Below are 110285 nucleotides of genomic sequence, written 5' to 3' on the forward strand. Positions count from 1 at the left end.
CGGTGAGGGCCACGGTGCCGAACGGCACCGACTTGTCGGTGCCGACCACGGTGAAGACGCCGTTCTTGAACTCGACGTCCGCAACCGAGGCCTCCATCAGATGGGCGGCGATGCGTTTCGACTTGGCGATGATCTTGTCCATTGCCTTGATGATCGCCGAGCCGCCGACCGCCAGCGAGCGTGAGCCGTAGGTGCCCATGCCGAACGGGATCTTGTTGGTGTCGCCGTGGGAGACCTCCACATTCTCGATCGGGATGCCGAGCCCTTCGGAGACCAGCTGGGCGAAGGTCGTCTCGTGACCCTGGCCGTGGCTGTGGGTGCCGGTGAAGACCGTCACGGAACCCGTCGGATGCACGCGGATCTGGCCGGTCTCGTAGAGGCCGGCGCGCGCGCCGAGGCTGCCGACCACCGCGGAAGGCGCGATGCCGCAGGCCTCGAGATAGGTGGAGATGCCGATACCGCGGAGCTTGCCCCGCGATTTCGCTTCCGCCTTGCGCTTCTCGAAGCCGGCCCAGTCCGCCGATTTCAGCGCCATGTCGAGAGTCGAGAAGTAATCCCCGCTGTCATATTGCAGGGCGACCGGCGTCTGGTAGGGGAAGGCATCCTTGGGGATGAAGTTCTTGCGGCGGATCTCGACCCGGTCGATGCCGGTCTCGCGCGCCGCCTTGTCGACCAGGCGCTCCAGCAGGTAGGTGGTCTCCGGACGGCCGGCGCCGCGATAGGCATCGACCACCGCGGTGTTGGTGAAGAGTGCCTTGACCTCGGCATAGATCGCCGGGGTCGCGTAGACGCCCGCCAGCAAGGTCGCCGAAAGATACGTCGGCACGCAGGGCGCGAAGGTCGAGAGATAGGCGCCCATATTCGCCTTGGTGGCGACCCGCAGCGCCAGGAACTTGCCGTCCTTGTCCATGGCGAGTTCGGCATGGTTGATCTGGTCGCGGCCATGCGCGTCGGTCAAGAAGCTCTCGCTGCGCTCGGCGGTCCACTTGACCGGACGCTCGACCTTGCCGGCGGCCCAGGTGACCAGCGCCTCTTCCGCATAGTGGAAGATCTTCGAGCCGAAGCCGCCGCCGACGTCCGGCGCCACGACCCGCAGCTTGGCCTCGGGAATCTGCAGCACGAAGGCGCCCATCAGCAGGCGGATGACATGCGGGTTCTGGCTGGTGGTGTAGAGCGTGAACTCGCCGGTCGCCCGGTCGAAGTCGCCGATCGCCGCCCGCGGCTCCATCGCATTCGGGATGAGCCGCTGATTGACCAGGTCGATCTTGGTCACATGGGCGGCTTTGGCGAAGGCCGCATCGACCGCCGCCTTGTCGCCGATATGCCAGTCGAAGCAGGTGTTGTTCTTGGCGTCGGGCCAGACTTGCGGCTGGCCGGGCTTGTCGGCATCGGCGAGGCTGATGATCGGCTTGGTCTCCTGATAGGTGACCTCGATCAACTCGGCCGCATCCTTGGCCTGGGCATAGGTCTCGGCGACGACCAGGGCGACCTGGTCGCCGACATGCCGCACCTTGTCCTTGCACAGCGGGAAATGCGGCGGCTCGGCCATCGGCGAACCGTCCTTGCTGTGGATCTGCCAGCCGCAGGGCAGGCCGCCCTTGTCGTAATCGGCGCCGGTCAGGATCGTGACCACGCCAGGTGCCTTCTCTGCCTTCGCCTTGTCGATCTTCACGATATCGGCGGCCGCGTGCGGGCTGCGCAGGATATAGGCGTAGGTCTGGCCCGGGCGGTTGATGTCGTCGGTATAGGTGCCGCGGCCGGTTAGAAAGCGGAAGTCTTCCTTGCGCTTGACGGAAGCGCCGATTCCAGTGCCTTCGGGCATCTCACTTCCCTCCCATCGCTTGGGCGCCGGCCTTCACGGCCTTGACGATGTTGTGATAGCCGGTGCAGCGGCAGATGTTGCCGTCGAGCCCGTGGCGGATCTCCTCGTCGGAAAGATTGGCCTTGCCCTTCACCAGGCTGACCGCGGCCATCACCATGCCCGGGGTGCAAAAGCCGCATTGCAGGCCGTGGTTGTCGCGGAAGGCCTCCTGCATCGGGTGCAGCGTGCCGTTCTGCGCCAGGCCCTCGATCGTGGTGATCTGCGCGCCCTCGGCCTGGAGAGCGAGCATGTTGCAGGACTTGATCGCCTTGCCGTTCAGATGAACGGTGCAGGCGCCGCATTGGGCGGTGTCGCAGCCCACATGGGTTCCGGTCAGGTGCAGCTTCTCACGCAGGAAATGGACGAGCAGCGTGCGGCCCTCGACCTCACCGGTGACGGCTTTTCCGTTCACCGTCATCGTTACGGTGGGCATTGGTAACCTCCCTATGATCGCGGCGGCGCCGATTGCCGAACCGCCGAACGCCGGTTTCCCCGGTCTTCTTGGCAGGCGTTAAGTATGAGCGTGTTCCGAAACGGGGGTCAAGGCGCGGAGGATGACAGTGAAGCGGGGGCGGGAATGGTTCGGCCCTGCCAATCCAATGTCCGGCCGATCAGCGCGTCGCCCACCAGACGATGGCGGCCGCGATCACGATCAAGGCCCCGATCCAGACCACGGGCGGCAGGCCTTTCGTTTCGCGGGACGGCGGCACTGCGGCAGGCGCCGTCAGGGCCTCCGCGGCGGCCTCCGGCGCGGGAACCGCGGCGCCGCCGGACTTGGCCTCGACCGTGGCGGCGAAGGTCGCAAAGAACTCGTCGGCCATCTTGCGCGCGGCGCCATCGACCAGGCGCGAGCCGATCTGCGCCAATTTGCCGCCGATCTGGGCCCGGACCTCGTACTTAAGCAGGGTGCCGCCCTTCTCGGCATCTTCCAGCCGCACCTTGGCGCCGCCCTTGGCGAAGCCCGCCGCGCCCCCTGAGCCCTCGCCGGTAATGGTGTAGCCGTTGGGCGGATCGAGCTCGCTCAAGGTCACCTTGCCGCCGAACTTCGCCTTGACCGGTCCCACCTTGGCGGTGACCTGGGCCTGGAACTCGGTGTCGGAGGTCTTGTTCAATTCCTCGCAGCCGGCGATCGACTGCTTCAGGACTTCGGGATCGTTGAGCGCCGCCCAGACCGCTTGGCGCGGCGCATTGATCCAATGTTCTCCCGTCATGTCCATGGGGCAGTCCTCTTGAATGGGGGCATTCACCTTTCCGGGCGATCCGGCCCAAGTCAAGGCGGAGCGCGGCCGGTGCACCAATGGCGGCCCGGCTGCACGAGCGGCGGAACGCCGACGTGAGTTGATCTTTCTCAAGCGGCTCGGGCTAAATGTGACCATGACGGAGTCGCGGGCAAGGGCCAAGAGAAAGACCGGCGGTAAGACCGACCGGTGCGGCGGCGGCTTCGCCGATCCGGCGGTGGCGGCCGTGTTCGCCGCCTATCCCGGCCGGGTCCAGGCGAAGCTTCTGGCCTTGCGCAGGCTGATCCTGGAGACCGCGGAAAAGACCCCGGGCGTGGGCGCGCTCGACGAGACCCTGAAATGGGGCCAGCCGAGCTACCTGACCAACGAGACGGGCAGCGGCAGCACGATCCGGATCGACCGGGTGAAGCCGGGGGCGGGCGACGACAGCGAACGCTATGCGCTCTATGTCCACTGCCAGACCACCCTGGTCGCGACCTTCCGCCAGCTCTATCGCGACCAGCTCAGCTTCGGCGGCAACCGCAGCATCCTCTTGGATGCCGACCGGCCGCTGCCCAAGGCGGCGCTCCGGCATTGCATCGCGCTGGCGCTCACCTATCATCGCAACGGCGCGAAGGATTATCTGTGAGCGGGCGCTTGGTTCGGTTTCTGTTGGGGCTGGTCGCGGCCCTCGTCTTCGGCGCCACCGTGGCGATCGCCGAGCCCCTGGTCATCCATGCCGGCGGCAGCGCCTATAAGTTCGAGGTCGAGATCGTCACCACCCCGGAGACCCGGTCGCAGGGCCTGATGTATCGCAAGGCGATGGCGGCCAATGCCGGCATGCTGTTCATCTATCCCGGCGAGCAGCCGGTCTCCTTCTGGATGAAGAACACCCTGATCCCGCTCGACATGCTGTTCCTGAAGGCCGATGGCAGCATCGCCCATATCGCGCATAACGCCGTGCCGCTGGACGAGACCCCGATCGACTCCGGGGCCGCGGTGAAGGCGGTGCTGGAGGTCAACGGCGGCACCGCCGCGGCGCTCGGCATCAAGGAAGGCGACCGGGTGGACTATCCGGACCGGCCGAGCCGATAGCGCGCCTACTTCAGTTTGTTCGAGCCCCCGGACTTGCCGCCCAGGCCGCCGCCGGAGCCCTTGCCGCCGCCGCCGGAGTTGGAAGAGCCGCCGTTGCTGCCGCTGCCGCCCCCGCCGCTGCTGCTGCCGCCGCCGCCCGACGACGAGCCCGACGAGCCGCCGTTCGAAGTCTTGTTCGGCGAATTGTTGGGCGAACTGTTGGAATTTGGGCTCGTCGAGGTGCCGCCGCTCGGGGCAGAGCTGTCGGCGCCCGTCCCCGTCGTCGTCGCCGATCCGTTCGCGTTCGCCGGATCGACCGCATTGTCGGTGACGTCGGTAACCGCGTCGCTCGCATCCGAGACGGAATCGGTCTCCGTCTCGGCGGTCTCGGCATCGCCAGCCGGCGCGCTGTCGGTGACGGCGGCCTCGGTCTGCTCCATCAGGCTGTCGAGCGATCCCGGGGGCGAGGCCTCGATGGTCTCGATGCCGGTCTTGCGAACCACCACCCAATAGCCGGCCTGGACCAGCTTCGGGAACTGGGCGCTCGGGAAGTCGGTGCCGACCGAGACCCGGCCCTCGGTGACATAGACGCGCGTCTCCTCGCTGGCCGCGACCATGATCCATTCGGTGCCGCGCACGGCGGAGTAGCCGATGCCGGTATGAATCTCGAAGCTGGAGCCGCTGGTCGACGTCAGCTTCGCCGCCGCGGCGCGCAGCAGGCCCAGGGGCATGTCGAGCAGGATGTTGCGTCGGCCCTCGGCCTGGTCGAACTTGGCCTGGTCGATGCGCAGGCGCGTGTTCTCGCCGAGCTGCACCAGCGAGCCGTCGGCGAAGCGCAGCTTCACCCGCGCCCCGGCATCCGTTTCGACCCAGTCGCCCATGGCGAGCTCGGTGCCGGCTGCCAGCGGCAAGCGGGATCTGCCACGCTCGAGCGTTGCGGTTCCGCGCAAAGCGATGACCTGGCTGGCGGGTTCCGCCCAGGTGAGGCCGGCTGCACCGGCCAGAGTCGCCGCCGCGACCAGAAATGACAAAACGATCCGCCGCAGCGGCAAGCCGGTCCTGCGCATAGCTTCCCCCGAGTTGTAGCGGGCCGGACTGTTGCAATTTCAGGCTTAGGCCGGATATGCGCGATATCACAACCTCTGGCCTTTGCGGGTGGCGCTGCCGCAATTCTTCCGGTCATCGATAGAGAGATCGCTGTCCGGTGCAGTCCCTATCCCATCACTAAGCCCTGGGTTGAATAGCGTTGCGACCTCGATTAGAAAATCGAATTCTTTTTAACCGGCATATTATGAGTTCTAATAAGGCCGCCGCGAGGGGCGGGCTATGCGCGGGCATGCGGGTTGGTCTGCGGTTCAGCGATCGGCGACCGCCAGCTTGGCGCCCAGGGCCACGAAGGCGCCGGCGAAGGCGCGGCGCATCCAGGTCAGGATGCGCGGCCGGGTGATCACATGGTTGCGGATCGCGGCGGCGAACAGGCCGTAGCCGACGAAGACCACGAAGGTCAGCAGCATGAACACCGTGCTGAGCTCCAGCATACGCGCCAGCGGATGGGCCTCGTTCGCCTGCACGAATTGCGGCAGGAAGGCGAAGAAGAAGATCGAGAGCTTGGGGTTGAGGATGTTGATCAGGATCGCATGGACCGTGACCTGCAGGGCCGAGCGTCCGCTGTTGTCCGGCTCGACTTTCAGCGCGCCATGCTCCTTCAGGGTCATCCAGGCCATATAGAGGAGGTAGGCGACGCCCGCATATTTGAACGTGTGGAAAGCGACGGCGCTGGTGTGCAGCAGGGCGGCGAGGCCGAGGATCGCGGCGGCCATGTGCGGGACGATGCCGAGGGTGCAGCCGAAGGCCGCGACCACGCTCGCCTTGGGCCCGCGCGAAAGCCCGGCGGCCAGGGTGTAGAGGACGCCGGTGCCCGGCGAGGCGACGATGATCAGGGTCGTGATCAGGAAATCCAGGCTCATGGCGGCATTCCCCAAGTGGTTTGCCAGATTACCGCATTGATCTGGTCGCGCAAGCAACGGGCGGGCGCTACACTCGTCGTCAACCTCATTGATCGGAGCCGGGCATGGCCGACGAAGCAACAGAATCCTCCGCGCACTGGATCTACAACCAGACGGTCAAGATGTTCGCCGCCGGTGCTGTGCCGGAATTCGAGGCGGAGGACGAGCTGGAGAAATACTGGGGCCGCGCCTGGGGCATCGACAACGATGTCGGCCGGATGCGCGCGGTGCTGGTGCATCGGCCGGGCGACGAGCTGAAAGTGGTCGATCCGAAGAAGCGCATCCCCGAGATCGGCTCCTATGGCGACGTGACCGAAGGCTGGTACTTCCAGAGCGACCGCGTGCCGCCGCTCTCGGAGATGCAGGCCCAGCATGACGGCTTGACCGCGGCCTTGCGCGCCGAAGGCGTCGAAGTCTTCGAGGTGGAAGGCGAGGCCGGCAAGCGGCTCAAGTCCTGCTATACCCGCGACCCGCTGATCATGGTGAAGGGCGGCGCCATCGTCTGCCGCATGGGTGCCCGGATCCGGCGCGGCGAGGAACTGGCGATCACCCGGACTCTCGCGAAGCTCGGCGTGCCGATCCTGCGGACACTTTCGGGCTCCGCCTTGATGGAAGGCGGCAGCTTCGCCTGGATCAACGAGAAGACCGCGGTGATCGGCTGTGGCATCCGCGTCAACCACGAAGGGGCGGCACAGGTCGGCGAGGTGCTGAAGCGCCAGGGCGTCGAGCTGATCGTCACCGACCTCGTCGGCTACGATATCCATATCGACGGCAGCTTCCTGATGGTCGACCAGGGCTTGGCGCTGATCAATCCGGCGGGGCTCTCCTACGCCTTCCTCGAGGAGTTGAAGCGACTGAAGGTCGAGACCATCGAGATCGAGCCTTCGGATTTCGGCTGGATCGTCAACTCGCTCGCCGTCGCGCCCAGGAAGCTGATCATCCCCGAAGGCGGCTCGAACCGCATCCTCGACCAGCTGGCGAAGAAGGGCATCGAATGCAAAGCCTTGCCCTATGACGCGATGCACCTCAATGGCGGCGGCATCCACTGCTCGACCACGCCGCTGATCCGGGACCGAGTCTAGGGCTTTCGGCCAAGAGGGCGGGCCAAGCTTGACCGATCCTGGCCCGGCTCGCATGATCGGGACATGCTGACCGCGCAGCAGCTTCTCGATGCGATCTGGGGGCCGGCCTATCTGGTCGATCACGCGGGGAACATTCTGCTGGTGGGCCAGCGACACTGGCATGCCCAGGTCGGCAACGCGCCGGGCCAGCCCGATCCCCAGAGCCTGGTTGGCCGCAATCTCTTCGAGTTCATTTCCGGCAACGATGTGCAGGCGCTCTACCGCCGGATTCTCTCACGCATTGGTTCGGATCCCGAGCATGTTTGGGAGCTGGACTATCGCTGTGATTCGCCCGGCATGATGCGCGCGCTCCGCATGACGATCTCGGCAGTGGCGGGCGCCGGCGCCGGCAGCGCCCTGTTCAGCTCGCAGACCCTGCGCGAGGCGCAAAGGCCCCCACTCTCGATCTTCGAATACGATAAGGCGCTCGCCCTGGTGGCGGACCCGTCGATCCCGATGCTGGTGATCTGCAGCATGTGTCATCGGGTGCTGGCGCAGCCCGGCCAGGAGCATGACGCCGCGAGCTGGGTCGAGCCGGAGCAGTATTATCGCGCCGGCGGCAGCGCGCATGTCTCGCTGAGCCACGGTCTCTGCCCGGTCTGCTACGCGCAATACATGGCCGAGGTCGGGCTGCCGGAACGGCAGCCTACGGCATAGCGGCGCGGCTCGGTCCTACCGCCCGAGCTTCGACAGGAAATCGACGAACAGCATCAGCATGTCGACGCGTTCGGGATCGGATCCCAGCGGCAGCACGGCGGATTCGATGAACATGAACTGGCGGTGCGGCCCGACGTAGTTCGGGCGGATGAAGCGCGGCAGGCGATTCTCCACCACCCATTGGTGATGCATCCAGATCGGGTTGGGCGGCCGCTGCTGCTCGATCTCGGACCAGCGCTTGCCGATCCAGTTCTCGCCCATATGGTCGCGCAGCTTGTCGCCGATCAGCCGGTAGCGGAAGTCGAGCGGGTCCTGCTCGACGTCCAGCAGCATCATGTTGCGGGCGAGCTTCGGGTTCTCGAGCATCGGATCGAAGTCGGCGCGCGCCGGGAAGGGCCGGTCGCCGCGCTTGTGCCGCCAATAGCCGTAGCCCTCGCGCAGGATCGGCGAGATCACCTCCGGGTACTCGACGACAGGCGAGGCCATCACGGACATGAAACCAGACTACCCCGGTGTGTGCCCGATGGGGAGCCGTCTTTGGCGATGCGGGGCTCGCTCCCCATCTTTGGTGGCTGACTGAATCTTGTGCCGGCAGCAACCAATCCCCCTCGGGCGGTATTCCCTAGCTAAGGGGCTGAAGGCGCACACTGCCTGCCTCGGCCCGACACCAATGGCGCCTGTAACGCGCCGGTCTCGAAAATGGAGAATCCAATGAACCGGATCCTGACACGCGGGCTGCCGCTCTTCGCGGTCGGCTCGCTGATGCTCCTCGCCGCCTGCATGCAAGACGCGGGCGGGAGGCACGATTCCCCCGGCCTGGCCGAGTTGCCCTCGGACCAGCCGCGGATGACGACCACGCAGACGAGCTCGACCTCGTTGCTGACCACGTCGAGCGGCATGACCGTCTATACCTTCGATAAGGATACCGCCGGCCAGTCCACGTGCTACGGCCCCTGTGCCAGCTACTGGCCGCCGGTCGTAGCCCGGCCGGGCCAGCAACCCTTCGGTGACATGACCATCATCCGACGCAACGACGGCACCATGCAGTGGGCGAAGCAAGGTCGTCCGCTCTACACCTTTGCCGAGGACACGATGATGGGCGACATGAAGGGCAACAACTACAATCAGAATTGGCACATCGTGCAATAGGCCGCAACGCGTCCGTCTCGGCATTCCGTCGGGACGGAGCGAGGGAGATCTACCATGAACCAAGCCACAACCAACCCCATCAGCCAGAACCGGCGCCTCTTGATTGCCGGAGTTCTGGTCGTCTTCGTCATCGGTGCCTTCGCCTACTACAACGGCTTTTTCGGAACCACCGCCAATGAACTGGCGACACCACCGGACGTCGATTCCACCTCGCAATAGATCGGCCTAATCCTTGCTCGACATTGCACGGCATCGAGCAAGGATCGGATCCGCAATCAGTTCGGCGTCGTGGTCTGTTGCGTGGTCGTGGTCGAGCCCCCGTCGGCGGGTGCCGGCGCTGGCGCGGTGATGGTCGTCTCGGTGGTCTTGGTCGGACCGATCGCGCCGCCCTGCATGAGGAAGAAGCCGAGGGCGACGATCACCACCAAGCCGCCGACGATGAAGTAGAGGAAATTGTTACTGCTGCGGCTGCTGTTGCCGCCGTTGTTGTTCGTGGAGTCTGCCATTTCGCTCTCCTGAAGCCGAGACCGGCTGGTTGGCCGAGCCCGTCGAATCCGGGCGAAGACGCCCAAAGCCCAAAACCCCAGCCCGAAAGGGAGTTCCGGGATTCGGGGTGCGGGCAGAGAAAATTCCGCGCCGTCGCGACGGATACTTTCGGACTTTCGGAGCGCCGCCGGCTCAGCGCTTCCGCGCCAGGGTCAAGCCGTCGCCGATCGGGGCCAGCGCCAGGGTCACGCGCTCGTCGCTGCGGACCTTCTCGTTGACCGCGCGGATCGCCTGGGTGTCTTCGTCGTTCTGCTTCGGGTCGGCGACGTCGCCGCCCCAGAGCACGTTGTCGATGGCGATCAGGCCGCCCGGGCGGACCAGCCGCATGGCGCGGTCGTAATAGTTCGAATAGTTGGTCTTGTCGGCATCGATGAAGGCGAAGTCGAAGGGCTCGACGTCGGCGTCGATCAGCGCGTCGAGGGTCGCAACGGCGGGCCCGAGGCGGAGCTCGATCTTGCTTTCCAGCCCGGCGCGGCGCCAATAGTCGCGGGCGACCTTGGTGTATTCCTCGCTGACGTCGCAGCAAATGAGCTTGCCGTCGGCTGGCAGCGCGCCGGCGATGCAGAGGCTGGAATAGCCGGTGAAGGTGCCGACCTCGAGCGCCCGGCGGGCACCGATCAGCTCCACCAGCAGCGCCATGAAGGCACCCTGCTCGGGGCCGATCTGCATGCCGGCGCCCGGCAGCTTCGCGGTCTCGTTCCTGAGGTCCTTCAGGAGATCGCTTTCCCGGGTGCCGAACTGCACGAGGTAGTCGTAGAGACGGTCGTCAAGCTCCAGCGAGCGGCGCGCCATGATCTGGTCCCCGATGCGAGATGGTGTGGATAGTGCGCCGCGCCGCGGTCGTCTGGGCGCGGGCGAGATCTTTTTGCCGATTCAGTCGAGGGCCGCGCGTCGCCGATCAAGGGCGCCGGCGCGACCGCGTCAATGGGCGTGCGCGTCCTGGATGCGGACGTACTGATTGCCGGCTTCGAGCGCGTTCTGGGCCACGGTCTTGCGGCGGCTCGGATCGGCGACGCAGAAGATATGCGCATAGGGCGTGCCGTCGATGCCCTGGAACAGGTTCGCGACTTCCCAGACCATCAAGGGCGAATCGCCGACCTGATACCGGTTGCCGACATGAACCTGAACCGGCTTTCTGCTTCTGAAGAGACCCAAGGCGAACTCCGCTGTCTGACCGTTGCCGGCCCCTCCGCCGGCGCGTCTGACGAGAAGCGAAGCCGGCATTAGGGCTTTGATTTGACAGAAAACTACCACGCGCATCGGTGCGGCTACAAGGTGCCGTTAATTTACCATGATGCAGCGTCGAAACGCCACATCAGGGCCCATCCCGGCGTCAGGCGTTCCTCAGGTACCAGTCGTAATCGAGCTCGGTAACCTGGGCGTGGTAGCGGTCGTATTCGGAACGCTTGATCGCGGTGAACATCTGGTGGAAGCGCGCGCCGAGATAGTCCCGCATCGCCGTCGAATTGGCGAAGGCGTCGAGCGCCAGGTTCCAGTGCCGCGGCAGCGTGAGGCCCTGCTCGGCCGCCAAGGCATAGCCGTCGCCCACGATCGGCGCGCCGGGATCGATCTTGTGCTTGATGCCGTGATGAATCGCGGCCAGCAAGGCGGCGACCGCCAGGGTCGAGTTGGCATCGGCGCCGCAGATGCGGTGCTCGACATGCCGCGACGACGCCGGGCCCGCGGTCACGCGGAAGCTGACGGTGCGGTTGTTGACGCCCCAGGTCGGCGCCACCGGCGCGTAGAGATTGGCTTGGAAGCGCTTATAGGAATTGGCGTTGGGCGCGAAGATCGCCATGGCGTCGCCCAGCAGCGCCTTCATGCCGCCGATCGCGAATTTCAGCAGATCGTTGCCGGTCGGGTCGTCGCTGGCGAAGGCGTTCTTGCCTTGCTTGTCCGCGAGGCTGACATGGAGATGCTGGCCGCTCCCGGCCAATCCGTTATGCGGCTTGGCCATGAAAGTGGCCTCCAGGCCGTGGCGCATCGCCGTACCCTTGACCAGGCGCTTGAAGACCTGCGCCTCGTCGGTCGCGCGCAAGGCATCGGCGCGGTGCACCAGGCCGACCTCGAACTGGTTCGGCGCATTCTCCGAGATCGCCGATTCCAGCGGCAGGCCGGCGGCCTCGCCATAAGAGTAGAGGTCGTCCAGGAAGGGCTGGAAGTCGTCCAGCTCGCGCAGGCCGTAGGCCTGGATATGCTTGCTGCGGTGACCGCTGACCGGCGAGGCCGGACCTTGGCCGGGCGTCTTCTGGTCCATCAGATAGAACTCGAGCTCGCAGGCGATCACCGGCGTGAGGTCGAACTCCTTGAAGCGATCGACCACGCCTTTGAGGACATGGCGCGGATCGACATTGCAGGGCGTGCCGTCGAGCTCATAGACCGACAGCATCACCTGGGCGAAATCGTTGCCGAGCCAGCGCGCCGGCTGCAGCGTGCCCGGCACCGGGCGGCCGAGCCGGTCGGCGTCGCCGTCGCTCATCACCAGGCCGCTCTCCTCGACATCCTCGCCGTTGATGTCGAGCGCCAGCATGGTGCCGGGAAGCATCCGGGCATATTCGAAGATGCCGCGGACGTCGCGCTTGCGCAGGTTCTTGCCACGCGGCACGCCGGACTGGTTCACGAAGAAGATCTGGACGTTCTCGATCTCCGGATGCGCCGCGAAGAAGGCGTCGCATTCTTCCACATTGGCAATTCCGTTGGGGGTGGCTTTCTGCTGCATGTTCATGGTCGAAGACTCCTGGAACGAATTTCGGATGAGGCGGATGTTGGTATGCCCGGCTTGCCCCGGGCAGCCTCATGCCTTCAGTTCGTCCAGACAGCCTCCGACTGTGGCAACCAGGTGATCGACCTGCGCCGCCGTGGTCGCCGGCGAGAGCAGGGTCATGTTGTGGAACGGCGCGATCAGCACGCCGCGGTTCAGGAGATAGAGATGCACCGCGAGCTCGAGATGCGGCCGCATCGCCGCCTTGGCCTCGGCGCCGTTCTTCGGCCGCGTGGGCGCGCAGACGAACTCGGCGCGGGCGCCGACGTTCGAGACATGCCAGGGCACGTTGCGCTTCGTGATCTCCTGCTCGACGCCCCGCGCGAGCCGCTCGGAGAGATCGAGCATGTGCTTGTAGTTGGCGGGCGTCATCACCTCGGCGAGATTGGCGCGCATGCAATGGAGCTGCAGCGCGTTGGCGCTCAAGGTGGTGCCGATGCCGCTATAGCCGGGGCCGGCTTCCGCCTCGGCCTGGCGCATCCGCTCGGCCATCTCGGCGGTGAAGCCGAAGACCGAGCAGGGGATGCCGCCGGCGACCGGCTTGCCCAAGGTGAAGAAATCCGGCTTCAGGTTGTGCATGCGGGTATAGCCGCCATAGCCGGTCGAGATCGTGTGGGTCTCGTCGATGATCAGCAGCGTGCCGTATTTCTTGGCGAGCTGCGCCATGCCGTCGAGATAGCCCTCCTGCGGCAGCACCATCCCGATGTTGGTCAGCGCCGGCTCGGTCAGGATGCAGGCGACGTCGCCCGCTTTCAGCGCGCGCTCGATCGCCTCGAGATCGTTGAACTCGACCACGACGGTGCCCTGGGTCAGATCATAGACCTGGCCCATCAAGCCGACGCGGTTGGCCGGCTTGCCGTTCTGGTCGAGGCGCAGGAAGGTGTCATCGACGGCGCCGTGATAGCAGCCGCTCATGATCAGCACCTTCGGGCGCTTGGTGATCGCGCGGCACCAGCGGATCACGAAGCGGTTGGCGTCGGTCGCGGTGGTCGCGACCTGCCAGTAGGGCAGGCCGAACATGTCGGAGAGCAGTTGCCCGACCACCGGCACGTCCTCGGTCGAGAGCATGTAGGTGAGGCCGCGGGTCGATTGCTCGCGGATCGCGCGCACCACGGGTTCCGGCGAATGGCCGAACATCGAACCGGTATCGCCCAGGCAGAAGTCGTCGTATTCGTGGCCGTCGACATCGGTCAGGGTCGCGCCTTTCGCCTCTTTGGCATAGAGCGGGAAGGGCGTGGACCAGTCGAGCATCCAATGCATCGGCACGCCGTTATGCCAATGCGCCTTGGCGCTCTCGGCGAGCTTGGCCGAGGTCGGGTTGGCTTGCAGGAAGCGATCGCGCTCCCGCTTCAGCATGGAATCGATCTGCGCGGCGGCGATGCCGGGAACGCTGCGCGCGGCTTCGGTCTGTTGCATTCAAACGCACCCCTGCCGCGGTGCGCTCGCAAACTTGCGTGGAGAGAATGAGCGCGCCGGGGCTACATATTGGTTATGTACCGCATGCACGGCGCGACGGTGTCTGTGGAGAGGCCGGAGAATTAACGATCCCGGCGGGCGACATCCGCTGGGCGAGAGTCATAGCGATTGCCCGGGGGCTGTGCAAGGGGGTGGTAAGCTGGGCGTCAGCGAAGCATGATGAAGCAAGGCACGGCATCGGAACGGGGAATCATGAAGACCAAGGGAAATGGATATGAGGGCCGCGTCGCCCTGGTGACCGGCGCCGGTGCCGCCGACGGCATCGGCTTCGCGGCGGCGAAGCTGCTGGCCGAGGCGGGTGCCAAGGTGGCGATCACGTCGACCACCAGGCGGATCCAGGAGCGGCTGAAGGAACTGCCCGGGAGCGCGGCGTCGAAGGCCGCCTTCATCGCCGACTTGAGCGACAATGCCGAGGCGAGGGCATTGGTCGCTGCGGTGAAGAAGAAGTTCGGGCGGCTCGACATCCTGGTCAACAACGCCGGCATGGTGCAGACCGGGAAGAAGAACACCGCATCGCCGGTCGAGCGCATCGACGACGACGAATGGCGCCGCGCGCTCGCGCTCAATCTCGACACCTGCTTCTTCGTGACCCGCGCCGCGGTGCCGATCATGCAGAAGCAGCGCTATGGCCGCATCGTCAACGTCTCCTCGGTCAGCGGACCGCTGGTGACCTTCCCGCGTGGCGGCGCCTATGGCACGGCGAAGGCGGCGATGATGGGCTACACCCGCTCGCTGGCGCTGGAGCTGGCGCCGCTCGGCATCACCGCGAACGCGATCGCGCCGGGCTGGATCGCCACCGGCTCGCAATCGGCGAAGGAGAAGCGTGCCGGGCGCAACACGCCGGCGGGCCGCTCCGGCCGGCCGGAAGAGGTGGGCGCGGTCGCCTTCTTCCTCGCCGGCGAGGCGGCGAGCTACGTCACGGGCCAGCTCATCGTCGTCGATGGCGGCAACATTATTCAGGAGATCAAGGGAAATTGACCAACCAGCGAGATGACCGCGTGGTGCTGATCACCGGCGGCGCCGGCGGCATGGGCCGCGCGATTGCCGCTCGCTTCCTCGAAGCGGGCGCAACGGTGGCGGCTTCGGATCTCAATCCGAAGAATCTCGATGCCGGCGTCTTCGGCATCACGGCCGATGTGACCAAGGTGGCCGACTGCGAGCGCATGGTGCGGGAGACGGTCGCGAAATTCGGCCGCCTCGACGTGCTGGTTGCCGCGGCCGGCATCTGGACCGAGGGCCCGTCGGACCAGGCGACCGAGGCCGAGTACGACAAGGTGATGAACGTCAACCTGAAGGGCCTGTTCTTCACCAACCGCTATGCGATCCCGGCGCTGGAACAGACCGGCGGCATCATCGTCAACATCGCCTCGGACGCCGGGCTGGTCGGCAATGCGGGGGCGGCGATCTACTGCGCCTCCAAGGGCGGTGTCGTGCTGCTGACCAAGGCGCTGGCGGTCGAGCTCGCGCCGCGCGGAATCCGCGCGATCGCGATCTGCCCCGGCGACGTCGCGACGCCGATGCTGGACTACCAGGCCAGCGCCTTCGGCGGCGGCGATGCCGAAGGCTATCTCGAGAATCTCCGCGCCAAGTATCCGCAGAAGGCGAAGGCGCGCTTCATCACCGCCGAGGAAGTCGCCGAACTGGTCTACATGTCGGCCTCGCCGCGGCTCGGCGCCTTGACCGGCGCGGCGCTCGCCTTCGACTTCGGCCTCTCGGCGGGTTCCTGATCGCCATGGGGCTGGACCGGCGGCCGATCGACCAGATGGTGCTGGATGTCGGCGGCGACGCCTTCCAGCGCCTCGCGCGTCTCTTCGAGGAGGAGACGCGCGGCGCGGTGGTGGCCCTGCGCAGCCTGCTCGGCACGCAGGATTGGCGCGAGCTCGGCCGCCAGGCCCATTCGCTCAAGCACGCCACCAGCAGCTTCGGCCTCACCGAGCTTGCCGGCATCGCCGCGTCGATCGAGCAGGCCGCCGATGCCCATCGCGGGCCCGAAGCCGAAGCGCAGCTGGCCCGGCTCGAGACGGAAGTGGATGCGGATCTGGCGGAACTCGATCAGGTGCTCCGGACGATCGATGCCTAGCGGGGCGATGCCTAGCCGGGCGACACCTAGGCGTGCATCTCCAGCGCCGCCTCGCCGTTGGGCGGCGCTTCATGCCAGGTGGCGAGCTTGCGGTAGATGGTGGAGGCGCTGATCTCCAGCAAGGCGGCGGCGCGGACTACGTTGCCGTCGCAGGCGCGGATCGCCTGCTCGATCGCGTTGCGCTCAGTGACGTGGAGCGGAAGCACCTTCGGGCCGCTTCCGTTGCCGCCGTTCTCGCCGGCATGGCCGCTCAGGCTCTCGACCATGGAGTTCAGGCGCCGGCGCTCCAACACATTGCCGAGGGTGATCAACAGCCGGTCGGCGTTGAATGGCTTCACCAGGAAATCGAGCGCGCCTTCGCGCATCGCCTCGACCGCGCGGTTCAGCGAGCCGTCGGCGGTGATCACCACGACCGCGACCTGGAACTCCCGGGCGCGGATGTGCTTGAGGACATCGAGCCCGTCCATGTCGGGCAGGCGCAGATCGAGCAGCACCGCATCGGTCGGGCTGCGGGCGATGTCGTCCAGGGCTTCCTGGCCGGTCATGCAATGCCGCGCCCGGAACGGTCCGCGCTTTAGGTATTCCAGATAGACCCGCGCCATCGAGGGCGTGTCCTCGATCAGCAGCACGTCGGAGAGTTCTGAATCCGTCATTCGCGTCCCCCCGGATTCGATTGCGAACGTTAGACTCACTCACCGGAGCGCGGCAATAGGAACCTTAGGACCATGGTTTACGACCGAGGCTTTTGTTGCCGACTCATGGGAGCTTCCCTATAAGGGGTCATCGCTTGGGAACAAGACTGGCCGGCACCGCGACAGGGAGCGGCAGATCGGCTCGGCCGGCAAAGCGGATAAATGGACGGAATCGATCAAAGACGCGAACCGCGCTTCAAGTTCGACGGCGCCACCATCCTGGTGTTCGACGATGCCGAGGAGCGCCGCACGGTCGCGGTCACCCATTACTACAACGTCTCGCGCCGCGGCGCCTGCGTGCTGCCGCCGGCGACCGGCGGGCTTGCGGTCGGCAGCCGCTTGACCATGCTGCCGCAGCCCTATCTCGAGAAGCGTGAAGTGGTGGTGGTCAACTGCCAGGCGGGCTCGCTGCATCTGGAACTGCCGGACAGCCAGGAATTCAGCGAGTTCGAGGTGGCCGAGATGATCCGCCCCATGCCGCGCGAAGAGCTGGTCTGAGCCGCGATTCCAATCGTCATGCCCGGGCTCGACCCGGGCATCTCGCTCAGGGCCTTGCAAGATTGCCGGGTCAAGCCCGGCAATGACGGCCTGCTCTAGCTAGTCTTTCGGGATCAGCGACGAGATCACCACCGCGCCCGGAAACACCATCGCCATGTGGGTGGGCGTGATGCGCAGCACCGTCGCAATGGTCGGGCCGACATTCGGCACGTCGAGCGAGACCTTGTCGCCGACATGAACCGGGCCCGCGGTCTCGACCAGGGCGCCGTGCAGCGAGATGTCGACCAGCTTGCACAGCACCCGCTCGCCGCGAATGGTGACATGCGCCGGCAGGTTGACGACGAAACGCGGATCGTGGCGACGGTCGTCGCTGCCCGCTTCAATCTCATCTTTGGCCATCAACCCAACCCCTGTACGCGCAGTCCGTGACACGCTGAATTTGGAGAATGCGGCGCTTTCCGCGACTCAATCGCAGCCCCGGCGCCGATGGCGCGCATCGTGCCACGCGAAACCCAATCGCGCCAAGACATTAATCCCCAAAGAGCTTAACCAACCGTAACCACCGATTCGCGCAGGCCGGCACGGTCCGGTGCCAGATCGGCCGGGGTAAGCCCGCGCTCACGGAGATCCTCCGGCAGCGCGCCGGTATCGATCAAGGAGGCGGTGGCGCGGCCGAGGACCGGCGACATCATGATGCCGTAGCCGCCCTGGCCGGCGAGCCAGAAGAAGCCCTCGGCTCGCGGGTCGAGACCGACCACCGGACAATGATCCGGCACGAAGGAGCGCAGGCCCGCCCAACTCCGGAGGATCCGCTCGATTTTCAGCAGCGTGTGCCGCTCCAGGTAATCCGCGAGCTCGGCCATCACCATGTCGTCGGGATAGGCATCCATAGGATCGACCGGAGTCTCGTCGCCGGGCGAGGCGAGGATGCGGCCGGCCTCCGGCTTGAAATAGTGCCAGGTCTCGATCACCTCGCCGACCGGCTGGGTCGGCTTGCAGAATTCCGGCGGCACCTCGACCAGGATCACCGTGCGCAGGCATGGCTGCAGGCCGATCCGCGGCGCGCCCGCCAGCGCGCCGATGCGATCGGCCCAGGCTCCGGCGGCGTTGACGACGATCGGCGCGCGAAAGCGCTCCTTGGCCGTGACCGCGGTCCATTGACCGCCGCTGCGCTCCAGCGCGGTCACGGTGGCGGAGACCGCGAGCCTGCCGCCGCGCGCCTTGAAGCCGCGGAGATACCCCTGATGAATCGCCGCCGCATCCATGTCCATGACGCCCGGCTCGTAGATCGCGCGGCGGAACACACCGGGCCGGAGCAAAGGGCAGAGCTCGATCGCCTGCTTGAGCGAGATCTCCGCGATCGGATGCTCTGCCGGCGCGTCCTTGAGCAGCTGGTCGATGGCGTTCTCGGGATCGTCGATGCCGAGGGTCAAGGCGCCGCGCGGGGTCAGCAGCGGATGCTCGGCGAAGCCCGGCGGCGGCGCGCTGAAGAAGGCGCCGGCGGCCTGGCAGATCTCGCGGACCGGGGCGGGCCCGTAGTTCGGGGTATAAAGCGCCGCCGAACGGCCGGAGCTGTGATAGCCGGGCTGGTCTTCCATCTCCAGGAGGATGGTCTTGCCGAGCGCGGCCAGTTCCCAGGCCGCGGCGGCCCCGGAGACACCGGCGCCGATCACCAGGAAATCGCAATCTGTGGTCATCTTTGGACTAAAGGGGTCGATCTTTAAGGGACAGTTCGGGATGCCCCGGCACCCTCCGAGGCGGGGCCGACAATAGAAGCTTTCGTTAACGAAAACATCCGTATATTCACCGCTCTTGCAACCTTTCCGCAGGTCGGAACATGGGGGCGGCCCTGGAATCCAGCGTACCGCCAAGTGCCAAGCCATCCTTCAAGACTCGCCTCAAGGCGTGGTGGGAAGGTTATGACGTCAACGACCTGATGGACCCTTCGGCGCCGGTGCCGGAGCCGGTCCTGGGCCCGGTCGAACCGGTTGAGGCCCCGGCGGAAGAAATTCCTCCGCTTGAACAGCCCTATATCAAGATTGCGCAGACCATTTGGGGCGAGAGTCTGGTGGGGCCGGGCGGCGCCGCCGCGATCCTCACTTTGGTCAAGCCGTTCGCGCTCGATCCCAGCATGACGGTGATGGATTTCGGCGCCGGGCTGGGCGGCGGCACCCGGGCGGTGAGCGAGGAGTTCGGTGTCTGGGTGAACGGCTTCGAGCCGGATCCGATCATGGCCGCGGGCGGACAGGAGCTCTCGACCAAGAAAGGCATCAAGAAGGCTGAAATCAAAGCCTGCGCGATCAAGGACTTTCAGCCCAAGCCCGCCTCCTTCGACTGCATCTATTCCAGTGAAGCGCTGTACATGGTGCAGGAGAAGGAGAAGCTGCTCGGCAACTTCGAGCGGGCGCTCAAAGCACGTGGCCAGATCGCGCTCACCGATTTCGTGCGCACGGCCGGCACCAAGGCCGACGATCCGCGGCTGAAGGATTTCGTGACCCGGGACGGCAAGGCCGGACATTTCTGGCTCGGCGAAGACTACCTCTCGAAGATGAAGGGGCTGAAGCTCGACGTGCGGGTGGATGAGGACCTGACCGCGACCTACCGCTCCCACGTCATCGAGGCCTTCGTGAATTTCACCCAGGATCCGGTGGCCGCGGCCGCAGCCCGGGCCTATCCCGACGCCCTGGTCGCCGAGGTGGCGCTCTGGACCAAGCGGGTGGCGGCGCTCGATTCCGGCGCGCTGCAGCTCCGGCGCTATTACGCCATCAAGATGGGCAGCACAAAGTCCTCTTGATAGAACAATGGGTTAGGTCCCCCTGCCCGGGGTTGACAGGGCGCCGCCGCGCCACTATGTTCCGCCCGCATTTTTAGTTCGAAGGATACCGGCCATGAAGGTCATTCACTCGCTGAAGTCGGCCAAGACGCGGCACAAGGATTGCCGCATCGTCCGCCGCCGCGGCCGGGTCTATGTGATCAACAAGACCAACCCGCGTTTCAAGGCTCGCCAGGGCTAATCGCCCCGGCGCAAGCCGATCTTTTCTACAAACCGCGCGTGGCCCTGCCCCGCGCGGTTTTGTTTTGCGCGGGTTTCGGCAATAGTGCCGTCATGCTGATGCCTGCCCCGGACTCGAACACGATTGCGCAGAAGCCACGCCTCGCCGCGGCGCTCGCCGAGTTGCTGCCGCCGGAATCGGTGATCGCCGATCCCGTGGCCTTGAAGGCGTATGAGTCCGATGGCCTCACCGCCTATCGCCAGGCGCCGCTGCTGGTCGCCCTGCCGCGCAACACGGCGGAAGTTTCCGCGGTGTTGAAATTCTGCGCCGCGAACCAGGTGAAGGTCGTCCCGCGCGGCGCCGGCACCTCGCTCTCCGGCGGCGCGCTGCCGTTGGCCGACGGCGTGGTGCTGGGCTTGGGCAAGCTCAACAAGATACTGGAGATCGATCTGGAGAACCGCTGCGCCGTGGTGCAGCCCGGGGTGCAGAATCTCGCGATCAGCAACGCGGTGCTCGCTTCCGGCTTCTATTACGCGCCGGATCCCTCGAGCCAGATCGCCTGCACCATCGGCGGCAATGTCGCGGAGAATTCCGGCGGCGTGCATTGCCTGAAATACGGCCTCACCACCAACAACCTGCTCGGCCTCGAAGTCGTGCTGATCTCGGGCGAGGTGGTGCGCTTCGGCGGCAAGCATCTCGATTCCGGCGGCTATGATCTCATGGGCCTGATGACCGGCTCCGAAGGTCTGCTCGGCGTCGTCACCGAGGTGACCGTGCGCCTGCTGAAGCGGCCGGAGACGGCGCGGGCCCTGGTGGCCGGCTTCGCGAGCAGCGAGCAGGCCGGCGCCGCGGTCGCCGCGGTGATCGGCGCCGGCATCATTCCCGCCGGCATGGAGATGATGGACAAGCCGGCGATCCATGCCGCCGAGGATTTCGTCCATGCCGATTATCCGCTCGATGCCGAGGCGCTGCTGATCGTCGAGCTCGACGGGCCGGGAGTCGAATGCGATCACTTGCTGCAGCAGGTGACCGGGATCGTGCAGGCCAACGGCGCGACCTCCTTGCGCGTCAGCGAGAGCGAGGCGGAGCGGCTGAAGATCTGGGCCGGGCGCAAGGCGGCCTTTCCCGCCGTCGGGCGGATCTCACCGGACTATTACTGCATGGACGGCACCATCCCGCGCCGCCGGCTACCCGAGGTGCTGAAGCGGATGGGTGAGCTTTCTCAGAAATACGGGTTGCGGGTCGCCAATGTGTTCCATGCCGGCGACGGGAACCTGCATCCGCTCATTCTCTACGACGCCAACAAGCCGGGCGAGCTGGAGCAGGCCGAGCATTTCGGCGCCGACATCCTGAAGCTCTGCGTCGAGGTCGGCGGCGTCTTGACCGGCGAGCACGGCGTCGGCGTCGAGAAGCGCGATCTCATGCCGGAGATGTTCTCCGAGCTCGACCTCAACCAGCAGCAGCGCCTGAAATGCGCCTTCGATCCCGACCTGCTGCTCAATCCCGGCAAGGTGTTCCCGACCTTGCACCGCTGCGCCGAACTGGGCCGCATGCATGTGCGCGGCGGCGCGCTGCCCCATCCCGAACTGCCGCGGTTTTAGGCGGGATGCGATTGGACAGAATCATTCTGCGGCACCCCCACCCAACCCTCCCCCAAAGATGGGGGAGGGCATTGCCGCGCGTTTGTGACTCCCTCCCCCGACTTCGGGGGAGGGTCCCCTTCTTCTTCCTCCCCCGTCTTCGGGGGAGGGCTGGGGAGGGGGCGCCGCAAACTCGACGCGAACTTCCTTTCACAGCGGTCTAGCCGATGGAATTGCTCAGTCCTGCCTCTTTGGCGGAGGCCGCCGATTGCGTGCGGGCCGCAATCGCCGACAAGGCGCCGCTGGAAATCCTCGGTGCCTCGAGCAAGCGCGGCTTCGGCCGCCCGGTCGATGCGGCACGGCAGCTCACCACCGCAGCGATGTCCGGCATCGTCTCCTACCATCCGGAAGAGCTGGTGATGGTCGCGCGGGCCGGCACGCATATGGACGAAATCGCCGCGGCGCTGCAGGAGCGGAATCAGTTTCTCGCCTTCGAGCCGCCCGATTTCGGCAAGCTCTACCCGGGCAGCGATGCGGGCGGCAACCGCACCGGCACCTTGGGCGGCATTCTCGCCACCAATCTCTCGGGCCCGCGCCGGTTCAAGGCAGGCGCGGCGCGCGACCACTTCCTCGGCTTCACCGCGGTCAACGGCCGCGGCGAGATCTTCAAGGGCGGCGGGCCGGTGGTGAAGAACGTCACCGGTTACGATCTGCCCAAGCTGCTGGCCGGTTCCTTCGGCACCTTGGCGCTGATGGACGAAGTCACGGTCAAGGTGCTGCCGCGGCCGGAGAAGACCCGCACGGTCCTGCTCTACGGGCTCGATGCGACGGCGGCGAATGCGGCGATGACCAAGGCGCTGACCGGTCCATACGATATCTCGGCCGCGGCCTTCCTGCCGCAGATCCAGGCGCAGTCCTCGGATTGCGACTATGTCGGCGCGCAGGGCAGCGTCACGGCGTTGCGGGTGGAGGGCTCCGGCCCGGTGGTCGAGCATCACTGCGCCGCGCTCCGGCGCGACTTTGCCGATGATGTGGCGGGCGCGACCGAAGAACTGCACAGCGCCAACTCGATGACCCTGTGGCGCGAGATCCGCGACCTCCATCCCTTCTTCGACACCGACACCATCCTTTGGCGGATCTCGGTGCCGCCGGCACATGGCGCCGCTGTGGCGGCGAGCTGTGCGATCGACATTCCCGGCAGCAACTTCCTGCTCGACTGGGGTGGCGGTCTGGTCTGGCTGTCGATCCCGGCCAATGGCGGCGCCCATGCGGAGCAGGTGCGGCGCGCTTTCCAGCGCTGCGGCGGTCACGCCACCTTGGTGCGGGCATCCGAGGCCGAGCGCCGCAAGATTCAGGTCTTCGAGGCCGAAGGATCGCGAGCGCTGACCGAGCAGGTGAAGCGCTCCTTCGATCCGCAGCGCGTGCTCAATCCCGGTCGTATGTTTGAAGGCATCTGAAAGCATGCAGACCCATTTCACGCTGGCGCAGCTCGCTGATCCGGACACCGCGGAATCCGAGAAGATCCTCCGCACCTGTGTCCATTGCGGCTTCTGCACCGCGACCTGTCCGACCTACGTGCTGCTGGGCGACGAGCTCGATTCTCCGCGCGGCCGCATCTACCTGGTCAAGGAGATGCTGGAGCAGGGCCGCGCCGCGACCGCGACCGACGCCAAGCATATCGACCGCTGCCTCTCCTGTTTGAGCTGCATGACGACTTGCCCATCGGGCGTGCATTACATGCACCTGGTCGATCACGCCCGCGCGCATATCGCCGAAACCTACGCCCGCCCGGCCGACGAGCGCTGGCTGCGCCGCATGCTGGCCTTCGTCATGCCGCGCACCGGCCTGTTCCGCGTGATGATGCTGGGCGCCGCGCTGGCGAAGGCGCTGGGTGGCGCGCATTGGCTGCCGGGCAAGCTCGGCCATGCCTTGAAACTGGCGCCGGGCTTCCCGAAGGCGCCGGCCGAGACCGACCGGCCGCAGGTCTTTCCGGCGCAAGGCACACGGCGCGGCCGTGTCGCGCTGCTCGCGGGTTGCGTGCAGCCGGTGCTGCGGCCGGAGATCAATGCCGCTGCGATCCGGCTGCTCAATCGCCTCGGTATCGAGGTCGTGGTGCCGGAAGGCGCCGGCTGTTGCGGCGCGCTCGGCCATCACATGGGCTTCACCGACCAGTCGCACCGGCTGGCGCGCAACAACATCGTGGCCTGGCAAAAGGCCGGCGACATCGACGCCATCCTGGTGACGGCGTCGGGCTGCGGCACCACGGTGAAGGACTACGGCTACATGTTCCGCAGCGAAGCCGACATCAAGGACGCCGCCGCCGCCGTCAGCGCCAAGACCCGCGACGTCACCGAATATCTGGCGACGCTCGGCCTCTCCGGTTCGGTGCCGAAGCTGAAGGTCGCCTATCACTCCGCCTGCTCGATGCAGCACGGGCAGAAGATCTCCGAGCCGCCGCGCGCACTGCTGCGGGCCGCCGGCTTCGAGGTGGTGGAGATTCCCGAAGGCCATCTCTGCTGCGGCTCGGCCGGCACCTACAACCTGCTGCAGCCGGAACTCTCGGCGCAGCTGCGCGACCGCAAGGCGGCGAACATCGCAACTACCGCGCCCGATCTGGTGGCCACCGGCAACATCGGTTGCCTGCAGCAGCTCTGCAACGCGATTGACGCGCCGATCGTCCACACGGTCGAGCTGCTCGACTGGGCGAATGGTGGGCCGATGCCGGCGGAGCTCGCCGGACGACTCTAATCCGACGCCAGGTTGTCGCTGCGCAGGCGCGGCAGCGGCGGGAGAGCGAGCAGGGTTTCGGCCCATTGCATCGCGCCCCAGAACTGCTGGCGCACCACCCAGCGCAGGCGCGGCATGGCGGGCCGCCACGGCTTTCCCACCCGGGCGGCAAAGAAGCCGGCCACATTGGCGAGCGCGATCGCGACGTCGCGATCCGGTATCGCCACGCCGAGGCTGCGCTGATAGAGCATCCGCAGCGTTTCGCCACTGGCGCCGCCTTCGCCGATGCAGGACGGCGCGAAGCCGCAGAGCTCGACCGCCAGCGCGCCGATACTGGCCTCGCTCCAATCCAGCAGCAGCGCCGTGCCGTCCGGGCGGAACAGCAGGTTGTCCGAGCGCAGGTCGAAATGCGCCAGCCCGGTGGGGCCGCCGAGTTCCCGTCGCGCCGTCTGCAAGGGTCGCAGGACCGGCAGGCAGCGGGCGAGCCACGCGGCCGCCGCGTCGGGCTCGACGAAGGCGCCGAGAAATTCCGCCTGCAGCGCGGCGTCCTCGGCGAGGGCATGCCAATTGCCGGACGCGACGGGCAGGGTCTTCTCGAACGGGTCGGGATCGGAATCACGCGGCTTCAGGTGCCGCGAATCAGCGAAGATCCGGCCGAGTGCGGCGAAGACCGCCTCGAGCTTCTGCGGGGTCCAGGGCAAGGCGGGCAGGGCGTCGTCGATATGCTCGAACACCAGCCATTGCCAGTCGCCGGCCGGGACCGCGCCGAGGAAGGCGGGCGCCACCTTGTCGATGAACGGATAGCGTCGCCGTGCCGCGATCTCCTCGGCCAGCATCGCATTGCCTTCCCGAGTCTGCTCCGGATGCCGCGCCTTGACGAAGCGACGCGATCCATCGGCGAGATGGAGGATGAAACTGGCACCCGGCCCATAGCCGCCCCAGGCGATCTCGCCGCGCGTGACCGCGGCGCCGAGCGCCGCTTCCAGCCCGCGGATCGCCGCCGTCGGGACTTGCGACCAGGCCGGTTTGGCCTCGCGTAGCGCCGGTGCCGCTGCCTCGAACATCAAGCCCCCGGGATCAGGACTGGGTGAGGCCCTTCATCGCGCGTTCGGCGACGTCGATCGCGCGGTCGAACACCATCTTCTTCCAGTCATCCTTGTCCGGATAGAAGGCGGCGCGGATCTGCGACTTGATCTCCTTGCCCTTGGCACTCCCGAGGTCGCCGTGGACATGCAGCCAGTTGTCGGCCCTGACCGCCAGCAGCATCTCCTCCAGCGGCAGGGTGCCGTATTCCAGGGTGACGCCGGTGACCTCCGCCTGCGGGATCGAATCGGTGATCGCGATCTGGGTGTCGCCGGTGACCACGGTGGAGGTCGAGGTGCCGTCGTCCGTCGCGGTGGCGTCGTTGAACCAGTCCTTCACCCGCGCGGTGCCCGGATCGCCGCCGAGATGGTTGCAGATGATCTCGCCATAGCCATAGGGGCCGAGGCCGGTATGGAGATCGATGAAGGCGATTTTTCGGACATGGCCCGAATGCGGCTCCAGGATCGCGCGCATCGTGCGGTTCGACCAGCCGGCCGCCTTGCCGCCGTAGAACACGCCCTCGTCGTCGAAATACTGGCCCTGGGTGATCGCCGCCTGCAGCGCCCAGGCGCCGTGCTTGCCGGCATAGGCCTGGAACTGCGCGCGGTTGCGGTTCTCGCCTTCCGGGCTCCACTCCTCCGGGCAGATCGAGTTCCTGAGCTCGCGGTAGCCCGGGTTGTCCGGTGCCGGCTTCCCGTGATCGACGAAGTTGCGGTTGAGGTCGATATTGTCCTCGGTCACGCGCCGCACCCAGGCGAAACCGTAAGGGTTGATGGCATGCACCAGCAGCACCGCGGTGTCCGGCGGCAGCTGCTTGAACATCCCGCTCTGCAGCCAGCCGGTTTGGATGCCGGACCCGCAGAAGCCCTCGGCGCCATGGGTGCCCGCCTGGGCGAAGAACAGGCGGCTGGCATCCTTCGGCCCGAGCCAGGCGGTCTCGGTGCTCAAGTCCCCGCCCTCCGGACCCTTCTCCGGATTGGCATGGCTGCCCAGCACCGCGCCCGCGGCGCCAGCGGCCTCGCGGAAACGCTGGCGGCCCTCGGCGAATGTGCCCGGGAAGAGGGCGGCGGGTGAGGAAATCTTTACGGCCATCTGCTACTCACAATTCTGCGGGACGCGCGAGATTAGGCGCTGAACCCGAATCCTGCCAAGGCTATGCTGGGGATGCCATGAGGCCTCTCTCGGGGAAAGTCCTTATTGGCGGCATGGCCGCCATCTGGTTTCTTCTCGCCGGCGCGGGAAATGCCGCGGCCGACCAGAAGGATGCGCGCCTGCCGCCCCTGTTCGAGCAGTTGAAGGCGGCGCCCGATCCGGCGGCGGCGCTGGAGATCGAAGCGAAGATCTGGACCATCTGGCTCGAGGCCAACGACCCGGCGATCGACCAGCTGATGCGCGAAGGCAACGTGGCGATGGGCACGCAGCGGTTCGGAACCGCGCTGGAGAAGTTCAATGCGATCATCGCGCAGAAGCCCGACTTCGCCGAGGGCTGGAACAAGCGGGCGACGCTCTACTACCTGATGGGCAATTACCAGCAGTCGCTCGCCGACATCGACCGCACCCTGGAGCTCGAGCCCCGGCATATCGGCGCGCTGTCGGGACTGGGGCTGGTGAACTTGAAAATGGAGCGCGAGGAGGCCGCCGCGGATGCCTTTCAGCGCGTGCTGGCGATCGATCCCATGAACGGCAGCGCCAGGAGCAATCTCGACATCGTCCAGGAAATACTGAAGAGGAAGCAGATCTGAAATGCGCAAGGCTCTTCTCGGCTCGGCCCTGCTGGCCGCTCTCGTCTCCTTCGGCTCCACGGCGGCATTCGCAGACCAGCGCGACCCCAACCTGCCGACCCTGTTCAAGTTCCTGAAGTCGGCGCAGCACAGCGACCAGGCCGGGCCGGTCGAGGACAAGATCTGGGAGATCTGGTCGATGACCGGCGATCCCAAGCTCGACCAGTTGATGGCCACCAGCTCCGAAGCGATGGAGCGGGGCGACTACAAGGGCGCGCTCCTCGACATCGACCGGATCCTGAAGGCGAAGCCGGATTTCGCCGAAGGCTGGAACAAGCGCGCGACCGTCTACTTCCTGATGGGCGACTACGAGAAGGCGATCGCGGATATCGACCGCACGCTGGAGCTGGAACCCCGGCATTTCGGCGCCCTCTCCGGCCTCGGCATGTCCAACCTGAAGCTGGGCCGCGATGCCGCGGCGGCGGACGCCTTCCGCCGCCTCCTCACCATCGACCCGCTCTACCCCAACGCCCAGCGCAACCTGAAGCTGGCGCTGGACGCGCTGAGCAAGAACTCGATCTGAGGCCGCCGCGCGTGCGCTACGCGCGTGCGATTGTCACTTCGACGCCGTGGACGGCGCTGCTTTCGGCCATGTCGGACTTTTCGCCGGGGTTGAGCGCGTTCACGTTGAGATGCCCTGCCAGCAGCTTCGGCCAGCGGCTCTTATGCGCCAGCGCCACGCCGCGCGGCACGATCTCGCCGATGTCGACGCGCATGGTGAGGCGGCCGGTCGCGTTGGAGACTGCGGCATTGTCGCCGACCTTCAGCGACAACCGCTCGGCATCGACCGGATGCAACAGGATGGTCTCCGGCCCGATCTTCTCGGCGATCTTCGCATCCTCGTGGTAGCTGCTGTTCATCAGCCAGGGCGAGGCGGGGGAGAGCATGCGGAAGCGCCCGGTCTCCGGTCGCGGATCGGCCCAGGGCTGCGGCAAGGCCGGATGTCCGTCTGCGGCGGCCCGCGCGCTCTTCAACTCGATCTTGCCGGACGGCGTCGGGAATTTGAGATCGGCGAAGGTCGGCACCGGATCCGGTGACAGCGCGACCGTGGCCTTCTCCTTCAATTCCGCGAAGCCGCTGAGCCCGGTCTGCCGCGCCAGGGTGTCGAGCATGGTGGCGTCGTCCTCATGAAGCTCCGGCTCGTCGAAGCTCATCGCCCGCGCGAGGCGGCGGAAGATCTCCTGGTTGGGCAGCGCTTCGCCGATCGGCTCGATCGCCTTCGCCTGCACGGAGAGCCCGAGGTGGAAATAGGGCGAGACGATGTCGTCGAACTCCAGGAAGCCCGCCGCCGGCAGGACGAAGTCGGCGAAATCGGTGGTGTCGGTGGCGAAGCAATCGACCGCGACATGGAAGAGATCGTCGCGCTTCAGCGCTTGGTGCAGGTCCGCCTGCCGCGGGTTGGAGGCGGCGATGTTGACGTTCCAGGTGATCAGCGCGCGCGCGTCCTCGGGCCTGCGCAGGATGTCGACCAGGTCCATATGGCTGCCGACCCGCTTCGGCTTGGCGCGCAGATGCGGCGCCTCGATATAGTCGCCGTCGAGCCCGCGCCGCGCGCCGCCGTTCAGAAACAGGAACCCGGCGCCCGGTTTCGCGAAGTCGCCTTTCAGCGCCGAAAGCATCGCCACCGCGCGGAACACGTTCCCGCCCTTGGGCTGGCGCTGCAGCCCCTGGCCCATCCAGAGCAAGGCCGGGCCGGCGCCGAAGAGGCGCGCCGCTTCCTCGATCTCGGCCACCGGCACGCCGGTGATCGGCGCCGCCCATTCCGGCGTTGAGCGCGCGATCTCCGGTTCCAGCTCCTCCCAGCCGATCGCATGCGCGCCGAGGAAGGCGCGGTCGATCTTGCCCTCGCGCCGCAGCACATGGGCGATGGCGAAGGCGAGCGCCGCATCGCTGCCGGGGAAGGGCTGCAAGTGGAGATGCGCCGCCGCCGCGGTCGGGTGCTTGACCGGATCGACCACGATCAGCTTGGCCTCGGTCTCGCGGATCCAGTGCTTGTGCTGGTGCGGCGCCGAGGCATGCGGGTTGGCGCCCCAGATCAGGATCGTCGCCGCCTGCTTGGCCAGGCGCGGGTCGAAGCCCTCGGAGCCGGTGCCGTACATATAGCCGAGCGCCGCATGGCCGGCCGCGTTGCAGATCGAATCCGGATCGACCTCGCTGGCGCCGAGCCGGTTCAGGAAGCGCTGCGGGAAGCCCCCGGCGATCAGCGAGCAGGTGCCGGTGTAATGCGTATGCCAGATGCTCTCGGCGCCTTGCGCATCGGCAATGCCCCTCAGCCGCGCCGCGATGTCGGCGATGGCATATTCCCATGTGACCGGCTCGAAACGCGCCTCGCCCTTCAGCCCGACCCGTTTCAGGGGCCGGGTCAGCCGAATGCTGGGATCGAGCCAGGCGCCGTTATAGGCGATCGCGCATTTGCCGCAGAGCGCACCCCGGCTCACCGGATGGTCGGGATCGCCCAGCACCTTGATCTTGCCGTCTTCGCGCTTGGCGACGGCGATGCCGCAGGCGTCGTAGCAGTCGCGCGGGCAGGTGGTGCGAATGATTTGCGTCGGCGGCATCGGCGGGGCTCGCGGCGGGTTGTTCAGGCGGCCGCGCCAGAGTAAAAGATCGGGGACGAATTCACAATCCGCGGGAGCCGGCCATGCAGGGCGACAAGAAGGTCATCGAGCATCTGAACATCGTGCTCAAGAACGAGCTCACCGCCATCAACCAGTATTTCCTCCATGCCCGCATGCTGAAGAACTGGGGCCTGAAGAAGCTCGGCGAGCACGAATATCACGAGTCGATTGACGAGATGAAGCATGCCGACAAGGTGATCGAGCGCATCCTGTTCCTCGACGGCCTCCCCAACCTGCAGGATCTCGGCAAGCTGATGATCGGCGAGAACGTGCAGGAGATGCTCGAATGCGACCTGAAGCTCGAGATGGCCGCGCATAAGGATCTCAAGGCCGCGATCGTCCATTGCGAGAAGGTCGAGGACTTCGTCTCCCGCGAGATCTTCACCGACATCCTGGAATCCGAGGAAGAGCACATCGATTGGCTGGAGACCAATCTCGGCCTGATCAAGCTCATGGGCCTGCAGAACTTCATCCAGTCGTCGTCGGAAGTCGGCGAGAAGAGCTGACGTCTCCCTCCGGCGGGAGTTCGGCGCTCCCACATACTGGTTCGTCATCCCGGGACTTGGTCCCGGGATCCACGCCTTCCTTCCTTCGAGCCCCAAGGCGTGGATCCCGGCGCCCAGTGCCGGGATGACGGAAGAGCGGTAGTCGGGCGTGAACAATCCGTTTCCGTCCCGCCCCCTTTACCAATCCGCTCTTTGACCCCAAATCTCCGTCCATCAGAACGGGCCCCCATCGGTGCCCGCGCACGGAGTATCCGATCATGATCGACGTCAGACCCTTCAACTCGCTCGGCGGCGCCAACCATGGCTGGCTGGACGCCAAGCATCATTTCTCCTTCGCCAGCTACTATGACCCCGACCGCATGGGCTGGGGCGCGCTGCGGGTCTGGAACGACGACACGATCGCCGCCGACAGCGGATTCCCGCCGCATCCCCATGCCGACATGGAGATCATCACCTATGTCCGCGAGGGTGCCATCACCCATGAGGACAACCAGGGCAACCGCGGCCGCACCGAGGCCGGCGATGTCCAGGTGATGAGCGCCGGCACCGGCATCCGCCATTCGGAATACAACCTCGAATCCGAGGCGACCCGGATCTTCCAGATCTGGATCATCCCGAATGCGCGGGGCGGCAAGCCGAGCTGGGGCTCGAAGCCCTTCCCGAAGGACGACCGTTCGGGCCGCTTCGTGACGCTCGCGAGCGGCATCGAGGGCGACGGCGACGCCTTGCCGATCCGCACCGACGCCCGCGTGCTGGGCGCCAACCTGAAGGCCGGCGAGACGGCCGAATACCAGCTCGGCGGCCGGCGCCACGCCTATCTCGTGCCGGCCAAGGGCAAGGTCGAAGTCAACGGCGTCGCCCTCGCCGCCCGCGACGGCGCCGCGATCACCGAGGTGGAGACGATCCGCGTCACCGCGGTCGAAGACGCCGAAGTCGTGATGGTGGACGCGGCCTGAGCTGGCAGCGAGCCTGCGGCACCCCCTCCCAACCCTCCCCCGAAGACGGGGGAGGGCTTTCTTGTCGGCGCAGCTCTACTCCTCCCCCGTCTTCGGGGGAGGTGGGAGGGGGTGCGACTGAAGACTCTTTGACGGGAGAAAGAACTACCGCGTCGGCCGCTTGATGCCGAACCAGGTGAGCACGGCGGCCCAGCGCGACAGCGGAACGGAGCGCCAGATGACCATCGGCTATTCCGCCGCCTTGCGCAGGGTGCGGGGGCTGCCGTGGACGTCGTCCACGATGTCCTGCGCCATGTCGAGGCAGCAGCCGCAACGCGGCGCCGCTCCCAGGGCCTGGTAGACCGCGTAGGCGTCCTCATGCCCGGTTTCCCGGGCCTTGGCCTCGATCTCGGCCGTGCGATAGGCGTTGCAGATGCAAACGATCATGGGGAAACCTTAACGACAACTCAGAATGATTGTCAATTGCACGTCGTGCCGCAGGCGCCCGATTTCAAGCCCGGAAAGCCGCGGTTTTCCGCCATTTGACGGATTCGTGAGACCGATTGGTGACGGAACGCACCCAACCGGTGGCCCCGCTTGACCGACTCCTCTCATCCCGGTCAATTGGGCCGGGGAACAAAGGGACGGGCTTGATCATGAATGACCGCAGCTATCTGCAGCTGATCCTGGACAAGGGTTTCGGCTGGATGCTGGTCACCCAGTTTCTGGGGGCGCTGAACGACAACGTCTACCGCTTCATCGTCACCTTCTACGTGATCGCCCAGCGGCCTGACCAGGCCGAAGTCTACACCGCCTATATCGCGGCCCTCTTCGTGCTGCCCTACCTGATGTTCTCCGGCTACGCCGGCCAGCTCGCCGACAACTTCCCCAAGCGCACGGTGCTGATCGCCAGCAAGAGCGTCGAGATCCTGGCGATGGTGATCGGCCTCGTCGCCTTCCTGACCGGCAGCATCCCGCTGATGCTGGTGGTGATGTTCCTGATGGCGACGCATTCCGCCTTCTTCTCGCCGGCGAAATACTCCTGCCTGCCGGAGCTGCTCCCGAACCAGGATCTCTCGCGCGGCAATGCGCTGATCGAGATGAGCACCTTCCTGGCGATCATCATCGGCACGGCGGGCGGCGGCGCGCTCTATCAGTTCTTCGGCGCGCATCCCTGGCTGCTCGGCGGGGTCACCATCGGCATCGCGATCCTCGGCACCCTGGCGAGTTTCGGCATCGGCCGCACGCCGGCGCCGAAGCAGCGCAAGCCGTTCCGCCTCAATCCGGTGATCGACAGCGCCGTCGCGATCCGCGAGGTGAAGCGCAACCGCCGCCTCTGGCTGACGGTGCTCGGCATCTGCTGGTTCTGGTTCCTGGGCTCGCTGCTGCAGATCTCGATGCCGGTCTACGGCAAGCATGTGCTCGAGATCTCCGAAAGCGCCACCAGCTGGCTCTGGGTGGCGGTGGCGATCGGCATCGCCATCGGCAGCGTCGCCGCCGGGCGCCTCTCCGGGCACAAGGTCGAGCTCGGCCTGGTGCCGATCGGCTCGATCGGCATGGGCATCACCTCGCTGTTCCTGGTGACCGCGCACACCTTTTGGGGCGCGATCACCTGCCTTTCGCTGCTCGGCTTCTTCGCCGGCTTCTATTCGGTGCCGCTGAACGCGATGCTGCAGCAGAAATCGGAGGCGGATACGCGCGGCCGGGTGATCGCCGCCAACAACGTGCTGAACTTCCTGGCGATCCTGCTCGCGGCCGGCGCCAGCGCCCTGCTCGGCGGCGTCGTGCATATGCGCCCCGACCAGATCATCTTCGTGTCGGGCATCGCCACCTTCTGCGTGACCGCCTATCTCATGATCCTGCTGCCGGATTTCATGATCCGCTTCTCGCTCTGGCTGATCACCCACACCATCTACCGGATCAATATCGTCAACCCGCAGAATGTGCCGCTGAACGGACCGGCCTTGCTGGTCTGCAACCATCTCTCCTTCGTGGACGGCTTGCTGGTCGGCGCCTCGATCCAGCGCTTCGTGCGCTTCATGGTCTATGCGCCCTTCTTCAAGCTGCCGGGCTTGGGATGGCTGTTCAAGCAGATGCGCGCGATCCCGACCGGCGGCGGCCGCGACGGCATCGCCGCGATCCGCCGCGCCCGCGAGGAGCTTGAGGCCGGCCACAGCGTCTGCATCTTCGCCGAGGGCGCCATCAGCCGCACCGGCAACATGCTGCCGTTCAAGCGCGGCTTCGAGAAGATCGTGCAGGATCTCGACGTGCCGGTCATTCCGGTGCATCTCGACCAGGTCTGGGGCTCGATCTTCAGCTTCAAGGACGGCAAGTTCTTCTGGAAATGGCCGAAGCGCTTCTTCTATCCGGTCACCATCACCTTCGGCAGTCCACTTCCTTCGACCACGCGGGCCTGGGAGCTGCGGACCAGGCTGCTGGAGCTCGGCGCCGAGGCCTTCGATCACCGCCGCACCAACCGCGATCTAGTCCCGGTCCGCGTCATCCGCACGGCGAAAGCCAACTGGTTCCGCTTCTCGATGGCGGATTCGCTCGGCCGCGAACTCAGCTTCGGGGCCGTGCTGACCGCCTCGTTGATGCTCAGCCGCTGGTTCAAGCGCGAGCGGGCGGGGGAGCAGCGGGTCGGCGTGCTGCTGCCGGCCTCGGTCGGCGGTGCGTTGGTCAACAACGGGCTGATGCTGGCGGGCAGGACGCCGATCAACCTCAACTTCACCATCGGCGCCGAGGCGATGGAAGCGGCGATCCAGAAGTCCGGCATCAAGACCATCATCGCCTCCAAGGCCTTCCTGGCCAAGGCGAAGCTGGAAGCGCGGCCGGAGATGATCTTCGTCGAGGACATGCTCGGCGGCTTCGGCAAGGCCGAGCGCGCGCTCACTTACTTGAAGGCGCTGCTGACGCCGGCCGGCTTGCTCTGCCGCATGACCGTGCCGCCGGGCGATCCGTTCAAGGATCTCGCCACCATCATGTTCTCCTCGGGCTCGACCGGCGAGCCCAAGGGCGTGATGCTGTCGCACCACAACGTGATCTCCAACCTCGAGGCGATCGGCCAGATCCTCGGCGCGTCGCGCGACGACCGCGTGATGGGCGTGCTGCCCTTCTTCCATGCCTTCGGTTTCACCGGCACGCTGTTCATGCCACTGGTGCTCGGCCTCGGCGCCGTCTACCACCCGAACCCGCTCGACGCGAAGTCGATCGGCGGCATGATCAGGAAATACAAGGCGACCCTGCTCATCTCGACGCCGACCTTCAGCCAGTCCTACTACCGCGCCTGCGCGCCGGAGGACCTGGCAACGCTGCGCCATGTCGTGGTCGGCGCGGAACGGCTGCGGCCGGAATTCGGCGCGCAGTTCAAGGAGAAGTTCGGCATCCAGCTCCTCGAGGGCTATGGCGCGACCGAGATGGGCCCGGTAGTCGCCGTCAACGTCCCCGACGTCCTCGAGGGTCCGGACCGCCAGATCGGCACCAAGTCGGGCACCGTGGGACATCCGATCCCCGGCGTCGCCGCCAAGGTGGTCGATCCCGAGAACGGCGAGGCGAGGAAGGAAGGCGAGGAGGGGCTGCTGCTCCTCAAAGGCCCCGGCCGCATGGTCGGCTATCTCGCCGAACCCGACCGCACCGCGCAGGTCTTGCGCGACGAATGGTACGTGACCGGCGACATCGCCATCATCGACGAGGACGGCTTCATCAAGATCACCGACCGGCTGTCGCGCTTCTCCAAGGTCGGCGGCGAGATGGTGCCGCATCTGAAGATCGAGGAGGCGATGCTTCGGATCCCCGGCATCGGCGCCGCAGCCGTGGTCGCGGTGCCGGATGAAGATCGCGGCGAGCGCCTGTTCGGCCTTTATGTCGCCGACGAGACGATGGGCGCGGAGCTGGTCTGGAAGGGTCTCTCCGACAGCGGCCTGCCGAAGCTCTGGATCCCGAAGCAGAAGGATCTCCGCCGCATCGACGAGCTGCCGACGCTCGGCACCGGCAAGCTCGACATGCGTCGGCTGAAGGAAACCGCCAAGGTGATGGCGGCGGCCGGGTAGTGCCGGCTTCGCACGGTCTCAGTTAACGATGGGCCGTGTGCCACTTCACTCTGCCGCCAGCCGCGCCGCTTCATGCCGCTTCAAATAGGCGTTCTGGTCGTGCATCAGCGCGCCCTCGGGCAGGGCGTCCCAAAGCGGTCCCATCTGGCGGCGGATCCGGTTGCGGTAGAAATCCGGCAATACCGACGTCTCGCCGGCGAAGAATCCGCGCACGCTCGGATCGTTAACCAGCATGCGGCGGATCTTGCCCTGGAACTTCGCGCGGCCCGAGGATGAGGCGCGGACGAAGTTCATCGCCTTGGCGGAGAGCCCGCGATTGGCGTTGAAGCGCCGCCACAGCTGCGAACGCGAATGCGCATAAAGCGTCAGGTCCTCGGCGAGGCCGTAGAACTCGGCCCAGTCGTAATGCAGCGGCCGCACGTTCATGGCGTGGTTGCTGTCGAGGAAATGGTGCGGGAAAGGCAGCACCCGTCCGGCGCGCTGGAAGTCGAGGTTGAGCGGCGCCGCCGCGCCGTAGCAGGTCAGCAGCGAGAAGGCGGGATAGGCGCCCGGCGCCAGGTCGATGAAGCGCTTGGTGAGCTCGAACGGCTCTTCGCCGCTGTCGCAGTCGAGTCCCAGCACGAAGTTGGTCTGCACCGTCGGGATGTAGCGCAGGATCGTGTTCACGTGCTCGGCGACCTGACGGACCTTGTCGATGCCGGTCGCCTTGCCGGTCTTCGACTTGTTGCCGAGCTCGTACCAGGATTCGATCCCCGGCAGGATGCCGACGAAGCCGTTGCGCTGCATCCGCTGCAGGTTCGGCTCCGAAAGCAGCGACAGGCTGCTTTCCGCGATGAAGCGCATGCGCCCATGCGGCACCACGTCCTCGATCGCGGTCATGTAATCGTTGAAGCGGACGCCGAAATTGGGGTCGTGCCAGGCGACGATCGGCCGCCGCATCTTCCCTTGCAGGAACTTGAGGTCGGCGCGAATCCGGTCGAAGGAGAGCGGCTGGTAGTCGACCACGGAATCGATGCAGAAGCTGCAGGTATAGGGACAGCCCATGCTGCCGAGCATCGGCACGAACTTGATCAGCGGCGCCTTGTCGAGCGTCGCGGCGACGAATTTCCAGCGCTCTTCCAGCAGCGGCAGCTCGGTCGGCTGCCGCGCGGCGCTGACGAAGCGGCCGACCGGGCGGTGCGGCGCGGCTTCGTGGAGAATTTCGTCCAGCACGGCCTTGTCGGTGAAGCCGAGGACGTAGTCGAAATAGAGCGCGGCATCTTCCGGATAGCAGCGCGCATGCGGGCCGCCGAGCACGGTCACGGCGCCGCGCCGGCGATAGAGGTTGCTGATTGCGTAAGCGGTCTGCGCCGAGCGGCTGAACGAACCGACGAACAGCACGTCGCATTCGTGGCCGAGCATCTCGTCGATGTCCTCGAAGCCGGTGTAGCAGATGTAGCGGACGTCGTGGCCGAGCTGCTCGCACCAGGTCGCGATCACCTGCGGCATCAGGCTCGCCGTGTTGGCGTTCATGAGCCGGCGAAACTTGCTCCGTGTCGGTCCCTTGCTGACGAGGTCGATAACAGTGATACGGAGCTTGCGCGGGGTCAAAACGCCTCCTTGGATTGCCCACCACAAATAGGGCGCAGCCGCTGGGCGGAGTGTGGCAGCGGCGGGTGCGGGCGGAAGTTCAAAATTATACAGTGGAAACAAAAGGCCGACGGACCATGAGCGCCTATCTGGGTGGGCACAAGCTCAAATCAATTGAATTCCGTTCATTTTCGGAGAAAAGCCAGGTTTCTCTCGATTTGGGCCGCCATGGCGCGACAGTTTGTCGTAAGGCGTGGGTCGGCGGCGGCGGCGGCGAATGACAGCAAGACCATGCGGCCTTCCGTGATCACGAGCCCGGTGGCATCGACTCCGGTCAGCAGGAAGAACACCGTCGCGGTCGGATGGCCGCGGAAATCGACCTTCGACGCCGCGCCGAGCGGCTGCAGGTCCGCGGCGCGCGCACGCAATCCGGTCTCTTCTTCGAGCTCACGCAACGCACAGTCGATCGCGGACTCGCCGGGCTCCGCCGCGCCGCCGAAAGAAGTGATCATGCCGGGATAGTGGATGTCCGGCTTGTCGTCGCGGAGCTGCAGCAGCAGCCGGCGATCCGGCGTCAGCAGGAAGACGCCCGCCGCGGCATGGGTGTGATAGTCGTCGAACCAGAATGCGGGATCGCTCACGCCGCGAGCTTGCCCCGCAGCCGTTCGATGAAGGCCTCGCATTGCGCGATCTGGGCGAGGTCGACGAACTCGTCGGGCTTGTGCGCCTGCTCGATCGAGCCCGGGCCGCAGACCACGGTCGGGATGTCGATCTCCTGGATCAGCCCGCCCTCGGTGCCGAAGGCGATCTTGGTGGTGCCGTTGGCCTGGGTCAGGTTCTTCGCCAAGGTGGTGATCTCGGCATCCTCCGGCGTGTCGAGGCCGGGGAAGGCGGAGATCTGCTCGAAGCCGAAGCCGGTTTCCGGGGCGATCTTCTTCATCTCCGGCGTGAGCTCGGTCTCGACATAGCGCTTGAACTCGGCATAGAGCGCTTCCGGATCCTGCACTGGCAGATGCCGGAACTCGAAGGCGAAGGTGCAATCCTTCGGCACGATGTTCAGAGCGGTGCCGCCCTGGATCGTGCCGGTATGCACTGTCGTATGCGGCACGTCGTAATCATGGTCGAACGGCCCCTCGGCCGCGAAGCGGCGGCCCATGCTGCGGAGATGCGCGATCGCCAGCGCCGCATATTCCACCGCGTTGACGCCCTTCGGCGCCAGCGAGGAATGACATTCCTTGCCGTGGACATGGGCGCGCATGCTCTTCTTGCCCTTATGCGCGATCGCGACCTGCATCAGGGTCGGCTCGCCGATGATGCAGCCTTTTGGCTTGATGGGCAGGTCCTTGATCACCGAGAGGGCACGGCGCACGCCGAGGCAGCCGACCTCCTCGTCGAAGGAGAACAGCAGATGCAGCGGGGTGGCGAGGCTGGTCTTGGAGAATTGCGGCACCGCTGCGAGCACGCAGCCGAGGAAGCCCTTCATGTCGCAGGCGCCGCGGCCGTAGAGCTTGCCGTCCTTCTCGGTCAGCGCCCAGGGATCGCTGCTCCAGTTCTGCCCGTCGATCGGCACCACGTCGGTATGGCCGGAGAGGCAGATACCGGGCTTGTCGTCGGCGCCGATCGTGCCATAGAGATTGGCCTTCTTGCCGGTCTCGTCGGGGATGAGCGTGGTCTGGACGTCATGCGCGTCGAGATAGTCGCGCACGAAGTCGATCAGCTCCAGGTTGGAGTTCCGGCTGGTGGTGTCGAAGGCGATCAGCTTGCGGGTGAGATCGAGGCTCTGCGGAAGCGCCGCCACGGGTTGACCTGCTTTCTGTTGACGTTTGTTGGCGTTCAGCATAGCGGTTGGCAACTCGATATCAACCCACCCCTCGGTCGTCATCCATTGGCAAGCACCGACAGCAGGCGCATCCGCTTCCTCCCCGGCGTCCTGGTCCGCACCGCTCCGGCCGGCGCGGCCTTGCCCCTGGTGGTGGATTCCCCCCACAGCGGACGGGCCTATCCGGAGGATTTCGGCCATGCCGCGCCCCTGGCTTTGCTGCGCCGGGCCGAGGACGCCTTCGTCGATGACCTTTACGAGAACGCGCCGCGACACGGCGCCGGCTTCCTGAAGGCGCTGTTCCCACGGAGTTACGTCGATCCCAACCGCCACGAAGGCGAGATCGATCCCGCGATGCTGGAGGGCGATTGGCCTTCCCCGATCGATCCCAGCGAGCGCACCGAGATGGGCCTCGGCCTGATCCGCCGCCTCATCCGCGGCAATGTCCCGGTCTATGACCGTAAGCTCCCGGTCGCCGAGATCGCGGCGCGGATCGCGCGCTTCCACCGGCCCTATCACGACGAGCTCGAAGCCATGCTCGCCGAGTTGCATGCACGTTTCGGCGGCGTCTGGCACATCAACGCCCATTCCATGAAGGCGCTCGGGCGCAAGCAGGGCAAGCCGATCCCGCGCGACGATTTCGTGCTCGGCGATCTCGAGGGCGAGAGCTGCGATCCGGACTTCACCGCCTTCGTCGCCGAGACCTTGCAGGGCTACGGCTACACCGTGCGCATCAACCATCCGTTTAGGGGTGCCGCCCTGGTGCAGCGCTTCGGCCGCCCGCGGGAAGGCCGGCACAGCCTGCAGATCGAGGTCAACCGCGGCCTCTACATGGACGAAGAGAAGATCGAGAAGACCGCCGGCTTCGACGCCCTGCAGCGCGACATCGACCGCCTGCTGGCGGCGGTCGCGGGCTTCGTTGCGCAGCAAATCAGCGGCTTTCCGGAGGTCCAGGACGGCGAGTAGCCAGCCAACCGCGGATCGGCTATTCCTGGCGCGAAATCTCAGGGGCCCTTCCGCGTCATGTCCGGCGTTTCCGCCATCTCGGTTCTCAGGAACCGGAACTTCTTTCTCTACACGCTGAACTCGCTCTTGGCCTCCTTCGGCGCGGAGATCCTGATCGTCGCGATCGGCTGGCGGGTCTACGAGATCTCGCGCGATCCCTTCGATCTGGCACTGGTCGGCCTCGCGCAATTCCTGCCGCATATGCTGCTGGTTCTGGTGACCGGCACGGTCGCGGACCGGTTCCCGCGTCGCCGCATCCTGATGTTCTGCATGCTGGCGGAGCTGGTCTTCACCCTCGGCATCTTCGCGGTCGCGACCCGCGAGCTCAGCCACACCTGGCCGATCCTGCTGCTGGTCTCCGGTCTCGCGATCGGCCGCGCCTTCTTCGGCCCGGCGGCGCTGGCACTCGCGCCCACCTTGGTCGAGCGCGCGCAGATCCCCTCGGCAATCGCTTGTTCGACCGCGGCCTGGCAGCTCTCCTCGATCGCCGGGCCGGCGCTCGGCGGCGTGCTCTACGGCTTCGCACCCTCGGCCGCCTATTCGGTGGCACTTATCATGGCGCTGGTCGGCACTTTCGCGGTGGTCGCCATCCGCAATGTGGAAGCGCCGCAGGCCCGCGAGGTCGGCGCCTGGGATTCGCTGATCGGCGGCTTCGCCTTCATGCGCCGCGAGAAGGTGGTGCTGGGCGCCTCGACGCTCGACCTGTTCGCCGTGCTGCTCGGCAGCGCCACCGCGCTGCTGCCGGTCTTCGCCCATGACATCCTGGTGACCGGTCCCTGGGGCCTTGGCCTGCTGCGCGCCGGCGTCGGCATCGGCGCGCTGGCCATGGCGCTGTTCCTCGGCGCCAAGCCGATCCGCCGCCATGCCGGCGTGATCATGTTCGCGACCGTCGCCGTGTTCGGCCTCGGCACCGTCGTCTTTGGCCTCTCGCATTCGATCGGCGTCTCGGTCGGCGCGCTGATTGTCATGGGCGCCAGCGACATGATCAGCGTCTATATCCGCGAGGTCCTGGTCCAGCTCTGGACCCCGGACTCGCTCCGGGGCCGGGTCAACGCTGTCTACATGCTGGCGATCAGCGCCTCGAACGAGCTCGGCGCCTTCCGCGCCGGCATGTCGGCCTCGATCTTCGGCGCGATCCCGGCGGTGGTGATCGGCGGCATCTGCATTCTCGCGGTCGCCCTGCTCTGGGCGATCTGGTTCCCGGCCCTGCGCAAAGCCGACGACCTGACCGCGGTCGAGGCGCTGGAGCCGGAAAGATCAGGCGGGAGCTAGACCCCAAGCGTCATTGCCGGGCTTGACCCGGCAATCTGGTGCAAGACGGAAACAGATGCCCGGGTCCCGTCCGCGGGGCTCGGGCATGACGATGAATTTCAAGCCATGAACTGCTCGCGCAGGATCCGTTCCTCGAGGTGATGCTCGGGGTCGAACAGCAGGTTCAAGGTGATGTTGCGGTCCTCGCGGATCTTCACCTCGGCGACGTCGCGGACCTCGGCGAAGTCGGCGGTGGCGGAAACCGGGCGGCGCTGCGGCTCGCGGATGATGAAGCGCACGTTCGCCGTCCGCGGCAGGATGGCGCCGCGCCAGCGCCGCGGCCGGAAGGCGCTGATCGGCGTCAGCGCGAGCGCGCCCGAACCGATCGGCAGGATCGGCCCATGGACCGAGAGGTTGTAGGCGGTGCTGCCGGCCGGCGTCGCCACCATGACGCCGTCGCAGATCAATTCGGAGATACGTTCGACGCCGTCCACCTTGATGGTGATCTTCGCCGCCTGGGCGAGCTCGCGCAGCAGCGAGACCTCGTTGATCGCGAGCCGCACCTGCTCGCTGCCGTCGGTGGTCTTGGCCCGCATCTCCAGGGGATGCAGGGTGACCAGCTGCGCGCGCTCCAGCCGCTCCACCAGGTCGTCGGTGCTGTAGCGGTTCATGAGAAACCCGACGGTGCCGCAATTCATGCCGAAGATGCTGACCTGCCGGCCCATGTGCCGGTGCAGGGTCTCCAGCATGGTGCCGTCGCCGCCCAGCACGACCAGGATCTCGGCATGCACCGGATCGGCCTCGCCGTAGCGGGACTTCAGCTCCGCCAGCGCGGCCTGGGCCTCGGCGCTGGGGGCCGCGACGAAAGCGAAAGTGGGTTTTGCCATGTGCGGATGAAGAATATGGGAGGCGGTTGCAGGGTTGCCGGCGAGTATAGCCACGCCGGCACTGTCTGGAAACAACATGACAGGCCGTGGGTCTCGGCCGAAAGTCCAATCTCTCCTTGCAAACAGGGGGCAGCCGCCGCACTCTAACGCCCTGGATTCTTGGGGGTTCGAATGCGTCGCCTGTCTCGCTGGTCCGTCGCGGGTTCTCTGGCGTTCGGCCTCCTCACGCTGGGCATTCTGTCCGGAGCCGCGACCGCGCAGGACAACGTCTCCTTCAGCCAGGAACCGGCCGAGGAGCCGTCGCTGCACGAGGGCTATTACTATCCGAAGCCGCAGACCCTCGAGCATTACGTCTCGCGCACCATCACGCTCGGCGAAAGCGACAAGGTTCGCCGCCAGGCCTTCATCATCGGCATGACCAAGCAATTGCTGGACGGAAAATACGCGCCGAGCTTCGCCATCTTCGCCAAGGGCGGCCAGTCGGAGAAGCTGATCATCGTCGGCATGATCGACGGCCAGCTGAACACCATCTACCGGGCCCGCGCGCTGCTCGCGCAGCTGACGGCGGTCGCCCGCGCGACGCCGTTCTTCCAGCAGAACACCCAGCCCGAGGAATCCACTTTCTTCGATTTCATGAAGCTGCTCGGCTTCCGCCAGGTCACCATCACCGACGGGCGGGATTTCGCACACCAGGTCATCGTGGATTGATGGGGGTCGATTGAGGGCCCGCGACACCCGTTTCGCCATCGAGCTGCGGCGCGGCCGCGCCGATGATGCGCTGACCATCGCACGCCTGTTCCGCGACACCGTCCATGCCGTCAACCGCCAGGACTATTCCGAGGCCCATCTCGACGCCTGGGCGCCCTATCAGGTCGACCTCGAGCATTGGCGCGGGGTGATCGACGCCAGCTATTTCATGGTCGCCGTTTCGGGCGGCATGGTGGTCGGCTTCGCCAATCTCGACGGTGACGACTACGTGGACCAGCTGTTCGTCCACAAGGATCTCTTGCGCAAGCGCATCGCGACGAGGCTAATGGAGGAGATCGAGCGCGAGGCGAAGCGCCGCGGCGCCGCCCGGCTCTGGACCCAGTCCAGCATCACCGCGCGGAAATTCTTCGAGCGCCTCGGCTTCGCCACCTTGCAGGCGCAGCGCATCACCTATAACGGCCAGATCTTCGACAACTTCTCGATGGAGAAGCGGCTGAGATAGGGCGGCGCGAGATGCCCGGTCCCCGTCCGCGAATGCGGACATTCGTCCGCTGGGCCCGGGGCATGACGGCCTAATTAAACCGCGTCATCCGCGGGCTTGACCCGCGGATCTGCCTGCGGGTGAGTCTCAGCCGCCCGTCACGCTCATATGCCGGCCGACCGCGGGGCCCTGGTGGCGGCGGTCGATCATGAAATCATGGCCCTTCGGCTTGCGGCCGATGGCCTCTTCGATGGCGGCGATCAGCGGTTCGTCGCTTTCGCTGGCCCGCAGCGGCGCGCGGAGATCGGCGCTGTCTTCCTGGCCGAGGCACATATAGAGCATGCCGGTGCAGGTGACACGCACCCGGTTGCAGGATTCGCAGAAGTTGTGAGTCAGCGGCGTGATGAAGCCGACCCGCTGCCCGGTCTCTTTCAGCCGCACATAGCGCGCCGGCCCGCCGGTGCGCTCCGTCGTCTCTTCCAAGGTCCAGCGCCGCGCCATGTTCGCGCGCAGCAGCGAGATCGGCATATATTGGTCGAGCCGGTTCTCGCCGCCGATATCGCCCATCGGCATCACCTCGATGAAGGTGAGGTCGTGGCCCTCGCGGCCGGCCCATTCGACCAGGGTATCGACCTCGTCGTCGTTCACGCCCTTCAAGGCGACGGTGTTGATCTTGACCTTGAGCCCCGCTTCCTTCGCCGCGCGCACGCCGTCCAGCACGGTGTCGAGCTTGCCCCAGCGGGTGATCTCGGTGAACTTCCTCGGGTCCAGCGTGTCGATCGAGACATTGACCCGCTTCACGCCGAGCGACGCCAGTTCGTCGGCATGCTTGCCGAGCTGGCTGCCGTTGGTGGTGACGGTCAGCTCCTCGAGCGCGCCGCTCTTCAGGTGCCGCGAGAGCGCGCGGAACAACTCCATCACGTTCTTGCGCACCAGCGGCTCGCCACCGGTCAGCCGCAGCTTCCTGACGCCGAGGCCGATGAAGGCACCGCACAGGCGATCCAGTTCCTCCAGCGACAGGACCTCGGCCTTCGGCAGGAAGGTCATATGCTCCGCCATGCAGTAGACGCAGCGGAAGTCGCAGCGGTCGGTGACCGAGACGCGGAGATAGGAGATCTTGCGGCCGAACGGGTCGATCATGGGATTGCTTGTGCCAGGCAGACGTCAGCGCCCCTAATATAAGGGCGGGGCCGATGGTTTTCACAGGATATTTCGCCCCGCTTTCAGCCCCGCATCATCTGGGGCAAATTCGCTTGATCGGGCGCCAGCCATCCGCACAATGCCCACCGCATAAGCCCCTAGTGACCGTCCGGGAAATCATGGCCGTATCGCAAATCACCACGCCAACCGCCGCCAAACCGCCGCTGGAGGCGGGCGATATCGCCCCGGCCTTCCGCCTGGCGGCTTTGACCGGGGAGAGCATCGACCCCGCCAGCGACCTGGTCGCGGGCAAGCCGCTCCTGCTCCTGTTCCGGACCGGCGATGCTTTGCCGCAGGACTTGGCAGCCTTGATCGCCGCGGTGAAGGCCGCCGAGGGCCGCGCCGTGCTCGCGACCAATCTCGGCGAGAATGCGACGCTCGACGGCTTCGAATCCGCCGCCGATGCCGAGGGCGCGGTGCGATCGCTGTTCGGCGCCGCGGGGCAGACGCGCCTGGTGCTGATCGCGCCCAACCGCCACATCGCCTATATCGGCGCCGATGCCGCGGCGGCGCAGGCGGCGCTGGCCAGGATCGCCGCGACCCGCGCCGCGGTCGCCATGACGTCGCATCCGCCGGTGCTGATCGTGCCCGACGTGCTCTCGCCCGCCGACTGCCGGAAGCTGATCAACATCTTCGCCATGCAGGGCCAGACCTATGTCGAGCCGGGCCACGGCACGCTGCCGCCGGGCAATGCCGACTACAAGCAAAAGATCCCGGAATACGGCCGCAAGGACCGGGTCGATCACTGGATCCGCCAGCCGGAGACCAATGCCTTCATCGACGACCGCATCAACCGGCGTCTCATTCCGGAGATCCAGAAGTCGTTCCAGTACAAGATCACCCGGCGCGAGGCCTATCGCATCGGCTGCTACGAGGGCGAGCGCGGCGGCGAGCTGCACGGCCATCGCGACAACACCAAGCCGATGGTGGCGCATCGCCGCTTCGCCTGCTCGATCAATTTGAACACCGAGCAGTTCGAGGGCGGCGAGCTCCGCTATCCGGAATTCGGCAACCAGCTCTACCGGCCGGAGACCGGCGCCGCCATCACCTTCTCCTGCTCGCTGCTGCACGAGCCGATGCATGTGACCAGGGGCCGGCGCTTCGTCCTGCTCGCCTTCCTCTACGGCGAGACCTGATCCATCCCTTTTACCGGGAGGCAGAGATGCAGCAGCAGATTTCGGTGGTGACGCTCGGTGTCGCGGATCTGGCGCGCTCGCGCCGCTTCTATGTCGAGGGCTCGTTGCACAAGCGTCATTGCCGGGCTTGACCCGGCAATCTGGTGCCTGGCGGAACGAGATGCCCCGATCAAGTCCGGACATGACGGGTTAGAACAGCTCAATCTTCCTCTATGACCCTGAGCCAGGGCCAGCGCGCGACATAGCTTTGCGCCTTCTCGCGAAATCGCCCGAGATCGTCGCGCCGGAATTCGGTGGGGCGGAGCTCGCCGCGTCGCGTCTCCTCGATGCCATAGGGCGCGATCAGCCGCAGCGCGCCATCGACCTGCGGCATCAGGCCGATGCAGGTCGAGCGCGCCAGGAAGCGCGCGATTCCATCCTCGACCCTCTGCAGCGCCGGATAATCGCCGCCGCCGAAGCGCTTCTGGTACCAGAGGTGCACCCGCGCCTGGTTCTTCACGTCGACCAGCACGTCGAGATCGGCGAACAGGGCGGCGGCGCGCCGGATGACCGCATCTTCCGCCTCATACGAAAGGTCGCCGGCGTCGAAATAGAAGATGTCGTAATCCTTGACGCCCTCCGCGACCGGCCGGTCGGAGAGCGCATTCCAGAAGGCCTGGTAGACCGAGCCCGCGACCAGGCAGGCATCGGGCGCGCCCAGCATCGGCAGGCGTTCCAGGATCTTGCGGTTGATCGGGTTGGCCAACGCGGCGGTGATCAGGTCCATGCGGTCCCGGGCAAGCTGAAGACTCCCAGGCTCAAAACTCGAGCTTGGGCACGAACAGGCACTGTACCGGCCCTTCCATCGGCGCGCCGGTCAGGTTGCCCTTGACCCGGCACCACCACATCCTGCGGTCGCGCGACCAGTAGGTATGCGGGTCGCCCATCTTGAAGCGCTGACGGGTGGCCGGCACGAACCAGCTGTCGCCCTCGAGCTGCACCGCGCCTTCCGGCACCACGGCGCATTCCTTCGGGCCGCAGCACCAGGCAATCGCCGGATCGCGCATGATCCATTCGGCTTCGCCATGAATCGGGGTCGGCTCCAGGCCGAGCGAGAGATGCGCCAGCGCGACAGCCATTGCAATCGAAAGCACCGGGGCGCCTCCTGCGGATCTGGAGCGTTCATCCTAGAACGAACCCGACCGGCTGGAAACGCCCCGGTTGACTGGCGAATCGCGACCTTAGAACGGGAACAGGATGTCGTAGACCTGCTGGCCGTAGCGCGGCTGCTGGACGTCGGAGAGGGTGCCCTTGCCGCCATAGGCGATCCGGGCCTCGGCGATCTGGTCGTAGTTGACCTCGTTCGCGGTCGAGATGTCGGTCGGGCGGATGATGCCCTTCACGTTCAATTCGCGGAGCTCGTAGTTCACCCGGACCTGCTGGGTGGCGTTCAAGACCATGTTGCCGTTCGGCAGCACCTGGGTGATGACCGCGGCGACCCGCAGGTTGACCGCCTCGGCGCGATCGACCGTGCCCTTGCCGCTCTGGTCGGTGGTGCTGTCGGTGTTGATCAGGTCGGCCGGATCGGTCGCGTCGGTGAACACCTGGTTGGCGTATTTCTCGTAGCCGAGCAGGGCGGAGGCCTGCGCGTTGTTGCTGCCGTCGCGGTTCTGCGTGGTCTCGTTGTCGAGCTTGGCGGAATCGTCGATCTTGATCACCACGGTCAGGATGTCGCCCACCTTGCTGGCGCGCTGGTCGGCGAAGAAGGTGCGGCTGCCCTGGCGCCACAGCGAGTTCGCCTGGCGGACGTCGGTCATCGGCGCCGGCATCGGCATGGTGACCGGATTGTAGTCGGCCTGCGCGTTCGGGTTCTCGATCGGGTCGATCGTCGGCTCCTTGCCGACGTCGGCGATGCGCTGGAGCATGTTGCCGCAGCCGCCGAGCGAGACCGAGGCCGCGGCCAGGATCAGGGCAAGCGGCAGGACGCGCTTCACGGGTTTCGGCTTGCTGCGCCCCACCGGGTTCAACGGGGTCGCGCGCTTGGTGCGGGTGGCGGTCATTGCGCCTCTCCTCAATTCAGGGCCATGGCGCCGGTGACCGGGATCGCGACGGTCGTCGCGTCCTTCACCACGCCGGTCAGGGTCTTGTTGCTCATCGTGTTGACCACGCGGATCGGCTGGCCGACCGCCGCATCCTCGAGCGCGCGGCCTTGCGCGGTCAGGGTCATGTTCTCGGTCTGCACCATCAGAGTGATCATGCTGCCGCGGTGGATGGTGGGCGCCATGGCGACGTCGCTCATGCGCAGCATCTGGCCGGAGCGCAGGGGCCGGCGCGCCGTCATGCCGACCAGTTGCTTCGGGTCGGTCACCGCGTTGCCGGCGACCCGGTCGATGCGCACCGCCATCCAGTCGAGGTCGGGCAGCTGGATCACTTCGCCCGGCGCCACCGAACGCGCCAGCACCGGAAGCTGCACGGTCTCGTGGACGCTGCCGGCGACCGTGCGGTTGATCAGGGCCGGGCCGGAGGCGGGGACGACCAGCTGCACGGCGAAGCGCCGCGAGGCGGGGTCGAAACGGACGTTCTGCACCGCGAGGGTCGGCTCGACGCTGGTCGGCAGCACCAGGTTGGTGTCGCCGACGTCGAAGGCGAGCTCGATCTCCTTGTCGGTGCCGAGCGTGTCGCGCAGCGCGTCCTTGACCTGCTGCGTCACCTGGGCGGGATCGATCTGCTGCGACGCGCGCGCGACCAGCACCCGCTGGTACTTGCTGGCCGGCGCCCAGTCGAGCGAATAGGCGCGGATCAGCGACCTGAGGAAGCGGTTGTCGAGCACGATGGTCTGGCCGGGCAGCGGCGCCTGGGCGACCGGAGAATCGCCGAGCGAGATCGGCTGCTCGAACAGATCGCCGAGCCGCACCACGTCGTCGTTGACCGTCACGCTTTCCTTGAGCGTGAGCCCGTTCTGGGCCGCGGCGGTGCCGCCGTCGATTTCCGGGGCGATCTCTTCGGCGCCGGCCGGCAGCGAGAACACCAGCCAGGCCGACAGCGCCGCGGTCAGGATCAGGAATGCAAAGCGGATCATGGCTGCCTCACCGGATCGAGGTGATCGTGCCCATCATCGAATCCGAGGCCTGGATGACCTTGGAATTGATTTCATAGGCACGCTGGGCGGTGATGAGATCGGTCATCTCGGACACCATGTTGACGTTCGACTGCTCCAGGAAGAACTGCTGCAGCTGGCCGAAGCCGATGTCGCCGGGATTGCCGACGGTGGGGGCGCCGGAAGCCTCGGTCTCGACCAGCAGGTTGTCGCCGTTGGACTGCAGGCCCGGCTCGTTGATGAAATTCGCGAGCTGGAGCTGGCCCAGCAACTGCTGGTTCACCTGGCCCGGGATGGTGGCCTGGACCTGGCCGTCAGCGTTGATGGTGAGCGTGGTGGCGTTGGCCGGGACGGTGATCGCCGGCTGCACCTGGAAGCCGTCGGCGGTCACGATGATGCCGGTATTGTCCAGCTTCAGCGCGCCGTCGCGGGTATAGGCGGTGGTGCCGTCCGGCAGAGTGACCTGCAGGAAGCCGCGGCCCTTGATCGCGATGTCGAGCTGGTTGTTGGTCGCGATCAGCGAGCCCTGCTCGCTGATGCGATAGACCGCGACCGGCTTCACGCCGAGGCCGACCTGGACGCCCGCCGGCACGATCGTGCCGGTGTCGGAGGACTGGGTGCCGACGCGGCGGTATTCCTGGTACAGGAGGTCGGAGAATTCCGCCCGGCTCCGCTTGAACCCGGTGGTCGTGACGTTCGCGATGTTGTTCGCGATCACGTCGATATTGAGCTGCTGGGCGGCCATGCCGGTCGAGGCGGTGAACAGGGAGCGCATGATGAAGGCCTTCCTTTAGCTGCTCGGGATGATGTAATTGACGGCGCGCTTCATGCGGTCGTCTTCGCCGTCGATGAAGCGCTGCACCGCTTCGTAGGAGCGCTGCACCCAGATCATGTTGGTGAGCTCCTTGACCGACTGCACGTTGGACTGCTCCAGCATGCGCTGGACGACGCCGGGATTGGCGACCTGGATCGGCGGCGCGTCCGTGGTGAAGAGGACGCCCTCTTCCGGCTTCAGCGCATCGCGGTTGGCGAAATCGACGACGTCGAGCTTGCCGTACACCGCCTGGGCGTTGCCCCCCTGGGTGCGGTCGGCGGAAACGCTGCCGTCGCCGGAGATCTGCACCGGCCCGTCGTCGGGATCGATCTGCAGCGGCGCGCCGCCGGCCAGGACCGGGTAGCCCTGCTTGGTGACGACTTGGCCCGCGGCATTGAGCTGGAAATGGCCGAAGCGGGTGTAGCGGTTGCCGTTCGGGGTCTGCACCACGAAGAAGCCGCTGCCCTGGATCGCGACGTCGAGATCATTGCCGGTCGGCTGCATCGGCCCGGTGCTGTAATCCCGCGCGGTCGCGAAATCCTGCACATAGGCGAGCTTCTGCGGCGCGCCGCGGACCTGGGAGCGAATCGGTACGGAGGTGAAGATCTCGGACTCGGCCTTGAAGCCGGGCGTCGCCACGTTGGCGAGATTGTTGGCGACGACATCCATCTGCCGCACGAGGGCGGTCTGTCGCGACAGCGCGACGTAACTCGGTGTTTCCATGACGGCGCCCCTTCTGGGTCATTGTCCAATCGGCACTTCGGCCGGTCGAACAGTTGAATGCAGGACGCGTGCCAGAAAAAATTCGCGCTATTTCAGTTGCTTGCCTGATGATCGGCGGAACGGGCAGGGCGGCTGGCCCGGTCGATCCGGCCCGAAGTCCCGGCAGTTCTTGCCGCGCCGCCGCCCGGGCGCCGTGCCGCTGACCCCCCCGCGGCGGAGTCCGGTCCGGGATTTCCCTGCGTCATTCAGGCGTGGGATCGCTGTCCGGTTTTCACGAGATGTTAACCATCACCTTCATAAATTCCCTCTCAGCCGTGGGGCCGGGAGGCGGTCCGCTGGGATGAGGTCATTTTAGGGTTATGGTCATGGCGGCAGCCGACGAAACAGCGGCAACAGAAGCACCGAAGAAGAAGAAGTTCAGCGGCAAGAAGCTGGTCTTGTTCATCATCCTGCCCGTCCTGCTGTTGGGCGGTGGTGGTGCCGCCGCATACTTCCTGCTGTTGAAGAAGGATCCGGCGGCCGAGGAACATGCCGCCGAAGCGGCGGCGGAGCATGCGGCCGACGAGCCGCAGGTCTACGTCGCGCTCGAGCATCCGCTGCAGGTCAACCTGGTCGGCACCGGCAAGCGGATGCCGTATCTCAATCTCGACCTCTGGCTGGCGGTGAAGACCGAGGAAGACGCGAAGAAGCTCGAAGGCGTGATGCCCAAGGTGATCGACCAGTTCCAGGTCTATCTCAGGAGCCTCAGGATCGAGGACCTGCAAGGCGCCGACGGCGTGCAGCGCATGCGCGACGAGCTGCTGCTGCGCGCCAAGGCCGCAGCCAAGCCGATCGAGGTCGAGGACGTGCTGATCAAATCAATGCTGGCGCAGTAAGCGAGCCAGGCGGAGCAAGGGCATGATTGGCGACGACGAAACCCAAGGCGAAGAAGAGCTCTCCGAAGAAGAAAAGGCCGCTGCGGCAGCCTGGGAGAACATGGCCGACGAGGGCGGCGAGGGCGAGGGCGAAGCCACTGGCCCGGTCTCCAACCGCGTGCTAGACCAGAGCGAGATCGACAGCCTGCTGGGAATCAGCGGCGGCGGCGGCGGGGGCGGCGGCGACAAGCCCTCCGGCATCCAGGCGATCCTCTCCAGCGCGCTGGTCTCCTACGAGCGCCTGCCGATGCTCGAGATCGTGTTCGACCGCCTGGTCCGCATGCTCTCGACCAGCCTGCGCAACTTCACCTCGGACAACGTCGAGGTCAGCCTCGACAACATCACCGCGATCCGCTTCGGCGACTATCTGAACTCGATCCCGCTGCCCGCCATGCTCGGCGTCTTCAAGGCCGAGGAATGGGACAACTACGGTCTCATCATGGTGGATTCCACGCTCACCTATTCCATCGTCGACGTGCTCTTGGGCGGTCGTCGCGGTACCGCCGCGATGCGCATCGAGGGCCGGCCCTACACCACGATCGAGCGCAACCTGGTCGAGCGGCTGGTCGGCGTCGTGCTGAACGACCTGACCGCGACCTTCGACCCGCTTTCACCGGTCACCTTCCGCTTCGAGCGCCTGGAAACCAACCCGCGCTTCGCCGCGATCGCGCGCGCCGCCAACGCGGCGGTGCTGGCGCGCCTCCGCGTCGATATGGAAGACCGCGGCGGCCGGATCGAGCTCTTGATCCCCTACGCAACCCTCGAGCCGGTGCGCGAGCTGCTGCTGCAGATGTTCATGGGCGAAAAGTTCGGCCGTGACTCGATCTGGGAAACCCATCTTTCGAGCGAGCTCTGGCAGACCGACGTCGAGATCAACGCGGTGCTGGATGAACTGACCCTGCCCTTGGGCGAGGTCCTGAACTGGAAGCCGGGCTCGCGCTTGGCGCTGGAATGCACGCCGGACTCAGAGGTCGAGCTCCGCTGCGGCGATGTCCAGCTGTTCAAGGGCCAGATGGGCCGGCGCTCGGGCAAGATTGCGGTCAAGATTTCCGACCGGCTTATGAAGTGAGTTGAGGCGGGATGAGTATCGGTTTGCTGGCTGACGGTCTGCTGATCGTTCTGCTGGGCGCAGCGCTTGTTTCCGTCTATCGGCTGAACCGGCGCATGGCGGAACTGCGCGAAGGCCGCGCCGCGTTCGAGAAGCTGACGGCGGACCTGGCGGCGCAGACCAAGGCGGCGACCGAGGGATTGGCGGCGTTTCGCGCCAATGCCGAGGGCCTGGCCAAGCAGCTCGATGGCGGCGCCGAGCGCGGGCGCCAGGTGATCGCCGAGGTGCAGCGGGTCTCGGATGACCTGCGCCTGTTGATCGGCCGGGCGGACGCGTCATCGACCCGGCTGGAGGAAGCCGTCGCGCTCGCGCGGCGGAGTGAAGCTTTGTTGGGCGCGATGGAGCATAGGCCGGTGGATCGCGGGGCTGCTGACCAGGGTCAGGCGGTGCGCGTCGCGGAAGCCGAAGTCTCCCCGGAGGCGAAGGCGTTCCTGTCCTCGCTCTCGGGCATGCGCTGAAGGAGAAGTGAGCGTGGCAAGGTTCCGCATTCGATTGCTCCCCGCCCTGATGGGCGCGCTGGCGCTGATGATGACCGTGAAGATCGGCGGCATCTGGCAGGAGCTCTCCGTCACCGTCGGCAGCGAGACCGAGGCGCAGACCCAGCCGCAGACGCCGACCCCGCCGGCCCCGGCCACGCCGCAGCCGGCCGCGCAGCAACCGACCCAGCTCGCCCCCAACACCCAGACCGCGCAGCAGCCGGCAACGCCCGCCGCGCCGGCTCCGGCCGCCAACACCCCGCAGCCCGCCGCCCAGACCCCCGCCGCCCAGACCCCCGCCGCCCAGGCCCCCGCCGCCCAGGCCCCCGCCACTCCGGCGCCAGGCGAGGCGCCCGCTGCCGGTGAGGCGGCGCCTGCCGAGGGCGCTGCGGCACCGAAGCCGGATTCCGCGGCCGCGGTCGATCCTTTCAACTACACCGACGAGGAGGTCGATGTCCTGCAGCAGCTCTCGAAGCGGCGCGCGGAGCTCGACGCCAAGGCGCGCCAGCTCGACGAGCGCGAGGCCCTGGTGGCCGCCGCCGAGCAGAAGATGGACCAGAAGATGGCCGAGCTCAAAGCCATGCAGTCCACGCTTCAGGACCTGCTGAAGAAGCGCAGCGACGCCGAGGAGGCCCAGCTGCAGAGCCTGGTCAAGATCTACGAGAACATGAAGCCCAAGGCGGCGGCCGGCGTCTTCGAGGAGCTGGACATGGACATCCTCCTGGAGGTCATCGCACGGATGAAAGAACGCAAGGTGGCGCCGATCCTGGCCATGATGACCCCGACCAAGGCCAAGGAGGTCACCTTCGAGCTGGCCCAGCGCCAGCAGCTGCCGGTGGCGCCCTGAAAACGCACCTGGGACCGTGGGTTAGGAATGCCTGGTAAAAAACGCTAAGAACTTGGAAAACTTGCCGGATTTAACCCGGACTTAACGATTACGGGGCTATTCAGTCTCATCGAAGCAGCGGGCTTGAGAAGAAAGCCGAGAGGAAGTCGAAATGTCGGTCGATATGCAAATGAATATCCTCATCGTCGATGACTACAAGACGATGCTCAGGATCATCCGCAATTTGCTGAAGCAGCTCGGCTTCAACAATGTGGACGAGGCGACCGACGGCTCGATGGCGCTGCAGAAGCTGCGCGACAAGGAATACGGCCTGGTGATCTCGGACTGGAACATGGAGCCGATGACCGGCATCCAGCTGCTCCGCGAAGTCCGCGCCGATGCCAAGCTGAAGGCGCTGCCCTTCATCATGATCACCGCGGAATCAAAGACCGAGAACGTGATCGCGGCCAAGGAAGCCGGCGTCAACAACTACATCGTGAAGCCGTTCAACGCCGCCACCCTGAAGACCAAGCTTGCCTCGGTGATCGGCAACTTCTGAGCCCATTAGGCCCGAGGAGAACGAAAATGTCTGGTGCGGTTCCCGCCGAACTGGTTGCCAAGCTCAGCGCGCTGAAGACGCGCATGCCGAGCTACACCAAGGACGAGATCCAGGAGGTCGTCACCGAGATGCTTTCCAGCATGGAAGGCGATCTCTCGGAGATGAACCTGAAGCTCTACGCCGAGGTCGAATCCCTCGCGCGCTACATCGTGACGGCGAAGAGCGAGATCGCAGCGCTCCGCCCCGACGAGATCATGAGCGACCACATCCCGAGCGCCACCGACGAGCTCGACGCCATCGTCGGCTCGACCGAGGAGGCGACCAACGGCATCCTCCAGGCGATGGAGAGCTTGGAGGCCCTGACCGTCGAGATGAGCCCCGAGATGGCCGAGAAGGTCACCGACGCGGTCACCAAGGTCTACGAATCCTGCAACTTCCAGGACATCACCGGCCAGCGCATCACCAAGGTGGTGAAGGCGCTGAAGCATATCGAATCCAAGGTCGACGCCCTGGTCGCCGCCTTTGGCGACGAGATCGCCAAATACAAGGCCGCGCATCCGGCGCCGGAAAAGGCGTCGGAGGATCCGATGAGCGACAAAGCCCTGCTGAACGGCCCGCAGCTCGCGGCCAACGCCGGCAAGCAGGACGACATCGACGCGCTGCTCGCCAGCTTCGACTGAGGCGGCCTTGACCACCGGCGCCGCCGAATATCCAAACGGAGCCGCCGCTTCCACCGAAAGCGATCCCTCGACCCATGAGGCGCGCGTCGCCGAGTTGAAGGCGGCGATGCCGCAATGGCTCGACGCCGCTGCCGGCTTCAAGCCGGCCGTGGCGCGCAATCCCAGTCTGCCGACCCTGGTCGGCCTGCTGATCCTGGTCATGTGCTTCTTCGTGGTGCTGACCAGCATCTCGCTGCGCAACACCGAGCGCGAGCAATCGGTGATGTCGGGCCTGTCGCGCGCCTTCTCCAACACCGGGCTTGCGCCCTCGACGCCGGTCGGCGAGGAGGCGGAGACCCGCAAGCTGCTCGGCGATCTCAGGGCCTCGCTCAACGCCGAGGTGCCGCTGGTCTCCGGCGTCAAGCCCGAGACCGCCGACGACTATGTGCTCAATCTGCCGCGCCGCCTGGTTTTCGACGGTGACGGCGCCAAGCTCGCTTCGGGCTTCGACGGCATCCTGGCGCAGGCGATCCGCGCCTTGAAGACCGGCCCCGCCGATTTCGCCTATGAGGTCGAGGTCGCCCTCACCGCGCCGAAGATGGACGATGCCGCGATCGCCGGCGCCGGCGCCGTCGGCGCCGCCTTGCGCGAGGCCGGCTTCGCCAACGACGCCGCCTCGGTCAGCCTGATACCCGGCGACGGCCAGATGATCTCGCTCACCATCCGGCTGCGCCCCAACGCGCGACTCCCGGGTAGCCCATGATGATCGGCAGCGGCCGCAAGCCCGATCTGTTGTCCTCGATGCCGGCGCCGACCGAGACGCCGCAGCCGCCCTGGCTGATGAGCTTCGCCGATTTCGTGAGCTGCCTCCTGGCCTGCTTCGTCCTGCTCTATTCCCTCGTGGCCGTGGACCGCGCCAAGTTCGACAAGCTGATGGAGGGCATGCCCGGCCGCCAGGTGGTCGAGGATGTTCCCGGCAGCGCCGACCGGGCGATGCAAGTGGCGCCGCGCGACGAGGGCCGCAACGTTGATTACCTCGCTTCGGTGATCAAGGCCAAGCTGGAGCATGATCCGGCCTTGGCGAATATCGGGGTCGAGAGCGAGGGCGACCGCGTCCTCCTGCATCTCCCGCCCAAGGACCTGCTTTCCGTCGGCAGCGCCGGCCAGGCCGCCGGGCAGGACCTGGTCTATGCCATCGGCGGCGCGCTCGGCACCGTGCCCAACACGATCGCGGTCGAGGTCCGGCCCGACCGTCCGGCGGAGTTCACCACCGGCCTCGCTTACGCCGTCCGCCTCGCCGCGCGCCTCGAGCAGGCCGGGGCCGCCGGGCCGATCGCCGCCCGCACCCGCCTGACCGCGCCGGGGGAGGCCGCCGGCATCGATCTCATCGTCTTCGACAAGGCGCCCGCGGGCACGACTCCATAGCCGCGGTCGCCGGCCTTCTCGGCAATCCCGCCAAAGACTTAGCCGCCGAAGCCCGGTATGATGTTGGCACGTTCTGTGCTCTTCGATTCGTACAGAGTCGTTCGTGCTGTTTCGTGCCGATCTCAAGAGATTCCGCGTCGATGACCGAACCGCCACTTCGCAGGATTGCCCGAAGGCTGCCCGCCGCCTGGCGCGCGGCGGCCGCCATCTGCCTGATGGGCGTCTGCCTGGTCGTCGCGTCGGCCGGCGCCCTGGCGCAGACGGTCCCGGCGCGCGGCGGCCTGCATGAGGATTTCGGTCGCCTGGTGATCGACTTCCCCGGCGCGGTGGCGACCGATGTTTCCGGCGAGGGCGATCGCCTGGAACTGCGCTTCGACCGCGCGGCGAAGATCGACCTCGCCGAAGCCGCCTCCACGCTGAAGGACTACATCACCAAGGTGACGCTCTCGCCGGACAACAAGCGCCTCACCCTGAGTTTCCACGGCCCGGTCACCTGGCAGGTGTTCAACGACGGCGCCAAGCTGGCGCTCGACTTCGCCTTCGCCGACGACGCGAGCCAGCGCGAGTTCGACAACGGCCCCGACGCCGCCAGCCGCCGCGTGAAGACCGCCGGCGCCGCCCAGCCGTCCGCCACGGGCCCCTCCGCCACGGGGCCGTCCGCCGCGCCGGCGAAGCCTGCGCCCGCGGCGGTGAAGCTGCGCACCGGCGAGCATCAGGGCTACTCGCGCCTCGCCTTCGATTGGCCGAAGGATGTGCGCTACACCCTGAAGCAGACCGGCGACCAGGCCGAGCTGCAATTCGCCAGCCCCGGCGCGATCGATCTCGCGAAGGTCGCCGGCGACCTGCCGCCGCGGGTCGATTCCATGACCGCGAATGCCACGGCGAACGGACTCACGGTGAAGCTGGCGTTGAAGCCCGGCATGGTGCTGCGCGACTTCCGCAGCGGCAACACCGTCGTGCTCGACGTCTACGACCGCAACGCCGCGAACCTGCCGAAGGAACCGCCCGCCGCGCCCAGCCCGGTGCCGGCCGAGGTCGCGAGCGCGCAACCCGAGCCCGCGCAGCCGGAGCTTCAGGACATCCCCGCCGAGATCCCCGTGACGCAGCCCGCCGTGCCGCAGCCTGCCGCGCCGCAGCCGGAAGCGCCGAAAGCCGTCGCCGCCGCGCCCGGGCTGGCGCCGGAACTGCAATCGGCGCTGCCGGAAGTCGCGGCGCCGCAGCCGGCCGCGCCGCCCGCGGCGAGCGCGGGCGCGTCCGGACCGGGTGTCGCCACGCCGGTGACCGCGGCGCCGCCGACCGCCTTCGAGCCGCCGCGCGTGGCGCCGCCCGCGGTCGATGTCAAGGTCACCGCCTTGCCGCTGGCCGACGGCGCCACACTCTATTTCGATTGGCCGAAGCGGGTGGCGCTGGCGGTGTTCCGCCGTGGCGATGCGCTCTGGCTGGTCTTCGATCGCCCGGGCAAGGCCGACCTGAAGCCGCTCACGCGCGTCGAGAAGGCGATCGGCAAGGTCGAGCTGCTGCCCACGAGCTTCGCGCTGGCGCTGCGCATCACCGGCGGCGCCGCGGCTTCGCCGACGACCGAGCCGGAGGGTGCGCGCTGGAAGGTGACCCTGCGTGCGGGCCAGGCCATCGCGCCGGTCCAGCCCTTGCAGCAGAGCCGCGAGACCTTGCCGAACGGCGGCACCAGCCTGATCGTCCGGTTGATCGCCGCCGGCGCCGCCATCGACCTCGAAGATCCGGCCGACCGCAGCAAGCTGGTGGTGACGCCCACGCAGCTGGCCGGCACGGGCATCGCCCGGCAATCCGACTGGCCCGACTTCAAGCTGCTGCCGAGCCATCAGGGCGTGGTGGTGGCGCTGCTCAACGACCGGCCGAAGGTGACCGCCAGCCCCAACGGCGTCGTCATCACCACGCCGCCGCAAGCCGGCGCCGAGGCGGCGCCGGAGGCGGCAGCACCCGCGCCGGCCGCGGCGGAGGCGCCGAAGCCGCCCGAGCCGGCGCAGACCGAGCCGGCGCCTGCGGAAGCTGCGCCTGTAGAGACCGCGCCTGCATTGCCGACGCCGGACGGCGCGCCGCCGCCGCCGGTCGTCGTCTCGGTGCCAAAGGCGCTGCCCACCACCGCCAGCCTGTTCGACATGAAGAAGTGGCGCCGCGGCGGCGAGGCCAGCTTCAACGCCGATCGCGACGCACTGCTGGCGCGCCTCAAGGATGCGGGGCCGGGGGACAGGAACCGCGCGCTGCTGGAACTCGCCCAGTTCCTGCTGGCGAACGGCTTTGCGCCGGAGGCCGCTGGCCGCATCAACGAGATTCTCGATGCCGACCGCAACGCCCGGAACAACCCGCTGATCATGGCGATCGGCGCCGCGGCCGAGACCATGCACGGGGCCTATGATCGCGCCGAGCGGCTGATGGCGGAGCCCGCGCTGCACAACGTGCCCGAGGCCAATCTCATGACGGCCTACATCGCCGCCAAGCGCGGCGACGACGCGGCGGCGGCGAAGATCTTCAGCGGCGCGCTGCCGGATATCTCCGATTACCCGAACCCGTTCCGCAACGACGTCCGCCTGCTCGCCGCGCGGGCGCTGCTGGACGCGGGCGATCCCTTGACCGCGCAGAACTATCTCGATCCGCTGAAAGCCGAAAAGACCGATCCTGCCACTGCGGCGCATGCTGCTTTCCTCGACGGCTTGCGCCAGCAGAAGATGGGCCAGAAGGACGCGGCGCTCGCCACCTGGGAGCAGCTGACCGACAGCCCGATCGACGAGATCAAGGCGCGCTCGACCTTCGAGGTCGTCTCGCAGCAGCTCGCGGAGAAGAAGATCGAGCCCAAGGACGCGGTCGCCAAGCTCGAGGCGCTGCGCTTCCTTTACCGCGGCGACACCTTCGAGTTCGATCTGCTGAGCAAGCTCGGCCATCTCTATTTCGAGGTCGCCCAGCCGCGCAAGGGGCTGCTCACGCTCCGCCAGGCCGCGACCCATTTCCCCGATCACCCGAAGGCCAAGCAGGCCGCCGACGACATGACGGCGGAGTTCCGCAGCCTCTATCTCGGCGGCCGGGCCGACACGCTCTCGCCGCTGACCGCGGTGGCACTCTACGACGAGTTCCGCGAGCTGACGCCGCCGGGCGCCGACGGCGACCGCATGATCGCCGCGCTGGCCGACCGCCTGGTGAAGGTCGACCTGCTCGACCGTGCCGGCGACCTGCTCGACCGCCAGGTGAAGACCCGGCTCTCCGGCGCCGCCAAGGTGGGGGCGGGGACGCGTCTCGCGGCCGTGCGCCTGCTGGACGACAAGCCCGACCGCGCGCTGCAGGCGCTCGCCGACACCGAGAATCCCGCCGCCACCTCGCCGGAGCTGCAGGCCCAGCGCCAGCGCCTGAAGGCCCGCGCGCTGTTCGACACCGGCGAGACTCTGCGCGGCCTCGGCCTGATCGAAGCCGACGGCAGCCTCGAGGGCCTCTGGCTGAAGTCCGACATGTACTGGAAGCTGCGCGAATGGCCGTCCGCCGCCGACGCGCTCGGCGAGCTCATCACCGCCGAGCAGGCCAAGCGCCTCGCCGAGGTGAAGGGGCCGGCGCCGGACGACATCGCCGCCAATCCGGCCTCGGTCCTGGACAAGGCGCTCGCCGATGCCAAGGCCGCCGCGGCCGCCGACGCGACCCAGCCGGCGCCGGCCGATGATCCGAATGCGCCGGATGCGGCGCCGGCGCAGAAGCCTTTGCTCGACCCGGTGCTCTCGGCGCTGATCCTGAAGCGCGCGGTCGCCCTGTCGCTGGCCAACGACCGCCGCGGCATGAAGGATCTCGCCCGCGCCTTCGGCAAGCCGATGGACACCACGGCATTGGCGAAGCCGTTCCGTGTGCTGACCTCGCCGGACAGCGGCCTCACCGAATCCATCACCGCGCAGATGAAGAGCGTCGACCAGCTCGGCGTCTTCGTCGAGGAATACCGCAAGATCCTGCAAGCCGAAGCCTTGAGCACCGCCACCGAGCCCGCCACCGACACCGGCCCGCTGGCCCCGCTCGACCAGCCGAAAGACAGCTCCGGCTCCGGCGCACCGGCGACGCCTGCACCGGACCAGACCGCCGGCCAGCCCACCCAACCCGCCGGGCAGTAGCGCTTCCGCCGGGGCGCGCTAACCAGCCTACTGCACCGTCGCCGATTGTCATGCCCAACCCCCGCGTGTATCGTCGCCAGCAGGGGAATCTGGGGGCTGCATTGCGTGTGTTGGATCGGCGCGTGACCAAGCTGGCGGCCGTCCTGGCCTGTGCCGGCGGCTTGCTGCAAGGCTGCTACATCCCCAACGATCACCCGGCCTACGGGGCGGAGGATTTCAAGCGGGTCGAGGACGCCGCCGGCCGCCCCACTTATGCGATCGAAGGCAAGGTCTTCTACGGTATGGACCCGGAGCGGGAAGCCAAGAAGGTGATCGCGGCGGCTTGCCCGACCGGAAACCCCACGCTGCTCGCCGGCAACGCCTATTCGTTCAATGGACAGGACCGCTACGGCGCGCCTGCCTCGGGCACGTTCTGGTACGCGACCTTTTCCTGCGATCAGGTCATTCCGCTCAATTGAGGTTGGATCGAATGCGCATTTGGGAGTCCATGTTCAACTGGAGACTTGTGAGCCGGGCGGCCGGATCGGTTGCCGTCGCTGCGATGCTGCTGTTGGCCGGTTGTGGCAAGAACGGGCTGACTTCGCTGGACGGGTTGTCCAAGAACGGCCGCATGTATGACGACGTGCTGGTCGAACCCTCGGAATACCCCGAGGCCAAGCCGACCTACACGATCTTCGGTCCCTTCGCATCGGGAGAGTCGCCTGAGATCAAAGGCGAGCGGATCATGAAGCTGGCCTGCCCGAACGGCGATCCGCAGCTGCTCTATGCGGATTCGGTGACCAGTCAGAATGCGGGCCGCGGCGGCAGCGGGCCGTGGTTCGGCGCCGCCTTCACCTGCGACCACGCCCTCTGGTAGATGATGCGCTGGATTGCACCGATCGCCGCCTGCCTCTGCCTCTGCCTCGCCGCCTGCCTCACGCCGATGCGCTTCGGCGCCGAGAGCGTCGAGCGCTCTGGAAGCACCAACGGTCTCCCGACCTATCATGCCTTCGGGCATCTCGACCGCGGTGAGTCGGGGGAAGCGAAGGCCGCGAAGGTGATGCAGGCGGCCTGTCCCGATGGCAACCCCCAGCTGGTTTCCGGCTACGTCATAACAATGGAAATACGCCCACGGCCGATGTGGAACGCGACCTTCACCTGCGACCAGGAAATTCCGGGCGTATGACGCCCTCGGGATTTAAGGGCTATCCCGCCGGATTGAAACTTCGCACCAGGCTGCCGGCGATCAGGTACCAGCCGTCCACCATCACGAAGAAGATCAGCTTGAAGGGCAGCGCGATCATCACCGGCGGCAGCATCATCATGCCCATGGCCATCAGCACCGAGGCGACCACCATGTCGATGATCAGGAACGGCAGGTAGACCAGAAACCCGATCTCGAAGGCGCGGCGGAGCTCGCTCAGCATGAAGGCCGGGATCAGCGCCTTCAACGGCGTGTCGTCCGGGGTGGCGATCGGCCCGACATTGGCCATGTCGACGAAGAGGGCGAGATCCTTCTCCCGCACCTGCGCCAGCATGAAGGAACGGAAGGGTGCCACGCTGCGGGTGAAGGCCTGTTCCTCGGTGATCTGCTCGTCCATCAGCGGCTTGACGCCGTTGGTGTAGGCCTGCTCGAAGGTCGGCGCCATCACGAAGGCGGTCAGGAACATGGCGAGGCTGACCAGCACCATGTTGGGCGGCGTGCCAGTGGCGCCGATCGCCGAGCGCAGGATCGACAGCACCACGACGATGCGCGTGAACGAGGTCACCATCACCAGGATGCCGGGCGCAAGGGAGAGCACCGTCATCAGCGCGACCAGCTGGATCACCTTGCCGGTGAAGGCGCCGCGCTCGCCCGGTCCCATGTCCAGGGTGACGCTCTGGGCCAAAGCCGGATGGATCAACAGCAGCAGGGCGCCGAGGCCGAAGACGCCGGAGAAGATCCAGGCGGCGATGCGCAAAGGTTTTGCAGGCCGGCGCTTCACTGGCCGCTCTCCTCTTTGGTCTCTTTCGGCGCGGCTTCGGCCTTGACCAGCGCCTTGAAGCTCTGCCGCGTCCTGGGATCGGCGGCGATGCCGGACTCGATCAGCGTGTTGGTATTGGGCCCGACCAGCACCAGATGCTCGACCTCGTCGCGCCGCACCAGGATCAGCCGATGCTTCGGCCCGAGGAAAGCGGTCTCGACGATTCCGAGCCGCTTGCCCTTGCCGGCCACCGCGCTGCCGCTGATGCCCGAACGCTTCAGCACCCAGCCCAAAGCCAGCACCAGGCCGAGCACGAAGATCAGGACCAGAATGAAACGGAGATAAGTGTCGAATTCCATGTGCGACTAGTGGGCTCGAGTCATGAAACGCGTTGTATCAAGGGCGAACTCACCCGTCCGACCGGTCGCTGCGATAGGCGACCTGCGCCCGCAGCCGGCGATCCGCCTGCTGCAGGTCGAGCGCCAGGTTCACGTTGCGCTTCCGCAAGGTCAGCTCGAGGTGATTGAGCGCCTCCACCAGATGCTCCAGGCGCGGCAGCAGCGGGTTGGGTCGCTCGACCTCCTCCTTGTCGTGCAGCGCATCGGTCAGCACCGCGATCTTCAGCGCGAGCACGTCGAGCTCGACGATCTGCCCGGCCTCGGCCATCTGCTGCGCGCCTTCGATCATGGCGGCCAGCTGGTCGATCGATTCTTCCAGTTGATGTCCCGTCGCGGTCATCGCACCGCTCCTTCTGCTTCGCTGCCGGGATCGGCGTCTTCGCTGCCGCTGCGGCCGTCCAACACCTTGCCGTTCAGGCGGTAGAGATAAGAGAGGATCTCGGCGACGGCGGCGAGCGCGTCGGTCGGGATCACGCTGTCGACCTCCAGGGTCGAGAGGATCTGGGCGAGATCGGCATCCTCGCGCACCGGGATCCCGCGCTCGAAGGCGATCTGCAGGATCTGCTCGGCGACGGCGCCCTTGCCGGTGGCGGCGACCCGGGGTCCCGCCTTGGGATCGAGCTTGCCGCCCTTCTTGTAGTCGAGCGCGATCGCGATCGGCGCCCGCGGTTTGGGCTCGCCCCAGCGCGGCCGCGGCGGGCCGATCGGGTCCTCCGGTGGGGACCCCTGTTTACTTTTGTCGCGGTCGGAAGAGGCCATGGAAGCTCCCTTTTGCCGCCGCAGCATCGCATCGCTTGCTTAATGCCGGGTTAATGGCGGGGTGGAGGTTGCCAGCAAAACCACGTCGAATCAAAGACTTCCCGGGCGGCGGTGCTAAGTCCCGGATTTAGCGCAAAATTTGCCTAGCATTTTAGGCAAATTAACGGGCCGTTAAGGGGTGTGAGGCATGATGCCGGCGAACGCGGAAAAGGCGGCGGCGACCGGGATTCGATGGACCTCTTCAAGATACCACTCTTCCAGCGCCTGACCGAACGGATGAACTGGCTCGGCGCCCGCGAAAAGGTGATCGCCACCAACATCGCCAATGCCGACACGCCGCAATACCAGCCGAAGGACGTGGTGCCGCTGGATTTCGGCGACCATCTGAAGAAGCTGGCCGCGGTCGAGCCCAAGCGCACCGACCCGAAGCACATCTCCGGCACCATCCCGCCGGCCGACCCGGTGGATTCGAAGAAGCAGAAGAAGACCTACGAGACGGCGCCCGCCGGCAACTCGGTCGTGCTCGAGGAGCAGATGATGAAGCTCTCGCAGACCCAGGCGGATTACAGCCAGATCACCAATCTCTATCGCAAGCATGTGGATATGCTGAAGACCGCGATCGGTCGCGGCGTGTAACGGAAGTTCGAGGAGACCGCTTATGGACCTCATGGAATCGCTGATGATCTCCGCCGCCGGCATGCGGGTGCAGGGCGAGCGGCTGCGGGTCATCTCGGAGAACATCGCCAACGTGGATTCGGTTTCCGAAGTCCCGGGCGGCGATCCCTACCGCCGCAAGACCATCACCTTCCAGAACGCGCTGGACCGCGAGATGGGCATGAGCCTGGTGAAGGTGAAGAAGGTCGGCCTCGACCCTTCCGAGTTCACCCGCAAATACGACCCCTCGAACCCGGCGGCCGACAAGTCCGGCTATGTGAAGCTGCCGAACGTGAACACGCTGATCGAGATGAACGACATGCGCGAAGCGCAGCGCTCTTACGAAGCGAACCTGAAGGTGATCGAGGTCTCGCGCGGCATGCTCCAGCGCACCATCGATCTGCTGCGGTGAAGACTCTCTTGGCGAAAACTTCCTCCACCGACTTCGGGGGAGGATTGAGGAGGGGGTGCCGCGTGATGAATAGAGCCAGGGTATAAGGAAATGGCCAACACCACGATCAACAATGCCGTCGCCGCCTATGCCAATGCCGCCAAGGCATTGACCGGCGCGGTCGACGGCGACAACGGCGCCGCGACGGCGGCCGGCGAGACCTTCGGCGACCTGCTGCAGAAGGCGGCCACGGAATCGGTAAAGACCGGCGCCGAATCGGAAAAGCAGTCCTTGCTCGCGACCGCCGGCAAGGCCAATGTCACCGACGTGGTGACGGCAGTCTCCGCGGCGGAAGTGACCCTCCAGGCAGTCACCGCCGTCCGCGACAAGGCGGTCGCCGCCTACCAGGAAATCCTGCGGATGCCGATCTAAGGATGCATCGAGTGTGTGGCACCCCCACCCAACCCTTCCCCGAAGTCGGGGGAGGGCTCAGAACTCGGCATCACCTGCTTCCTCCCCCGTCTTCGGGGGAGGTGAGGAGGGGGTGCCCCGCAATGACTCTCTCCGCGTAAGTGGAGCGACCCAGCCATGGATGAAGCGGCGCTTCTTGAGGTCAGCCGGGATGCGGTGATCGTGGTGCTGAAGATCGGCACGCCGGTCATGCTGATCTCGCTCATCGTCGGCCTGGTCATTTCGCTGTTCCAGGCCTTGACCCAGATCCAGGAAGCGACCCTGACCTTCGTGCCGAAGATCCTGGTGGTCTTCGTCTCCCTGTTGCTGCTGGCGCCCTTCATGCTGCATGTGCTGGTGGACTTCACCGAGCAGATCATGCAGCGCATCGTCAGCTAGGCTCCAGCCGTGCCGCCCGGCGAGACCTTGGAAACGCTGCTGAACGGCAGCATCTTCCAGTTCTTCATGGTATTCTGCCGCGTGGGCTCCGCGGTCATGCTGCTGCCCGGCTTCGGCGAGGCCTATGTGCCGCCCAGGGTGCGGCTGGTCTTCGCGCTGATGTTCAGCCTCGCATTGATGCCGATGCTGGCCGACAAGGTCCCGGTCCTTCCCGCCGATCTCGATCGCTTCGTCATGGCGCTGACCAGCGAGATCTTCATCGGCCTCTTCTTCGGCAGCCTCTGCCGCATCATCATGATGGCGGTGCTTTCCGCCGGCAGCATCATCGCGCTGCAGACCGGCATCGCCAACGCGCTCTCGGTCGATCCCACGACCGCGCAGCAGGCAGCGGTCACCGGCAACTTCCTGGTCGTCGTCACCCTGGTGTTGATCTTCTCGACCGGCTTGGACCATACCAGCCTCAAGGCCCTGGTCGGCACCTATGCGCTGATGCCGCCGGGCCGCCTGCCGCCCTTGGGCGACTTCGCCAATTTCGACGCCCGCGCCGTCGCCGACAGCTTCACCCTGGCGGTCCAGATGTCGGCGCCGTTCCTGGTTTACGGCCTGGTCTTCACCGGCGCCATGGGCCTGCTCGCGCGCCTGATGCCGACCCTGCAGGTCTTCTTCGTCGCCATGCCGGCGCAACTCCTGATCGGCCTCGGCCTGCTGGCGGTGACGCTCTCGTCGATGATGATCTGGTTCCTCGACACCTACGAGCGCCAGCTGGCGCCCTTCGTCCCTTAGGGCGTCGCCGATGGCTGCCGACGACGACTCACAAAAAACCGAAGACCCAACCGGCCGAAAACTCCAGGAAGCGCGGGAGCAGGGCCAGGTCGCGAAGTCGCAGGAGGTCAACAACCTCCTGATGATCCTCGCCCTCACCATCTCGGTCATCGTGTTCGGCGGCTCGATGGCGCGCGACATCGTCAACATGTCGCTGCCCTTCATCGAGACCCCCGACATGGTGCCGACCGACCTCGGGCACTTGACCACCATGGGCTGGAAGCTGCTGGGGATGGTGCTGCTGGCCGGTGCGGCGCCGCTGGTGATCGCCTTGTTCGCCGCCTTCTTCTCCGGCTATCTGCAGTTCGGCCTCCTGCTCTCCAGCGAGAGCCTGATGCCGAGCCTGGAGAAAATCTCGCCGCTCTCGGGCCTGAAGCGGATCTTCTCGCTGCGCTCCTTCGCCGACTTCGTCAAGGGCCTGCTGAAGCTCGCCATCGTCGGCGGCATCGTCTATGCGGTGATCACGCCCTCGGTCGGCGACCTGCACAAGCTGATCGGCATGGAGATCGTGCAGATCCTCGGCGTCATCTCCGACCTGCTCACCCGGCTGCTGCTCACCGTCTTCTCCGCGATGGTGGTGATCACTGCGCTCGACGTCTTCTACCAGCGCTACGAGCACATCAAGGGCCTGCGCATGTCGCGCCAGGAGATCAAGGACGAGATGCGCGAGAGCGAGGGCGACCCGATGGTGAAGGGCCGCCTGCGTCAGCTCCGCATGGAGCGCGCCCGCAAGCGCATGATGGCCGAGGTGCCGAAGGCCGACGTCGTCGTCACCAACCCGACGCACTACGCCGTGGCGCTGAAATACGACGCCCAGATGGCCTCGCCGAAGGTGGTGGCCAAGGGTGTCGACAAGGTGGCGCAGAAGATCCGCGAGATCGCCAAGGAGAACGACGTCCCCATCGTCGAAAACCCGCCCTTGGCGCGCGGCCTCTACGCCGCGGTCGAGGTCGACCAGGAGATCACGCCGGAATTCTACAAAGCGGTGGCAGAAGTCATCGGCTACATCTACCGCCTGAAGCGGAAGAAACTCTAGGCCGCATCAAAGAGACCGCCGGGTCAAGCCCGGCGGTGACGCGCGTGGGTTTGGTCGTCACCCCCGGGCTTGACCCGGGGGTCTGGTGCAAGCATATGCGCCGTTACAGATCACGGTGCCGTCCGCCGATCGTTGCCGCGTAAGAGGCGACGAAGGCCCCGATCAGCATCGCGACCACCGACCACATCGCCAGCGCGGCGCCGGCCTTGCGGGCCGCGTCGGCGGCTTCCTTGGCCTGGGTGGCCGCTTCGTCTGCAGCCGCCTTCACCTTGGCGCTCACCTCATCGATGCGCTTCTCGGCGTCCTGCTGCGACATGCCGGTCCGCTGCGCCACCAGCTGCGCGACATAGGCTTTGTCCTCGGGCGAGAGGGTGAGGCTGCCGTCCTTGAAGCTGGCCGCGGCGATGCTCATGATCTCGCCGCGTGCCCGGCGTTGGTCGCCGGCCTGGTCGCCCATCGGCATCATCGCCGAACCGGCGGACGGCAGCGTCGTCGTGCTGGTGGTGGCATCCGGGGTGGTGCCGGTGGTGGTGCCCGTGGTCGTACCGGTGGTGGTGCCCGTGGTCGTACCCGTGGCGGTTCCAGTCGCGGCGCCGGTCGTGTCGCCGGTGCCCGCGGCGCTGGGCGCGCCGGCCGGGCGGAACAGCAGGTCGATGTAATAGTCCATCGGGTTGCCGCGCATGCCGGCCGGGCCGCGGGCCGCCATCATGTCGGGGGCCGTCGCGGCGGCAGCCGTGCCGGCGCCGGCGATCGCGGCCGCGCCCATGGCGCCGCCGACCTCGGCGGTGCCGCGGGCCACTTGCCCGGCGGCGCTGGCGACGAGGCAGACGAAGACCAGCGTGCCGAGCGCCCAGGTCACTAGGCCATGCGCGGTGTCGCGGAAATAGACCTCGTCGCCGTGCATGTTCGCCCATTTGGTGCGCAGCCGCCCGGCCAGGTATCCGCCGACGCCGAAAGCCGCGACCTCGATGAGGATCGACCAGACGATCACGCCGAAACCGATCGTCTCGGCCGAGGCGCCCTCATTGGACCAGGGCGAGACGGCGATCAGCCCGAGACCGGCGCCGAGGGTCCAGAGCAGCATGGTCAGCGCGGCGGCCGCCACGCCGCCGGCGATGATGGCGCCCCAGGAGACACCGGAGAAGCGCGACTCCACGCCAACGGGGTTGATGATGGTGGCGGGGCTGCCGGTAATGTCGGCCATCGCGCTCTCCTTGGTTTGCTGGGGGAATTAGCGCCAGAACAGCGCGAGCAGAATGATGATCGGCAGCGGGATGCCGAGCATCCAGAGCAGAAAACCGCGTCCCAATCCCATGATACTGTCCTCCGTTTGGCTTCGGGTCCTGTGTCGGAATAAGCGCCGCGCTTGAGGTTGGTTCCGCAGCCGGAAAGCGTGGAATACCGCCATGCGCGGCACGGCAAACTCGTCTAAACTCCAACCGGTTCGTGAGCAGCGGGATTCGGGGATCATGAGGGCAGGGGTCTGGCAAGCAACGCAGCGGCGGGCACAGGCTGCGCTCATCCTGCTGCTGCTGCTCTCCGCCGCCCCCGCCTTCGCCCAGGACCAGCCGAGCTGGTTCGCCCGCAATTCCTGGGCGGCCGGGCCGGTCGCGGTGCTGCTGCTGCTGGCCGGCGCCGGTACTGCTTTGGCCTTGGCCAGGGCGGGGCGCCGCCGCGATCTCCTGATGCAGAGCTTCGATACTTCCGGCCAGGCCCGGCAGCTGGTCGGCCCCAACGGCCGGATCATCTTCGCCAACGCCGCCTATCGCCGGATCTTCGCCAATCACAACGTGCCGCTGCCCGAGGCGCTGGTGGCGCTGGTCGAGCCCGGCTCCACTTCCGCCGAGCTCCTGCGCCAGCTGCCGCGCACCGTCGCCGAGGCCGGCCGCGGGCGCGCCGAATTGCAGGTGAAGTTCCGCGACGGCGAGCTCGACTGGTTCGACATCCAGGCGCAGCGCCTCAAGGGCGGCGACCACTATGTGCTCTGGAGCTGCGACATCGTCACCACCCAGCGCCAGATCGAGGAATACATCCGCAGCGACCACGAGAAATTCGCCGACCTGATCGAGCATGCGCCGATCGGCTTCTACTCGGTCGATGAGAAGGGCGACTTCCTGTTCGTCAACTCGACCTTGGCCGGCTGGCTCGGGCTGCAGGCCGAGCCCGGCGGGCATTTCCCGCAGAAGCTCCACGACATCCTGGCCGATCCGATCGCCGACACCGCGCCCGCCTTCAGCCCGTTCGGCGATCCCGCCGCGCGCGGCGGCGAGGTCACTCTGCGCGGGCCCAACGGCCGCGCCTTCCAGGCCTTCATCCGCTTCGAGACCGTGACCGCGCCGACCGGCGACGGCGAGCGCGGGCAGCCGAAGCTCCGCACCCGTTCCGCGGTCCACGACCTCACCCGCGAGCGGGCGCTCGAGCAGGCGGTGCGCTCCTCCGAGCAATACTTCAAGCGCTTCTTCGAGGAGGCGCCGACCGGCATCGCGCTGATCGACGCCTCGGGGAGGGTCGAGCAGGCCAACGAGGCGTTGGTCCAGCTCCTCTCCGGCGCCGACTGGCGCTCGAAGTCGCTGATGGAGCTGATCCATACCGACGACCGCCCCGCCTATGCCCGCCACTTCGCCGAGGTGATCCGCCACGGCAAGGCGCCGCCCTTGACCGTGCGGGTCTCCGGCGGCGAGCGGCCGCGCTATGTCACCATTTTCGCCTCACGGCGCGAGGACAGCGCCGGCTCGCCCGGCTGCATCGCGCATTTCGTGGATTCGACCGAAGCGCGGCGCCTGCAGGAACAGTTCGCGCAGTCGCAGAAGATGCAGGCGGTCGGCCTGCTCGCCGGCGGCATCGCCCATGACTTCAACAACCTGCTGACCGCGATGATCGGCTTCTGCGACCTCTTGCTGCTGCGCCACCGCGCCGGCGACCAGTCCTTCGCCGACATCATGCAGATCAAGCAGAACGCCAACCGCGCCGCCAACCTGGTGCGCCAGCTCTTGGCCTTCTCGCGCCAGCAGACCCTGCAGCCGCGCGTGCTCGATGTGACCGACGTGCTGGGCGAGCTCTCGCACCTGCTGCGCCGCCTGATCGGCGAGAATATTGAGCTCGAGATGATCCACGGCCAGGATCTGAAACCGGTGCGCGCCGATGCCGGCCAGCTCGAGCAGGTGATCATCAACCTGGCGGTCAATGCCCGCGACGCCATGCCGATGGGCGGCAAGCTCACCATCAAGACCCAGAACGTGCAGACCACCGAGACCATGCAGCGCGGCGCCGACGTGATGCCGCCCGGCTCCTACGTGATGCTGGAAATCGCCGACACCGGCACCGGCATCCCCAAGGACATCCTCGACCGTATCTTCGAGCCCTTCTTCTCCACCAAGGAAGTGGGCAGTGGCACCGGCCTCGGCCTGTCGACCGTCTACGGCATCGTGCGCCAGACCGACGGCTTCGTCTTCGTGGACAGCGAAGTCGGGCGCGGCGCCACCTTCCGCATCTATCTCCCCGAACATGCCAGGGTTCCCGGCGAAGCCGCCCAGCGCCTCGCCGGCGGCGACGAGGACCGCCGCGATCTCACCGGCATCGGCACGGTGCTCCTGGTCGAGGACGAAGACGCCGTGCGGCTGTTCAGCGCCCGCGCGCTGCGCAACAAGGGCTACAAGGTCTTGGAGGCCAGGAGCGGCGAGGCGGCGCTGGAGATCGTCACCGAGCATATGAAGGACATCGACCTCGTCATCAGCGACGTGGTGATGCCGCGCATGGACGGCCCGACCCTGATCAAAGAACTCCGCACCCGCCGCCCCGACATCCGCGTCATCTTCATCTCCGGCTACGCCGAAGACGCGTTCCGCAAACGCGTCGACGCCGGCGAGGAGGCGCATTTCCTGATGAAGCCCTTCACCTTGAAGCAGCTCGCGGCGAAGGTGAAAGAAGTGCTGCCGTAGACCTAATTCGTCATCGCCGGGCTTGACCCGGCGATCTGTAGCCGGCGAGACCGGCTGTCTCACTTTCCTTGCGTTGGAAAGCTCTGCACCGGCGCGGTCAGTGTCTGCAGGAAGGCGATGATCGCCTTGATCTCAGACTCACTCAGGAAAAGCGGCTGAATTCTGCCGTCCACATTTGCCGCGCCGCGACTGCCGCCTCGGTTGTAGTACTCGACGACCTCGCGCAGGGACGTCATGCTACCGTCGTGCATCAGATAAGGCCGCAGAGCGACGTTCCGAAGCGTCGGTGTCTTGAAGGCTCCACGGTCGGATGCCTTGCCGTATGACACGGCGGGACGGATCGCGAGCCGGGGCGGGAGCCTGTTCAAGTCGGTGCTGCCGACCGCGACCACGGCGACGGCGGCCTACAATGCCGACAACCAGCTGACCAGCTGGAACGGCACGACGATCAGCTACGACCTCAACGGCAATCTCACCAATGACGGCACCCGCAGCTTCACCTGGGATGCGCGCAACCGGCTGACCGCGATCACCGGGGTTGCGAGCTTCGTTTATGACGGCGTCGATCGACGGCAGTCGGTGACGCAGGGCGCCGCCACGACCGCGGTGGTCTATGACGGCTACGAGCCGGTGCAGGAGCAGTCGCCGGTCGGCACGGTCTCGGCCAACCTGCGGAGCGGGCTTGGCGTCGACGAGTGGTTCTCGCGCACGAAGGGCGGCGTGACCTCGACCTATCTCACCGACCAGCTCGGCTCGACCATGGCCCTCGCCAACGGTTCGGGGGTGGTGCAGACCAGCTACGGCTACGATCCCTATGGGGTCACGTCGCAGAGCGGTGCGGCCAACGACAACCCCTATCAGTTCACCGGCCGGCAGAACGACGGCACCGGTCTCTATTACTACCGGGCGCGCTACTACAACCCGACCTGGGGCCGATTCATCAACGAGGATCCGATCGGGCTGGCGGGTGGCATCAGTCTCTATGGCTATGTGTCAGGGAATCCCATCAATAACGTTGACCCTTTTGGCGAATGCCCACCTTGCCTCGCCGTTGTCGTCGTTGCTGAGGGTGGCGCCGAGGCAGGCGCGATTGCCGCGGCAATCGGTGAAGTCGCCGCGGCTGTTCGGGGTGCGATGACCGTGGGTTCGATTATCAACATGGCCCAAAACAATAAGGCGACCCGAAATAAAATCGCGTCCTTACAAAAAAGAATTGACGAACATCAGAAAAAACTAGACGAGGATCCAGACTGTCCGCCAGCAAATCACTGGCGGAAGGAGATAAATGGGTGGAAGGAACGGATTCAGAGATTGCAGAAGAGGTTGCCGGGTGGATGAAAACAAAGATGCCTAAGCTAAGAGGCCAGCCATTCATAGAGCAAGTGAAGCCTTACCTGGCCGACGAGGAGACGTTTGGCAGGTTTTGTGCGGATATTAATGACTTGATAGAAGCATGCGAGTGGTTCCTGAAGCACACGAATTTAGAGCCGGGTCGGGTGTTGAGCCCGAGTGAACTCCAGGCCCTGCTGATTGATATTGAGACGGCATTTGTTGAGCATGCAGCCTACCACATCAATTCACTCGGCTCGGAAATCGAGAGTGCGCTTGAATCGCTTTCGGAAGTCGTTGAAGACGACCCTGAAGAGGGTGATTCTGGGGGGTCGCCGAGGACTGAGTGAGTGACTGCGAGATCGCCGGGCTCGGCGATTTGATCGTCGTCCTGCTCTCAGCTAGTCGCTAGGCTTGCGCGGCGGTTCGAACCCGCCTCTCTCGCTCAGTCGATCTTTCGCGCGTAGTTGCCGCGGACCTGCTGGTGGATGTGGGTGGCGAGGCCGGCGCCGGCGCGGGCCAGTGCGATCATCGCGCCACATCTACGAATCCTATGTCGGGCAGAGGTGCGCATTGATCGTTAGTTCTGGAAGAAACGAGCGCTGCGTTCGCTTTTCAAAGCTCGAAGTGATGTATTTGACGAATACGAAGTTCTTGCCGGACGAGCTTGAGCAAGTTCTGCGCTCAGTTGAGCGGGTCCATACGACATATACTCTGCGTCTGAATGCGGAAGCCGCGGAGAGCTTTCGTTCGGAGCTTACAGAGCGCTTGGCGAAAGTCGGATTCGGTCCCGACCACGAGCCAACGCGAGAGGGAGAGCTTATCGAAGATCTCATCGATCGATTTGCCGGGTGAGCGAGAGCCGCTAAGTACATCCGTGAAATCGCCCCACGTCCCGCCCTTCAGATCCGCGGCGCAGTCGGCCTCATTCTGCTTGCTGACGGACGGAGGTCCAGATCATGTCTCAAACATTCGACCAAGAACGAGGGAGGACCACATGGACGTCCATCGAAATTCTGGAGATTTTTCCCGCTGGGGAAGCAAAAAATGAATGTGAGTCAAAATGGTGCCCGATTCGGCCAGCTGAATTCCACAAAGATTGCGTTCACCGCTGGCTGATGATGGCTATGCCAGTATCCTAGGATGTGTGGCATCCCATTGAGCCGCTTGAAGTGCTCAATGCCTTGAAGGAACTGGACCACCAAGTGAATGAGCCAGTTGAAGAACCGAGACAGCCTGCGCGTGTTCGCCGGGCGAGCGAGATTGCCACCCGAGCTCTAGCCTTGTTCGGCGTAGTTGGGGTTGGATTTCACGCCCCGCGCGACGACGTCGCTGCTTGGCTGAAGGAGACGGGTCTGTGGTGCGAATTGTCACCGCAGGAGTTGACGCTGTTCGAGGCCAGTTCTCCAAGTCGGCAAATGGCTATTGATGCCGCATGGCGTGCTGAAGCTTTGACTGTACTGCTCTGGTCCCTCCGTAAGATCGACACATTGCCGGAAGCTGATGAGCAATGCGATACAGCCATTTTTCAACGGATCTTGCCACCTTACACAGAAGATACGGTCGAGAAGTTTGTGAAGAGTGCGACCCTCCGCTCTGACGAGGATTTGTTTCATCTCGCGGACATCTATACGAATTTGCATGCCGAATACCGGTTTGCCAAACAACAGAATCGCGCCCCACGCCAGCCCGTTCGTGGTGAAATAGTCCAGGAAAGACATCATGCGATTAACTGGATTGTTGGGCACGACGGCCTTGATTGGGATGTCGTTCCAACCGACACGTAATTCGGATGTCCAAGCTCACGCCCAGCGAGATCTACGATCGCGTGATCGACGCCACGGCACAACGCTTGTCGACGTCAGGCTTTCACCGCAGAGGGGCAATCCTAAGAAAGATAATCGAGTCAAATGCGGCGATCATTGAGTTTCAGAAGAGTGGCAAGACGGACCGGAACACGATCTTTTTCACTGTGAACATAGGTGTCGTGTGCGGCGCGCTGCTTGGCAAAGAAGGGCAATCAGTGACGAAGAGCAAGAATGTCGATGCGCATCTGCGTCAACGGATTGGCATGTTGCTGCCAGAGCGCCCGGACAAATGGTGGAAAATTCCAGGCGATACCGATGCCGATGAACTTGCGGTAGAGATATCGAACCTCATTGATAGAGTTGCAGTGCCGTACCTGCAGCAGTATCTCCGTACAGATGCGCTTCTGGACTTGTGGGAAACGGGAGTTTCCCCCGGATTGACGGATACGCAGAGATTGAGATGTTTGGAAAAGCTCAATCGTGAACGCCACCGCCATAATCACGGGACATAAAACGTAGTTGACGCGCCCGCTCGCGCCTAATGCACCCGCGCCTCGCGCGCGGTGCCGAGGGCGCGTTCCAGGGTCGCCAGCAGCAGGTCCTTGTCCACCGGTTTCCGGATCAGCGCCAGCGCGCCGGCCTCGCGCAAGGCGGCGTCGGTCAGGCTCTCGCTGAAGGCCGAGCAGATGAGGCAGGGGAGATCGGGCCGCACCGCCTTCACCGCGGCCAGCAGTTCCAGCCCGCTCATCTCCGGCATGTTCTGGTCGGTGATCAGCGCGTCCCAGGTCGCGGGGAGCTCGCGGAAATCGGTGAGCGCTTCCTTGGCGCGGGTATAGGGCACCACCTCGAAGCCGAGCCGCTCCAGCAGGAGGTGCATCATGTCGCAGAAATCGGCGTCGTCATCGACCAGCAGGATGCGCCGCCGCGGCCGTGCCAGGGCCGCAACCGACGCCGGCTCGGCGCGCGGGATCGCGATCTCGATCCTGGGCAGCACGATCTCGATCGCGGTGCCGTCGCCCTCGCGGCTCCGCGCGATCAGCGCCGCGCCATGCGCCAGCACGATGCCGCGCACCACCGCGAGCCCCAGCCCGGTGCCCTGGCCCTTCTCCTTGGTGGTGAAGAAGGGCGTGAAGGCCTGCTCCAGCAGGCCCTGATCCATGCCGAAGCCGGTGTCGCGCACGATCAGCGAGACCTGCGGCGCCGCGGGATCGCAGCTGCCGGCGACCGCGACGGCCCAACCCTCCGCGTCGGTCCAGACCGTCACGGCTTCACCCCGCGTTTCCTGCAGCTTCTGCGCGGTCTCGGCGTCGAGCGCGCTGCGCCTGACCCGCACCGTCACGCTGCCCGGCCGGCCGCGCAGTGCATCCTGCGCGTTGATGCAGAGGTTCAAGAGCACCTGGCCCAGCTGATCGCGGTCGGCCTCGACCACCGCGTCGGGGTCGGCGTTCTCGCAGCGGAAGTCGACCGAGGCCACGGCGCTGGCGAACATCAGCTCCTCGATCTCGCCCAGGAGCTCCGAGAGATGGAAGCGCCGCCGCGTCATCCGGGTCCTTCGGGTGAAGGTCAGGATCTGCTCGACCAGCGCCCGGCCGCGTCGCCCCGCGGTCAGGATGCGCTGCGCATAGCGCGCCGCGGACTGGTTCTGCGGCTGGTCGCGCGCCGGATCCAGCGCCGCATCCTCGACGATGAACTGGGCATAGCCCAAGATGGCGCCGAGGAAATTGTTGAAGTCATGCGCGACGCCGCCGGCGAACTGGCCGAGCGCCTCCAGCTTCTTCGATTCCTGGCTCTGGGTCTCGAGCCGCAGCCGCTCCTCCTCGTGCCGCCGCCGCTCGGTCACGTCGGCGATCGAGCCGATCATGCCGGTGAAGCCGCCGGCGGCGTCGAAGCGCGGCACCGCTTCCACCATCACCCAGATCTCGCTGCCGTCCAGCCGGCAGAGCCGGTGCTCGCTGCGGAAGCTCCCGTGCGCGGCGATCGCGGCGCGCCAGCGCGCGTGCAGGGCGGCGCGGTCCTCCGGATGCACCGCGGCGACCCAGCCGTCGCCCAGGGTCTGGGTCCGCGAGAGCCCGGTCATCTGCACCCAGACGCCGTTCGCATAGGTGTTGCCGCCTTGGGCGTCGCATTCGAAGATCGCGACCGGCAGGGCCTCCACCAGTTCGCGATAGCGCCGCTCGCTGATCGCCAGGCCCATGGTCTTCGCCGCCACCTGGCGCCGGAGGCTCCGGTTCCAGGTCACCAGCAGCAGCGCGCCGATCGCCGCCGCCGCCAGCATCCAGGCGAGGAAGCGCAGCGCCGGGTTGTCCCAGAGTGATTCGACCGGCTGACCCGTCCACTTCGCCTCGATCGCCGCGCGCTCGGCCGGCCGGATCAGGGTGAAGCCGGCGGCGATGAAATCGCGCAGCGCGGTGTCCTCCTTGCGCACCGCCCAGACCGCGGGCTTGGTGAACAGGGTCGCGCTCAGCTTGAACTGGCCCTGCAGGTTGAGCTTGTAGAGCCGCCGGATGCCGGCGGCGCGGCCGCTGCAGAACACGTTGTTCTCGCCCCGCGCCGCCGCGGCGAACAGCGAATCCCAGTCGCCGTAGTCCTTGAGCTTGGTGACGCCGTGCTCCTGCAGGAAGTCGGTGCAGCTGCCGCTGCCGACCACGCCGACGGTGAAGCCGTCCAGGCTCTCGACCCCGGTGATGCCGCTGATCGCACGATCGAAGAAGATCACCATCTCGACCTCGACCGGCGGCACCGGCGCGATCAGGTAGTTGGCGTTGCGCGTGTCGGTGCCGACCAGGTAGCCGGCGACATCGACCGCGCCGGAATCCAGCACCAGCAGCCGCTGCTTGCGCTCGACCGCGACATACTCGACCGCGACCCCGGTGCGCTGCGACCAGAGATCCCAGAGGTCGCGCATGATGCCCTGGGGCGCGCCGTGCTCCGGCCGGAAGGAATAGGGCGCGTAATTGTCGTCGAGCGCGATGGTCAGCGTCTTCGGCGGCAGGAAATCCGCGGCAGCTGAAAGCGGTGCGAGCAAAACCGCGCCCGCCGCCACCGCCCGCAGCGCTTTCCAGATCCGTCTTGTGGATATGCAACCCGGCATCGTCCCCCGCCACTGCCGCCCGCCGCCGGATTCTAGCGCGAAGCCGGCCGGTTGACCAAGGGCGCAGGGCAGGGGTTCAATCGGAAGGCGCAAGGGGGGAAAAAATATGCACGCCGTCCTGACCCAACCCAGCTCCAACCTGGGACCGAAATCCGATCCCGTCGCCCCGCCCGCCGCGACCATCGCGAGCGGCATCCAGCGGCTGCCGCCGGTCGTCGTCATGCTGCTGGCGATCGTCTGCGTGCAGCTGGGCTCGGCCCTGGCGACGGTGCTGTTCTCCCGCCTCGGCCCGATCGGCACCGCCTTTGCGAGCGCGCTGTTCTCCGCCGCCGTGCTCACGCTCATCAGCCAGCCGCGCGCGCTCTTCCTGCACAGCGGGACACTCATCCGCCGCCACGCGCGGCTGATCCTCGCCTTCGGCATCGTCGATGTGGCGATGGTGCTGCCCTTCTTCCTGGCGCTGGAGCGGATCCCCCTCGGCATCGCCGCCACCGTCGCCTTTCTGGGGCCGCTCGGCCTGGCGGTCGCGACGTCGCGGCGGCTCATTCATTTCCTCTGGATCGGCATCGCCGCGCTCGGCGTCGCGCTGCTGACGCCCGAGATCGGCCCAATGAATGGCCAAGAGGGTCTCGACCCGCTCGGCCTCTTCTACGCCGCGATCGCCGCGCTCGCCTGGGCCGCCTTCGTGCCCCTGAGCAAGATGACCGGCGCCGTCTTCCCCGGCAACCAGGGCCTGGCCTTGGGCATGTCGGTCTCGGCCCTGCTGCTGCTGGCGCCGGCCCTGATGGAAGGCAGCATCGCTTCGGCCGGCGCGCTCGACATCGCCGGCGCGCTCGGCGTCTCGCTGATCGGCGTGGTCCTGCCGCTGGTGCTGGAATTCCACGCCCTGCAGCGGATGTCGGCCCGCACCTACGGCATCCTGGTGACCCTCGAGCCGGCGATCGGCGCCCTGGTCGGCGTGATCTTCTTGAGTCAGCCCGCCGGCCCCCGCATGATCCTCGCCGTCGCCTGCGTCATGCTGGCCGCCCTCGGCGTCACCCTCTCGGATCGCCGGGAACCGCACTGACGAGAATCCCTCCCCCGCCTCAGTAATTCTCCCTACTTCCCGTACATCCCGCTGGACAGGGCATCAGGAAAAACCCTTAGGACCGGCGTTTTTCATAGTCTGTTCAGAACTTGGGCCTATCCCTGTTCCTGTCGGCGCGCTCGACAGCAAGAAGCCTTGATCCACATCAATGAGTTTGGATCGCGCGCCCGCGAGGATCGGACCCGGGATGCGGAAAGTCCGCCCCGGAAGGGAAAGTCAGGAGAGGGCCAGAACATGTCCCAGAAAATGTCCAAGACCGGTGCCGTGACCTGGAGCACGCCCATCGACGCGCTGGAGCAGGCGGCCGCGGCCGTTGCCGACAAGCGTCCCAGCATCCTGGTGGTCGATGACGACCACGCCTTCTGCGAAACGATCGCGCGCTGCCTGGCGCAGCGCGGCTATGACGTGACCTGCGCCGACAGCGGCGAGGTGGCTGCGGTGGCGATCGGCGAGACCAAGCCCGACGTGATCGTGACCGACGTGCAGATGCCCGGCATGGACGGCATCGACCTGATGAACTGGCTGCGCGACAACGGCCTCGACATCCCGGTGATCGTGATCTCCGGCGAGCATATCGACGAAGGCGAGTTCGGCGAGAAGACCGTGGACAGCGAAAGCGGCATGGCCGCCGCCGCGAGCATGGGCGCGGTCTCGGTGCTCCACAAACCCTTCGGCCGCGCCTTGCTCGAAGACTCGGTCGCCAGGGCTCTGACCTACGGGATTACACTCCACTAAGAACGGCGACCGGCGAGAGACGGTCACTTGATCTCCCTCTCCCCTTGTGGGAGAGGGATGGGGTGAGGGGTTGCACGCGACAGCGTGCAAACAAAAGACTCAAAGCAAAAAGCCGCCGTGACGCCGCAAGCCGATCCGCCGCCGCCGCCAAGCCTCGACGCCCGCCTGCCGCCGGAAATGGCCGCGCGCGCCGAGGCCGCCGGCCTCGCCAAGGCCTCGCTCGATCCCTCACGCCTGCTGGCGCTGGCCGTGCTGGCCGGGGCCTTCATCGCCTTCGGCGCGATCTTCTCGACCGTGGTGGCGGCGGACAGCGCGGGCACGCTGCCCTTCGGCGTCGCGCGTCTCTTGATCGGCCTCAGTTTCAGCCTCGGCCTGATCCTGGTGGTGGTCGGCGGCGCCGAGCTCTTCACCGGCGACGTCCTGATGGTGATGGCCTGGGCCGGCGGCAAGCTCGGCCTCGCCAAAATGCTGAAGGCCTGGGCGATCGTCTATGCCGGCAACTTCATCGGCGCGGTGGGCACCGCGATCCTGGTCTTCCTCGCCGGCCATCACGCATACGGCGCCGGCAAGATCGGCCTCGCGGCACTCGCCATCGCCAGCACCAAATCCGCCGAACCCTTCTTCCAGGCGATGCTCTTGGGCGTGCTCTGCAACGTTCTCGTTTGCATGGCGGTCTGGGCCTGTTTCGCGGCGCGAAGTGCGGCCGACAAGGTGCTGGTGATCCTGCTGCCGATCGCCGCCTTCGTCGCCGCCGGCTTCGAGCATTCGATCGCCAACATGTATTTCCTCCCCATGGCGCTGCTGATCCGCGACTTCGCCGGCGACGCCTTCTGGCAGCAGGTCGGCAAGTCCGCCGCCGACTACCCCCTGCTCACGGCGGCGAACGCGCTCGCGAACCTCGCCGCGGTGACCATCGGCAACCTGATCGGCGGCGGCGCCCTGGTCGCCGGCATGTATTGGTTCATCTACCTCCGCGGCAAGAAATAGCGCGGGCCATGCCCGCCTGCCGACGGCTCAGCCCTGCTCCTGGTCCAACAGCGCCTTCACATCCGGACACTGCGTGGCGGCGCGTGCCTTGACCTGCGCCTGCCGCGCGGGATTGCCGTCACTCGAGAAGTCGAGCCAGCGTGTGAACAGCGCCTGGTTCAACGGGATCTTCTGCTCGATCATGTCGGCGAGCCGCGTGGCCTCGGCCTCGGGGATGTCGACCACGAGGGCATCGATGATGCATTTCACCGCCCGTGGCCGATCCGTCTCCGGCAGTGCATCGAACCCCCGAAACTCCTGCATCTTCGCCGAGAGCAAAGCATGCAACCGCGCCGGCCCATCCTCCGCCCAGCCGACCGAAGCCCCCGCCAGCGCCAGCATGCCACCGGCGACCGCGGCGCGGAGAAGATGCGCCCAAGAACCACCTCTCCCCTTGTTGTGGGAGACGGCGTCTAGGCGAAGCCCCCGGACTTGATTCGGGGGGTGAAGGGTCACGCGCGGCGCGCCTGCCACCAAAGACTCTCGCAATTCCGATTCCCGCGCGCCGCGCTACCGCAGCATGTTCAAAGCCGCCGCCCGCTCCGCGGGTTTGAGCTTCTTGAACAGCGCATGCGCGCGTTTAACATCGGCCTTATCCCCGCTCTCCGCCGCGCGTTTCAAGGCGACGGTGCAATCATGCTCCGCCCCGCAGATAAACGAGAGCGCGGAGGCCAGCTTCGCCATCATCGCGGGATCGAGGGTGGGTTCGGGCATGATGGAAAATCTCTCTACATGGATGAATCGTGGCGTTAACGGCGAAAGGCTTTGGGCGTCTTCAACTCACCGTTTCCGACTTGACGCTATCTTTTGAGCGTTCTTAGTGAACACTTCAGTTTCTGGCCCCGTCGAGTCGCTCTCATCGCGACTAAGGTTCGAAATGTTATCCTAGTTTAGGAACTTCAATTGGACACCCTCTCACCAGCCCAACGCAGCGAGAGAATGAGTCGTGTCCGCAGTAAAGACACGAAGCCTGAGCTGGTAGTAAGGCGGTTAGTTTATTCGCTTGGCTACCGCTATCGGCTCCACGCCAAAGAGTTGCCAGGTCGTCCAGACATGGTTTTTAGGCCGAAGAGAAAGGCGATCTTTGTACACGGGTGCTTCTGGCATCGTCATTCATCCGAATTATGCACTCTTGCTCGTCTCCCAAAATCCCGCCTAAGCTTTTGGAAAACAAAGCTCGAGGGAAATCGGACGCGCGATCAATGCAACCAAAAGAGGCTATTGCAATTGGGCTGGCGTTTTTTGGTTGTCTGGGAATGCGAACTGCGCGATAAAGAACGTCTCAAGAACAAGATAGTCCGGTTTCTCGGGGGTGACGAATGAAAGTCATTGAGCTTTTTGCCGGAGCTGGCGGTCTGGGAATGGGTGTTAGTAAGGCCGGCTTCACCCCAATTAAGATTGTCGAATGGGATAAGTGGTGCTGCGACACCATTCGTCAGAATCGGTCAAACCCGAAGAGCATCGTCGCGAAATGGCCCGAGCCAATTCAAGGTGATGTGCGGTTCGAGGATTTTGATAAGCACGAAGGGGGCGTAGACTTAGTAACCGGTGGCCCGCCTTGTCAGCCGTTTTCCGTTGGTGGGAAGCATCGCGGCAATCATGATCACCGGGATATGTGGCCCCAGGCAGTTAGGGTGGTCCGCGAAGTAAAGCCACAGGCCTTCATTTTTGAGAATGTAAAGGGCTTAACACGACAAGCATTCGCATCATACCTTCAATACATCGAACTTCAGCTCAGTTATCCAGAGATTGATCGACGCAACGACGAATCATGGATTGAGCATCTAAGACGATTGGAACAGCACCATACCGGTCGCGGAGCCAAAGATTCCGGTCTGTCCTATCGAGTAGTTTACGAGGTGCTCAATGCTGCGGATTACGGCATTCCGCAGAAGAGAGAGAGAATCGTCTTCGTGGGATTTAGATCTGACTTGGGAGTCAATTGGTCGTTCCCCCGCGCGACCCATTCGTGCGATGCATTAGTCTGGGAGCAGTTTCGATCTGGAACATACTGGGAGCGACATGAGGTTCCCAAGTCGCTGCGCGTCGGACTAGCCCGTGCAATGCGACGTTCTAACTCCATGCTTCAGCCGGAGACCATGCCATGGCGTACCGTGAGGGACGCAATTGGAGACTTGCCTGACCCTGAATTCGATCCGGCGAATTCACATCGATACGCGAATCACAAATTTCAACCAGGGGCCCGTTCCTACCCCGGCCATACCGGCAGTCCGCTCGATGAACCTGCCAAGACATTGAAGGCTGGCGTCCATGGTGTGCCGGGGGGGGAAAACATGCTGGCCCGACCCGATGGGAGCCTGAGGTACTTCTCTGTAAGAGAAAGCGCGCGACTCCAAACATTCCCCGATTCGTTCGTATTTCACGGGTCTTGGTCGGAAACTATGCGCCAACTAGGCAATGCAGTTCCGGTTGAGTTGGCTGCAGTAATTGCGCAGGATGTCAAAAGGCATCTCTCTTCTTTTGTAAGCAAACCTTTCAATGAGCAAGTCGCCCAAACTGCCCGCCTTGCAACTCATATCCAAGCTCCGTGAAGAGCTGCTTGCGTTATCTGAACAAGCTCCAAATGCCCTTCGAGGGAGGGAACTAAAGAACCTAACTTCTGAAATCTACCACGCTGTATCCGACCTTAGCCGAGTAGCGGGTGAACTCGACACGGTAAAATCGCCCGGTGCTGCATTTGATCCGGGTAACCCCAGGACGATTGCTTTCTTCGTGGCCTTGGCTCTTTCCGCTCAGCCGCGCACACCGCTGGAAAGTATCCGTCAATTTTATGGCGCTGGCGTTTACGCCATCTACTACAAAGGCGACTTTCCTTTGTATCTACCGATCAGTGGGTCGGAAACTCCAATCTATGTGGGTCAGGCTAGCACGAGCCATGCACATGCCAGATCTCCAATGGAGCAGGGAGTGCGCCTTGCTGCGCGGCTAGATGAGCACCGCAAGAACATAGCTCGCGCGTCGGATACTCTTAGAATTCAAGACTTCGACTACCGCGCTCTAGTTGTCCAGACCGGTTGGGAGACTGGAGCCGAAGACTACCTCATTCGACTGTTTCGACCGATTTGGAACAGCGAGACGAAGCTGATCTTTGGACTGGGAAAACACGGCGACAGCGCTTCAACTAGGAAGAATAGAAGGTCACCGTGGGATACACTGCATGTTGGTCGCAAGTGGGCTGTTGCAGATGAGATTGAGGACGCTAAGTCGAAATCCCAGATTGAGCAGGAGTTGGTCGAGCACTTCCGCAACGTAAGAGTTTACCCCACGTTTGATTCATTGCTCGATGAGTTCCGTCGCTCTCTGCAGCAGGCATAGTTTACGCAAAACCTAAAGATCAAGCGGCGGTCGAGGGTGTCGGCGAGTCTGCCGGCTTCCCCTTCCGGGATACCCACGGCGATCACCTTAGCCGAGCATTCCGCCATCCGCCTCGAATCGAGTTCCCCCCCAGCATTTGCCTAAAATCCCCGGCATCTTCCTAACGGTCCTTCAACCCTTCCCCACTAAGCTGCGCGCCGACACGCCCGCGCGGCTTAGCACTTGGACCGGACATGGACTCGCGACACGACTCCCCCAGCTCTCTTTCGGCCGCCGCCGCCCCCACGGCCACCGCCGCCGCCGCCCCCGCGCCGGCACCGGGCGCCTTGCGCACCGGCTGCGCCAACTGCCGCGATGCCAAGCCGGCTTTTCCCTTCAGCATGGCGTTCCAGCCGGTGGTCGATGTCGAGCGCCGGGCGATCGATGCCTATGAGGCGCTGGTGCGCGGGCCGAACGGCGAGGGCGCCGGCGCGGTGCTGGCCCAGCTCACGCCGGAGAACCGCTACGCCTTCGACCAGGCCTGCCGGGTGAAGGCGATCGAGCTCGCGACGGCTCTGGGATTCGGGGGGCTCGGCGCCGGCGCGGCAAGGCTCAACATCAACTTCCTGCCCAACGCGGTCTACGAGCCCGCGGCCTGCATCCGCTTGACGCTCGAGGCGGCGCGCCGCACCGGCTTCCCGCTCGACCGTCTCACCTTCGAGATCGTCGAGCAGGAGGAGCTCTCCCAGGAGCCGCACTTGAAGCGCATCATCGAGGAATACAAGCGCCACGGCTTCAAGGTGGCGCTCGACGACTTCGCCACCGGCTATTCCGGCCTGGCGCGGCTCGCCGCCCTCCGCCCCGACATCGTCAAGCTGGACCGCGTGATGGTGCAGGACGTGCACCAGGACCGCGTGCGGCTTGCGATCGTCGCCGCGGTGGCGGCGCTCTGCCGCGAGATCGACGTCAAGCTGGTGCTCGAGGGCGTCGAGACCGCGGAGGAGGTCGCGGCCTTGCGCAGCGTCGGCGGCCGCTACATGCAGGGCTTCTATTTCGCCAAGCCCGCCTTCGAGGCGCTGCCCGGCCTCCCGTCGCTGCGCTGGCCGGCCCCGGCGGACCTCGCGGCGGAATTCGATTGCGACCTCGCTTCAGCCGGGGCCGCCGCCTAAGCGCTCCGAAGCGCGGCGCGCGAAGGGGGCTGATCCGCTACAGCATCCGCTTGGCGTAAGGCCCGATATCCGGGCAGAGCTTATCGACCGCCTTCAGCACCTGCGCGTTCCTGGCCGGCGCTTCCTTCTTCGAGATCGTGAACCACTTTTTCTGCAGTGCCGGGTCGTTGGGCGCGCGGCGGTCGAGGATGTCGGCGAGCTTGGCGGCGTCCGCTTCCGGGATGTCGGCGACGATTGCCTTGGCCAGGCATTCCGCCGTCCGCTTCTTGTCCAGCTTGGGCACCAGGTCGCTCGCCTGCGCCTGCTCGGTCGTCATCAGCACCAGCCGGCCGGCCAGCCGCTCCTTGCCGGTGATGGCCAGGGCCGGCGCGCTCCAGCCGGCGAGCCCGGCCCCCACCAGCAGCGCCCCCGCCGTCAGCAGGACCTTCGCCTCTCCCACGTTCGATAGTCTCCCCGACGCCAAGCCCGACCTCCGTCCTTGCTCCCCGCGCGCCCGTGCGCCGGCGGGAGGGGAGGGTAGAGCGGGGCCGCGGTTTTTCGCAATCGCCCCGTTGCCATCGCCGCGCCCCGGTGGCGCGGGCGGCTTGGCTTCCAGGCGACAATGCTATACAATAGTGTGTTGCCTTGCTTCCAGGCCTGCGCGCCCGCGGGCGCCGTTCGATCGCAGGCTTGCATAGACAGTGCATGGACGGAATCCGGCCCGCCGCCGGTCCCCCCCGGTCCGATGGTCGATCCGATGGGCGCTGTTTTGTTGCACTGCATCGCAGACAGGGCCCGGACCGAAGCGTTTTTTCCGTTCTGGCCCCTTCGGCATGTTCGCGCGATTGATCAGTGGGTTAGCCGACGCGGACGGCGGCAAGGCGTCCGCTTTGGCCTCCGGCCCCGACAGCGGATACGGACGGCGGATCGGGATTGTCGTTCTCTCTCCGTTCTTTTCGCTGGACGGAGAACGAAAAGGGTACTAGGGTCGCTTGCAGATTCGAACGCGGTTTCGCGGCGCGGGATTGCTGGTACGGACGGGTTGGCGGCATTAAGAGGAGAGGCGCGATGGCGCAGAACGTGATTCGCATTCCGGAACGGGACAATATGGACAAGAACAAGGCCCTCGACGCCGCCCTGCAGCAGATCGAACGCGCCTTCGGCAAGGGCTCGATCATGCGCCTCGGCGGCAAGGACCAGCTGGTCGAGACCGAGGTGATCTCCACGGGCTCGCTCGGCCTCGACATCGGCCTTGGCATCGGCGGCCTGCCGCGCGGGCGTATCGTGGAAATCTACGGTCCGGAATCCTCGGGCAAGACCACCTTGGCGCTGCAGGTGATCGCCGAGGCGCAGAAGTCCGGCGGCGCCTGCGCCTTCGTCGATGCCGAGCATGCGCTCGACCCGACCTATGCCAAGAAGCTCGGCGTCCAGGTCGATGACCTCCTGATCTCCCAGCCCGATGCCGGCGAGCAGGCGCTGGAGATCGCCGACACCCTGGTCCGCTCCGGCGCCATCGACGTGCTGGTGGTGGATTCCGTCGCGGCGCTCGTGCCGAAAGCGGAGCTCGAGGGCGAGATGGGCGACACCCATGTCGGCCTGCAGGCCCGGCTGATGTCCCAGGCCCTGCGCAAGCTGACCGGCTCGATCTCGCGTTCGCGCTGCATGGTCATCTTCATCAACCAGATCCGCATGAAGATCGGCGTGATGTTCGGCAATCCCGAGACCACGACCGGCGGCAATGCCTTGAAGTTCTACGCCTCGGTCCGCCTCGACATCCGCCGCATCGGCGCGATCAAGGACAAGGACGTGGTGGTCGGCAACCAGACCCGGGTCAAGGTGGTAAAGAACAAGCTCGCGCCGCCGTTCCGCGTCGTCGAGTTCGACATCATGTATGGCGAGGGCATCTCCAAGAACGGCGAGCTCATCGATCTGGGGATTGCCGCGAACGTGGTCGAGAAGTCGGGCGCCTGGTTCTCCTATGGCGGCCAGCGCATCGGCCAGGGCCGCGAGAATGCCAAGCTCTTCCTGCGCGAGAACCCCGAGATCGCCGCCGAGATCGAAGGAAAGATCCGCGCCAACGCCGGCCTGGTCGCCGGCAACATGATGGACAACGGCGGCGCCGGCGACGAAGCCGCCGAAGCCTAAAAACAGCCTCCCCTTCGGGAAGCCCCCTTACTTCCCCCTCCCCCGAATCGGGGGAGGGCACTCCTTCTTCCCCCTCCCCCTTCAGGGGGAGGGCCGGGGTGGGGGTCCGAATAGAAGAGTTCTCTCCGCGAAGCCGCCCCGTCTCCCCCTGACGGGGCGGTTCACATTCGGACAAGCGCGACGGGCAAGCCCGCCGATAGCCCCTCCGCCTTCAGATCGATTGCCTTCAGGGGCCGGCCCGGGGCAGAGTGCGCCGGGGACTCGTCTTATCACCTGAGGTCAGCATGCTTTCATCCACGCGCAACGCTCGCCGCACCGGCTTGGCCGCGGCCACGCTCCTGGCCGGCCTCGCCCTCGGCTGGGCGGCGCGCGCCGACAACATCCCCCCGTCGGCGCTGGAAGCCGACCTCAAGTCTTGCGTCGCCGCCTGCGTCGGCAGCGGCAAGCCGGCGGAGAAATGCACCGCCTTCTGCTCCTGCAGCGCCAAGGCCTATGGCGAGCAGCTGACCCTCGAGGAATATCTCGCCATCAACAACGCCATCTCCAAGGGCGAGGTCCCGCCCCAGGCCGCGGTCGAAAAGATGAAGGCGATCACCAAGACCTGCAAGCCGCAGATTGAATAGCCGGCCGCGATCGCCTCAATGCATCCGAAGTTCCCGCCGCCGCGCGCCTTCGCCGCCGCCGCCCTGCTGACCGCGCTGCTGGCACCGCCGCTGGCGCAAGCCGAGCCGATCCCGCCGGCGCTGCTCGCCGCCGATCACCGTTCCTGCGTCGCCACCTGCACCAGCCATGCGGTGGCCCTGGCGAGCTGCACGCAATACTGCGACTGCACCTTCCAGGGCGTCGCCGAGCAGTTCACGCTGGAGGAATACAAGGCCGCCGGGAATGCCGCCGGCCAGGACCAGCCGCCGCCCGCGGCGCTGATCGAACGCATGGCCGGGATCTCCCGGGCCTGCGCCGCCCGCCTGCAGTAGCCCGATTGCCCGCCCCGCCCGGTGATGGCAGACTCGCCGCCGGGTGCGGTGGAGGCAAGGATGCCATCTCGGGTCATGCTCGCGCGGTTGCGCCGGATCGGCGCCGCAGCCCTGCTGCCGGTGCTCGCCGCCGCGGCGCAAGCCGAGACCATCCCCGCGGAATATCTCGCGATCGAGCGGCAGGCCTGCAACGAGTCCTGCGCCAAGGCGGGCTCGCCCGCGGCCTGGTGCAAGCGCTACTGCGACTGCAGCATCGGCAAGATGAAGGCCGAGATCCCGTTCGAGATCTACAGCGGCGTCGGCCAGGCCGCGGTCAAGGACGCGCCGCAGCCGCCGGGTGTCACCGACAAGCTCGCCGAGATCGCCGCCGCCTGCGCCCAGCAGACGCAGTAGCCGCCGCTCACATCGCGAACGGCTTCGGGTCGATGAAGCGCTTGATGACGTTGGCGGTGATCCGGCTCACGTTGTTGTCATAGCCGTTATGCGAGAGCGCGCCGGCCCAGGAGATCGAGCTGGTCGAGAACACCGCACCGCCCTTCGGCGTCTCGAAGAACACCATGTCGCAGCGGACCATCGGGCAGGTGTCGCCGTCGATCGCCGAATGGGTGTGGTTGAACTCTTCCTTGACCCAGTGATAAGCCGAGGAGAACTCGGTCGCTTCCGCGACGATCAGCGCATGGCGCGGCGTGCCGAGCGCGGTGTCGGCGCGGTCGATCTCCCAGCCCGCGGCACCGCCGCCGACGATGCCGAAATCGCCGATCACCTCGTCCTTGGCCAGGCCCTCGAAGATGAAGGCGGCGCGCGGGTCGAAGCTCTCCGGCCGGCGCCGGTATGAGCTCGCGCTGTCGAAACCCTGCGCGGTGAAGCCGGCGCCGCAGACGATCTGCGGCGCCCGGTCCATGCGCCGCCAGAGCCCGCCCAGCTCGCCGGTGAAGCTCATATAGTATTCGCCGCCTTCGGAGATCCAGCCGCGCATGCCGTCCTCGGCGCGCCGGTGCTCGATGACCCCGGGGAGTTCGCTGTGATAGGCGATGCGCCAGTAGAAGCCGTTGGCGCCGAGATAGACCAGCCGCCCGCCGAGATCGGTGAAGCCCTGCACCGCGTCCAGCATTTTGAGCGTGTAGTATTCCGGATGCGTGCCGGTGACGACGCAGCGGTATTGCTTCAGCAGGTCGAGGCCTTCGCGCTCGAGGTCGTCGTCGGTGATGACGTCGTAGTCGAGCTTCTGTGCTTCCAGCCAGTCGGTGATATGGGTGTCGGCGTTGAACTGCCAGAGATGGCTTTTGGGGCGCATGTTCAGCACCGGCCGCAGCGACGAGGAGTAGCAGACGCCGCTGCCGTCGCTGTGCAGGTCATAGGTCGAAAGCCCGAAGCCGAGATGCTCCTCGAGATAGCGGTCGGCCTCGGTCATGGTCTCGAACACGCCCATGCTGGTCTCGTTGAAGGTCCAGGAGGACGGCATCTGGTGGTTGGCATAGGCCCAGTAGCTGGCGCTCGGGATCAGCAACGCCAGCGGCTTGCGCTTCTGCCCCGGTCCCGGCCGCACGCAGATCGGCACGAACTCCTCATAGGCCTCCGTCTTGCCCTTCTGGCTCAACTGGACGCAATAGACGCCACTCTTCAGGTCCTTGGGCAGTTCCCAGGTGAAGTCGGTCTCCCAGCCGCAGTCATAGAGGTCGTCGTCGTGGAAGTGGATCGCCGCGTATTGCTCCGGCGCCTTGGTCCAGTTGTATTCGCTGCCGTCCCAGTTCCAGCCCTTCATGCCGCGGGTCGGCAGGTTCACGATGCGGCCGTCATGGCCGTTGCCGCTCGCGTCCGCCACGGCGATGCCGGAGATGCCCTGGCCGAAATCCCAGGCGGCCAGCACGCCGCTCGCGGCCCGCGCCGCCTTCGCATCGGTACCGAGCTTCTCGATCGTCGCGGCGTCGAGCGCGCGGCCGATCACCGCCGGGCTGTCGATCTTGCCGTTGTAATGCGCTGCCGCCTGCTCGCCGGCGCTCCAGGCGGCGATGCGGAACGGCCCGCCGACACCGGCGCCGGTGCGCGCGATCGCTGCCACCGGCGGCTCCAGCCGGCGCGTGACTTCGCTCACGGCATCGCCCGGGCCGCGGTGGTTCAGCAGGCGCTGCCGTAGCATGATCGTGCCCGCCGCCGCGTCGAAGGCGAGGCTCACCAGATACCAATGCCGGTCGAGCATCGGCCGGTCGAGATGGATCAACGGACTATCGCCGAGCTGGACGCTGAGGCGTCCCGAACCGTCGATAGCCAGGCTGCAGCCGCTGCGGTTGGCGGCGTCGAAATTGCCCAGGATCGCCTGCGGCGCGCCCTTGAGCGGCAGGGTCGGCCAGACCATGGCGATGAAGGTGAAGGAGCCGGCGAGCTGCGGCCCGCCCTTCCTGAACTCCACATGCGACCCGGCATGGATCGGCTGCAGCCGCGCCGGATAGGATTTCGCGATCGGCGAGGCGATGTCCTCGCCCTTGAAGCCCGGCCCGTGCGGGCTGTCGTCGCCGCAGATCAGGCGGATCAGCTTGGCGCTGTATTCGCCGGGCTCCGGCGCACTGACCTTGATCTCGATGCGCTCGCCCGGGGCGGCGCTGATACGATCGGCATAGGCAAGCAGGCGTTCGGCCATAGTCACTCCACGGGACATTCTTGGCCGGTGATCTCCAGCCAGCGGGCGCGGAAGCAGGCCCAGCTCGCCTCCTGCGGCGTCTTGTAGGTCGGGCCGTATTCCGTCATCGGCGTGCCGCGCTTCGGGCCGAACTTGCCGAGGCGGAATTGCCGCTCCGACTTGGAGGCGAGGATCACGGACTTGCCGCGGGCGCTGCCCCAGCGGAGGATCAGCAGCAGCTTCTGCAGTTCGGCGCTGTGCGGGCCGTTGGGCCGCGCCTTGTACTCGCGCGCCAGATCGGCGCGGGCAGGATCGATCCGATACATGATGGGTTCCGGCAGGTGGCGTTAGTTGGTCTTCTTCATGTCATCATAGAGCGCCATCAGACCGGCTGTCGATGCGTCCCTTGCCGCGCCTGATCCCGCCAAAATGTCGTTGGCGAGCTTCTTGCCGAGCTCGACCCCCCATTGGTCGAAGGAATTGATCCCCCAGATCACGCCCTGCACGAAGATCTTGTGCTCATAAAGCGCAATGAGGGCACCCAAATGCCAGGGGGTGAGCGCCGGGATTATCAGGGTGGTGGAGGGCCGGTTGCCGCTGAATACCCGGAAGGGCAGCACCCGGGCGATGGTCGCGGCATCGGCCCCGGCCTGTTTCATCTCGGCTTCGACCTCGGCGGCAGTGCGGCCCAGCATCAGTGCCTGGGTCTGGGCGAGGGCGTTCGCCACCAGCAACTCCTGGTGCCGGTCGGTCGCCTTCGCGCCGAGCTCGGTATGCCCCTGCGCCACGACGATGAAGTCCGAAGGGATGAGCGGCGTGCCCTGGTGCAGCAGCTGGTGGAAGGCATGCTGGCCGTTGGTGCCGGGCTCGCCCCAGACCACGGGTGCGGTCGGCATCTGCACGGGCTGGCCATCGCGCGCGACCGACTTGCCGTTGCTCTCCATGTCGAGCTGCTGGAGATAGGAAGGCAGCAGTTCCAGGTCCTGCGCATAAGGCAGGACCGCATGCGACTGCGCGTCCCAGAAGTCGATATACCAGACGCCGAGCAGGCCGAGGATGACCGGCAGGTTCTCCGGAATGGGTGCCGAGCGGAAATGCTGGTCCATGTCGGCGGCGCCGTCGAGCAGCGCGCGGAAATTCTCCCAGCCGACCGAGAGCAGGATCGGCAGGCCGATCGAGGACCAGAGCGAGTAGCGCCCGCCGACCCAGTCCCAGAACTCGAACATGTTCGCGGTGTCGATGCCGAAGGCGGAGACCGCTTTGGCATTGGTGGAGACCGCGACGAAATGCTTGGCGACGGCGGCCGGGTCGGGGATCCGCTCCTGGAACCAGGCCTTGGCGCTCATCGCATTCGCCATGGTCTCCTGGGTGGTGAAGGTCTTCGAGGCGATGATGAACAAGGTCTCGTCGGCCTCGGCGCCTTTCAGCGCGCCGTCGAGATGCGCGAGATCGACATTCGAGACGAAATGCATGTCGAGCCGCGGATGCCGATAGGGACGGAGCGCGGCCGTCACCATCTTCGGCCCGAGATCGGAGCCGCCGATCCCGATATTGATCACCCGCCGGATCGGCTTGCCGGTGGCGCCGCGCCATTGCCCGTCGCGCACTTGTTTGGAGAAGGCGCGCAGACGCTCCTGCACCGCGCGGATGCCGGCCAGGACGTCGCTGCCCTGGTCCTGGAAGGCGCCGCCCTTGGCGCGGAGCGCCATATGCAGCACGGCACGGTCCTCGGTGCCGTTGATATGCTCGCCGCCGAACAGGCGATCGCGCCACTTCTCCACCTCCGCGACCTTGGCCAGGTCGTGCAGCAGCTTCAAATCCGCGACCTCGATCAGGTTCTTCGAATAGTCGAGCACGAAGTCGCCGAGGCTCGCCGAGAAATTCTGGAACCGCTGCGGGTCCTTGGCGAAGAGCTCGCGCAGATGCAGCTGGCGCCAGGCCTCGCGCCGCGCCTTCAGCTTCTCGCGGATCGGCTGGAGCTTGCTCATAGGGCCACCGACCGCCGGTCGATCACGCCGTCGCGCCAGAGATGGAGGTTGGTCAAGGTTCGCTCCGCATATCGCATTCGCCAGGACAGCATCCGCTGCGCATAGTCAAGAACGACCGGGGCGTGTTTTGGATCCTGCGCCAGGTTGTTCATCTCGGTGGGATCGTTCTCCAGGTCGAACAGCAGCGGCGGCAGGCTCGCGAAATGCACGTATTTCCAGCGCCTGCCCCGGATGATGGCGAGCTGGCAGTCGTCGGGCTTCAGGCCGAGCGCGGTCTCCGCATCGAACCCGCCCAGGTTCGGCGAGGTGCGGAAATCGAGCTCCATATGCGTTTCCTCGCGCCAGCCCCTCGGCGTCTGGCCCTCGATGAAGGGCAGGAGCGAGGCGCCGTCGCATTCGACCGGCGGCTCCGCGCCGAGCCAGGAGAGGATGGTCGGCATGATGTCGATCGATTCCGAGAAGGCGTCCACCTGGCGGCCGCGGCCGGCGTCGGCTTCCTCGCGTGGGTCGCGGATGATCAGCGGGATATGAAAGCTCGGCTCGAAATAGAGCTCCTTGCCCCAGGTGTAATGATCGCCGCCCATCTCGCCGTGGTCGCAGGTGAAGACGATGAGGGTGTTGTCGTATTCGCCGGTGGCCTTGAGATGCGCGATCAGGCGACCGACCGCGTCGTCGACCTCGCTGATCATCCCGTAATAGCAGGCCCGCATCTGGCGCAGTTCGAGGTCGGGCATGGTGACGAGGTTGTTCGGGTTGTGCTCGTCATAGCCGCTGGGCTTGGCGAAGGTCTCGATCCAGTGCCTGAGATGCGGATGCTGCGCGCCTTCCTGCTCCGGGGTCGCGGCCCGGGCCGGGAAGGGTACCTCCGCCGGATCGTAGAGCGCGTTGTAGGGCTCCGGCGTGATCACCGGCGGATGCGGGCGCAGGAAGACGCAGTGCAGGAACCAGTCCTTCTCCCGGTTCGCCTTCAGCCAGTCGATGGCGAGGTCCGCCATGAAATTGGTGTCGCTGTCCTCAGCCTTGAACAAGGTCGGCCGGTAGCGATGGCCGCGACCCGCCGGCAGCGCGATGTCGCGGGGCTTGTAGACGTCGCGGCGGCCGGTGAAGCCGTAGCCCTTGCGGTGGAGGTCGCTCATCCAGGCCGCTTCGAAATCCTGGAAGATCATGCCGACTCGATAGCCCGGCATCGGGCCTTCATAGGTCTTGAGCGCCGGGTCGTTGGGATGGCGGTCTCTGGGATCGGCGCTGGTGTCGGTATAGCCGTAGAGTGTCGGCTCGTAACCGGCCTTGCGCGCTTCCTTGGCAATGTTGGTGTGCCGCGAATCGAGCGGCGTGCCGTTCCGCCCGGAGCGGTGGTTCATCAGGTAGAGCCCGGTGTGGAGACTGGTGCGCGCCGGGCCGCAGGGTGCGCAGACGGTGCGGTGCTGCTTGAACAGCGTGCCGTCCTTGGCCAGGGCGTCGAGATGCGGGGTCTTCACGACCGGATGATGGACGGCGGACAGGCATTCGGCGCGCCACTGGTCGGCGGAGATGAACAGGACTTTGCGGGATTGTGCGGTCACGGATCGTTTCTCGATAAAGGGGGGTAACTCGTTCTGAAACCAGCAGAGAACCGATGATGGGCTGCCTCACTTCGGTTCTCCGGGACGGCGAGCTTAGCCGGTTTCGCTGCGCTGCGGCAGAGGCTGCGGGAATCGTCGGCTTCAGCCTACGGCAATCTCGTCTTGGCTGTCATGTCTCTGTAATATGGCTGCAACAAGCGGCGGGCTAATGTCCCGCGCGCAAAAAAGCCGGGTGAACCGGCGCCCGAAAAACGAGAGAGACCAGAGGTGACAAGATGAGAAAGTTCGATTTCGCGGTGGCCCTGCGGCGCGCGCTGCTGACCACCACCGCGATGGGGAGCGCTGCCGCGGTCCTGGTGACCAGCATCGCTGCGACGGCGCGAGCCGACGCAATGGAAGACCTGGTTGCCGCCGCCAAGAAGGAAGGCCAGCTGACCACGATCGCCCTGCCGCATGACTGGTGTGGCTATGGCGCGCTGATCGACGGCTTCAAGGCGAAGTACGGCCTCACTGTCAACGAACTCAACCCGGATGCGGGTTCGGGCGACGAGATCGAGGCGATCAAGGCCAACAAGGGCAATACCGGCCCGCAGGCGCCGGATGTGATCGACGTCGGCCTCTCCTTCGGCCCCTCGGCCAAGAAGGACGGCCTGATCCAGCCGTACAAGGTCGCGACCTGGGATTCCATCCCGGACAGCGCCAAGGACGCCGAAGGCTACTGGTACGGCGACTATTACGGCGTGCTCGCCTTCGAGGTGAATACCGACATCATCAAGACCATGCCGAAGGATTGGGCCGATCTCCAGGGCGCCGACTTCAAGAACGCGGTGGCGCTGGCCGGCGATCCGCGTACCTCGAACCAGGCGATCCAGGCGGTCTACGCCGCCGGCCTCGCCAGCGGTGCGAAGGACGCGAAGGCCGCCGGTGAAGCCGGCCTGAAGTACTTCGCCGAGCTGAACAAGAACGGCAACTTCGTGCCAGTCATCGGCAAGGCCGCGTCGCTCGCCCAGGGCTCGACCCCTGTGATCATCCGCTGGGACTACAACGCGCTCGCCGACCGCGACACCCTGAAGGGCAACCCCGGCGTCGAGGTCGTGGTGCCGGCCTCCGGTGTCGTCGCCGGCGTCTATGTCCAGGCGATCAGCGCCTATGCGCCGCACCCCAACGCCGCCAAGCTCTGGATGGAGTATCTCTACTCCGACGAAGGGCAGCTCGGCTGGCTGAAGGGCTACTGCCACCCGATTCGCTTCAACGACCTGGTGGAGAAGGGCAAGGTCCCGCAGGAGATGCTGGACAAGCTGCCGCCGGCCGATGCCTACAAGAAGGCCGTCTTCCCGTCGCTCGACGAGCAGGCCGCGGGCAAGGAAGCGATCACCAAGCAATGGGACTCGGTGGTGGGCGCCAACGTCCAGTAAGCTGGGCGTGACCGGGCACGGGGTCATCCGGCGTCAAGCCGGGTGACCCTTACCCGTTTCAGATCACTCGAAACGACTGCGACCGCCGCGCATGGACCATCGGGCATGACCGCCACCACCGACACGACTCCACCGCTGCCGGCCGAACCAGGCCCGGTGCCGGATCGGAGCGCCGCACCGAAAAATCTGGCGCTGGGCCAGCAGGTCTGGGCCTGGCTCGGCGTCGGGCCGTTCTTCATCTTCGCCCTGATGTTCCTGCTGCTGCCGACCGTCTACCTGCTGGTCGGCGCTTTCCAGGACGCGGACGGGCATTTCACCCTGCAGAACCTGGCGGACCTCTTCACGCCGTCGATCCTCAGCGCCTATTGGATCAGCATCAAGGTGAGCCTCGCCTCGGCGCTGGTCGGCGCCTTGATCGGCTTCTTCCTGGCCTATGCCGTGGTGCTGGGCGGGTTGCCGGCCTGGCTGCGGCCGACCCTCATGACCTTCTCCGGCGTCGCCTCGCAATTCGCCGGATTGCCGCTGGCCTTCGCCTTCCTGGCAACGCTGGGGCGAACCGGCCTGGTCACCGTGCTGGCGCGCGACTTCCTCGGCTTCAACCTCTACGGCACCGGATTCAACCTGCTGAGTTTCTGGGGGCTGACGCTCACCTACCTCTATTTCCAGATCCCGCTGATGGTGCTGATCCTCACCCCGGCACTCGACGGGCTGAAGAAGGAATGGGGCGAGGCGGCGCAGGTCCTGGGCGCCAGCCAGCGGCAATACTGGACCATGGTGGCGCTGCCGATCCTCTTCCCCAGCATCCTGGGCGCGACACTGCTGCTGTTCGCCAATTCCTTCGGCGCGATCGCCACGGCCTATGCGCTGACCGGCAGCTCGCTCAACATCGTCACCATACTGCTCTATGCCCAGATCCGCGGCGACGTGCTGCACAACCAGAATCTCGGCTATGCGCTGGCGCTCGGCATGATCCTGATCACCGGTCTCTCCAACGGCGCCTATATCTGGCTGCGCGCGAGAGCGGAGCGGTGGATGCGATGAAACAGTCCAAGATCGGCTCCTGGATCGCGGTCGTCGTCGGCACGCTCTACTTCATCGTGCCGCTGATCTGCACCTTCGAGTTCTCGCTCAGGATGCGGCGCGGCGAATACAGCTTCGACGCCTACCGGGTGGTGTTCAGCGATCCCAGCTTCCAGGAAACCTTCCTCTATTCGACCCTGATGGGGCTGATCACGATCGTGATCGGCGTCGTGCTGGTTGTACCCACGGCCTACTTCATACAGCTCCGGCTGCCGAAGCTCCGGCCGGTCGTCGAGTTCATCACCCTGCTGCCGCTGGTCATGCCGGCGATCGTCATCGTCTTCGGCTATCTGCGGCTCTACAACAGCTCGTCGATCCTCCCGATGACGGCGAATGCCCGCACCACCGACCTGCTGCTGGCCTTCAGCTACGTGACCCTGGCCTTGCCCTACATGTACCGCGCGGTCGAGACCGGCATGCGGGCGATCGATGTCCGGACGCTCACCGAGGCGGCGGAGATACTGGGCGCCAAGCTCCCGACGATTCTCTTCAAGGTTATCTTCCCGAATGTCCGGGTCGCGATCCTCAGCGGCGCGTTTCTCACCTTCGCGATCGTCATCGGCGAGTTCACCATGGCGAGCCTTTTGAACCGGCCGGCCTTCGGTCCATATCTGCAGCTGATCGGCGCCAACCGGGCCTATGAGCCATCGGCGCTGGCGATCATCGCCTTCCTGATCACCTGGGCCTGCATGGGCCTGATCAACGTGTTCGGGCGGGCGCGACAATTGAAGCGCGCATGATTCAGATGCCGTCATTGCCGGGGTTGACCCGGCAATCTCGTGCGGAACGGAAAAAGATGCGCGGGTCGCGCCCGCGCATGACGAAATAGGTGGTGTATGGCGTTTCTCGAGATCAACGACGTCCGCAAGCAGTTCGGCGTCAACGTCGTCGTCAAGGGCTTTACCCTCGGCATCGAGGGCGGCGAGTTCCTGTCGCTGCTCGGCCCCTCCGGCTGCGGCAAGACCACGGTGCTGCGGATGGTGGCGGGGTTCGAAAGCCCGACCTCCGGCGTGATCCGGATCGACGGCAAGGACGTGACCAACCTCAGGCCCAACCAGCGCAATGTCGGCATGGTGTTCCAGGCCTATGCGCTGTTTCCGAACATGACGGTGGCCGAGAATGTCGCCTTCGGCCTCAAGGTTGCGAAACGGACCGCCGCGGAGATCAAATCCCGCGTCGATGAGATGCTGAACATGATCAAGCTGCCGCATCTCGCCGACCGTTATCCCTACCAATGCTCCGGCGGCCAGCAGCAGCGCGTGGCCTTGGCCCGGGCGCTGGCGCAGAAGCCGAAGGTGCTGCTGCTCGACGAGCCGCTGTCGGCGCTCGACGCCAAGATCCGCGTGTCGCTGCGCGAGGAGATCCGCGCGCTGCAGCGGACGCTCGGCATCACCACGATCTTCGTCACCCATGACCAGGAAGAGGCGCTCTCGATGTCCGACCGCGTGGTCGTGATGAACGAGGGCCGCGCCGAACAGGTCGGCACGCCCTTCGAGGTCTACAACAACCCGGTGACACCCTTCGTCGCCAATTTCGTCGGCACCTTGAGCGTCCTTAAGGGCAAGGTGCTGGACGCGGCTTCGGGCCGGATCCAGATCGGCAAGAGCGAGATCGTCGCGTCGCGGAAGCTGTTCCAGGCCAATCCCGGCGATGCCTGTTCGGTGGCTTTGCGTCCCGAGGCGGCGGTGCTGGAGAACGGTCCTGGCGGCGCGGCGAACGGCGCCGCCCGCAATCGCCTCGAAGGCATCATCGACGACGTGAGCTTCCTGGGTTCGGTGGTGCGGGTGCGGGTCAAGATCGAGGACAACGCGATCTCGCTCGACACCTTCAACAACCCGAGCGCCATGCCGCCGCAGCCCGGCGCGCCGGTGGTGGTGAGCTTCACCCCGAACGATGTTCTGGTCCTGGAGGGCGCGCGCTAGCCTCCTACTGCGTCGCCACGATCCCAGGGCATTTCGCGTCGCCGCCAGCATCGTCCAAGCGGATCCCGGTGATCGAGAGGGTGAAGGCGCCGTGATTCTCCAGCAGGAAGGGCGTCGCGACGCTGCCGAGATCGGCGCCGGCCGCCTCGAAACAGGCCAGCGGCACCGTGAGGCTGGTCCAGCTGCCGACCGGGCTCTTGGCGAAAAGCTCGGTGATGTCGACCGGCGCGCCGTTGCCGCCCATCGTCAGGCTGACGCGTTCCTTGGGCGGTGAATCGACCCGGTAGTCGATGCGCAGGCTCTTGCCGGCCTCGGCGCGCAGGTCGACGGCGGGACCGATGATCCGTACCGTGCCATGGCCGGTGAAGATGAATCGCAAGGCACCCTCCTGGCGATCGGCGCTGTCGACCGCCTGGCTGGCAACGTCGCCGAGGCTCTTCAAGGTCCAGGGATCGACCAGCTTGCCCGGCGTGTAGTAGGTCGCGATGTTCATCGCGGCCGCCGCGCTCGGCGTCTCGTCGAGCTGCGGCACGGTCACGCGGTCGCCGTATCGCAAACCGTAGTCATAGGCGAAGAGTGGATCGTAGCCCGGCTGGCCGACATTGAGCACGGCCTGGTCGGGGCGCTTCGGCCAGCTGTAGCTCAGTTTGCCGTGGAAGTCCTTGTTGGGCGTGCCGTCGGCCTTCGCGACCAGCACGTCGGCGACGCCTTCGCCCTCGGTGCCGGGCAGGAATCCGGCGACAAAGGCGTCCGACTGGTTGATCTCCGGGTTGACCCAGAGCGGCCGGCCGGAGAGGAAGACCGCCACGGTCGGGATGCCCTGGGCCTTCAAGGCTTTCAGTGTTTCGAGGCCGGTGCGGTCCGCGAAGGAGAAGTCGATGCGGCCAATATCGCCGACATGCTCGGCATAGGGCTGCTCGCCGAAGATGACGATGGCGACATCGGGCTTAACGCCGCTGAACTTGCCGTCGGCGCTCAAGGTGGCGCTGCCGCCGCTCGCCTCGATCGCCGACTTCAATCCGGCCCAGAGGCTGACGCCTTGCTTGAAGTCTTCGTTGTGGCCGCCGCGGCCCTGCCAGGAGATGGTCCAGCCGCCGGATTGCAGGCCGATATCGTCGGCATGGCTGCCGGTGACCAGCACGCGGCTGTTCGGGCGAATAGGGAGCAGGTTGCCGTTGTTCTTCAGCAACACGATCGATTCCTGCACCGCGCGCCGCGCCACGGCGCGGTGCTCCGGCGTCGCCAGCTTGTTGCCGTCGATGCCGGGCCGGGCCGGATCGAACAGGCCGAGCTTCACCTTGACCCGCAGGATGCGGCGGACCGCATCGTCAATGCGTGCGAGAGGAATGGTGCCGTCCTCCGCTTCCTTCACCGTGTTGTCAAACAGCTCCTTCCAGCGGTGCGGCGCCATCGCCATGTCGAGGCCGGCGTTGAAGACCACCGGGCAGTCGCCGCCGTTGCAGCCCGGCACCTGGCTATGCGCGTTCCAGTCGCCGACGATGAAGCCGTCGAAGCCGAGCCGGCCCTTCAGGATGTCGGTCAGCAGGCTCTTGTTGCCGTGCATCTTGGCGCCGTTCCAGGAGGAGAAGCTCGCCATCACCGTCATGGCGCCGGCATTGACCGCGGCGACATAGCCCGGCGCATGCAGCGCGATCATCTCCTGTTCGGTGATCGCCGCGTCGCCCTGGTCGACGCCGTCCCGCGTGCCGCCGTCGGCGAGGTAGTGCTTGGCGGAAGCCGCGACCTTGCCGTCCTGGATGCGGGTGGTGCCGGGATCGCCCTGCAGGCCCTTCACATAGGCCGCGGCATATTCGGCGGTGATCTCCGGCCGCTCGGAATAGCCTTCGAAGGTGCGGCCCCAGCGGTCGTCCTGCGGCACCGAGACCGCCGGTCCGAAGGCCCAGTCGAAGCCGGAGGCCGCGGTCTCGGTCGCGGTGACGGCAGCGATCTCAGCGATGAGCTCGGGATCGCGCGCGGCGCCGAGGCCGATATTGTGCGGGAAGACCGTGGCGCCGGTGAAGTTCGAGGCACCGTGCACGGAATCGACACCCATGATCAGCGGGATCGGCACATGGCCCGGCCGCTGCTCGACGGCGACGGCATGATAGGCCGCCGTGGTGCGGATCCAGACATCAATCGCGACATTGTCGTCCTTATAGTTGGGTGGCGCCGAGTTGCCGCCCGCCAGCACCGAGCCCAGCGGATATTGGCGCAGGTCGTCCGGAACCGTGGCCTCGATGTCGCCCTGGATCATCTGCCCGACCTTCTCGCGCAGACTCATCTTCGCCATCAGGTCGGTGATGAAAGCCTCGGTCTGGGGATCGACCAGCCCGGCGCTGTGCGCCTCCGGCCAGAGCTCGGGATGGGCGACGGATGCTGATGCCGGCATTTGCTGTGACTCCGCAGTGGCGGACCGGATGAGAGCGAATACGACGAGGCCTGAAAGACAGGCGGTGGAGAAACGTCGGGAACGCGCCGGGGTTTCACCCGGCAATCTGCACCTCGACATCGGCGGCTTCCAGACGCTTCGCCAATTCGGCCGGCGGCGGTCCGTCGGTGATCAGAAGGTCGATGTCGTCGAACTTGCAGGCGACGACCAGGCCTTGCGCCGAGAACTTGGTCTGGTCCGCGGCCAGGATCACGCGATGCGCATGGCGGACCAGCGCCTGGCAGACCTCGGCCTCGCAGAGATGGTTGTCCATGACTCCGGTCTCGGCGTTGATCGCCGCCGCGGAGATGATCGCGGTGTCGACCTGGAACTGCTCGAGGAAGGCGAGGGTCGAGGGGCCGAAGGCGGCGCTGTCATCCGCCCGCACCTCGCCGCCGGCCAGCAGCACCTTGCTGCCCTCGCCCTGGCTCAGGCGCTGGGCAATCGGCGCCGAGTTGGTGACGGCGGTGAGGCCACGATGCCCCTGCAGGGCCTCCGCGACATAAATGTTGGTGCTGGCGGTGTCGATCAGCAGCGATTCGCCGTCGGCGATCTCGCGCGCCACGGCCGAAGCGATCGCCTGCTTGGCCGGCATGTTGACGAGGAGGCGGCGCTCCAAGGGCCGATCCTCGCGGCGGTCGGGCCAGGCAACGCTGCCATGGCTCTTCGCCACCAGGCCCTTGGCGGCGAGCCAGCGCACGTCGCGCCGCACCGTCTCGGTCGAGACGTCGAGCTCCTTGGCCAGCGCCGCGATGGTTGCGGAACGATGACGCCGCAGCTGCTCCAGCAGCTGGCCCTGGCGGTCGTTCAGGCGCAGGTTCGCGAGCAGGCTGAGCTGGTCGGTCTCGATCATCAGGTCCCGTCTCAGGTTTCCGGCAACCCCATCCGCCGGCGCAGCCGCCGGGCGCCGGCCACGATCAGCCGGTCGGCGACAATACCGAGAAAGGCTATCGCAAGGCCAGCCGTCAATCCACCGCCGCCGTCGGCCTTCGCCAGGGCGGTGAACACCGCCTGGCCGAGGTCCCGGGTGCCGACCAGCGCAGTGATCACCAGCATGGCAAGCGACATCAGGACCGTCTGGTTGATGCCGAGCATGATCGCCGGCAGCGCCAGCGGCAGCTGGACGCGCCACTGGATCTGGCGCGGGGTGCAGCCCATGGCCCGTGCCGCTTCGATCAGGTCGGGCGGCACCTGCTTGATGCCGGCGGTGGTGTAGTAAATCGCGAAGCTGACTGCGTAGGCGACGATGGCGATCATCGCCGTGACGTCGCCGACCCGGAACAGCATGACCACGGGGATCAGGTAGACCAAGCTCGGCAGGGTCTGCAGCGTGGCTTCGACCACGCTCATCACGCGGTCGACCGCCGGAATGCGCGCCGCCCAGGCGCCGATTGGAATGCCGATCAGGCAGGAGAAGAAGGCCGAGATTCCGCAGAGATAGACCGAGAGCATGGTCTTTTCCCAAAGCCCCGTCACCGCAGGGAATAGGAGCATCAGGCCGACTAGTAAGGCAAGTCGCCAGCCGGCCAACTGGTAGCCGAGCAAGGTGCCGGCCGCGACGAACACGATCCAGGGTAGGGCGGCGAGGAAGTTCTTCACCGGATTGAGCACATTGAGCAGCAGCCAGGTCCTAATGGCGTCGATGACGTCAAACAGGTTGACGTTGATCCATTCGATCAGCGCGTTCCAGAACGGCCCGGTGGTGAGGGTCATTTCCTTCGGCAGCTTGCCGACCGCAGGGACGACCAGGCTCAGCAGCGTCGTCACGACCAGCCAGGCCAGGGCGGCGGTCAGATAGGGGTGCCGCTGCGTGAAGGAAGCGCCGAGCATGACGGGCCGCCGCACCTGCTGGGAAGCGGCGGCGCTGATCCGGTCGAGCGCGATGGCGAGCGCGCTGATGGCGAGGCCGGCTTCAAGGCCGGCGCCGATCTTCAACGCCCGCAAGGCCAGCAGCACGTCGTAGCCGAGGCCCCCCGCGCCGATCATCGAGGAGATGATGACCATGTTGAGGGTCATCATGATCACCTGGTTGACGCCGATCATCAGCATCGGCCGCGCGGTCGGCAGCATGACCCGCCAGAGCTTCTGCCGACGGGTGCAGCCGGCCATGTCGGCGAAGGACTGGATGTCCTCGGAGACCTGTTCGAGCGCGAGCTTGGTCGCGCGCACCATCGGCGGCGAGGCGAAGATCGCGGTGGCGATCAGGCCCGGCACCGGGCCGGAGCCGAACAGCAGCAGGATCGGCACCAGATAGGCGAAAGCCGGGATGGTCTGGGCGAGGTCGAGCGAGGGCCGCACGAACCAGGCGTCGAGCCATTTGGAGCGGTAGGCGAGGATGCCGAAGAGGAGGCCAAGCGCGACGCCGAACGGCACGCAGATGATCACCAGCGCCAGCGTCAGCATGGCGCTGTCCCACTGGCCGAACAGCGCGATGTAGAGGAAGCAGATCCCGCTGACCAGCGCGAGCCGGATCCCGCCATAGGCATAGCCGGCGATCGCCGCGGCGCCCGCGACACCCAGCCAGGCGAGGCGCGGGACCTCGATGCCGAAGACGACGAAGCCCTTGGCGAGGACCGCGAAGGCGATCTGCAGCGGGATGTCGATGACCGCGGCGAGGCCGCGGGTGAGGAACTGGAAATGCTCGATCAGCCACTTCATCGTGGCGCCGATCCAGGCTGCGATCGGTACCACGGCGGAACGCGGATACTTCACCGCCCAGGCGGCGAGATCGGGTTGCAGCCAGAGCACCAGCGCGACCAGGCCCAGCGCCGCCCAGAGCATCCCGAAGCGGAAGCGCGGCAGGGTCCGGGGATGCAGCGCCAGATCGGTCATGCCGGCCGGGTCACGCCCGCGCATCCTTGCCGACCAGGGTGTCGATGACGGCCTGAGGCGAGAGCGCGCCGATGATCATCTGCTGCTCGTCGATCACCGGAACCGGGCCGGCGGCCTCGATCACCGCCGGTGCGATGTCGGCGATCTTGTCCGTCGCGCGCACGATGTACTGGACGCTGGTGTTGCGGATCGGGCCCATGACGCTGCGGGCGGTGACCACCTTGGCGCGCTGGACGTTGCGGGTGAAGGCGGCGACGTAGTCGTCGGCGGGCTCGAGCACCAGCTGTTCCGGGGTGCCGAGCTGGATCACCGAACCGTCCTTCATGATCGCGATCCGGTCGGCAAGCTTGATCGCCTCGTCGAAATCATGGGTCACGAAGATCATGGTCTTCTTGAGGACGCTCTGCAGGCGCAAGAGCTCGTCCTGCATCTCGCCGCGGATAAGCGGATCCAAGGCCGAGAAGGGCTCGTCCAGGAACCAGAGCTCCGGCTTCACCGCCAGGCTGCGGGCGATGCCGACCCGCTGCTGCTGCCCGCCGGAGAGCTGGCGGGGAAAGGCGTTCTCGCGGCCGCCCAGGCCCACCAGCTCGATCACCTCGCGGGCGCGTGCTTCGCGTTCGGGCTTGGGAACGCTCTGGATGGCGAGCGGGAAGGCGACATTGTTCAGCACCGAAAGATGCGGCAGCAGCGCGAAGTGCTGGAATACCATGCCCATCTTGTGGCGGCGGATCTCGATCAGCTCCGCTTCGCTGGCGCGCATCAGGTCGCTGCCCTCGAAGAAGACCTGGCCGGCGGTGGGCTCGACCAGCCGCGACAGGCAGCGCAGCAGGGTGGACTTGCCCGATCCCGAGAGCCCCATGACGATGAAGATCTCGCCCTCGCCGATGTCGAGTGAGACATCGCGCACGCCCGCCATCAATCCGGCGGCGCGCAGCGCGTCGGAAGAGGGCGTAGGCTCGTTGGCCATGAACTCTTCCGCCCCGCGCCCGAAGACTTTCCACACGCCCCGGCAGGCGAGCTTCACCTTGTCGTTGTCCGCCATCATCCCGCCAATCATAAGATCCGCGCCGGAAGCTGCCAACCGGCGCGGATCTCGTCTCGAACGAGGCTGTTACCCTCGGCCGTTACTTCGACCAGCCGTCGATCGTGCTCTGGTTCTTGGCGATCCAGGCATCGGCAACTTCGTCCATCGACTTGTTGTCGAGATCGACTTGGCCGGACAGCGCGTTCAGGTCCTCGACCGGGATCGTGTAGGCCTTGGCGATCTTGTAGGCGCCGGGCCACTTGTCCTTCATCCCGCCCCAGCCGTATTTCCAGATCTCGCCATGCGGTTTGCCGCAATCATAGGCCATGTCGGGATTGAGGCCCCATTTCGGGTCGGTGTAGCATTCCGGCGTGTTCTCCGGGAACGCGACCCACTCGCCCTTGTACTTGGCGGGCGCCCAATGCGGGCTGTAGATCCAGAGCATGATCGGCGCCTTGCGCTGATAGGCGGATTCCAGCTCGGCGAACATCGCGGCATCGGTGCCGGCATGCACCACCTCGAAGGGCAGGCCCAGCGCCTCGACCCGCTCGTCGTCGAAGCCGCCCCAGGTGGTCGGGCCGCCGAGATAGCGGCCCTTCGGCGCGGTCTCCGGCGTCGAGAAGGCTTCCGCGCATTTCGGATCCTTCAGTGCTTCCCAGTTCGGCAGGCCGGGGCACTTCTCCTTCATGTATTCCGGATACCACCATTCCTCTTTCGCCTTCGGCCCGAGCATGCCGAGCTTCTCGGTCTTGCCGCTGGCATCCGCCGCGGCCATGGCTTCGCCGGCGGTGGTGTCCCAGTATTCGACGCCGATGGTGAGGTCGCCGGTCTGCAAGCCGGTCTGCAGGCTGGAGAGGTAATCCGAGGTCACGAGCTCGACGTTGTAGCCCTTGGCCTTCAGGATCTTGGAAAGAATGGTCGCGTTGATGTTGACGCTGGTCCAGTCGAACATCGCGATCTTGATCGGATCGGTGCTCTCAGGATCCGCGTTGGCCGCCGGCGCCCCCGCCGACAGCAATGCGATACTCAAGACTGCAGCGCTCACGGCGCCGGACAACAAGCTTTTCATTTTTGGCCTCCCTGTTGCTCCGGCATTTGGCCCCGGAGATGCCCTGTCTTCACGTTGGATTCTGGATCGTCGTCGCTCCTCGGTGATGCGATCGGCGCTGGGAATGCATGTGGCCTTCCCACGCAATTCCAACATCAAACACGAAGTTGGAGCGGTCCGCAAAGACAAATCTGGTCAACGGATGTGGATTTGGCGTCAGAACGCCTCGAGCGGGAAGGCGAGGGTGCTGGCGCCGCCGCCGGTGACCCGTGCTGCCTCGGTTTCAGCCTCGACCAGGAGATTGCTGCTGAAAAATGCGGCGGTCGCCGCTTTCGCCGCGACGAAATCGGGGGCGAGACCAGATTGGTTCCCCGCCGCCGCGGCCGCGCGCGCCAGCAGCCAGCCCGCGATCACCGTGCCACAGAGGCCGAGATAAGGCGTCGCGACGGCGAGCGCCGCCGGCAGATCGCCGGCGCCGGTCTTCAGCAGATAGGCGGTCGCGCGTTCCATCTGCTGCAACGCGGCCTTGAGCGCGGCCTTATCGTCGAGCCCGTCGAGACTTCCGGCAATCTCGGCGATCAGGCCCTGCATCGCCTTGCCCTGGTCGCGCAACAGCTTGCGCCCGAGCAGGTCCATCGCCTGGATGCCATTGGTCCCTTCGTAGATCGGCGCGATCCGCGAATCCCGGAAGTATTGCGCGGCGCCGGTCTGCTCGATGAAGCCGACGCCGCCGTGCACCTGCACGCCCAATGACGCCACGCGCACGCCCTGGTCGGTGCACCAGGCTTTCACGATCGGGATCAGCAGGTCGGTCAGCGCCTGGTTGCGTTCGCGTGTCGCCTCATCGGGATGGCGTTTCGCCCGGTCAAGAGCGCCGGCGCAGTAGAGCACCAGCGCGCGCATGCCTTCGGTGAGCGCGCGCATGATCAGGAGATTCCGCCGCACGTCGGGGTGATGCAGGATCGGCGCGCCCTTGGTCCCATCGACCGGCGTGCCCTGCACCCGCTGGCGCGCATAGGCGACGGCATGCTGATAGGCGCGCTCGCCGATCGCGAGGCCCTGGATGCCGACCGCGAGCCGCGCGTTGTTCATCATGATGAACATATACTCGAGGCCGCGATTGGGCTCGCCGACCCGATAGGCGACGGCGCCTTCATTGTCGCCATAGGCCATGACACAGGTCGGCGAGGCATGGATGCCGAGCTTCTTCTCCAGGGAGACGACGCGCAGGTCGTTGCGCGGGCCGAGGCTGCCGTCGGCATTCGGGATGAACTTCGGCACGATGAACAGCGAGATGCCCTTGGATCCGGCCGGCGCATCCGGCAGGCGCGCCAGCACGAAATGCACGATGTTCTCGGTGAGATCGTGCTCGCCGTAGGTGATGAAGATTTTTTGGCCCCTGAGGCGATAGGTGCCGTCCGCCGCGGGCTCGGCGCGGGTGCGGATCGCGCCGAGATCGGTGCCGGCCTGCGGCTCGGTCAGGTTCATCGTGCCGGTCCACTGCCCGCTGATCATCTTCGGCAGGTAGGTCTGCTTCTGCTCCGGCGTGCCGACATACTGCAGCGCCTCGATGGCGCCCTGGGTCAGCAGCGGACAGAGCGAGAAGGCCATGTCGGCCGCGTTCCAGATCTCCTGCAATGCGCTGGTCAGCACCCAGGGCATGCCCTGGCCGCCGTAGTCGGGATCGAAGGCGACGGCGTTCCAGCCGGCCTCGGCAAAGCCCTTGTAGGCCTCCTTGGAGCCGGTGGGCGTGCGCACGACGCCGTTCTCCAGCTTGGCTCCCTCGCGGTCCCCGATCGCATTCAACGGCGCCAGTACTTCGCCGGCGAACTTGCCCGCCTCTTCGAGGATCGCTTGCACGGTCTCGGGCGTCGCATCGGCATAGCCGGGCAGACTGGCCAGGTCCTCGAGGCCGGCGATGGCCTTCATGGTGAAGAGAATATCGGTAACCGGCGCGCTGTAATCGGACATGGTCATCTCCCCTGGGAGAGTCCCATGATGCGCTGGATCAATCCCGGTTGGGAAGCCTTAGCGCCGGGGCGCTGCCGCTCTCCGCAAGCGGTCGTTGATGGCGACGCCGAGGCCGGTCTCCGGAATCGGCATCACCGCGATGCGCGTGAAATCCGGGCGATCGAGCTCGCGCAGCATGGCGAAGAGATTGGCGGCCGCCTCTTCGAGATCGCCGCTGCTGCTGAGATTCAGCGACCGCGCCGCGGCCGGCGGCTTGGCGCCGAAGGCCAGCAGCGCTTCGCCGGCGCCGACCGAATCCGCATTGAGCCGCAGAGGGAGCAACGGGGCGTAGTGACTCTCCAACTGGCCGGGGCTGTGCAGCGGACCGGATTCCGATCCCGCCTCGACCGGCATCTGCAAGGCTTCGGCAAGCTGCTCGGCGGTGATGCCGCCGGGACGCAGGATCTTCGGCGTCGCATTCAACAGACTGACCACCGTGGATTCGATGCCGACCTTGCACGGCCCGCCGTCGATGATCGCCGCGACCTTGTCGCCGAGCGTCGCCGCGACATGCTCGGCGCGCGTCGGACTCATCTTGCCCGAAGGGTTGGCGCTGGGGGCGGCGAGCGGCAGGCCGCAAATCGAGAGCAGGCCTTGCGCCGCGGGATGCGCCGGCACGCGGATCGCGGCGCTGTCCAGCCCGGCGCTCACCAGCAGCGAGAGTCCGCAATGGACCTTGCGCGGCAAGACCAGGGTCAGCGCACCCGGCCAGAACTTGCGCGCCAGGATTTCGGCCAGCGGCGTCACCTCGACCAGCTTGCCGGCCGCCGCGAGGCTGGCGACGTGGACGATCAGCGGGTTGAAGCTCGGCCGGCCCTTGGCGGCATAGATCGCGGCGACCGCGCGGTCGCTGGTCGCGTCGCCGCCGAGGCCGTAGACGGTCTCGGTCGGGAAGGCGACCAGCTTGCCTTCGCGCAAGGCCGTCGCGGCGAGTGCCAGATTGGCCGCTGTCGGTTCGAGGATCGGCGCGGTCAAGCGCGGGCGCGCCCGTAGGCGATGAAGTGCGGATTGCGGAAGCCCGCCTTTCCGTAGCCGAGCGGCGCGCCATCGGTGGTTTCAACCCGGCCGCCGGCTGCTTCCAGCACGGCCTGGCCCGCCGCGGTGTCCCATTCCATCGTGTTGCCGAAGCGCGGGTAGAGATCAGCGACGCCCTCGGCGATGCGGCAGAATTTGAGCGAGCTGCCGGCGACGATGGTGCCGGCGATGGTGAACTTCTCCTTCGCGCGCTCGATCTCGCCATGGTCGGCGTGGGAGCGGCTGATCGCCATGGTGAGGCCTTCCGCCGGCGCCGCGCGCGCGGTGATCGCTTCCGGCACGCCGGTGCCGATGCGGCGCTCGGCCTTGCCGCGGAGCCCGGCATAGCAGGCATCGGTCGCCGGCAGATAGACGATACCGAGCACCGGCCGGCCGTCCACGACCAGCGCGATGTTGACGGTGAACTCGCCGTTCTTGGCGATGAACTCCTTGGTGCCGTCGAGCGGATCGACCAGGAAGAAGCGCCTCGGCGCCGTGACGGGCACCCCGTCCTTGGCGGATTGCTCCTCGGCGATCACGGGAACCTCGGGCACCAGGCGCGCGAGCGCTTCCAGGATCACAGCTTCCGCCGCGGTATCCGCCTCGGTGACCGGCGAGCGGTCGGCTTTCCGCAGGGTCTCGAAGTCGCGGTTGTAGATGTCGAGAATCACGGCGCCGGCCTTGCGGGCCACCGCCACCAACTCGTCCTTCAAGGCATTGCTGGATATGTCGCTCACGGGAACCTCGGTTTTTTCGGCGGCGGGGATCATAGGGAATGCAGACGAAATAGCCAGTCCACGCCGTCGCGTCGGAAATGGGGCACTTATAGGAGATTGCGGGGGGTGGAACGGGCCTGCTTACCCCAATTACGGGATGCAACCAAGGCGTTCAGCATTCTGTAAGGAAAATAAACCATAGCGTATAGAAAATATCCCTCCTAGAATCTGTGAATTATCACGAGTCGCCCGCTCACCGGGGGGACTTGCGTCTCCCTGCGGCGGGCGATGCAGCGTCAGCGCCCCTCATCCGTCGCTTGCCTCCTCGGTCGAATTGGAACGTTACACCACAGAAGGCCGCGTATGATCGAAGAACACCGTCGATTGACTTTCTCCATGGACGAGCTTGCCACCGCCGTCCTTTCCTACCTGATCACCAGCAAGAAGATGGGCGAGCGCGACAAGCTGGGCCGGATCGCCGTGAGCGAGGGGGCGGACGTCAGCGTCTCGGCAACCATCGTCGCGCAGACCGGCGAACAGTCGCTGGTCGATCTCGGTGCGCAGGTGCTTGGCGCTTTGCTGATCGCCCACTGCATCAAGCGCAAGATCCCGCTGCCGAAGCGCGCGGCCAAGTCGATCACCCGGAACGGCGAGCGTGTCGCCCTGGCATTTTCCCTCTAGGCCGAGGGCGAGCGCATGAACATGACGAGCGCAGGGACCTACACCATGCCCCTGGAAGAGCTTTGGGGCGTGCTGGCCGCGCATCAGCTCTGGCTCTATGGTGAGAAGGGCGGCAAGCGGGCCGACCTCAGCCGACTGCGGCTCGACGGAGTCTCGCTGCGGGGAGTCAATCTCTCCCGCGCCAAGCTGGTCGGCGCGAAGATCATCAACTGCGATTTCGCCGGGGCCCAGCTCGAAGGCGCCGATCTCTACGGCGCCGATCTCACCGGAACCAATCTGAAATCGACCAACTGCTTGAGGGCGGATTTTCGCGGTGCGCAGCTCAAGGGCAGCGACTTCACC

General features: G+C 66.0%; 116 protein-coding genes (2 of these 116 only partly in view). 65 read left to right on the forward strand and 51 right to left on the reverse strand.

Features of this window, described 5'->3' with window-relative positions:
• The 3 genes from ACYQ4T_RS03830 to ACYQ4T_RS03840 all read right to left on the reverse strand — a co-directional run.
• Positions 1-1822, reverse strand: partial view of a xanthine dehydrogenase family protein molybdopterin-binding subunit gene (locus ACYQ4T_RS03830; protein WP_459850953.1) — the 5' portion only. The gene continues 551 nt to the left of window position 1, outside the view; only the first 1822 of its 2373 coding nucleotides appear in the window; it begins with the start codon at positions 1820-1822; its stop codon lies beyond the left edge, outside the window.
• 1 nt (position 1823) lies between these two features.
• Positions 1824-2294: a (2Fe-2S)-binding protein gene (locus tag ACYQ4T_RS03835; RefSeq protein ID WP_459850954.1), complete on the reverse strand. Its 471-nt coding sequence runs from the start codon at positions 2292-2294 to the stop codon at positions 1824-1826.
• Between the two features lie 178 nt (positions 2295-2472).
• Positions 2473-3078 carry an SRPBCC family protein gene (locus ACYQ4T_RS03840; RefSeq protein WP_459850955.1) on the reverse strand — a complete coding sequence of 202 codons (606 nt, stop codon included), beginning with the start codon at positions 3076-3078 and terminating at the stop codon, positions 2473-2475.
• Positions 3079-3235: 157 nt separating this feature from the next.
• Between ACYQ4T_RS03840 and ACYQ4T_RS03845 the strand changes: the two genes are divergently transcribed.
• Positions 3236-3727 carry a DUF1801 domain-containing protein gene (locus tag ACYQ4T_RS03845; protein WP_459850956.1) on the forward strand — a complete coding sequence of 164 codons (492 nt, stop codon included), beginning with the start codon at positions 3236-3238 and terminating at the stop codon, positions 3725-3727.
• Between the two features lie 8 nt (positions 3728-3735).
• Complete coding sequence (locus ACYQ4T_RS03850; RefSeq protein WP_459850957.1) at positions 3736-4173, forward strand: DUF192 domain-containing protein; 438 nt, start codon at positions 3736-3738, stop codon at positions 4171-4173.
• Between the two features lie 5 nt (positions 4174-4178).
• On the opposite strand, the gene ACYQ4T_RS03855 is transcribed toward ACYQ4T_RS03850, so the two are convergent.
• Both ACYQ4T_RS03855 and ACYQ4T_RS03860 read right to left on the reverse strand, forming a co-directional pair.
• A complete protein-coding gene (locus ACYQ4T_RS03855) occupies positions 4179-5219 on the reverse strand; it encodes a FecR family protein (protein WP_459850958.1) in 1041 nt (346 codons plus the stop codon).
• Positions 5220-5507: 288 nt separating this feature from the next.
• Positions 5508-6119: a LysE family translocator gene (locus tag ACYQ4T_RS03860; RefSeq protein WP_459850959.1), complete on the reverse strand. Its 612-nt coding sequence runs from the start codon at positions 6117-6119 to the stop codon at positions 5508-5510.
• Between the two features lie 104 nt (positions 6120-6223).
• Between ACYQ4T_RS03860 and ACYQ4T_RS03865 the strand changes: the two genes are divergently transcribed.
• Together ACYQ4T_RS03865 and ACYQ4T_RS03870 are read left to right on the forward strand one after the other, a co-directional pair.
• Complete coding sequence (locus tag ACYQ4T_RS03865) at positions 6224-7240, forward strand: dimethylarginine dimethylaminohydrolase family protein (RefSeq protein WP_459850960.1); 1017 nt, start codon at positions 6224-6226, stop codon at positions 7238-7240.
• A 63-nt stretch (positions 7241-7303) separates the two neighbouring features.
• Positions 7304-7936 carry a hypothetical protein gene (locus ACYQ4T_RS03870; protein ID WP_459850961.1) on the forward strand — a complete coding sequence of 211 codons (633 nt, stop codon included), beginning with the start codon at positions 7304-7306 and terminating at the stop codon, positions 7934-7936.
• Between the two features lie 15 nt (positions 7937-7951).
• Here the strand turns inward: ACYQ4T_RS03870 and ACYQ4T_RS03875 are convergent, their stop codons facing one another.
• Entirely contained in the window at positions 7952-8422 is a 471-nt protein-coding gene (locus ACYQ4T_RS03875) for a PAS domain-containing protein (protein ID WP_459850962.1), read from the reverse strand.
• A 225-nt stretch (positions 8423-8647) separates the two neighbouring features.
• Between ACYQ4T_RS03875 and ACYQ4T_RS03880 the strand changes: the two genes are divergently transcribed.
• Together ACYQ4T_RS03880 and ACYQ4T_RS03885 are read left to right on the forward strand one after the other, a co-directional pair.
• Positions 8648-9085, forward strand: coding sequence for a COG4315 family predicted lipoprotein (locus ACYQ4T_RS03880; protein WP_459850963.1), 438 nt, complete (start codon positions 8648-8650; stop codon positions 9083-9085).
• Between the two features lie 54 nt (positions 9086-9139).
• Positions 9140-9304 carry a hypothetical protein gene (locus ACYQ4T_RS03885; protein ID WP_459850964.1) on the forward strand — a complete coding sequence of 55 codons (165 nt, stop codon included), beginning with the start codon at positions 9140-9142 and terminating at the stop codon, positions 9302-9304.
• 56 nt (positions 9305-9360) lie between these two features.
• Here ACYQ4T_RS03885 and ACYQ4T_RS03890 read toward each other — a convergent pair whose 3' ends face one another.
• The 5 genes from ACYQ4T_RS03890 to ACYQ4T_RS03910 all read right to left on the reverse strand — a co-directional run bounded on the left by ACYQ4T_RS03890 (position 9361) and on the right by ACYQ4T_RS03910 (position 13808).
• Positions 9361-9591: a hypothetical protein gene (locus ACYQ4T_RS03890; RefSeq protein ID WP_459850965.1), complete on the reverse strand. Its 231-nt coding sequence runs from the start codon at positions 9589-9591 to the stop codon at positions 9361-9363.
• A 172-nt stretch (positions 9592-9763) separates the two neighbouring features.
• Positions 9764-10423 carry an O-methyltransferase gene (locus tag ACYQ4T_RS03895; RefSeq protein ID WP_459850966.1) on the reverse strand — a complete coding sequence of 220 codons (660 nt, stop codon included), beginning with the start codon at positions 10421-10423 and terminating at the stop codon, positions 9764-9766.
• A gap of 129 nt (positions 10424-10552) precedes the next feature.
• Positions 10553-10786 carry a hypothetical protein gene (locus tag ACYQ4T_RS03900; protein WP_459850967.1) on the reverse strand — a complete coding sequence of 78 codons (234 nt, stop codon included), beginning with the start codon at positions 10784-10786 and terminating at the stop codon, positions 10553-10555.
• A gap of 178 nt (positions 10787-10964) precedes the next feature.
• Positions 10965-12356 (reverse strand): glutamine synthetase family protein, encoded by a 1392-nt coding sequence (locus tag ACYQ4T_RS03905; RefSeq protein ID WP_459850968.1) that lies wholly within the window; start codon positions 12354-12356, stop codon positions 10965-10967.
• 69 nt (positions 12357-12425) lie between these two features.
• Positions 12426-13808: an aspartate aminotransferase family protein gene (locus ACYQ4T_RS03910; RefSeq protein WP_459850969.1), complete on the reverse strand. Its 1383-nt coding sequence runs from the start codon at positions 13806-13808 to the stop codon at positions 12426-12428.
• Positions 13809-14060: 252 nt separating this feature from the next.
• On the opposite strand from ACYQ4T_RS03910, the gene ACYQ4T_RS03915 reads away from it, so the two are divergent.
• Genes ACYQ4T_RS03915 through ACYQ4T_RS03925 form a run of 3 tightly spaced genes read left to right on the forward strand, consistent with a single transcriptional unit; the run spans position 14061 to position 15948 of the window.
• A complete protein-coding gene (locus ACYQ4T_RS03915) occupies positions 14061-14846 on the forward strand; it encodes an SDR family NAD(P)-dependent oxidoreductase (RefSeq protein ID WP_459850970.1) in 786 nt (261 codons plus the stop codon).
• Positions 14843-15595, forward strand: coding sequence for an SDR family NAD(P)-dependent oxidoreductase (locus ACYQ4T_RS03920; protein ID WP_459850971.1), 753 nt, complete (start codon positions 14843-14845; stop codon positions 15593-15595). Before ACYQ4T_RS03915 ends, ACYQ4T_RS03920 begins: the two co-directional genes overlap by 4 nt.
• 5 nt (positions 15596-15600) lie before the next feature.
• Entirely contained in the window at positions 15601-15948 is a 348-nt protein-coding gene (locus tag ACYQ4T_RS03925) for an Hpt domain-containing protein (RefSeq protein ID WP_459850972.1), read from the forward strand.
• A 26-nt stretch (positions 15949-15974) separates the two neighbouring features.
• Here the strand turns inward: ACYQ4T_RS03925 and ACYQ4T_RS03930 are convergent, their stop codons facing one another.
• Positions 15975-16601, reverse strand: a complete 627-nt coding sequence (locus ACYQ4T_RS03930; protein WP_459850973.1) for a response regulator — start codon at positions 16599-16601, stop codon at positions 15975-15977.
• Between the two features lie 201 nt (positions 16602-16802).
• Between ACYQ4T_RS03930 and ACYQ4T_RS03935 the strand changes: the two genes are divergently transcribed.
• On the forward strand, positions 16803-17138 hold the full coding sequence (locus ACYQ4T_RS03935) for a hypothetical protein (protein WP_459850974.1): 336 nt from the start codon (positions 16803-16805) through the stop codon (positions 17136-17138).
• 99 nt (positions 17139-17237) lie between these two features.
• Here ACYQ4T_RS03935 and ACYQ4T_RS03940 read toward each other — a convergent pair whose 3' ends face one another.
• Positions 17238-17537, reverse strand: a complete 300-nt coding sequence (locus ACYQ4T_RS03940; protein WP_459850975.1) for a PilZ domain-containing protein — start codon at positions 17535-17537, stop codon at positions 17238-17240.
• A 146-nt stretch (positions 17538-17683) separates the two neighbouring features.
• Positions 17684-18835 (reverse strand): NAD(P)/FAD-dependent oxidoreductase, encoded by a 1152-nt coding sequence (locus ACYQ4T_RS03945; protein ID WP_459850976.1) that lies wholly within the window; start codon positions 18833-18835, stop codon positions 17684-17686.
• A gap of 140 nt (positions 18836-18975) precedes the next feature.
• Here ACYQ4T_RS03945 and ACYQ4T_RS03950 point away from each other — a divergent pair, with 140 nt between their 5' ends.
• The 5 genes from ACYQ4T_RS03950 (at position 18976) to glcF (ending at position 24459) form a co-directional block, all read left to right on the forward strand.
• The gene (locus tag ACYQ4T_RS03950) at positions 18976-19932 is read left to right on the forward strand and encodes a methyltransferase domain-containing protein (RefSeq protein ID WP_459850977.1); all 957 of its coding nucleotides are present in this window, start codon (positions 18976-18978) and stop codon (positions 19930-19932) included.
• Between the two features lie 94 nt (positions 19933-20026).
• On the forward strand, positions 20027-20152 hold the full coding sequence (ykgO, locus tag ACYQ4T_RS03955) for a type B 50S ribosomal protein L36 (RefSeq protein ID WP_379954749.1): 126 nt from the start codon (positions 20027-20029) through the stop codon (positions 20150-20152).
• 92 nt (positions 20153-20244) lie between these two features.
• Positions 20245-21732: an FAD-linked oxidase C-terminal domain-containing protein gene (locus tag ACYQ4T_RS03960; protein WP_459850978.1), complete on the forward strand. Its 1488-nt coding sequence runs from the start codon at positions 20245-20247 to the stop codon at positions 21730-21732.
• Between the two features lie 206 nt (positions 21733-21938).
• Positions 21939-23168: a glycolate oxidase subunit GlcE gene (gene glcE, locus ACYQ4T_RS03965; protein WP_459850979.1), complete on the forward strand. Its 1230-nt coding sequence runs from the start codon at positions 21939-21941 to the stop codon at positions 23166-23168.
• 4 nt (positions 23169-23172) lie between these two features.
• Positions 23173-24459, forward strand: a complete 1287-nt coding sequence (gene glcF / locus ACYQ4T_RS03970) for a glycolate oxidase subunit GlcF (protein ID WP_459850980.1) — start codon at positions 23173-23175, stop codon at positions 24457-24459.
• Here the strand turns inward: glcF and ACYQ4T_RS03975 are convergent.
• Positions 24456-25502, reverse strand: coding sequence for a phosphotransferase family protein (locus ACYQ4T_RS03975; protein ID WP_459850981.1), 1047 nt, complete (start codon positions 25500-25502; stop codon positions 24456-24458). The two genes, glcF and ACYQ4T_RS03975, sit on opposite strands and share 4 nt — an antisense overlap.
• Before the next feature lie 13 nt (positions 25503-25515).
• The gene (locus ACYQ4T_RS03980; RefSeq protein WP_459850982.1) at positions 25516-26613 is read right to left on the reverse strand and encodes a M14 family metallopeptidase; all 1098 of its coding nucleotides are present in this window, start codon (positions 26611-26613) and stop codon (positions 25516-25518) included.
• Between the two features lie 113 nt (positions 26614-26726).
• Between ACYQ4T_RS03980 and ACYQ4T_RS03985 the strand changes: the two genes are divergently transcribed.
• Together ACYQ4T_RS03985 and ACYQ4T_RS03990 are read left to right on the forward strand one after the other, a co-directional pair.
• On the forward strand, positions 26727-27263 hold the full coding sequence (locus ACYQ4T_RS03985) for a tetratricopeptide repeat protein (protein WP_459850983.1): 537 nt from the start codon (positions 26727-26729) through the stop codon (positions 27261-27263).
• Between the two features lies 1 nt (position 27264).
• Positions 27265-27825 carry a tetratricopeptide repeat protein gene (locus ACYQ4T_RS03990; RefSeq protein ID WP_459850984.1) on the forward strand — a complete coding sequence of 187 codons (561 nt, stop codon included), beginning with the start codon at positions 27265-27267 and terminating at the stop codon, positions 27823-27825.
• 16 nt (positions 27826-27841) lie between these two features.
• Here the strand turns inward: ACYQ4T_RS03990 and ACYQ4T_RS03995 are convergent, their stop codons facing one another.
• Complete coding sequence (locus ACYQ4T_RS03995; protein WP_459850985.1) at positions 27842-29860, reverse strand: molybdopterin-containing oxidoreductase family protein; 2019 nt, start codon at positions 29858-29860, stop codon at positions 27842-27844.
• An 83-nt stretch (positions 29861-29943) separates the two neighbouring features.
• Between ACYQ4T_RS03995 and bfr the strand changes: the two genes are divergently transcribed.
• Both bfr and ACYQ4T_RS04005 read left to right on the forward strand, forming a co-directional pair.
• On the forward strand, positions 29944-30426 hold the full coding sequence (gene bfr / locus ACYQ4T_RS04000) for a bacterioferritin (protein WP_459850986.1): 483 nt from the start codon (positions 29944-29946) through the stop codon (positions 30424-30426).
• Positions 30427-30683: 257 nt separating this feature from the next.
• Complete coding sequence (locus tag ACYQ4T_RS04005) at positions 30684-31382, forward strand: pirin family protein (protein WP_459850987.1); 699 nt, start codon at positions 30684-30686, stop codon at positions 31380-31382.
• Positions 31383-31610: 228 nt separating this feature from the next.
• Here the strand turns inward: ACYQ4T_RS04005 and ACYQ4T_RS04010 are convergent, their stop codons facing one another.
• Positions 31611-31808 (reverse strand): (2Fe-2S)-binding protein, encoded by a 198-nt coding sequence (locus tag ACYQ4T_RS04010; protein ID WP_459850988.1) that lies wholly within the window; start codon positions 31806-31808, stop codon positions 31611-31613.
• A gap of 209 nt (positions 31809-32017) precedes the next feature.
• Here ACYQ4T_RS04010 and ACYQ4T_RS04015 point away from each other — a divergent pair, with 209 nt between their 5' ends.
• Positions 32018-35410, forward strand: coding sequence for an acyl-[ACP]--phospholipid O-acyltransferase (locus ACYQ4T_RS04015; RefSeq protein ID WP_459850989.1), 3393 nt, complete (start codon positions 32018-32020; stop codon positions 35408-35410).
• 45 nt (positions 35411-35455) lie between these two features.
• Here ACYQ4T_RS04015 and ACYQ4T_RS04020 read toward each other — a convergent pair whose 3' ends face one another.
• From ACYQ4T_RS04020 to argE, 3 genes are all read right to left on the reverse strand, one after another.
• The gene (locus ACYQ4T_RS04020; RefSeq protein WP_459850990.1) at positions 35456-36922 is read right to left on the reverse strand and encodes a B12-binding domain-containing radical SAM protein; all 1467 of its coding nucleotides are present in this window, start codon (positions 36920-36922) and stop codon (positions 35456-35458) included.
• 242 nt (positions 36923-37164) lie between these two features.
• The gene (locus ACYQ4T_RS04025; RefSeq protein ID WP_459850991.1) at positions 37165-37620 is read right to left on the reverse strand and encodes an NUDIX domain-containing protein; all 456 of its coding nucleotides are present in this window, start codon (positions 37618-37620) and stop codon (positions 37165-37167) included.
• On the reverse strand, positions 37617-38777 hold the full coding sequence (argE, locus tag ACYQ4T_RS04030; RefSeq protein ID WP_459850992.1) for an acetylornithine deacetylase: 1161 nt from the start codon (positions 38775-38777) through the stop codon (positions 37617-37619). Before argE ends, ACYQ4T_RS04025 begins: the two co-directional genes overlap by 4 nt.
• Positions 38778-38864: 87 nt before the next feature.
• Between argE and ACYQ4T_RS04035 the strand changes: the two genes are divergently transcribed.
• Both ACYQ4T_RS04035 and ACYQ4T_RS04040 read left to right on the forward strand, forming a co-directional pair.
• Positions 38865-39764: an N-formylglutamate amidohydrolase gene (locus ACYQ4T_RS04035; RefSeq protein WP_459850993.1), complete on the forward strand. Its 900-nt coding sequence runs from the start codon at positions 38865-38867 to the stop codon at positions 39762-39764.
• Between the two features lie 57 nt (positions 39765-39821).
• The gene (locus ACYQ4T_RS04040; RefSeq protein ID WP_459850994.1) at positions 39822-41075 is read left to right on the forward strand and encodes an MFS transporter; all 1254 of its coding nucleotides are present in this window, start codon (positions 39822-39824) and stop codon (positions 41073-41075) included.
• Positions 41076-41173: 98 nt separating this feature from the next.
• Here the strand turns inward: ACYQ4T_RS04040 and ACYQ4T_RS04045 are convergent, their stop codons facing one another.
• A complete protein-coding gene (locus tag ACYQ4T_RS04045) occupies positions 41174-41941 on the reverse strand; it encodes an NAD kinase (protein WP_395017806.1) in 768 nt (255 codons plus the stop codon).
• A gap of 171 nt (positions 41942-42112) precedes the next feature.
• Between ACYQ4T_RS04045 and ACYQ4T_RS04050 the strand changes: the two genes are divergently transcribed.
• Positions 42113-42649 (forward strand): molybdopterin-guanine dinucleotide biosynthesis protein A, encoded by a 537-nt coding sequence (locus ACYQ4T_RS04050; RefSeq protein WP_459850995.1) that lies wholly within the window; start codon positions 42113-42115, stop codon positions 42647-42649.
• A 10-nt stretch (positions 42650-42659) separates the two neighbouring features.
• The gene (locus ACYQ4T_RS04055; protein ID WP_459850996.1) at positions 42660-43151 is read left to right on the forward strand and encodes a GNAT family N-acetyltransferase; all 492 of its coding nucleotides are present in this window, start codon (positions 42660-42662) and stop codon (positions 43149-43151) included.
• A 126-nt stretch (positions 43152-43277) separates the two neighbouring features.
• Here the strand turns inward: ACYQ4T_RS04055 and moaA are convergent, their stop codons facing one another.
• Complete coding sequence (moaA, locus tag ACYQ4T_RS04060; RefSeq protein ID WP_459850997.1) at positions 43278-44270, reverse strand: GTP 3',8-cyclase MoaA; 993 nt, start codon at positions 44268-44270, stop codon at positions 43278-43280.
• A 179-nt stretch (positions 44271-44449) separates the two neighbouring features.
• On the opposite strand from moaA, the gene ACYQ4T_RS04065 reads away from it, so the two are divergent.
• Entirely contained in the window at positions 44450-45466 is a 1017-nt protein-coding gene (locus ACYQ4T_RS04065; protein ID WP_459850998.1) for a 2OG-Fe(II) oxygenase family protein, read from the forward strand.
• 199 nt (positions 45467-45665) lie between these two features.
• On the opposite strand, the gene ACYQ4T_RS04070 is transcribed toward ACYQ4T_RS04065, so the two are convergent.
• The 6 genes from ACYQ4T_RS04070 to flgF form a co-directional block, all read right to left on the reverse strand.
• On the reverse strand, positions 45666-46232 hold the full coding sequence (locus tag ACYQ4T_RS04070) for a nucleotidyltransferase family protein (RefSeq protein ID WP_459850999.1): 567 nt from the start codon (positions 46230-46232) through the stop codon (positions 45666-45668).
• 31 nt (positions 46233-46263) lie between these two features.
• On the reverse strand, positions 46264-46599 hold the full coding sequence (locus ACYQ4T_RS04075; RefSeq protein ID WP_459851000.1) for a hypothetical protein: 336 nt from the start codon (positions 46597-46599) through the stop codon (positions 46264-46266).
• A gap of 87 nt (positions 46600-46686) precedes the next feature.
• Positions 46687-47505: a flagellar basal body L-ring protein FlgH gene (gene flgH, locus ACYQ4T_RS04080; RefSeq protein ID WP_459851001.1), complete on the reverse strand. Its 819-nt coding sequence runs from the start codon at positions 47503-47505 to the stop codon at positions 46687-46689.
• Between the two features lie 11 nt (positions 47506-47516).
• Complete coding sequence (gene flgA / locus ACYQ4T_RS04085) at positions 47517-48524, reverse strand: flagellar basal body P-ring formation chaperone FlgA (RefSeq protein ID WP_459851002.1); 1008 nt, start codon at positions 48522-48524, stop codon at positions 47517-47519.
• Between the two features lie 7 nt (positions 48525-48531).
• Entirely contained in the window at positions 48532-49317 is a 786-nt protein-coding gene (gene flgG, locus ACYQ4T_RS04090) for a flagellar basal-body rod protein FlgG (protein ID WP_459851003.1), read from the reverse strand.
• A gap of 15 nt (positions 49318-49332) precedes the next feature.
• Entirely contained in the window at positions 49333-50079 is a 747-nt protein-coding gene (gene flgF / locus ACYQ4T_RS04095; RefSeq protein WP_459851004.1) for a flagellar basal-body rod protein FlgF, read from the reverse strand.
• 365 nt (positions 50080-50444) lie between these two features.
• Here flgF and ACYQ4T_RS04100 point away from each other — a divergent pair, with 365 nt between their 5' ends.
• From ACYQ4T_RS04100 to ACYQ4T_RS04155, 12 genes are all read left to right on the forward strand, one after another.
• The gene (locus tag ACYQ4T_RS04100; RefSeq protein ID WP_459851005.1) at positions 50445-50954 is read left to right on the forward strand and encodes a flagellar basal body-associated FliL family protein; all 510 of its coding nucleotides are present in this window, start codon (positions 50445-50447) and stop codon (positions 50952-50954) included.
• Positions 50955-50976: 22 nt separating this feature from the next.
• On the forward strand, positions 50977-52062 hold the full coding sequence (gene fliM / locus ACYQ4T_RS04105; RefSeq protein ID WP_459851006.1) for a flagellar motor switch protein FliM: 1086 nt from the start codon (positions 50977-50979) through the stop codon (positions 52060-52062).
• A gap of 11 nt (positions 52063-52073) precedes the next feature.
• A complete protein-coding gene (locus ACYQ4T_RS04110; protein ID WP_459851007.1) occupies positions 52074-52559 on the forward strand; it encodes a hypothetical protein in 486 nt (161 codons plus the stop codon).
• A gap of 13 nt (positions 52560-52572) precedes the next feature.
• Positions 52573-53424: a MotE family protein gene (locus ACYQ4T_RS04115; RefSeq protein ID WP_459851008.1), complete on the forward strand. Its 852-nt coding sequence runs from the start codon at positions 52573-52575 to the stop codon at positions 53422-53424.
• A 151-nt stretch (positions 53425-53575) separates the two neighbouring features.
• Entirely contained in the window at positions 53576-53962 is a 387-nt protein-coding gene (locus ACYQ4T_RS04120; protein ID WP_395017848.1) for a response regulator, read from the forward strand.
• Positions 53963-53988: 26 nt separating this feature from the next.
• A complete protein-coding gene (locus tag ACYQ4T_RS04125; RefSeq protein WP_459851009.1) occupies positions 53989-54642 on the forward strand; it encodes a protein phosphatase CheZ in 654 nt (217 codons plus the stop codon).
• A gap of 7 nt (positions 54643-54649) precedes the next feature.
• Entirely contained in the window at positions 54650-55384 is a 735-nt protein-coding gene (locus ACYQ4T_RS04130; protein ID WP_459851010.1) for a flagellar motor protein MotB, read from the forward strand.
• A complete protein-coding gene (locus ACYQ4T_RS04135; protein WP_459851011.1) occupies positions 55381-56046 on the forward strand; it encodes a flagellar motor protein MotB in 666 nt (221 codons plus the stop codon). Before ACYQ4T_RS04130 ends, ACYQ4T_RS04135 begins: the two co-directional genes overlap by 4 nt.
• A gap of 140 nt (positions 56047-56186) precedes the next feature.
• Positions 56187-60161 carry a tetratricopeptide repeat protein gene (locus tag ACYQ4T_RS04140; protein WP_459851012.1) on the forward strand — a complete coding sequence of 1325 codons (3975 nt, stop codon included), beginning with the start codon at positions 56187-56189 and terminating at the stop codon, positions 60159-60161.
• Between the two features lie 122 nt (positions 60162-60283).
• Positions 60284-60619, forward strand: a complete 336-nt coding sequence (locus tag ACYQ4T_RS04145) for a hypothetical protein (protein WP_459851013.1) — start codon at positions 60284-60286, stop codon at positions 60617-60619.
• 29 nt (positions 60620-60648) lie between these two features.
• A complete protein-coding gene (locus tag ACYQ4T_RS04150; protein ID WP_459851014.1) occupies positions 60649-61017 on the forward strand; it encodes a hypothetical protein in 369 nt (122 codons plus the stop codon).
• The gene (locus ACYQ4T_RS04155; protein ID WP_459851015.1) at positions 61018-61326 is read left to right on the forward strand and encodes a hypothetical protein; all 309 of its coding nucleotides are present in this window, start codon (positions 61018-61020) and stop codon (positions 61324-61326) included.
• A 19-nt stretch (positions 61327-61345) separates the two neighbouring features.
• On the opposite strand, the gene fliP is transcribed toward ACYQ4T_RS04155, so the two are convergent.
• The 4 genes from fliP to ACYQ4T_RS04175 are packed head-to-tail and all read right to left on the reverse strand — an operon-like array spanning position 61346 to position 63261.
• On the reverse strand, positions 61346-62101 hold the full coding sequence (gene fliP / locus ACYQ4T_RS04160; protein WP_459852032.1) for a flagellar type III secretion system pore protein FliP: 756 nt from the start codon (positions 62099-62101) through the stop codon (positions 61346-61348).
• Positions 62102-62121: 20 nt separating this feature from the next.
• Complete coding sequence (locus tag ACYQ4T_RS04165; RefSeq protein WP_459851016.1) at positions 62122-62463, reverse strand: FliO/MopB family protein; 342 nt, start codon at positions 62461-62463, stop codon at positions 62122-62124.
• A gap of 49 nt (positions 62464-62512) precedes the next feature.
• Positions 62513-62842 carry a hypothetical protein gene (locus ACYQ4T_RS04170; RefSeq protein WP_459851017.1) on the reverse strand — a complete coding sequence of 110 codons (330 nt, stop codon included), beginning with the start codon at positions 62840-62842 and terminating at the stop codon, positions 62513-62515.
• Positions 62839-63261 carry an EscU/YscU/HrcU family type III secretion system export apparatus switch protein gene (locus ACYQ4T_RS04175; protein WP_459851018.1) on the reverse strand — a complete coding sequence of 141 codons (423 nt, stop codon included), beginning with the start codon at positions 63259-63261 and terminating at the stop codon, positions 62839-62841. The genes ACYQ4T_RS04170 and ACYQ4T_RS04175 overlap by 4 nt, the downstream gene beginning before the upstream one ends.
• Before the next feature lie 231 nt (positions 63262-63492).
• On the opposite strand from ACYQ4T_RS04175, the gene flgB reads away from it, so the two are divergent.
• From flgB to flhB, 6 genes are all read left to right on the forward strand, one after another.
• Entirely contained in the window at positions 63493-63897 is a 405-nt protein-coding gene (gene flgB / locus ACYQ4T_RS04180) for a flagellar basal body rod protein FlgB (RefSeq protein ID WP_459851019.1), read from the forward strand.
• Between the two features lie 22 nt (positions 63898-63919).
• Complete coding sequence (flgC, locus tag ACYQ4T_RS04185; protein ID WP_459851020.1) at positions 63920-64327, forward strand: flagellar basal body rod protein FlgC; 408 nt, start codon at positions 63920-63922, stop codon at positions 64325-64327.
• Between the two features lie 90 nt (positions 64328-64417).
• Positions 64418-64738 (forward strand): flagellar hook-basal body complex protein FliE, encoded by a 321-nt coding sequence (fliE, locus tag ACYQ4T_RS04190; RefSeq protein WP_459851021.1) that lies wholly within the window; start codon positions 64418-64420, stop codon positions 64736-64738.
• Between the two features lie 156 nt (positions 64739-64894).
• On the forward strand, positions 64895-65155 hold the full coding sequence (gene fliQ / locus ACYQ4T_RS04195) for a flagellar biosynthesis protein FliQ (protein WP_459851022.1): 261 nt from the start codon (positions 64895-64897) through the stop codon (positions 65153-65155).
• A gap of 9 nt (positions 65156-65164) precedes the next feature.
• Positions 65165-65938 carry a flagellar biosynthetic protein FliR gene (locus ACYQ4T_RS04200; protein WP_459851023.1) on the forward strand — a complete coding sequence of 258 codons (774 nt, stop codon included), beginning with the start codon at positions 65165-65167 and terminating at the stop codon, positions 65936-65938.
• A gap of 10 nt (positions 65939-65948) precedes the next feature.
• On the forward strand, positions 65949-67013 hold the full coding sequence (gene flhB, locus ACYQ4T_RS04205; protein WP_459851024.1) for a flagellar biosynthesis protein FlhB: 1065 nt from the start codon (positions 65949-65951) through the stop codon (positions 67011-67013).
• A 103-nt stretch (positions 67014-67116) separates the two neighbouring features.
• On the opposite strand, the gene ACYQ4T_RS04210 is transcribed toward flhB, so the two are convergent.
• Positions 67117-68217: a hypothetical protein gene (locus ACYQ4T_RS04210; RefSeq protein ID WP_459851025.1), complete on the reverse strand. Its 1101-nt coding sequence runs from the start codon at positions 68215-68217 to the stop codon at positions 67117-67119.
• A gap of 265 nt (positions 68218-68482) precedes the next feature.
• Here ACYQ4T_RS04210 and ACYQ4T_RS04215 point away from each other — a divergent pair, with 265 nt between their 5' ends.
• On the forward strand, positions 68483-70951 hold the full coding sequence (locus ACYQ4T_RS04215; protein ID WP_459851026.1) for a response regulator: 2469 nt from the start codon (positions 68483-68485) through the stop codon (positions 70949-70951).
• Positions 70952-71010: 59 nt separating this feature from the next.
• On the opposite strand, the gene ACYQ4T_RS04220 is transcribed toward ACYQ4T_RS04215, so the two are convergent.
• Positions 71011-71187 (reverse strand): hypothetical protein, encoded by a 177-nt coding sequence (locus ACYQ4T_RS04220; RefSeq protein WP_459851027.1) that lies wholly within the window; start codon positions 71185-71187, stop codon positions 71011-71013.
• Between the two features lie 79 nt (positions 71188-71266).
• Here ACYQ4T_RS04220 and ACYQ4T_RS04225 point away from each other — a divergent pair, with 79 nt between their 5' ends.
• The 4 genes from ACYQ4T_RS04225 (at position 71267) to ACYQ4T_RS04240 (ending at position 74600) form a co-directional block, all read left to right on the forward strand.
• Entirely contained in the window at positions 71267-72289 is a 1023-nt protein-coding gene (locus ACYQ4T_RS04225; protein WP_459851028.1) for an RHS repeat-associated core domain-containing protein, read from the forward strand.
• Positions 72241-72630, forward strand: coding sequence for a hypothetical protein (locus ACYQ4T_RS04230; protein WP_459851029.1), 390 nt, complete (start codon positions 72241-72243; stop codon positions 72628-72630). The genes ACYQ4T_RS04225 and ACYQ4T_RS04230 overlap by 49 nt, the downstream gene beginning before the upstream one ends.
• Positions 72631-73452: 822 nt before the next feature.
• Positions 73453-74067, forward strand: a complete 615-nt coding sequence (locus ACYQ4T_RS04235; RefSeq protein WP_459851030.1) for a DUF4272 domain-containing protein — start codon at positions 73453-73455, stop codon at positions 74065-74067.
• A gap of 5 nt (positions 74068-74072) precedes the next feature.
• A complete protein-coding gene (locus ACYQ4T_RS04240; protein WP_459851031.1) occupies positions 74073-74600 on the forward strand; it encodes a DUF4304 domain-containing protein in 528 nt (175 codons plus the stop codon).
• A 26-nt stretch (positions 74601-74626) separates the two neighbouring features.
• Here the strand turns inward: ACYQ4T_RS04240 and ACYQ4T_RS04245 are convergent, their stop codons facing one another.
• The gene (locus ACYQ4T_RS04245; RefSeq protein ID WP_459851032.1) at positions 74627-77179 is read right to left on the reverse strand and encodes a PAS domain S-box protein; all 2553 of its coding nucleotides are present in this window, start codon (positions 77177-77179) and stop codon (positions 74627-74629) included.
• 106 nt (positions 77180-77285) lie between these two features.
• Between ACYQ4T_RS04245 and ACYQ4T_RS04250 the strand changes: the two genes are divergently transcribed.
• The 3 genes from ACYQ4T_RS04250 to ACYQ4T_RS04260 all read left to right on the forward strand — a co-directional run bounded on the left by ACYQ4T_RS04250 (position 77286) and on the right by ACYQ4T_RS04260 (position 79988).
• Positions 77286-78245 (forward strand): EamA family transporter, encoded by a 960-nt coding sequence (locus ACYQ4T_RS04250; protein WP_459851033.1) that lies wholly within the window; start codon positions 77286-77288, stop codon positions 78243-78245.
• 255 nt (positions 78246-78500) lie between these two features.
• Positions 78501-79001: a response regulator gene (locus ACYQ4T_RS04255; RefSeq protein WP_459851034.1), complete on the forward strand. Its 501-nt coding sequence runs from the start codon at positions 78501-78503 to the stop codon at positions 78999-79001.
• 117 nt (positions 79002-79118) lie between these two features.
• Positions 79119-79988, forward strand: coding sequence for a formate/nitrite transporter family protein (locus tag ACYQ4T_RS04260; RefSeq protein WP_459851035.1), 870 nt, complete (start codon positions 79119-79121; stop codon positions 79986-79988).
• A gap of 27 nt (positions 79989-80015) precedes the next feature.
• On the opposite strand, the gene ACYQ4T_RS04265 is transcribed toward ACYQ4T_RS04260, so the two are convergent.
• Positions 80016-80369 carry a hypothetical protein gene (locus ACYQ4T_RS04265; protein WP_459851036.1) on the reverse strand — a complete coding sequence of 118 codons (354 nt, stop codon included), beginning with the start codon at positions 80367-80369 and terminating at the stop codon, positions 80016-80018.
• A 168-nt stretch (positions 80370-80537) separates the two neighbouring features.
• Positions 80538-80741: a hypothetical protein gene (locus ACYQ4T_RS04270; RefSeq protein WP_459851037.1), complete on the reverse strand. Its 204-nt coding sequence runs from the start codon at positions 80739-80741 to the stop codon at positions 80538-80540.
• Positions 80742-80930: 189 nt separating this feature from the next.
• On the opposite strand from ACYQ4T_RS04270, the gene ACYQ4T_RS04275 reads away from it, so the two are divergent.
• The 4 genes from ACYQ4T_RS04275 (at position 80931) to ACYQ4T_RS04290 (ending at position 84511) form a co-directional block, all read left to right on the forward strand.
• Positions 80931-81350, forward strand: coding sequence for a very short patch repair endonuclease (locus ACYQ4T_RS04275; RefSeq protein WP_459851038.1), 420 nt, complete (start codon positions 80931-80933; stop codon positions 81348-81350).
• A complete protein-coding gene (locus ACYQ4T_RS04280) occupies positions 81347-82579 on the forward strand; it encodes a DNA cytosine methyltransferase (protein WP_459851039.1) in 1233 nt (410 codons plus the stop codon). The genes ACYQ4T_RS04275 and ACYQ4T_RS04280 overlap by 4 nt, the downstream gene beginning before the upstream one ends.
• Positions 82527-83363 (forward strand): Eco29kI family restriction endonuclease, encoded by an 837-nt coding sequence (locus ACYQ4T_RS04285; protein ID WP_459851040.1) that lies wholly within the window; start codon positions 82527-82529, stop codon positions 83361-83363. Before ACYQ4T_RS04280 ends, ACYQ4T_RS04285 begins: the two co-directional genes overlap by 53 nt.
• 233 nt (positions 83364-83596) lie before the next feature.
• A complete protein-coding gene (locus ACYQ4T_RS04290; RefSeq protein WP_459851041.1) occupies positions 83597-84511 on the forward strand; it encodes an EAL domain-containing protein in 915 nt (304 codons plus the stop codon).
• 37 nt (positions 84512-84548) lie between these two features.
• Here the strand turns inward: ACYQ4T_RS04290 and ACYQ4T_RS04295 are convergent, their stop codons facing one another.
• Positions 84549-84950, reverse strand: a complete 402-nt coding sequence (locus ACYQ4T_RS04295) for a hypothetical protein (protein ID WP_459851042.1) — start codon at positions 84948-84950, stop codon at positions 84549-84551.
• A gap of 608 nt (positions 84951-85558) precedes the next feature.
• On the opposite strand from ACYQ4T_RS04295, the gene recA reads away from it, so the two are divergent.
• The 4 genes from recA (at position 85559) to ACYQ4T_RS04315 (ending at position 88002) form a co-directional block, all read left to right on the forward strand.
• Positions 85559-86635: a recombinase RecA gene (gene recA / locus ACYQ4T_RS04300; protein WP_459851043.1), complete on the forward strand. Its 1077-nt coding sequence runs from the start codon at positions 85559-85561 to the stop codon at positions 86633-86635.
• A gap of 284 nt (positions 86636-86919) precedes the next feature.
• Positions 86920-87258: a hypothetical protein gene (locus ACYQ4T_RS04305; RefSeq protein WP_459851044.1), complete on the forward strand. Its 339-nt coding sequence runs from the start codon at positions 86920-86922 to the stop codon at positions 87256-87258.
• 18 nt (positions 87259-87276) lie between these two features.
• Positions 87277-87609 (forward strand): hypothetical protein, encoded by a 333-nt coding sequence (locus tag ACYQ4T_RS04310; RefSeq protein WP_459851045.1) that lies wholly within the window; start codon positions 87277-87279, stop codon positions 87607-87609.
• A 60-nt stretch (positions 87610-87669) separates the two neighbouring features.
• Positions 87670-88002 (forward strand): hypothetical protein, encoded by a 333-nt coding sequence (locus tag ACYQ4T_RS04315; RefSeq protein WP_459851046.1) that lies wholly within the window; start codon positions 87670-87672, stop codon positions 88000-88002.
• A 7-nt stretch (positions 88003-88009) separates the two neighbouring features.
• Here the strand turns inward: ACYQ4T_RS04315 and ACYQ4T_RS04320 are convergent, their stop codons facing one another.
• Genes ACYQ4T_RS04320 through ACYQ4T_RS04335 form a run of 4 tightly spaced genes read right to left on the reverse strand, consistent with a single transcriptional unit; the run spans position 88010 to position 93773 of the window.
• Positions 88010-90244 (reverse strand): N,N-dimethylformamidase beta subunit family domain-containing protein, encoded by a 2235-nt coding sequence (locus ACYQ4T_RS04320; RefSeq protein WP_459851047.1) that lies wholly within the window; start codon positions 90242-90244, stop codon positions 88010-88012.
• A 2-nt stretch (positions 90245-90246) separates the two neighbouring features.
• Positions 90247-90549, reverse strand: a complete 303-nt coding sequence (locus tag ACYQ4T_RS04325; RefSeq protein WP_459851048.1) for a hypothetical protein — start codon at positions 90547-90549, stop codon at positions 90247-90249.
• A 21-nt stretch (positions 90550-90570) separates the two neighbouring features.
• The gene (pgi, locus tag ACYQ4T_RS04330) at positions 90571-92211 is read right to left on the reverse strand and encodes a glucose-6-phosphate isomerase (RefSeq protein ID WP_459851049.1); all 1641 of its coding nucleotides are present in this window, start codon (positions 92209-92211) and stop codon (positions 90571-90573) included.
• Complete coding sequence (locus tag ACYQ4T_RS04335) at positions 92208-93773, reverse strand: alkaline phosphatase family protein (RefSeq protein ID WP_459851050.1); 1566 nt, start codon at positions 93771-93773, stop codon at positions 92208-92210. Before ACYQ4T_RS04335 ends, pgi begins: the two co-directional genes overlap by 4 nt.
• Positions 93774-94048: 275 nt before the next feature.
• Between ACYQ4T_RS04335 and ACYQ4T_RS04340 the strand changes: the two genes are divergently transcribed.
• The 4 genes from ACYQ4T_RS04340 to ACYQ4T_RS04355 all read left to right on the forward strand — a co-directional run bounded on the left by ACYQ4T_RS04340 (position 94049) and on the right by ACYQ4T_RS04355 (position 98190).
• On the forward strand, positions 94049-95188 hold the full coding sequence (locus ACYQ4T_RS04340; protein WP_459851051.1) for an ABC transporter substrate-binding protein: 1140 nt from the start codon (positions 94049-94051) through the stop codon (positions 95186-95188).
• Positions 95189-95293: 105 nt separating this feature from the next.
• Positions 95294-96229 carry an ABC transporter permease gene (locus ACYQ4T_RS04345; protein ID WP_459851052.1) on the forward strand — a complete coding sequence of 312 codons (936 nt, stop codon included), beginning with the start codon at positions 95294-95296 and terminating at the stop codon, positions 96227-96229.
• Positions 96226-97008 carry an ABC transporter permease gene (locus tag ACYQ4T_RS04350; protein WP_459851053.1) on the forward strand — a complete coding sequence of 261 codons (783 nt, stop codon included), beginning with the start codon at positions 96226-96228 and terminating at the stop codon, positions 97006-97008. Before ACYQ4T_RS04345 ends, ACYQ4T_RS04350 begins: the two co-directional genes overlap by 4 nt.
• 96 nt (positions 97009-97104) lie before the next feature.
• On the forward strand, positions 97105-98190 hold the full coding sequence (locus tag ACYQ4T_RS04355; protein WP_459851054.1) for an ABC transporter ATP-binding protein: 1086 nt from the start codon (positions 97105-97107) through the stop codon (positions 98188-98190).
• Positions 98191-98194: 4 nt separating this feature from the next.
• On the opposite strand, the gene ACYQ4T_RS04360 is transcribed toward ACYQ4T_RS04355, so the two are convergent.
• The 8 genes from ACYQ4T_RS04360 to cysQ all read right to left on the reverse strand — a co-directional run bounded on the left by ACYQ4T_RS04360 (position 98195) and on the right by cysQ (position 109283).
• Complete coding sequence (locus ACYQ4T_RS04360; protein ID WP_459851055.1) at positions 98195-100579, reverse strand: glycoside hydrolase family 3 protein; 2385 nt, start codon at positions 100577-100579, stop codon at positions 98195-98197.
• 94 nt (positions 100580-100673) lie between these two features.
• A complete protein-coding gene (locus ACYQ4T_RS04365; protein ID WP_459851056.1) occupies positions 100674-101471 on the reverse strand; it encodes a DeoR/GlpR family DNA-binding transcription regulator in 798 nt (265 codons plus the stop codon).
• Positions 101472-101482: 11 nt separating this feature from the next.
• On the reverse strand, positions 101483-103450 hold the full coding sequence (locus ACYQ4T_RS04370; protein WP_459851057.1) for an ABC transporter permease: 1968 nt from the start codon (positions 103448-103450) through the stop codon (positions 101483-101485).
• 10 nt (positions 103451-103460) lie between these two features.
• Complete coding sequence (locus ACYQ4T_RS04375) at positions 103461-104495, reverse strand: quaternary amine ABC transporter ATP-binding protein (protein ID WP_459851058.1); 1035 nt, start codon at positions 104493-104495, stop codon at positions 103461-103463.
• Positions 104496-104574: 79 nt separating this feature from the next.
• The gene (locus ACYQ4T_RS04380) at positions 104575-105543 is read right to left on the reverse strand and encodes an ABC transporter substrate-binding protein (protein WP_459851059.1); all 969 of its coding nucleotides are present in this window, start codon (positions 105541-105543) and stop codon (positions 104575-104577) included.
• Positions 105544-105738: 195 nt separating this feature from the next.
• Positions 105739-107493, reverse strand: a complete 1755-nt coding sequence (locus ACYQ4T_RS04385) for an acyl-CoA dehydrogenase family protein (protein ID WP_459851060.1) — start codon at positions 107491-107493, stop codon at positions 105739-105741.
• 57 nt (positions 107494-107550) lie between these two features.
• Positions 107551-108507 (reverse strand): L-threonylcarbamoyladenylate synthase, encoded by a 957-nt coding sequence (locus tag ACYQ4T_RS04390; protein ID WP_459851061.1) that lies wholly within the window; start codon positions 108505-108507, stop codon positions 107551-107553.
• The gene (cysQ, locus tag ACYQ4T_RS04395; protein ID WP_459851062.1) at positions 108504-109283 is read right to left on the reverse strand and encodes a 3'(2'),5'-bisphosphate nucleotidase CysQ; all 780 of its coding nucleotides are present in this window, start codon (positions 109281-109283) and stop codon (positions 108504-108506) included. Before cysQ ends, ACYQ4T_RS04390 begins: the two co-directional genes overlap by 4 nt.
• Positions 109284-109625: 342 nt before the next feature.
• Between cysQ and ACYQ4T_RS04400 the strand changes: the two genes are divergently transcribed.
• A complete protein-coding gene (locus ACYQ4T_RS04400; protein ID WP_459851063.1) occupies positions 109626-109943 on the forward strand; it encodes a hypothetical protein in 318 nt (105 codons plus the stop codon).
• 21 nt (positions 109944-109964) lie between these two features.
• Positions 109965-110285, forward strand: partial view of a pentapeptide repeat-containing protein gene (locus tag ACYQ4T_RS04405; protein ID WP_459851064.1) — the start only. 927 nt of this gene lie beyond the right edge of the window; the window shows 321 of its 1248 coding nt (coding positions 1-321); it begins with the start codon at positions 109965-109967; the stop codon falls past the right edge of the window.

This window comes from Dongia sp. agr-C8, assembly GCF_054658695.1.

What these genes read in the sequence shown, in the direction of transcription:
- ACYQ4T_RS03835 (WP_459850954.1), bottom strand. Translation starts at nt 2,294, where the DNA reads ATGCCCACCGTAACGATGACGGTGAACGGAAAAGCCGTCACCGGTGAG.
- ACYQ4T_RS03840 (WP_459850955.1), bottom strand. Translation starts at nt 3,078, where the DNA reads ATGGACATGACGGGAGAACATTGGATCAATGCGCCGCGCCAAGCGGTC.
- ACYQ4T_RS03845 (WP_459850956.1), top strand. Translation starts at nt 3,236, where the DNA reads ATGACGGAGTCGCGGGCAAGGGCCAAGAGAAAGACCGGCGGTAAGACC.
- ACYQ4T_RS03855 (WP_459850958.1), bottom strand. Translation starts at nt 5,219, where the DNA reads ATGCGCAGGACCGGCTTGCCGCTGCGGCGGATCGTTTTGTCATTTCTG.
- ACYQ4T_RS03860 (WP_459850959.1), bottom strand. Translation starts at nt 6,119, where the DNA reads ATGAGCCTGGATTTCCTGATCACGACCCTGATCATCGTCGCCTCGCCG.
- ACYQ4T_RS03865 (WP_459850960.1), top strand. Translation starts at nt 6,224, where the DNA reads ATGGCCGACGAAGCAACAGAATCCTCCGCGCACTGGATCTACAACCAG.
- ACYQ4T_RS03870 (WP_459850961.1), top strand. Translation starts at nt 7,304, where the DNA reads ATGCTGACCGCGCAGCAGCTTCTCGATGCGATCTGGGGGCCGGCCTAT.
- ACYQ4T_RS03875 (WP_459850962.1), bottom strand. Translation starts at nt 8,422, where the DNA reads ATGGCCTCGCCTGTCGTCGAGTACCCGGAGGTGATCTCGCCGATCCTG.
- ACYQ4T_RS03880 (WP_459850963.1), top strand. Translation starts at nt 8,648, where the DNA reads ATGAACCGGATCCTGACACGCGGGCTGCCGCTCTTCGCGGTCGGCTCG.
- ACYQ4T_RS03885 (WP_459850964.1), top strand. Translation starts at nt 9,140, where the DNA reads ATGAACCAAGCCACAACCAACCCCATCAGCCAGAACCGGCGCCTCTTG.
- ACYQ4T_RS03890 (WP_459850965.1), bottom strand. Translation starts at nt 9,591, where the DNA reads ATGGCAGACTCCACGAACAACAACGGCGGCAACAGCAGCCGCAGCAGT.
- ACYQ4T_RS03895 (WP_459850966.1), bottom strand. Translation starts at nt 10,423, where the DNA reads ATGGCGCGCCGCTCGCTGGAGCTTGACGACCGTCTCTACGACTACCTC.
- ACYQ4T_RS03905 (WP_459850968.1), bottom strand. Translation starts at nt 12,356, where the DNA reads ATGAACATGCAGCAGAAAGCCACCCCCAACGGAATTGCCAATGTGGAA.
- ACYQ4T_RS03910 (WP_459850969.1), bottom strand. Translation starts at nt 13,808, where the DNA reads ATGCAACAGACCGAAGCCGCGCGCAGCGTTCCCGGCATCGCCGCCGCG.
- ACYQ4T_RS03915 (WP_459850970.1), top strand. Translation starts at nt 14,061, where the DNA reads ATGAAGACCAAGGGAAATGGATATGAGGGCCGCGTCGCCCTGGTGACC.
- ACYQ4T_RS03925 (WP_459850972.1), top strand. Translation starts at nt 15,601, where the DNA reads ATGGGGCTGGACCGGCGGCCGATCGACCAGATGGTGCTGGATGTCGGC.
- ACYQ4T_RS03930 (WP_459850973.1), bottom strand. Translation starts at nt 16,601, where the DNA reads ATGACGGATTCAGAACTCTCCGACGTGCTGCTGATCGAGGACACGCCC.
- ACYQ4T_RS03935 (WP_459850974.1), top strand. Translation starts at nt 16,803, where the DNA reads ATGGACGGAATCGATCAAAGACGCGAACCGCGCTTCAAGTTCGACGGC.
- ACYQ4T_RS03940 (WP_459850975.1), bottom strand. Translation starts at nt 17,537, where the DNA reads ATGGCCAAAGATGAGATTGAAGCGGGCAGCGACGACCGTCGCCACGAT.
- ACYQ4T_RS03945 (WP_459850976.1), bottom strand. Translation starts at nt 18,835, where the DNA reads ATGACCACAGATTGCGATTTCCTGGTGATCGGCGCCGGTGTCTCCGGG.
- ACYQ4T_RS03950 (WP_459850977.1), top strand. Translation starts at nt 18,976, where the DNA reads ATGGGGGCGGCCCTGGAATCCAGCGTACCGCCAAGTGCCAAGCCATCC.
- ykgO (WP_379954749.1), top strand. Translation starts at nt 20,027, where the DNA reads ATGAAGGTCATTCACTCGCTGAAGTCGGCCAAGACGCGGCACAAGGAT.
- ACYQ4T_RS03960 (WP_459850978.1), top strand. Translation starts at nt 20,245, where the DNA reads ATGCTGATGCCTGCCCCGGACTCGAACACGATTGCGCAGAAGCCACGC.
- glcE (WP_459850979.1), top strand. Translation starts at nt 21,939, where the DNA reads ATGGAATTGCTCAGTCCTGCCTCTTTGGCGGAGGCCGCCGATTGCGTG.
- glcF (WP_459850980.1), top strand. Translation starts at nt 23,173, where the DNA reads ATGCAGACCCATTTCACGCTGGCGCAGCTCGCTGATCCGGACACCGCG.
- ACYQ4T_RS03975 (WP_459850981.1), bottom strand. Translation starts at nt 25,502, where the DNA reads ATGTTCGAGGCAGCGGCACCGGCGCTACGCGAGGCCAAACCGGCCTGG.
- ACYQ4T_RS03980 (WP_459850982.1), bottom strand. Translation starts at nt 26,613, where the DNA reads ATGGCCGTAAAGATTTCCTCACCCGCCGCCCTCTTCCCGGGCACATTC.
- ACYQ4T_RS03985 (WP_459850983.1), top strand. Translation starts at nt 26,727, where the DNA reads ATGGCCGCCATCTGGTTTCTTCTCGCCGGCGCGGGAAATGCCGCGGCC.
- ACYQ4T_RS03990 (WP_459850984.1), top strand. Translation starts at nt 27,265, where the DNA reads ATGCGCAAGGCTCTTCTCGGCTCGGCCCTGCTGGCCGCTCTCGTCTCC.
- ACYQ4T_RS03995 (WP_459850985.1), bottom strand. Translation starts at nt 29,860, where the DNA reads ATGCCGCCGACGCAAATCATTCGCACCACCTGCCCGCGCGACTGCTAC.
- bfr (WP_459850986.1), top strand. Translation starts at nt 29,944, where the DNA reads ATGCAGGGCGACAAGAAGGTCATCGAGCATCTGAACATCGTGCTCAAG.
- ACYQ4T_RS04005 (WP_459850987.1), top strand. Translation starts at nt 30,684, where the DNA reads ATGATCGACGTCAGACCCTTCAACTCGCTCGGCGGCGCCAACCATGGC.
- ACYQ4T_RS04010 (WP_459850988.1), bottom strand. Translation starts at nt 31,808, where the DNA reads ATGATCGTTTGCATCTGCAACGCCTATCGCACGGCCGAGATCGAGGCC.
- ACYQ4T_RS04015 (WP_459850989.1), top strand. Translation starts at nt 32,018, where the DNA reads ATGAATGACCGCAGCTATCTGCAGCTGATCCTGGACAAGGGTTTCGGC.
- ACYQ4T_RS04020 (WP_459850990.1), bottom strand. Translation starts at nt 36,922, where the DNA reads ATGAACGCCAACACGGCGAGCCTGATGCCGCAGGTGATCGCGACCTGG.
- ACYQ4T_RS04040 (WP_459850994.1), top strand. Translation starts at nt 39,822, where the DNA reads ATGTCCGGCGTTTCCGCCATCTCGGTTCTCAGGAACCGGAACTTCTTT.
- ACYQ4T_RS04045 (WP_395017806.1), bottom strand. Translation starts at nt 41,941, where the DNA reads ATGGCAAAACCCACTTTCGCTTTCGTCGCGGCCCCCAGCGCCGAGGCC.
- ACYQ4T_RS04050 (WP_459850995.1), top strand. Translation starts at nt 42,113, where the DNA reads ATGCGTCGCCTGTCTCGCTGGTCCGTCGCGGGTTCTCTGGCGTTCGGC.
- moaA (WP_459850997.1), bottom strand. Translation starts at nt 44,270, where the DNA reads ATGATCGACCCGTTCGGCCGCAAGATCTCCTATCTCCGCGTCTCGGTC.
- ACYQ4T_RS04065 (WP_459850998.1), top strand. Translation starts at nt 44,450, where the DNA reads ATGGCCGTATCGCAAATCACCACGCCAACCGCCGCCAAACCGCCGCTG.
- ACYQ4T_RS04070 (WP_459850999.1), bottom strand. Translation starts at nt 46,232, where the DNA reads ATGGACCTGATCACCGCCGCGTTGGCCAACCCGATCAACCGCAAGATC.
- flgH (WP_459851001.1), bottom strand. Translation starts at nt 47,505, where the DNA reads ATGACCGCCACCCGCACCAAGCGCGCGACCCCGTTGAACCCGGTGGGG.
- flgA (WP_459851002.1), bottom strand. Translation starts at nt 48,524, where the DNA reads ATGATCCGCTTTGCATTCCTGATCCTGACCGCGGCGCTGTCGGCCTGG.
- flgG (WP_459851003.1), bottom strand. Translation starts at nt 49,317, where the DNA reads ATGCGCTCCCTGTTCACCGCCTCGACCGGCATGGCCGCCCAGCAGCTC.
- flgF (WP_459851004.1), bottom strand. Translation starts at nt 50,079, where the DNA reads ATGGAAACACCGAGTTACGTCGCGCTGTCGCGACAGACCGCCCTCGTG.
- ACYQ4T_RS04100 (WP_459851005.1), top strand. Translation starts at nt 50,445, where the DNA reads ATGGCGGCAGCCGACGAAACAGCGGCAACAGAAGCACCGAAGAAGAAG.
- fliM (WP_459851006.1), top strand. Translation starts at nt 50,977, where the DNA reads ATGATTGGCGACGACGAAACCCAAGGCGAAGAAGAGCTCTCCGAAGAA.
- ACYQ4T_RS04110 (WP_459851007.1), top strand. Translation starts at nt 52,074, where the DNA reads ATGAGTATCGGTTTGCTGGCTGACGGTCTGCTGATCGTTCTGCTGGGC.
- ACYQ4T_RS04120 (WP_395017848.1), top strand. Translation starts at nt 53,576, where the DNA reads ATGTCGGTCGATATGCAAATGAATATCCTCATCGTCGATGACTACAAG.
- ACYQ4T_RS04125 (WP_459851009.1), top strand. Translation starts at nt 53,989, where the DNA reads ATGTCTGGTGCGGTTCCCGCCGAACTGGTTGCCAAGCTCAGCGCGCTG.
- ACYQ4T_RS04135 (WP_459851011.1), top strand. Translation starts at nt 55,381, where the DNA reads ATGATGATCGGCAGCGGCCGCAAGCCCGATCTGTTGTCCTCGATGCCG.
- ACYQ4T_RS04140 (WP_459851012.1), top strand. Translation starts at nt 56,187, where the DNA reads ATGACCGAACCGCCACTTCGCAGGATTGCCCGAAGGCTGCCCGCCGCC.
- ACYQ4T_RS04150 (WP_459851014.1), top strand. Translation starts at nt 60,649, where the DNA reads ATGTTCAACTGGAGACTTGTGAGCCGGGCGGCCGGATCGGTTGCCGTC.
- ACYQ4T_RS04155 (WP_459851015.1), top strand. Translation starts at nt 61,018, where the DNA reads ATGATGCGCTGGATTGCACCGATCGCCGCCTGCCTCTGCCTCTGCCTC.
- ACYQ4T_RS04165 (WP_459851016.1), bottom strand. Translation starts at nt 62,463, where the DNA reads ATGGAATTCGACACTTATCTCCGTTTCATTCTGGTCCTGATCTTCGTG.
- ACYQ4T_RS04170 (WP_459851017.1), bottom strand. Translation starts at nt 62,842, where the DNA reads ATGACCGCGACGGGACATCAACTGGAAGAATCGATCGACCAGCTGGCC.
- ACYQ4T_RS04175 (WP_459851018.1), bottom strand. Translation starts at nt 63,261, where the DNA reads ATGGCCTCTTCCGACCGCGACAAAAGTAAACAGGGGTCCCCACCGGAG.
- flgB (WP_459851019.1), top strand. Translation starts at nt 63,493, where the DNA reads ATGGACCTCTTCAAGATACCACTCTTCCAGCGCCTGACCGAACGGATG.
- flgC (WP_459851020.1), top strand. Translation starts at nt 63,920, where the DNA reads ATGGACCTCATGGAATCGCTGATGATCTCCGCCGCCGGCATGCGGGTG.
- fliE (WP_459851021.1), top strand. Translation starts at nt 64,418, where the DNA reads ATGGCCAACACCACGATCAACAATGCCGTCGCCGCCTATGCCAATGCC.
- fliQ (WP_459851022.1), top strand. Translation starts at nt 64,895, where the DNA reads ATGGATGAAGCGGCGCTTCTTGAGGTCAGCCGGGATGCGGTGATCGTG.
- flhB (WP_459851024.1), top strand. Translation starts at nt 65,949, where the DNA reads ATGGCTGCCGACGACGACTCACAAAAAACCGAAGACCCAACCGGCCGA.
- ACYQ4T_RS04210 (WP_459851025.1), bottom strand. Translation starts at nt 68,217, where the DNA reads ATGGCCGACATTACCGGCAGCCCCGCCACCATCATCAACCCCGTTGGC.
- ACYQ4T_RS04215 (WP_459851026.1), top strand. Translation starts at nt 68,483, where the DNA reads ATGAGGGCAGGGGTCTGGCAAGCAACGCAGCGGCGGGCACAGGCTGCG.
- ACYQ4T_RS04220 (WP_459851027.1), bottom strand. Translation starts at nt 71,187, where the DNA reads ATGACGTCCCTGCGCGAGGTCGTCGAGTACTACAACCGAGGCGGCAGT.
- ACYQ4T_RS04240 (WP_459851031.1), top strand. Translation starts at nt 74,073, where the DNA reads ATGTCCAAGCTCACGCCCAGCGAGATCTACGATCGCGTGATCGACGCC.
- ACYQ4T_RS04245 (WP_459851032.1), bottom strand. Translation starts at nt 77,179, where the DNA reads ATGCCGGGTTGCATATCCACAAGACGGATCTGGAAAGCGCTGCGGGCG.
- ACYQ4T_RS04250 (WP_459851033.1), top strand. Translation starts at nt 77,286, where the DNA reads ATGCACGCCGTCCTGACCCAACCCAGCTCCAACCTGGGACCGAAATCC.
- ACYQ4T_RS04255 (WP_459851034.1), top strand. Translation starts at nt 78,501, where the DNA reads ATGTCCCAGAAAATGTCCAAGACCGGTGCCGTGACCTGGAGCACGCCC.
- ACYQ4T_RS04265 (WP_459851036.1), bottom strand. Translation starts at nt 80,369, where the DNA reads ATGCTGGCGCTGGCGGGGGCTTCGGTCGGCTGGGCGGAGGATGGGCCG.
- ACYQ4T_RS04270 (WP_459851037.1), bottom strand. Translation starts at nt 80,741, where the DNA reads ATGCCCGAACCCACCCTCGATCCCGCGATGATGGCGAAGCTGGCCTCC.
- ACYQ4T_RS04280 (WP_459851039.1), top strand. Translation starts at nt 81,347, where the DNA reads ATGAAAGTCATTGAGCTTTTTGCCGGAGCTGGCGGTCTGGGAATGGGT.
- ACYQ4T_RS04285 (WP_459851040.1), top strand. Translation starts at nt 82,527, where the DNA reads ATGAGCAAGTCGCCCAAACTGCCCGCCTTGCAACTCATATCCAAGCTC.
- ACYQ4T_RS04290 (WP_459851041.1), top strand. Translation starts at nt 83,597, where the DNA reads ATGGACTCGCGACACGACTCCCCCAGCTCTCTTTCGGCCGCCGCCGCC.
- recA (WP_459851043.1), top strand. Translation starts at nt 85,559, where the DNA reads ATGGCGCAGAACGTGATTCGCATTCCGGAACGGGACAATATGGACAAG.
- ACYQ4T_RS04305 (WP_459851044.1), top strand. Translation starts at nt 86,920, where the DNA reads ATGCTTTCATCCACGCGCAACGCTCGCCGCACCGGCTTGGCCGCGGCC.
- ACYQ4T_RS04310 (WP_459851045.1), top strand. Translation starts at nt 87,277, where the DNA reads ATGCATCCGAAGTTCCCGCCGCCGCGCGCCTTCGCCGCCGCCGCCCTG.
- ACYQ4T_RS04315 (WP_459851046.1), top strand. Translation starts at nt 87,670, where the DNA reads ATGCCATCTCGGGTCATGCTCGCGCGGTTGCGCCGGATCGGCGCCGCA.
- ACYQ4T_RS04320 (WP_459851047.1), bottom strand. Translation starts at nt 90,244, where the DNA reads ATGGCCGAACGCCTGCTTGCCTATGCCGATCGTATCAGCGCCGCCCCG.
- ACYQ4T_RS04325 (WP_459851048.1), bottom strand. Translation starts at nt 90,549, where the DNA reads ATGTATCGGATCGATCCTGCCCGCGCCGATCTGGCGCGCGAGTACAAG.
- pgi (WP_459851049.1), bottom strand. Translation starts at nt 92,211, where the DNA reads ATGAGCAAGCTCCAGCCGATCCGCGAGAAGCTGAAGGCGCGGCGCGAG.
- ACYQ4T_RS04340 (WP_459851051.1), top strand. Translation starts at nt 94,049, where the DNA reads ATGAGAAAGTTCGATTTCGCGGTGGCCCTGCGGCGCGCGCTGCTGACC.
- ACYQ4T_RS04345 (WP_459851052.1), top strand. Translation starts at nt 95,294, where the DNA reads ATGACCGCCACCACCGACACGACTCCACCGCTGCCGGCCGAACCAGGC.
- ACYQ4T_RS04350 (WP_459851053.1), top strand. Translation starts at nt 96,226, where the DNA reads ATGAAACAGTCCAAGATCGGCTCCTGGATCGCGGTCGTCGTCGGCACG.
- ACYQ4T_RS04355 (WP_459851054.1), top strand. Translation starts at nt 97,105, where the DNA reads ATGGCGTTTCTCGAGATCAACGACGTCCGCAAGCAGTTCGGCGTCAAC.
- ACYQ4T_RS04360 (WP_459851055.1), bottom strand. Translation starts at nt 100,579, where the DNA reads ATGCCGGCATCAGCATCCGTCGCCCATCCCGAGCTCTGGCCGGAGGCG.
- ACYQ4T_RS04365 (WP_459851056.1), bottom strand. Translation starts at nt 101,471, where the DNA reads ATGATCGAGACCGACCAGCTCAGCCTGCTCGCGAACCTGCGCCTGAAC.
- ACYQ4T_RS04370 (WP_459851057.1), bottom strand. Translation starts at nt 103,450, where the DNA reads ATGACCGATCTGGCGCTGCATCCCCGGACCCTGCCGCGCTTCCGCTTC.
- ACYQ4T_RS04375 (WP_459851058.1), bottom strand. Translation starts at nt 104,495, where the DNA reads ATGATGGCGGACAACGACAAGGTGAAGCTCGCCTGCCGGGGCGTGTGG.
- ACYQ4T_RS04380 (WP_459851059.1), bottom strand. Translation starts at nt 105,543, where the DNA reads ATGAAAAGCTTGTTGTCCGGCGCCGTGAGCGCTGCAGTCTTGAGTATC.
- ACYQ4T_RS04385 (WP_459851060.1), bottom strand. Translation starts at nt 107,493, where the DNA reads ATGTCCGATTACAGCGCGCCGGTTACCGATATTCTCTTCACCATGAAG.
- ACYQ4T_RS04400 (WP_459851063.1), top strand. Translation starts at nt 109,626, where the DNA reads ATGATCGAAGAACACCGTCGATTGACTTTCTCCATGGACGAGCTTGCC.